Genomic DNA, 114,309 nt, shown 5'->3' with positions numbered 1-114,309 from the left:
CCTCGGCACGTTTGCCGCCTGTTCGTTGTTCCCGGGCGTGACGAACGCCAAGATGATCGACCTGCTGCCGCCGTCCGATCCGGCCGACGGCAAGACGTTCCGCGTGATCTGCATGCACGACGTGCGCGACAACCTGATGGCGTCGTTTTCGTCGCCGTCGGCGATGGTCGATCCGTTCGCGGTCGATACCGGCACGCTGACCGCGATCTTCTCGTGGCTGCAGACCAACAACTACCACACCATCACGGTCAGGCAGATCGAGGAGTCGCGGCACGGCGGCACGCCGCTGCCGCCGCGCGCGGTGCTGCTCACGTTCGACGACGGCTACCGCAGCCACTACACGAAAGTGCTGCCGCTGCTCGAGCGCTTCAAGTATCCGGCCGTGATGGGCATCGTCACCGCGTGGATCGACGCGCCGCCGGATGCGCCGATCCGCATCAGCGACAAAATCCAGGTACCGCGCGACTACTTCATGTCGTGGGACGAAGTGAAGCAGGTCGGCCAGTCCCGTCTCGTCGAACTCGGCTGCCATACCCACAACCTCCATCATGGCGCGATCGCGAATCCGCAAGGCAACGAGTTGCCGGCGACCACGTCGCACCTGTACCTGCAGGATCAGCAACGCTATGAAACCGACGCCGAATTCGCGGCACGCGTGCACAACGACCTGCAGACCTGCGTACGGCAGATCCGCGACCACACGGGCGTCGTCGCGCGCTCGATGGTATGGCCGTACGGCGCGGAAAACCAGCCCGTGCGCCAGATCTCGACGTCGCTCGGCATGGACATCCAGTTCAGCCTCGACGCCGGCCCGAACACGCCGGACGTGCCGCTGGACCGGCTGAGAAGGATCCTGATGATGTACGACGTCGACATCGGCGGGTTCGAGCGCTCGATGCGCGAGCCGGCGTCCAACCGCGGCGACGTCGACGTGCCCGAGCGCATCGTGCAGGTCGATCTCGACCAGGTCTACGATCCCGATCCCGCGCGGCAGGAAGCCAATCTCGGCAAGCTGATCGAGCGCATCTACCGGATGCAGCCGAAATCGGTGTACCTGCAGGCCTATGCGGACCCGAAGGGCACGGGCGTGGCCGAATCGGTGTATTTCCCGAACCGGCACCTGCCGATGCGCGCCGACCTGTTCTCGCGCGCCGCGTGGCAGCTCAATACGCGTTCCAACGTGCAGGTGTACGCGTGGATGCCGGTGCTCGCGTTCCGGCCGCCGGCCGACAAGCAGCGCGGGCTCGAGGCCGTCAGCGCCCACGGCGGCGCGCCGGCCCGCGAGAACGGCACGCGCGTGTTCCGGCTGAGCCCGTTCGATCCGGACGCGCGGCTGATGATCCAGCAGATCTACGAGGATCTCAGCAAGCATGCGTCGTTCAGCGGCATCCTGTTCAGCGACGACGCCGTGCTCGACGACTACGAGGACGCGGGCCGACATGCGCTGCGCATCTATGCGCAGTGGGGGCTGCCCGCCGATATCGGCAAGATCCGCGAGAACCCCGAACTGATGAAGCGCTGGACGCGCCAGAAGTCGCGCTACCTGATCGACCTGACCCGGCAGCTCGAGCAGATCGTGCTGGCCCACCAGAACGTCGGCGACGTGCTGACCGCGCGCAACCTCTTCGCGATGCCGGTGCTCAAGCCCGAATCGGAAGCGTGGTATGCGCAGAACTACGACGACTTCCTCGCCGCCTACGACTACGTCGCGCTGATGGCGATGCCGTACATGGAGCAGGCGAAGGACCCCGAGGGCTGGCTGGACCAGCTCGTGCGGGCCGTGCGCGCGAAACAGCGCGGGCTGCAGCGTACCGTGTTCGAACTGCAGTCGTACGACTGGCGCGCGCACAAGGACGTGCCGGCCGGCACGCTGCTCACGCAGATGCGGCGGCTGCGCAGCGAGGGCGCCGTGAATTTCGGGTACTACCCGGACAACTTCCTGAACGGCCAGCCGGAACTCGACGCGATGCGCGACGTGATGTCGCTGAAGTCGCGCCTCGACCCCACCTCGATCAACGCGCTGATGCAGATGCAGCAATCGCAGGGGACGAAGACGCCATGACCACCCACAGCCTCATCACGCGCCTGCAGGATTTCGTTTTCTACTACCCGTTCTTCATGTCGTATCTGTGGATGATCGGCGGCGTCGTGCACTACTTCCTGCTGGAAGAAGGCCGCACGCTGTCGACCCGGACGATCGCGGCGAGCGGCATCCCGAAGATCTCGATCGTCGTGCCCTGCTTCAACGAAGCCGCGAACGCGCGCAGCGTGATCGGCCACCTGAACGGGATGCAGTATCCGAACTACGACATCATCGCGGTCAACGACGGCAGCCGGGATCGTACCGGCGAGATCCTCAACGCGCTGGCCGTCGAGATCCCGCGGCTGCTCGTGATCCACCACGCGCGCAACGAAGGCAAGGCGGTCGGGCTGACGACCGCGGCGGCCGTGTCGAACGCCGAATACCTGCTGTGCATCGACGGCGATTCGCTGCTCGCGCATGACGCGATCGGCTGGATGCTCGAGCACTTCCTGACCGACCCGGGCGTCGGCGCGGTGACCGGCAACCCGCGCATCCGCACGCGCACGTCGCTGCTCGGCCGCATGCAGGTCGGCGAATTCTCGTCGATCGTCGGGCTGATCAAGCGCACGCAGCAGGTGTACGGCCGCATCTTCACGGTGTCGGGCGTCGTCACGATGTTCCGCAAGACCGCGCTCGCCGACGTCGGCTACTGGAGCTCGGACATGCTGACCGAGGACATCGACATCAGCTGGAAGCTGCAGTGCCGCGACTGGCGCGTCGTGTACGAACCGCATGCGCTGAGCTGGATCCTGATGCCCGAGACGCTCAAGGGGCACTACCGGCAGCGGCTGCGCTGGTCGAAAGGCGGCATCCAGGTCCTGATGAAATATGCGGGCACGCTCGCGCGGCCGACGCAGATGATGATGTGGCCGCTGTTCGTCGAATACCTGATCGGCATCGCGTGGGCCTATTCGATGTCGTTCATCCTGCTGCTCGCGCTGCTGAACCTCGTCTACCCGCTGCCGCCGAGCTGGCACGTATCGGTCGTGCCGCACTGGCACGGGATGCTGCTGGTCGCGACCTGCATCCTGCAGCTGATCGTCGGCAGCATGATCGATCGTCAGTATGACGAAAAACTCCTGATGTATTTCCTGGACACCATCTGGTATCCCGTTGCTTTCTGGCTGATCAGCATGATCACCACCGTCGTCGCCCTGCCGGCCGTCGTGCTGCGGGGCCGCGGCAAGCGGGCCGTATGGGTCAGCCCCGACCGAGGCATTCAACATGAAAAACGCGCCGATTATTGACCTTTCCCTGCGCACGCCGCGCGAAATGATCACCGAACGCGGCCGCGTCGTCGGCTCCGTGCTGGTCGTCTGGTTCCGCCTCGTGCGGCCGGCGCTGGTCGGAGCCGTGTGGGCATCGATCTGCATCTATACGTACCGCTACCTGCTGCCGTTCAACGAAGCCGAGATGCCGATCGAGCAGATGGTGTTCTACGCGACCTCGATCGCGCTCATCGCGGGCACGATCGTCACGTGGCTGATCGCGGGGCGCGTCGTGCATCCGCTCGCCCACCGGCTGCGCGTGTCGAAGATGCTGCGGCGCTCGGCCAGCGCGAAGGCGCGCTCGGTGCCGTCCACCGCGCTGGCCGGTGCCCGCCGGCGCGGCGCGCGGCGCACGACGCGCATTCTCGTCGCGTCGCATGACGCGAACGGTTCGATTTCCGGCATCGAATGGGTAGCCCACGCGGGGCCGCCGCCCCGCGAGTAAGTCAGCGGAGACGCGCCGCCGCGCACCGGACGCCCCCGTGCCGCGCGGCGCCGCTCCAGACGCCGCGCTGCCATGCATCGCCGGCAGGCCGGCAACTTCTTCTGGACGAGGTGAATCATGTGCGGAATCGTCGGAGCAAGCGGCCTGAACAATCAGGTGCCGCAACTGGTCAATGCGTTGAGCCGGCTCGAGTATCGCGGCTACGATTCGTGCGGCATCGCCGTGCAGGACGACGGCCGCCTGCGCAGCGAACGCACGTTGCGGCGCGTGACGGACCTGCAGGCGCGCGTGCTGACGCTCGGCCTGGAAGCGCAGACCTGCATCGCGCATACGCGCTGGGCGACGCACGGCGCGCCGTCGGAAATGAACGCGCATCCGATCATGTCCGGCGACACGATCGCGGTCGTGCACAACGGGATCATCGAGAACCACGACGCGCTGCGCGCGGAGCTGCGGGAGCGCGGCTACACGTTTCGCGGCCAGACCGACACCGAGGTGATCGCGCACCTGATCCACAGCGTCTATCGCGACGACCTGTTCGACGCGGTCGTGCGCGCCGTCAAGCGGCTGCACGGCGCCTATGCGATCGCGGTCCTCAGTGCGCACGAGCCGCAGCGCCTCGTCGCCGCGCGCGCCGGCTCGCCGCTCGTGATCGGCATCGGCGCCGAGCAGAACTACCTCGCGTCGGACTGCGCGGCGCTGGGCGACCTGACCGACCGCTTCGTCTACCTGGAGGACGGCGACGTCGCGCTGATCACGCCGGAACGCATCGCCGTGGTCGAATCCGGCGGGCACGAAGCCCGGCGCCCGCTGTGCCAGGTGAAGGCGCGCGAGGGAGACGCCGCGCTCGGCCCGTACCAGCACTTCATGCAGAAGGAGATCTTCGAGCAGCCGAAGGCGATCGACAGCACGCTCGACGGCATCGACACGATCTCGCCGGCGCTGTTCGACGCGACCGACGGCACGCGCGCGCGGCTGTCGAGCGTCAGGAGCGTGCTGCTGCTCGGTTGCGGCACCAGCTACTACGCGGGACTGACCGCGAAATACTGGCTGGAGAGCATCGCCGGCATTCCCGCGCAGGTGGAGATCGCCAGCGAATTCCGCTACCGCGACACGGTCGCCGATCCACGCACGCTCGTGGTCGGCATCTCGCAGTCCGGCGAAACGGCCGACACGATCGGCGCGATCGAGCAGGCGCGCGCGATGGGCCAGGAACTGTCGCTGGCGATCTGCAACGTCGCGACCAGCACGATCGCGCGCAATGCGCCGCTGCGGTTCCTCACGCGGGCCGGCATCGAGCTCGGCGTCGCGTCGACGAAAGCGTTCACGACGCAGCTCGTCGCGCTGTTCGTACTGACGCTCACCCTCGCGCAACTGCGCGGCCGGCTCGACGCGGCGCAGGTCGCGACGCACCTGAAGCAGCTGCACGCGCTGTCCGGCCGCATCAGCCATGCGCTTGCGCTGGAAACGCAGGTCATGGGCTGGGCCGCGAAGTTCGCGCGCACCGAGAATGCGTTGTTCCTCGGGCGCGGCATCCACTTCCCGATCGCGCTGGAAGGCGCGCTGAAGCTCAAGGAAGTGTCGTACATCCACGCGGAAGGGTACGCGGCCGGCGAGCTGAAGCACGGCCCGCTCGCGCTCGTCACGAGCGCGATGCCGGTCGTCACGATCGCGCCGGACGACCGCCTGTTCCAGAAGCTGAAGTCCAACATGGCCGAGGTGCGCGCGCGCGGCGGACGGCTCTACGTGCTGGCGGGCAGTCAGCTCGAAATCGACGCCGACCGCGACACGCACCTGATCCGCGTGCGCGAGTCGGGCGACCTGCTGTCGCCGATCGTCAACGTGATCCCGCTGCAACTGCTCGCGTATCACGTCGGCTGCGCGCGCGGCGCCGACGTCGACAAGCCGCGCAACCTCGCGAAATCGGTGACCGTCGAATGAAACGGCGCCCGCGCCCGGTGCCTGCGGCCGCACGATGCGTCGCGGCCGCGCTTTGCGGTGCGTGCGGCATCGGCGCGGCGCCGCCGGCCGCCGTCGCCGCCGCGCCGGTCGTTCACACGGTCACCGTCCAGGCTTCGCCCTCGCCGCAGGCCACCGGCGACCCGCGCCGCTTCATGCACGGCATCGGCGTGGCCGACGCCGGCGACGGCAAGCGCTGGGTGTTCTTCAGCAGCTCGGGCATCGAGCCGCGTGGCGCGTTGCGCGGCGGCAGCTGGCCGCACGACGTGTACGTCGGCGAATGGCGCCCCGGCGAGCCGCGCCTGCTGCACGTTCACACGTTCATCAGCCGCCCCGAGGCGCAGGAACCGGTATCGATCGCGCAAAACGCGCGCGGCGACATCTTCGTCACGTTCGAGGACGGCTGGAAGGCGCCGCAGGAGGTCAGCCAGCGCTACGGCATCTACCGCCGCGACCTGAAGCCGGTCAAGCCCTACCCGAACGACGTCGAGTCGGGCGGCCATTCGGGGCATGTCGCGACGGTCGGCGAACGCTTCGTCGTGTTCTATTCCGCCGACTGGGTCGACGGCGGCGGCGTCGACAATCTCGGTTCCGGCAACGGCGTCTACCTGAAGACCTACGACGCGGCCGGACACGTGCTGAACCACGTCGCGGTCGCGCCGCACCGCCGCGAATGGTGGCCCGTGATCGTGGGCTCGCCGCGCACCGCGCTGCTCGTGTGGCAGAAATTCATCGAAGGCAGCACCGACGCGACGCTCGAATACGCGACGTTCGATCCCGTCACGGCGAAGCTCGACATGCTCGGGACGCTGAACGACAGGATCCGGTATTACGTGTACTCGTCGGCCTACGTGCCGGAGATCGACCGCTTCATCGTCGTCACGACGACGGCCGACGATCGCGGCATCGCGATGCTGATCGCGCCGGACGGCCGCCGCACGGCGACGCTCGACTGCCTGCCCGCATCGGTGCGCGAATCCGGCATCGGGGTCGCCGGCACGCATGCGTATGTGCCGACCCGCGACGGGAGGCTGCTGACACTGGCGCTCGGGGCTTCGACGATTTCCGCGAGCGGCGTGCAGCGCTCGCCGATTCCGTGGGGCTCGACCGGCATCGCCGGATTCCCGGCCCGCGGGTCGGCCATGCATTTCGTGTCGCTGACGCCGTCGGGCACGCGCGAAGCCGATTTCGAACCCGGGCGCGACACGTCGATGCCGAACGACGCAGCGCGTTGCTCGAGTCATTGACCACAGTCCGGCCCTCGGTCATGTCGTCAGCGCGGGCCGGCCTCGCGCGCCCCTTTCCTCAGCGGAATTCGCCAGCGCCGCGCGTAGCGGATAGACTGTCGCCCGATTCCTTCCATCGCCCGCGGCGCCCGACTCCTGCTGCCGCCGGAACGTCCTTTCCCGGAGAACGAATGCTGAAGCGCCAGTGGTTTTCGCTCGTGCTGCTGACGGTTTGCCTGCTCGGACAACGCGCGTCGGCGCAGTCCACGCTCGAACTCGACACCGACGGCACCGCCCGCCCCCTCACCCGGCAGACGCTGCTCGCGCGCCCCGATGCGGCGGACATCCACGTGCCGCGCGACATCGCGTACGGCCGGCCGATGACGTTCCGCGCGGTGCCGTTCGCCGCGCTGCTCGGCGACACGCCGCTGCCGGCCGACGGCGTGCTCGAAACGCGCGCGGCCGACGGCTTCGCCGCGCAACTGCCGCTGGATCTCGTGCGCCCCCACGCCCCGGCCCGCGCCGTCCCGTGGCTCGCGATCGAGGACCCGGCCCATCCGTGGCCGAAGCTGCCCGGCAAGCCGGTCAGCGCCGGGCCGTTCTACCTCGTGTGGCTCGGGCCGGACGCGTCGTCGGTGCGCGGCGAGCAGTGGCCGTACCAGGTCGTGCGCGTCACGATCGAATCGTCGCCGCTCGCGCGCTGGCCGTCGCTGGCCGTCGATCCGGCCTTGCCCGCCGACGATCCGGCCCGCGCGGGCCAGCGGCTGTTCGTCACGCAATGCCTCGCCTGCCACCGGCTCGACGGTGCGGGCAGCAGCCACGCCGGCCCCGACCTGAACACGCCGATGAATCCGGTCGACTACTTCCAGCCGGCCGCGCTGCGCCGCTATATCCGCGACCCGGCGTCGGTACGCGACTGGCCGGGCCGCCGCATGCCGGCCTTTCCGCCCGACCAGCTGAGCGACCGGGAACTCGACCAGATCGTCGCGTATCTCGCGTACCGGGCAAAGCGCAAGGCCGGCCAGTAACGGGCAGCCGGATCATCCAGGGGACGTTGATGACATCACGCGACACGCTGTTCACCATCGCGCCGATCGACGCCGCGCAGACGCACCCGCTCAGGGCGACGATCCTGCTCAACGGCGACCTGAACGCATGCGAGCTGGCCGGCGACCATGCGCCGACGACGCTGCATGTCGGCGTGCGCGACCGGTCGGGCATCGTCGCCGTCGCGTCGCTCTGCGAGGAACCGCGCGACGACGATCCCGCGCAGCCGGTGTGGCGGCTTCGCGGAATGGCCGTCCACCCTGCCGTGCGCGGCATGGGATTCGGACGCGTGCTGGTGCAGGTCTGCGTGCGGCACGCGGAAGAACGCGGGGCCGCGCTCGTCTGGTGCACGGCACGCGAAGCGGCGTACCGGTTCTACGAAAAGCTCGGGTTTGCGGCCGATGGTGCGTTGACGACGATGCCGGGCCGCACCGATACGGCGTTCCACGTGATGCGCCGCTACATCGGCCGGCATTCGCGGTCGGTCTGACGCAACGCGCGCGCTGGCGTCACGCCAGACGAACGCCTGCCCGGCCCGGCGAAACCCTGCCGCCGGGCCGGGCGCGTCACGCTCAGGCTTCCTGCGCGCTTCGCAGCACCGCGCGCAACAGCACGTCGGCGCCCGCCGCCGCCCATTCGGGCGTGATCGCTTCGGCCTCGTTGTGGCTCAGCCCGTCGACGCACGGCACGAAGATCATCCCGGTCGGCGCGACGCGCGCGACATAACACGCGTCGTGGCCCGCGCCGGACACGATATCCATGTGCGACAGACCGAGCGCCTCGGCCGCGTCGCGCACTGCGTCGATGCAGCGCGGCGCGAACGGAACCGGCGGGTACGTGAAGATCTGCTCGATCCGCGCGCCGAGGCCGGACGCGTCCGCCACGCGTGCGAGTTCCGCGCGCAGCGCCGCGTCCAGTTCGTCGAGTACCGCATCGTCGGGATGGCGGAATTCGACCGTGAAGAAGCAGCCGCCCGGCACCGTATTGCGCGAGTTCGGCCGCGCCTCGATCATCCCGACCGTCGCGCGCGCATGCGGCGCGTAACGACGGCCGAGTTCGTCGAGAAACGAGATCATCCGTGCGGCGCCGACCAGCGCATCGCGACGGAATGCCATCGGCGTCGTGCCCGCGTGCGCGTCGACACCGGTCAACGTCACTTCGTACCAGCGTTGCCCCTGCCCGGCCGTCACGACGCCGATCGTCTTGCCGGCCCGTTCGAGAATCGCGCCCTGCTCGATATGCAGTTCGTACGCCGCGTGCACCGGATAACCGCCGACGGGCGCCGCGCCCGCATAGCCGATCCGCTCGAGCTCGTCGCCGATCGTCCGGCCCGTGCCGTCGGTACGCGACAGCCCGTATTCGAGCGTATAGACGCCGGAAAACACGCCGGCCGACACCATCGCCGGCGCGAAGCGCGAGCCTTCCTCGTTGGTCCAGATCACGACGTCGACCGGGCGCTCGGTCTCGATGCCCGCATCGTTCAGCGCACGCACGACCTCGAGGCCGCCGAGCACGCCGTAGATGCCGTCGTACTTGCCGCCCGTCGGCTGCGAATCGGCGTGCGAACCGGTCATCACCGGCGCGGCATCGGGATTCCGGCCCGGGCGGCGCGCGAACACGTTGCCCATTTTGTCGACGCGCACCGTGCAGCCGGCCTCTCGCGCCCATTGCACGAACAGATCGCGCGACTCGCGATCGAGATCGGTCAGCGCGAGGCGGCAGACGCCGCCCTTCGGCGTCGCGCCGATCTGGGCCATCCGCTCGAGCGACGCCCACAGGCGGTCGCCGTCGACGCGCGGTACGTTGACGGTGTTCTCATGCATCGCCGTGCTCCGTAGAACCTTGCAGCGCATAGCGGAAATCGCAACGCTTGCCGCCCTGCATGATCGTGCTCGTGCGCGTGAGCGCGATATCCGGCGCATAACCCTGGATGAAATAGCTGTCGCGCGCGCAGCTGAGCAGGTGCCCGATCTCGCCGAGCCCCATCGCGTGATACATCTCCGCGTAGCGGCAGCGATGCACGTCGTAGTCGTAATGCGTGTCGTCCGCGCGCCGCACCTCGACGTCGAGCGCATCGTCCTTCTCCCACAGCACCTGCAGCGCGATGAACGACTTCACGCTCGTGCCGTCCGGCTCCTGCGCGGCGAACTTGCGGCCCGCGTCGACGGCCGCGCCGCGCACGGCTTCCGCGATCACGGCCTGCGCGCGCTCGGTGCCGAACTCGCGCTTCATGATCTCGTAGATCGGCTTGATGATTTCCGCTTCGATGCGGCGCCGCGCGAGGATCCCGAGGCGCGTGTCCTCGGGTGCGGCGGCGGATGTCGGGCTGGATTCGGTCATGGGGATCGTCTTTGTCTCGTGGGGTTTACTTGGCCGCGGTGCGCGAACCGCCGAGCACGTCGACGACGGCCCACTTGCCGCCGCGCACCTGGTAGATCGTGAAGGCCGGGTCCTTCAGGTTGCCTTCCGGGTCGAACGCGATACGCCCGGTCACGCCCGGCCGGTCGATGGCGCGCACCGCCGCGACGAGCTTTGCCGGCTGCGTCGTGCCGGCCTTCTGCGCGGCGGCGATCAGCGTGGCCGCCGCGTCGTACGCGAACGGCGCATGCAGTTCGATCGGTGCATGAAAGCGTGCCTGGTATTGCGTGTCGAACGCCTGGCCGCCCGGCATCCGGTCGAGCGGCAGGCCCGGTTCGAGCGCCGTCACGCCGTCGCCGTCCTTGCCCGCGAGCGACAGGAAGGTCTGGCTCACGAAGCCGCCCGCGCCGAGCAGCGGCGCATTGACGCCGAGCTGGCGCATCCGGCGGGCGATCGGCGCGGCCTGCGCATCGAGGCCGCCGAAGAACACGAGATCCGCGTGCTTGCCCTTGATCGCGGTCAGCACGCCGCTGAAATCGGTCGTCTTGTCGTTCACGTATTGGCGATCGACGATCGCGCCGCCGTTCGCCTGCACGCCCTTGATGAACTGGTCGGCCAGTCCCGCGCCGAACGACGTGCGATCGTCGATCACCGCGATGCGCTTCGCCTTCAGCGTCTTCACCGCATACGCGCCGGTGAAATTGCCGCCCGCATCGTCGTGGCCCATGATCCGGAACGCCGTCGCGTAGCCCTGCTGCGTGTATTGATGGCCGGTGGACGCCGGCGCGATCTGCGGGATGCCCGCGTCGCGGTACACGCGCGACGCCGGCACGCTGCAGCCCGTGTTCCAGTGACCGACGACGCCGATCACGTGCTGGTCGACGAGCTGCTGCGCCACCGCGACGGCCGTGCGCGGATCGGACTGGTCGTCGGCCGCGACGAGCTTGTAGACGACCGGCTTGCCGCCGATGGTCGGATGCTTGGCGTTCGCGTCGCCGATCGCGAGTTGCGCGCCGTTCTGCAGATCCTTGCCGATCCGCGCTGACGGGCCCGTCAGCGGCGCGGCGAGACCGATCAGGATCGTCTGCGGTGCGGATTGCGCGAACGCGGGAACGGAGGCGACCAGGGCGGCCGCTGAGAATGCGAGGCTGGCGGAGAGGAAAGCGATTTTCATGTGTGGAGGATCGGTAGGTCGAATCAAAACATGAAAAATATTAAATATTCAACACCCAAGCCCCAAATACCCAATTGTTGGATGCTTATACCGTTTCCGGAACATTAACGTATACGACTGTATATAAAGCATATTTTCATGTTGTCGCTTACCCTAACTTTTCGATAAAATTCGATACATGAAAAATATCGAACAATTACCGCACGATCCGCCGCTGCGTGCGGTGCGCGCGTTCGAAGCGTTTGCGCGTCTCGGGTCGGTCACCGCGGCGGCGGGCGAACTCGACATCACGCCGTCGGCCGTCAGCCATCAGCTGCAACTGCTGGAAGCGTTCATCCAGACGCCGCTGACGGTCCGCGAAGGCCGGCTGCTCGCGCTCACCGACGAAGGGCGCGACTATTACCGCTCGATCAGCGCGGCGTTCTCGGTGCTGCGCAGCGCGACGCGCTTCGTGCGCGACCGCTCGTCGCTGCGGCAGATCACCGTCAGCCTGATTCCGCTGCTCGGCATCGGCTGGTTCATTCCGCGGCTGCACGCGTTCCTCGCCGACAACACGGACGTCGACGTCACGGTGCTGTACGCCCATCACCGCAACTACCGAAGCGACGCGTCGGACCTGTCGATCCGCTTCGGCACCGGCGACTGGCCCGGCTACCGCTGCGAACGGCTGCTGCCGGGCGCGATGGTGCCGATGTGCAGCCCGTCGTTCCTGACGCGCCACGGGCCGTTCCGCACGCCGGCCGATCTCGCCCGGGCGCCGCTCGTGCACGACGAGGATCGCAGCACGTGGGTCAACTGGCTGCAGGGTGCCGGCGTGCGGCACGTGTCGCACGCGGTGGGGCCGATGTTCGAGGATGGGCAGCTCACGCTGAGCGCCGCGCGTGCGGATCTCGGCGCGGCGCTGCTGCGCGCGCCGCTGGTCGAGCGCGAGCTGGCGAACGGCGAACTCGTGAAGCTGTTCGATCACGCGCTCGACGACGGGCGCGATTACTACCTGTGCACGCGCGAGGACGCGGACATGCCGGACGGGGCGCGGCGGCTCGCCGAGTGGCTGAGGAAGATGGCGGGGATCTGAGCGGAACGTGCCGCGCCGGCGGAACGACGCTCGGAATGGTAAAAGCGCTCTTCGACACCAACATCCTGATCGACTATTTGGGCGGCGTGGAATCGGCACGCGTGGAACTGGGCCGCTACGACTATCGAGCGATCAGCACGATCTCGTGGATGGAGGTGCTGGCCGGTACGCCCGCACAGGACGAGGCGCCCATCCGCGCATGGCTCTCGTCGTTTGATGTCATCGCGCTCGACCACACCGTTGCGAATCGCGTCGTGACAATCCGCCAGGAGCGGCGCATCCGCCTGCCCGACGCAATTGTCTGGGCATCGGCACAAGGGGCTCCTGCTCGTGTCGCGCAACACGAAGGATTTCCCCGCCACCGAACCCGACGTCCGCGTTCCCTACACGCTCTGAGCCGTCGCCTACCGCGACACCTTGCCCTCCCGTCGCACCGGACACGATCGCGCGAGACGTTCGCCCAGCGCCCGCGCTCGTCCGCATTCGACAGCCATCCGCCCCGCGCTCGACAAGCCGCTCCCCCAGGCCCGCACAATCAAGGGCCGGAAGCAGATAGAAAATCCCGATGCCCCGGATTGAAACAAGCAATTTCACAAGCTCCGGGTGAACCCGGATACTGGCAACACTCCACTCACCACTGAAGACAAGGAATTCTCCAGATGCCGATCATCAACACCCAAATCAAGCCGTTCAAGGCAACCGCTTACCACAACGGCGATTTCGTGCCCGTCTCGGAAGAGAACTTCAAGGGCAAGTGGTCCGTCGTCGTGTTCTACCCGGCCGACTTCACGTTCGTCTGCCCGACCGAGCTGGGCGACCTCGCCGACCGTTACGCGGAATTCCAGAAGCTGGGTGTCGAAATCTACGGCGTGTCGACCGACACGCACTTCACGCACAAGGCATGGCACGACACGTCGGACACGATCGCCAAGATCAAGTACCCGATGATCGGCGACCCGACGCTCACGCTGTCGCGCAACTTCGACGTGCTGATCGAGGAAGAAGGAATGGCCCTGCGCGGCACGTTCGTGATCAACCCGGAAGGCGAGATCAAGCTGTGCGAAATCCACGACAACGGCATCGGCCGCGACGCGGGCGAACTGCTGCGCAAGGTGCAGGCTGCGCAATACATCGCGGCGCACCCGGGTGAAGTGTGCCCGGCCAAGTGGACGCCGGGCGCGGAAACGCTGACCCCGTCGCTCGACCTGATCGGCAAGATCTGACGATCGCGCCGCGCGCCTCGCACGAGGCGCGCGATGGCGGGCCGCCGCGACACGCGGCCCGCACCCTCCTCCGGCACGACGTGCCCGACCAGCATAATCAATACGGAATCCGAAACGCCATGCTCGACGCCAATCTCAAGAACCAACTCAAAGCGTACCTCGAAAAAATCACGCGCCCGATCGAACTCGTCGCTTCGCTCGACGACAGCGCGAAATCGCAGGAACTGCTGGCGCTGCTGAACGAGATTGCGTCGCTGACGGATCGCGTGACCGTTGCGGAACGCCGCGACGACGCCGAGCGCAAGCCGTCGTTCTCGATCGGCGAACCCGGCAAGCCGGCCGGCATCCGCTTCGCCGGCATCCCGATGGGCCATGAATTCACGTCGCTCGTGCTCGCGTTGCTGCAGACGGGCGGCCACCCGATCAAGCTCGACGACGACGTGATCGAACAGATCCGCGCGCTCGACGGCGATTACGCATTCGAGACGTATTTCTCGCTGTCGTGCCAGAACTGCCCGGAAGTCGTGCAGGCGCTGAACGTGATGTCGCTGATCAACCCGCGCATCCGCCACGTCGCGATCGACGGCGCACTGTTCCAGGATGAAGTCGAGTCGCGCCAGATCATGGCCGTGCCGACGATGTTCCTGAACGGCGCGTCGTTCGGCCAGGGCCGCAGCAGCGTGAAGGAAATCCTCGCGAAGCTCGACACGGGCGCCGGCGAACGCGCGGCGAAGTCGCTCGAAAACAAGCCGGTGTTCGACACGCTGATCGTCGGCGGCGGCCCGGCAGGCGCGGCAGCCGCCATCTACTCGGCGCGCAAGGGCATCGCGACGGGCGTCGTCGCCGAGCGTTTCGGCGGCCAGGTGCTCGACACGATGGCGATCGAGAACTTCGTGTCGGTGCAGGAAACCGAAGGGCCGAAGTTCGCGACCGCGCTCGAGCAGCACGTGAAGCAGTACGACGTCGACATCATGGACGTGCAGCGCGCCGACGCGCTGATTCCGGGCGACGTGCACCAGATCCGCCTCGCGAACGGCGCGGTGCTGAAGGCGAAGACGATCGTGCTCGCGACCGGCGCGCGCTGGCGCGAAATCAACGTGCCGGGCGAGCGCGAGTACCGCAACCGCGGTGTCGCGTACTGCCCGCACTGCGACGGCCCGCTGTTCAAGGGCAAGCGCGTCGCGGTGGTCGGCGGCGGCAACTCGGGCGTCGAGGCCGCGATCGACCTGGCCGGCATCGTGAAGGAAGTCACGCTGATCGAATTCGGCGCGCAACTGCGCGCGGACGAAGTGCTGCAGCGCAAGCTGCGCAGCCTGCCGAACGTGACGATCGTCACGCAGGCGCAGACGACCGAGCTGACCGGCGACGGCAGCAAGCTGAACGGGCTCGTCTACAAGGATCTGCGCTCGGGCGACACGCGGCGCATCGATCTCGAAGGCGTGTTCGTGCAGATCGGCCTCGTGCCGAACACCGAATGGCTGAAAGGGACGGTCGAACTGTCGAAGCACGGCGAGATCGTCGTCGATGCGCGCGGTGCGACGTCGGTGCCGGGCGTGTTCGCGGCCGGCGACGTGACGACGGTGCCGTTCAAGCAGATCGTGATCGCCGTGGGCGAAGGCGCGAAGGCGTCGCTCGGCGCGTTCGACCACCTGATCCGCCAGGACGTGGCGCCGGCCGCCGCGCCGCAGCCGCAAGCGGAAGAAGCGGTCGCCGCATAACGCCCTTCGGCGTACCGGATTGTCTCTCTTGGCCCCGCATGCTTTGGTCGGCATGCGGGGTCCTTTTTATTCGGAAGTTGGCGCGGCTACTTGGTTGCGGTCGGATCGCCGTTCGCGGGCGCGGGTGTCGTCGACTTGAAGTTGCTCGATGCACGGACCAGTTGCTCGGTCATCGCGGCGGCGACCGGATTCGCGCCGGACGAATTCCCCTGGCGGGACGAACCGGCGCTTGCCGACATCGACGACATCGGCGGCGGCGGCAACGACGGGTCGAGCTTCGCCGATTCCCGGACCAGCGCGGCCGTCTCCGGCGTTTCGGATTTCGTCGCGGCCGGCGCGGCGGCTGCATGGCGTTCGAGGCCGTCGCGCTTGCGCGGCGCACGTTGCGCGACCTGCGCGGATGCGGCCGATGGAGCGGGTTTGACGGCCGGCGCCGGCGGGGTCGAATCCTGCGCATCCACCGTCACCACGTTGACTTTCGGCGGCGGTGCGGCGGGCTTCGTCACCGGTTGCGGCTTGTCGCTGACGACCGGAACCGCGGGCACGGCCGCAGGCGCCGCGTCGATCCGCGCGGTTTCAGCCGGCGCAGGCGTGGGTGCGGACGGAGGCCGCGCGGCCGCGACCTGTTTCGATGCCGTCGCGGCAGCCGGTGCCGGCGGCGCGATGGCGCCCTGCACCGCATGATCGTTGCTCGCGGGTGCCGCGGCGACCGGCGCGGCCGAATCGCCGATGCCGGCGTCTTCGATCGCACGGTGGTCCGCGCGCAGGAGCATCACGTAGCCAGTGCCGGCCGCGGCTACCAGGAGCGCACCGGCGATCATCAAGGTCTTGCGGGTACTCGTCATGCTTGCTCACCGATCATTTCGACGTGAACAAGCCATCATACGCGGCCGTCGGTCATTGATCCCGCATGAATACATTTGGTTGCATTGATGGCGGCCGAGGGCCGCCGATGCGATGCCGCGCGCCCTATCGTCAGACGGAAAAATGCCTGCTCGTCCCCGTCAGATACAGAAAATTGCAACCGCGATCCCGCCGAACAGCAGCCACTTCACGATGTAGTACACGGTGCGATTCCATGCCTTCAATCGCTTGCCGGCGCGGCGAATCGCATACAGGTACCTGAACGCACGATTGAGGCCGCCCGTGCGATCGCCCGTTTCGTTCGGCGACGCCGCCGCGCGCATCAGCAGTTGCCCGAACGCATCGTTGATGCGCTGCGCCCAGCGATATCTCATCGGGCGGTCGATGTCGCAGAACAGGATCACGCGATCGTGCCCGGTGCGGTTTTCGGCCCAGTGCAGGTACGTCTCGTCGAACATCACGGCCTCCCCGTCCCGCCATGCATACGACTCGCCGTCCACGACGATCCGGCACGCGTCGTCGTTCGGCGTATCGAGCCCGAGGTGGTAGCGCAGCGAGCCCGCGTACGGATCGCGATGTAGCCCGAGTTTCCCGCCCGGCGGCAACTGCGCGAACATCGCCGCCTTGATCGACGGAATCCGCGACAGGATCTCGACCGAGCGTGGACACAGCGCCTGCGCGGACGGATGCGGCGCGTCGTACCACTTCAGGTAGAAACGCTTCCAGCCGTGGCGAAAGAACGAATTGAAGCCGATGTCGTTGTACTCGCCGGACGCCTTGATCCGGCTCGCGTCGCGCAACGCGAGCGCTTCGCCGCGAAACGTGCGCCATTCGCGCCGTAGCACCGCGAGCTCCGGAAAGTGATCCGTATCGAGAAACGGCGTGGTCGGCACCGACGAGAACGCGTAAGAAAAGCAGTTCAGCGGTGCGGTGAAGGTCGAGTGATCAGATAGTTGCCTGAACAACCTGTGCCGAACCTTGCCGCGCCGATGCGTGTACACGACACACGCAACGAACACGATCAACAGGACCCAGCGCATCGATATTTCCCCCGTAAGCTGTTTGCCGAAATTCTAGGTAGGGGAAAAAATTCCTGCACTGACGCGCAGGTCGTGCGGCGTGCGTCGTCACGACGCGGCGCGTTGCCGGATCGACCGTGCCGAAACGCCGAAAGGCCCGAGAATACGGGCTTTTCGGGCCATGGTGGCGCGCGTGCGGCGTGCTCCCGACGCAGGCGCCGCCGGCGATTATTCCGGAAACGGCAAATCAGTTTGTCGGTCTGCACGCATACCGAACGCGTTCAGCGTCATCGTCGCACGCAAACAGGCAACCGGTGCGCCCCATCCCCGACATGATTGCGTCGACGGTCGGCAGCACACCGCTCTTGTCGCACGCCGCGCGAGTCATGTTCAGGTCGACCGCCGGGCGGACGGCATGCGAACGTCGCATCCTCGAACGACGGAATTCGCAACAGGGTTTCACCGAGCGCGGGCACGGCATCCGACAAAGCGCGGCATCGTGGGCGGTCAGGCCCCGGGCGCGCATGCCTGACACGCAGGAACCAGTTCGTGTGAGGGAGACCGCATCGCACTTTTCCGATTGGTTAAACCTGAATTTCGTACTCGTCCCATTAAAAATCCCGCCCCGTTCGATGAAAATCCCAAATCTGATCGGAGTTCGACATATCTGCCCTTCCATACGACGACATTTCGCCGGGAAATCCCCATGAACCTCACGAATCCATTTCATCCTGCCTCGATATCGGCTTGTTCAAGACGTGTATTCCGCCGCGCGTCACTGCCCGTCGTCCTGACGCTCACGGCCGCCTTCGTCACACATGACGCGTTGGCACTCACCCAGGTCACCGCATTCGGCTCGACGCTGAACGTACCGAGCACCACTGCGGCCGGAACGGTCCTGAGTCGCCATACCATTCCGAAAAATCAGCTTTGCGGCGCGCTTGCCAAGTGCGACGTCTACGCGATCTCGTTATGGCCGAACGGCGGAGGCGCCTTCGCACCCGGCCCCGATATCGCCACCAACGTCCCCGGCATTTCGGCGCGGCTGCTGATCGGCGGCCAACCCGCCACCCGGGCCGACTACGGATCTGCCGGCATGCCGATTACCGTCTCGTCATCTCTTGAGGTCCAGCTCGTGCGAGATTCGCGGCCGCTTGAGCCCGGCAGCCTTGCCGGCCAGGCCGGCGGAAATCCTTCGTACTTCTATATTTGCACGTCGCCTCGCGGAACATCCACATCCTATTGCGGTTCGTCGTACGACGGTCTTGCGATCGCGCTGGCGGCCAAGGTCAAGCTGGTCAACGGCACCTGCGGCACGCCCACCCAATCCATCACGCTGCCGGGTGCCGCCGCCGCTCAATTCAAAGGTGTCGGATCGACCGGCAACAACGCATCCACGCAGAGCTTCAATCTGCGATTCGAAAATTGCCCGCCGGGCTATACGCGCATCGGTTACACGCTCACGCCGATCGGTGGCGCGTCGTCCACCATTCCCGGTGCATTGCCGCTGCGTGGCGGATCGACCGCAAAAGGTATCGCCATCAAGATCACGGACGCATCCGGATTGCCGGCCGCCTTCGATTCCTCGTTGCGGCTTGGCGCATACTCGTCCTCGACGGGCGGCACCTACACGCTTCCGATGGTTGCCGGCTATGTCCAGACGGAGGCCGTCGTCACGCCGGGCACGGTCATGGGCGCCATGTCCGTCCTGGTCGATTATCAGTAACCGCCTGCGCCTTCACACCCGCGTCTCAAGCCGGACGCGTGATTCGGGGGCGCCGGTTCAACTGCACCTCATTCCGGGAACGGCAAATCGGTTTGTCCGTCTGCGCGCATACCGAACGTGTTCAGCGTCATCGCGACGAGTGCGTAGTAACCGAGCAGCGCGACGAGATTCACCACGGTCTCGTGGCCGAAGCGCGCCTGTGCGCGCGCGAACGTCGCATCGCTCACGCGGCGCGTGTCGTACAGCTCGCTGGCGAACGCGTATATCAGTGCGTCGTCGTCCGATTCGAATGCGGGCGCGACGCTCAGCCGGATCGCTTCGGCCGTCGCTGCCGGCACACCGGCGTCAAGCGCGATCGGATGATGGATGTGCCACTCGGCCTGCGAGCGCCAGCGCGCGGCCGTCACGAGAATCGCGAGTTCCGACAGGCGCAGCGGCAGGCCCGTGCGATAGCGGCAGAACGCGCCGAGCTTCTGCGCGTGCTGGGCCAGCTCGGGGCTCGCGATCCAGCCGAGGAACGGCCCGTTCAGGTTGCCGCGCGGACCACTGAGGATGTCGGCCAGCACGGCCTTCTGCTCGTCGGTGGCCAATGCGGGATCGAAAGGAGGCAGTCTGTCTGTCATGGTCGGGATTCGATGAAGTCGGGATTCACGCGCCGGCCGACGCGAGCGCCGCGCCGATCGCGCCGGACAGCCGCTCGACGATCGTGTCGATCTGCGGCGCGGTACTGATGAACGGCGGCGCCACCAGGATGTGATCGCCGTACACGCCGTCGATCGTGCCACCCATCGGGTACACCATCAACCCGCGCTGCATCGCTTCGCGCTTGACCGCCGCATGCAGCCTCAGCGCGGGATCGAACGTCGCCTTGGTGTCGCGATCGCGCACGAGCTCGATGCCGACGAACAGCCCGCGGCCGCGCACGTCGCCGACATGCGGATGCGTACCATAATGCTCGCGCAACGATGCACGCAACTGCTCGCCGCGCGCCTTCACGTTGTCGAGCAGTTTCTCTTCGGCGATCACGCGCTGGACTTCGAGCGCGGCCGCGCACGCGGTCGCGTGGCCGAGGTACGTGTGGCCGTGCTGGAAGAAACCCGAGCCGTCGACGATCGTCCGGTAGATGCGGTCGCTCACCAGTGTCGCACCGATCGGCTGGTAGCCCGCGCCGAGCCCCTTCGCGATCGTCAGCAGGTCGGGCGCGACGTCGTCTTCTTCGCACGCGAACAGGTAGCCGGTGCGCCCCATCCCCGCCATGATCTCGTCGAGGATCAGCAGCACGCCGTATTTATCGCACACCGCGCGCATCTTCTTCAGGTACGTGCGCACCGGCGGCACCGCGCCGGCCGTTGCGCCCACCACCGTCTCCGCGACGAACGCCGCGACGTTTTCCGCGCCGAGTTCGACGATCTTCCGTTCAAGCTCGTCCGCCAGACGCTGCGCGTACGCTTCGTCGGTTTCGCCCGATTGCCGGTCGCGGTACGCATAACACGGGCTCACGTGATGCGCTTCGATCAGCAGCGGCAGGAACGGCTCGCGGCGCCATGCGTTGCCGCCGATCGCGAGTGCGCCGAGCGTGTTGCCGTGGTAGCTCTGCCGCCGCGCGATGAAATCCCGGCGCTGCGGCTCGCCCTTCTCGACGAAATACTGGCGCGCGAGCTTCAGCGCGGCCTCGATCGCCTCGGATCCGCCCGACACGAAATACACGTGTTCGAGGCCGGCCGGCGCGGCGTCGACGAGCCGGTCGGCGAGTTCTTCCGCCACGTCGGTCGTGAAGAACGACGTATGCGCGTACGCCAGTTGCTGCGCCTGCCGCTTGATCGCGTCGATCACGCGCTGGTTGCTGTGGCCCAGACACGACACGGCCGCGCCGCCGCACGCGTCGATATAGCGTTTGCCGGTCGAATCGATGATCTCGATGCCGTCGCCTGCAACGGCAACGGGCAAGGTGGCGCGCGGAGCGCGATGGAAAACGGTCGTCATGCGTGGCCTCATGGATCAGGACGCGTCGGGCGCGCGTCCGGACGGCACGATGCGCGTCGCGAAGCGCCGCGTGCCGTGTTGATGAACGGTGAAATCGATTGATGCCGAGCCAATCGTGAACACGGCGGTTGCCAGCGTATTCTCGCCGTCGGGGTCGGCCGGATCGTCACGGTAGATCGGCAGCCCTTGCGGCGCGCGATCGCCGAGCACGCGCAGCAATGCGCGTTCGTCGACCGCGTCGATGCCGGGCATCAGCGTGTCGACGCGGCGCTGGCGGTCGGCCGACGATTGCGTGACGATCTGCGCTTGCGCGTCGCAACCGGGATGCACCAGATGGTTCGCATGGCCCGACAGTCGCGCGACGTCGACGACCGAACAACGCGCGACGCTCGCCTCGATGCTCAGCAAGCGTTCGTCGCCGGTCGCACCGAGCGTGTGATGAAAGCCGCTCGCGCGCGCATGCCCGCGCAGCACGTCGGCCGCCGCGTCGAGCGATGTCGCGTCGAGCACCGCGCGCGCGAGGATCATGCGCGGCACGCCGGCTGCCGGCGTGCGGATGCGCAGATTGTTGATCGTCTGCACGATGCCCGCGCGGTTCGCGGCAAACGTATGGCCCGGCAGCGAACCGGGGTAATAGAAACTGACGAAACCCGGCTTGCCGGCCGGCTGCACGTCGACGAGCAGGCAACGCTCGCGCAGGAAAGGATCGCCGTCCTCGTTGTGCGCGATCCAGCGCGTGCCGTCGGCATCGCGCGCGGCGAGCGTCGTACAGCCGTCCGGCGCGTGATGGATCAGTTCGCCGCGGCAGTTCCACAGGAAGACGTCCTCGGCCGGCCAGCCGATGCCCGCCGCGATCCCGTCCAGTTCCGCGACGAGATCGGGGTACGCGGCCAGCGCGGCCTGCCGCAGCGCATCGACGAACGGATGGCCGCGCCAGCCTCGCACGGCCTGCCATGCGCTGCTCTGCCGCATGTACGTGTCGAATACGGGGCGGGCAAGCTCGCCGAGGCGCACGCCGATGTCGAACGGCGCACCGGCGATGACGGGAGAAAGGGAAAGCGGCATGTCGGCCATTTCGGTTTCGTTCAGGACACGTGTTTCAGGAATTCCTTCAGGCGCGGCGTCGGCGGACGGTCGATCAGGTCGACCGGATGGCCGTCCTCGGCAATGCCGCCCTGATCCATGAACAGCAGCCGCGTGCCGACCCGCTTCGCGAAGCCGATCTCGTGCGTGACGACGATCATCGTCATCCCCTCGGTTGCGAGATCCTGCATCACTTTCAGCACTTCGTGGCGCAATTCCGGATCGAGCGCCGACGTCGGCTCGTCGAACAGCATCAGCCGCGGCCGGATCGCGAGCGCACGCGCGATCGCCACGCGCTGCTGCTGCCCGCCCGACAGCTCCGACGGGTAATGATTCGCACGCGATTCGAGGCCGACCTTGTCGAGCAGCGCCATCGCCTGGTCGCGCGCGTCGGCACGCGATGCACCGCGCACCTGGATCGGCCCGAACATCACGTTCTCGAGCGCGGTCATCTGCGGAAACAGGTTGAACTGCTGGAACACCATGCCGGCCTCGAGCCGGATGTTGCGGATCGTCGCCGCGTTGCCGCGCACGCTCTGGCCGTCGACGAGCAGCTCGCCGCCGGTGATTTTCTCGAGCGCGTTGATACAGCGCAACATCGTCGACTTGCCCGAACCGGACGGGCCGATCACGACGACCACCTCGCCCGCGTCGATCTTCAGGTCGATATGCTTCAGCACCGGCACGTGGCCGAAGCTCTTCGACACGTTCTGGAATTCGATCATGCTCATAAGATGCGCATCCTTTTCTCGACGATCCGCAGCGTCAGCGTCATGGCGCCGGTCAGCAGCAGATAGATGATCGCCACCGCCGTCCAGATCTCGACGGCCTGGAAATTGCCCGCGATGATTTCCTGCCCCTTGCGCGTCAGCTCGCCGACGCCGATCACGATGAACAGCGACGTGTCCTTCAGGCTCACGATGCACTGGTTGCCGAGCGGTGGAATCAGCCGCCGGAACGCGAGCGGCCCGACCACCTTGAGCAGCACGCGCGGCATCGACAAGCCCATCGCGAGCCCCGCTTCCGTCAGCCCCTTCGGAATCGACAGCAGCGCGCCGCGCACCACTTCCGCGAGATACGCGCCGGAATTCACCGTGATCGCGATGATCGCGGCCGTCAGGCCGTCGATGCGGATATGCGCGAGCAGCGGCAGCGCGAAGTACAGGAACATCACCTGCACGACGATCGGCGTGCCGCGGATCAGTTCAATATAGATCTGGGCGAGCACGTTCATCGCCTTCGGTCCGTATGCGCGGAACATCCCCGCGATCATCCCGACGATGAAGCCGCCCACCAGCCCGAAAAATGCGATGAACATCGTCAACCGGACCCCGTCCATCAGGTCCGGCAACGCCGCCCAGATCGCCGACCAATCGAAATTCACTTGTCGCTCCCCGTTCGAATCAAGACCGGCGCGGCCATCCGGCCGCGCCATGGTGCGCCGTCACGCTCACATCTTCGGCGGCTCGGCACCGAACCACTTCTTGTAGATCTGCGCGTAGCGGCCGTCGGCCTTGATCTTCACGAGCGACGCGTTGACCTTCGGCACGAGCGCGCTGCCCTTCGGGAAGCCGATCCCGTATTTGTCGCCGCTGACCGGCTGGCCGGCGACCTTTACCTTGCCCTTGCCTTCGTTGTTCACGAAGAACAGGACGTTCGGCGTGTCGTGCATCGCCGCGTCGACGCGGCCGGCTTCGAGCGCGAGATAGGCCTGGTCGATGTTGGGGAACTGACGGACCTCCTTCGGCTTCAGGTGCGCCTTGATCCAGTCGATCGTCGCGGTGCCCGTCTTCGCGGCGATCACCTTGCCGTTCAGGTCGTCGATCGACTTGATCGACGTGTTGCCCGCCTGCACCATCGCCGCGAGGCCGCTGTCGTAGTAAGGGGCGGAGAAGTCGATCGCTTTCTTGCGCTCCTCCTTGATCGTCATCCCGGACAGCGCGACGTCGATGTTCTGCGTCTGCAGCGCCGGGATCAGGCCCGCGAAATCCATCGGCTGGATCGTGTATTTCCAGCCCTGGTCCTTCGCGATCTCGGCCCACAGGTCGAGATCGAAGCCGACGTACTTGTCGCCCTGCTTGAACTCGAACGGCATGAAGGACGTATCGGTCCCGACGACGAGCGTCTTGGTATCCGCGTGCGCGATGCTTGCGCCGAGCGCGGCGACAACCGCGACGGCTTTCAGGAAGGAACGGCGACTCATGGTTTCTCTCCGCATGATTGAGCGATGTGGCCGGCCAGCCGGCCGGCGGGAACGACGACATCAAGCCGCACCGCAACATGCGATGTCGAATTAGACCTTAGTGCAACAAGTGTTGTCAATGGCGATACTACGACAACAAAAAAGTCCGCAACGAATAAATTCATCGAGACAAATCCGGGCCGCGCGGGCCGGATTGATCGAAGGAAACGGGAAAACGGCGGGGCAGGACGCGCCGCCGGATCGCGCCGCCGCGGGATGGCGGCGCATCGGGAGACAATGGCGGCGCCGTGCGGGGCCGGCCGTGCGCGCCAGGCCGGCAACCGCCGGCGCGGCTCAACGCAGGTTGCGGGGTGCGCGGGACAATACCGGACGACGACGCGCCGGTGTCGCGTCGATCACGCCGCCACCCCGCTCGCCTGATGCGACACGAGCCGCGCATACGCGCCCTGCCGCGCCATCAAGTCCGCGTGGCGTCCCGCCTCGATCACGCTGCCCTGCTCCATCACGAGGATCAGGTCGGCATTGCGTACGGTCGACAGCCGGTGCGCGATGATGATCGACGTGCGCTGCGTCATCAGGTCTTCCAGCGCCGCGCGGATCTGCTGCTCGCTGATCGTGTCCAGATGGGACGTCGCTTCGTCGAGGATCAGCACCGGCGCATCCTTCAGGAACGCACGCGCGATCGCCACGCGCTGGCGCTGGCCGCCCGACAGCTGCACGCCGCGCTCGCCGACGCGCGTCGCCAGCCCGTCCGGCAGCCGCGCGACGAAGTCGCCGAGCGCCGCATGGTCGATCGCGCGCCGCACGTCCGCGTCCGACGCGTCGTTCGCCGCGAGCCGGATGTTCGCTTCGAGCGTGTCGTTGAACAGGTAGGTATCCTGCGCAACCAGCGCGATGTGCTGCCGCAGGTCGTCGAGCCGCAGGTCGCGCAGGTCGACGCCGCCGAGCGTCACGCGGCCCTGTTGCGGATCCCAGAAACGCAGCAACAGGCTCGCGACCGTCGACTTGCCGGCGCCCGATGCGCCGACCAGCGCGACCGTGCTGCCCGGCGGCACCTCGAAGCTCACGCGGTCGATCGCGGGCACGCCGCGGCCCGGATACGTGAACGACGCCGCCTCGAAACGCACGGCCGGATTGCCGGGCAGCGCGTGCGTGCCGTCCGTCACGGTCACGGGCTCCTTCTCCAGCGCGCGCAAGCGGCGCGTCGACGCGATCGTGTCGGCAAGCTGGCGCGCGACCTGGCCGATTTCGGCCACCGGCATGAACGCGGCCACCGCAACCAGCACCAGCAGCGGCAACGACTCGTGCGGAAACCAGCCGCGTGCGCACAGCAGCGCACCGAGCGCCGCGACGGCCAGCCCGCCGAGCCCGCTCGCGACTTCCAGCGCGGCGCTTTGCGTCGACAGGTCGTCGAGCAGCTTCGCTCGCTGCAGGCGGTACGCATCGACCTCGGCCAGGAACGCTGCGCGCCGGCGCTCGATCGCCTGGAACGCGGTCAGCTCCGCGAGCCCCTGGATCGTTTCGGTCAGGTGCGCGCCGAGCTGGCCGAGCGCTTCGCGCGCGCCGGTGCCGAGCCGGTCGACATCGCGCCGCGCGAGCACCGGCGCGAGCCCGGCCCACAGCAGGAACGGCAGCAGCACGAGCGCAAGCGGCCATGCGACCGACGCGAGCAGCACCAGCACGCCGGCCGGCACCAGGACCGCGACGAACGCGGGCGCCAGCGTGTGCGCATAGAAATACTCGACGGTCTCGACGTCCTGCGTCGCGAGCGAGACGAGATCGCCGGAACGGCGGCGCAGCAGCCCGGCCGGCGCGAGGCGTTCGAGCGTCGCGAACAGCGCGATGCGCATTTCCGCGAGCAGCCGGTACGCCATGTCGTGCGCGAGCCACGATTCGAGCCAGTGCAGCACGGCCGCCACCGGCGCGATCACGAGCAGCGCGACGACGAGCGACGCACTCACGCGGCCGGACGACACCGCACCGACCACCATCGCGCCGATCACGCCGACGCCGATGAACGCGAGCACGCGGCCGATCCCGAACAGCACGGTCAGCACGACCTTGCCCTTCCACGGCCGCACGAAGCGCAGCAGCGTCTGCAACGTTTCCGCCCAGCCGATCGTCGCCGCGTCGTCGTTCAGCGGCCGCACCTGCGGGCCCGACGACGCGCGCGCGGTCGCACCGGCCGCCGCCGACGCGCCGACGGATTCGGCGACCGCCTCCAGTTGCGGCCCCATCAGCCGGCGATACGGGCCGTCGCGCGCGATCAGCGCCGCATGCGTGCCTTCATCGACCACCTGCCCCTGGTCGAGCACCAGGATGCGGTCAGCGCCGATCACGCTGGACAGCCGATGCGCGAGCACGAGCGTCGTCCGCCCGCGCGTGAGCCGGTCGAGCGCCTGCTGGATCAGCGCTTCATTCTCCGCATCGACCGACGACAGCGCCTCGTCGAGCAGCAGGATCGGCGCATCGCGCAGCAGCGCGCGGGCGATCGCGATGCGCTGGCGCTGGCCGCCCGACAGCATGAGCCCGCGTTCGCCGATGCGCGTCGCGTAGCCGTCGGGCAACGCCGAGATGAAATCGTGCGCGTTGGCGGCGCGCGCGGCCGCGATCATGTCCGCGTCGCTCGCCTCGGGGCGGCCGAGCCGCAGGTTGTCGGCCACACTGCCGTCGAACAGCGTCGCATCCTGCGCGACGACGGCGATCATCTCGCGCACCTGGTCGGCGTCGAGCGTGCGCACGTCGTGGCCGCCGATGCGTACCGCACCGCCCTGCGCATCGTGCTGACGCAGCAACAGGCGCACGATGGTCGACTTGCCCGCGCCGCTCGGCCCGACGATGGCGACCGTCTCGCCTTCGCGAACCGTGAAGCTCAACGCCGCATGCGCATCCGCGCGGCGCCCCGGATACGCGAAGCTGACGTCGTCGAACGCGATCTCCGGCCGCAGGGCCGCGACGCGCGGCGCATCGGCGGCCGGCCCCCGGCTGCCCGCGTCGAGCAGCGCATGGATCGCATTCGCCGCCGACTGGCCGATCATCCCCTGGTGCAGCACCGCACGCAGGTCGCGCAGCGGCCGGAAGATTTCGCTGCCGGCCATCAGCACGATCAGCAGCGCTTCGTGGCTCATGTCGCCGTGCCGCACGCGCCATGCGCCCACCGCGATCGCCGCGGCCGCGCCCAGGCCCGTGCCGAGATCGGTGAAGAGCCGCGTCAGCAGGCCGAGCGCGAGCACCCAGAACGTGCTGTCGGACAGCGCGCGCGCCTTGGCGGCCAGCTTCGCGCCGAACGCGCTGCTCTGCCCGAACGCCTTCAGCGTCGGCAGGCCCTGCACCGCGTCGAGAAACTCCTCGCCGAACGCCTTGAACGCGGCCGAGCGTGCGAGCGCCGCACGCTTGTCGGCGCGATGCACGAGCTGCGGCAGCGCGAGCGTGACGAGCGCCGCGACCAGCAGGATCGCGGCCGTCGGCACGTCCCACCATGCGAGTACCGCGAAGATCATGACCGGCGCGCAGGCGGCGATCACGAGTTGCGGCAGGTAGACGCCGAAGAAGGTTTGCAGCTGCTCGACGCCGTCGACGACGGCGAGCATCACGCCGCCCGTGCGCTCGCCGCTGAACCACGCGGGGCCGAGCGCGGCGATCCGGTCGAACAGCCGCGCGCGCAGCGTGGCCTGCACGCGCCCGGCCGTATGCTGCGCGAGCACCGTGCGGCGATGATCGAGCCACGCGCGCAGCAGCACGCAGGCCGCCGTTGCAGCGACGGCTTCGCCGATGCTGCGTACCGACGCACCGGAAAAAACCAGCGCCAGCACGCGGCCGAGAAAGACGAAACGCAGGATGCCGACACCCATCGCGACGAGCCCGAGCGCGACTGCCGCGGCCACCCGCCAGCGCAGTCCGGCCATCATGGCCCATAGTCGTCGGTCGAAATACATGTTGCCTCCAGTCAGTGACGCGTTGCTTTTTTCTTGACCGGATCGAGGCTACCCGCGCCTCCCGCGCGCGGCAAAAGATGATTTTTCAACGGGTGTTGAGTCAACTACAATACCCGGCATGTCGCACCTTCCTCCCCTTAGCGCGCTGCGTGCTTTCGAGGCGACCGTCCGCCTCGGCGGGTTCGCGCGCGCGGCGGTCGAGCTGAACGTGTCGACCAGCGCGGTCAGCCACCAGATCCGCTCGCTCGAGGAAGCGCTGGGTGCACGGCTGCTCGAACGCAGCACGGGCATAGGCGGCATCGGCCTCACGCCGGCCGGCGCCCGCCTGCTGCCGGCCGTCAGCGATGCGCTGTCGCGCCTGACCGACGCCTGCGCGGAGATTCGCGGCACCGCACAACGGCTGACCGTCTCCGCCAACGCGCCGTTTTCGTCGATGTGGCTCGCGCGCCGTCTGGCGGAATTCTCTTCGCTTCATCCCGACACGCCGCTGCATGCCGTCGTGCTCGACGACGAGCCGGATTTCGCGCGCAGCGGCGTCGATCTGGCGATCGTGCACGTGCCCGCGCACCGGCTGCGCGCCGACGACGACATCCTGATGCGGGAAACCGTGTTTCCGGTCTGCAGCCCCGAACTGTTTCCGTACGCATCGGGGTACGTGTGCCGCTCGCGGCTGCTGCAGGAAATGCACGAGAACAGCCCCGAGATCGACTGGCGCAACTGGGCGTCGGAATTCGGCTTGCCGGGCGACTTCGAAACGAAGATCGTCCGTTACAGCAGCTTCAGCCAGGTGATCGGCGCGGCCGTCGGCGGTGCGGGCATCGCGCTCGGCCGCGTGCCGCTGATCGAGCCCGAACTGCGCAGCGGACGCCTGGTACCGCTGGTGCCGGGCCTCGCACGCGAGGCGTCGTGGCGCTTCGTGCTGCGCCGCCATCCGTCCACGCGCCACCGGCTGCTCGATCCGTTGATCGCATTCCTGCGCAGCGAAGCGCAAGTGCCGCCGTTCGTCGCAAAAAAGGTTGTGCCCGCATCCAACGACAGTCACGCACGGGGCGCGGGCGGCGCGCCGTAGCGCCGGCATGCGCCGCCGGCGCCCGTGCTCACCGGCCGCTTACGGCGCGGCGAAGAACAGCGCGACGACGCACGCCATCCCGCCGAACCACACGAGCGAACGCAGCGACGCCCAGTTCAGCAGGTACATCAACGCATAGACGACGCGGATCGCGACGAACGCGATCGCGAGCTGGTCGACGCGATGCACGTTCGCGCCGTTGTGCCACGCCACCACCAGCGCGGCCGTGAACAGCGCCAGCGCTTCCCATGCGTTCTGATGCGCGGCCTGCGCGCGAGCGCGCCAGCCTTCGAGCCGGGACAGGTAATCGCGTGGCGCGCGGTTGTCGTAACCCTTGCGGGCCTTGGCCAGGAACGTCATCGGGAACGGCAACAGCGCCACGATGAACAGGCACAGCTGGGACGTCGTCATAAGTCTCCTCCGTTATGATTACATTGATCAATGACAAGATCGCCGAGAGCTTAGCATTGCGCCGCCCGGTTCGCGCACCGGTTTTCTAGACGGGGGACTCGGCCGCACGGGCCGCGGGCGGCCGCGGCCGATCGGCATGACCGCCAAAATTTCCACCAAATCGGCGACAAATACGTTAATTAAAACTGGTCGAACACCAATAAGATAGCGCTCGACACTGGCTTGGCGCGTTGCGGCGCCAGCCTGCCGTTTCACTCCGCGCCGCCGCGCGCCGAACGACATCGACCCGAGCCATCACCATGCCCCGTCCCATCGTCGCCCATATCCGCCCTGACGCCGTCCGCCACAACCTCGATTTCATCCGCCGCACGGCCGCGCAATCGCGCGTCTGGGCCGTGATCAAGGCCAACGCATACGGCCACGGCATCGAGCGGATCTATCCGGGCCTCGCGGCCGCCGACGGCATCGGGCTGCTCGATCTCGACGAAGCCGTGCGCGTGCGCGAACTCGGCTGGGACAAGCCCGTGCTGCTGCTCGAAGGGATCTTCGAGCCGGCCGACGTCGAACTGGCCGATCGCCACCGGCTGACGGTGAGCGTGCATTGCGACGCGCAGCTCGACCTGCTGATCGCCGCGAAGCCGCAACGGCCGATCGACATCCAGCTCAAGATGAACTCCGGCATGAACCGGCTCGGCTACCGGCCCGCCGCGTTCCGCGCCGCGTGGGAACGCGCGGCGAGCGCACCGTCGATCGGCAGGATCACGCTGATGATGCATTTCGCGAACGCCGACGAAGGCCAGGTCGACTGGCAGCTCGACCAGTTCGATGCGACGACGGCCGGCATTCCCGGCGAACGCTCGGTGTCGAATTCGGCGGCCGTGCTGTGGCATCCGCGCGCCCATCGCGACTGGGTGCGGCCCGGCACGATCCTGTACGGCGCGTCGCCGACGGGTGCGTCGCGGCATATCGCCGACACGCCGCTGATGGCCGCGATGACGCTGACGAGCCGGATCATCGGCGTGCAGACGCTGGCGCCGGACGAAACCGTCGGCTACGGCCGCCGCTTCACGGCCGACCGGCCGATGCGGATCGGCGTGGTCGCATGCGGCTACGCGGACGGCTATCCGCGCCACGCGCCGACCGGCACGCCGATCGCGGTGGACGGCGTGATGACGCGTGTCGTCGGCCGCGTGTCGATGGACATGCTGACCGTCGACCTGACGCCGTGCCCGAATGCGGGTATCGGGTCGAGCGTCGAGCTGTGGGGCGACCAGGTGAAGGTGGACGATGTCGCGGAAGCCAGCGGCACGATCGGCTACGAGCTGATGTGCGCGCTCGCGCCCCGCGTGCCGGTCGTGATCGTGCCGCCCGGCGCATCGACCGTGCAACCGGCCCTGCGGACGGGAAGCTACGGGCGCTGACCGACGTCGACGTACATGCCGCCCGGATTGCGGGCCGCCTCGGGCGGCCCGTTCGCTTTCCGGCGAGCCGCCGCGCGAGTCAACGGGAACGCGCTACGAGCGCCACGCCGGCTCGCGCTTCTCGAGGAACGCGTCGATGCCCTCGCCGGCATCCTCTTCCATCATGTTGCGCGCCATCACGTCGCCCGCATACGCATAGGCTTCGTCGAGCGGCAACTCGCGCTGGCGATAGAACATCTGCTTGCCGTATCGCACCGCGGCCGGGCTCTTCGCGACGATCTCCGCGACCTTGCGCGCGACGGCCGCGTCGAGCGCGTCCTCGGGCACGGCCTCGTTGACGAGCCCCCACGCGGCGGCCGTCGCCGCATCGACGAAGCGCCCGGTCACGAGCATGTCGAAGGCGCGCTTCGCGGTGACGTTGCGGCTCAGCGCGACGGCCGGTGTCGAACAGAACAACCCGACGTTGATACCCGATACCGCGAAGCGCGCGGTATCGGCCGCGATCGCGAGGTCGCACGCGGCGACGAGCTGGCAGCCGGCCGCCGTCGCGATGCCGTGCACGCGCGCGATCACCGGCACCGGCAACGCGCGCATCGCGAGCATCACGCGGCTGCACTGCGCGAACAGCGCGCGGTAGTAGTCGAGTTCGGGCCGGCTGCGCATCTGCCGCAGGTCGTGGCCCGCGCAGAATGCCTTGCCCTCGGCGGCCAGCACGACGCAACGCACGTGCGAATCGGCCGCCAGCGCCTCGAACGCATCATGCAGGCTCGCGAGCATTGCCTCGGACAATGCGTTGAACTGCCGCGGGCGATTCAGCCGCAGCGTGACGACGCCGTCGTGCGCATCGCGCAACAGGATCGGCTCGGCAGTCTCTTGATCGGGTTCCATGGTGTTTCGCTCGACGAAGGGCGGCAGAATGCGTTTCGGCACAGACGTGCGGCCGGCGCAACCGCGCGTGCGCGGCCGGTCGATGAAATGGTCCTCCACATTCCGTGTGACGTCCAGTCACGCCCCTTTCGTCATGCCGGCCGCCCGTGCGGCAAGGGCGGCCGTCGCATACGCCATGCATCCAAGCGCCGCGACCGCCCACAGCGCGTCGGTCAAGTCCGGCAACAGTATCGTCGCGGCACCCGCGATGGCCACGCCGAACAAGCTTCCGGCCTGCCGCGCCGCGTTGAGGAACCCTGACGCCACGCCCGCCGCATCCGCGGGCACCTGTTCGAGCACGGTCGCGATCATCGGCGCGACCGACAACGCGGTGCCGGTGCCGAAGGCGGCCATGGCCGCCCAGACCACCAGCCATGGCGCACGCAGCGCGAGCGCGACGGCGATCGCCGGAATGGCCAGCGCCGCCATCCCGAGACCGCTTGCCATCAGCGTGACCGGGCGCACACGGCCATGCAGTTTTCCCGACAACAGGTTGCCGAGCGACAGGCTCAGCGCGAACGGCAACAGCGTCATCCCCGTCTGCCGCGCACTCATGCCGAAGCGCCCGTGCAGGTACAGGCTCAACACGAACAGCAGCCCGAAGTAGCCGACATAGACGAGGCTGCCCATCAGGTTCATCGCGACGAACACGCGATTGCGAAACCACGCGAGCGGCACCATCGGATGGCGCGCACGCCGCTCGACGACGACCAGCATCGCTGCCGCGAGCGCGGCGGCCAGCAGCGCGCAGCGCACTTCCCCCGCGCCGGGGCCGCGCGTCGGCAATTCGATCACCGCGAAACACAGCGCGCCGAGCGCCGCCGCACCGATACCCTGGCCGGCCCAGTCGAACGGGTGCGCATGCCGCGCGCCCGACGCCCGCACGAGCATTGCCGCTCCGGCAAAGGCGATCGCGCCGGTCGGCACATTGATCAGGAACGCGCTGCGCCAGCCGAAATCGTCGACGAGGATGCCGCCCAGCACCGGCCCCACGGCCACCGCAACCGATGCGATGCCGGCCCAGACCGCAATCGCCCGCGCCCGCTCGGCAGGCACGTCGAAGGTGCCGCGCACGACCGCGAGCGACGCGGGCAAGAATAGCGCGGCACCCATGCCCTGCGCGAAGCGCGCCGCCACGAGGATCGCCACGGACGGCGCAACGCCGCACGCCGCCGATGCGGCGACGAACAGCGCCAGCCCCGCGAGATACACGTGCTTCGCGCCGAACCGGTCGGACAGCGCGCCGCCCGCGAGGATCAACGCGGCGAAGCTGAGCGTATACGCGTCGACGATCCACGCGAGTTCGGCGACCGTCGCGCCGAGGCTCGCGCGCAACGCGGGCAGCGCCACGTTGACGATCGTCGAATCGAGGACCGCCATGAACATGCCGATCGCGACGAGCGCCAGCGTGAAGCGCTGCTCGCGCGCCGTCGGGCGGCTCGCGACGGCCAGGGGGACGGAAACGGACACGGGATTGCAATCGGACATGACACCTCCAGGCAGATGCCGGGAGTCTAGGAACGGCACACGATGCGGAAAAGTGATAATTTCGCATTTGCCTGATGCAGATCTGCATCACCCGTTCCCGTCCGCCGCCGCCCGCCCGATGACACAATCGCTCCGCATGAACTGGGACAACGCCCGCTTCTTCCTCGCGCTGGCGCGCACCGGCACGCTGCGCGGCGCCGCGGCGCAGCTGAATGTCGATCAGGCGACGGTGGGACGCCGGATCGCCGCGCTCGAGGAGGAACTGTCGGCCCGCCTGTTTCTCCGCACGCCGACCCTCTATGTGCTGACGACCGCCGGCGAAGCGCTGCTCGAACCGGCCGAAACGATGGAACGGGCGTCGCTCACGATCGAACGCCGCGTGATGGGGCTCGACGAGCAACTGGCCGGATCCGTGCGGATCGCCACGACCGACTCGCTCGGCAAGCGTTTCGTGGTGCCCGCCATCGCCCGCATGCGGCGCAAACATGCCGGCATCGACGTCGTCTGCGTGACTTCAGCGGAAATCGCCAACCTCACGCGCCGCGAAGCGGACCTCGCGATCCGCACGTTGCGGCCGGAATCGCCGGACCTGATCGTCAGGCGGCTCGGGCATCTCGAAACGGGGATCTATGCCTCGCGCCGCTACCTGGCCGAGCGCGGTGAACCGGTCGCGGGCAGCGCGTTCGACGGGCACGACCTGGTGATGTACCAGCAGCCGGTCGTGCCGACGATGTGGGACGCGCTGTGCGGCGAACCGACGTCGCGCGGCCGCGTGATGTTCCAGACGTCGTCGACGATGATGCTGGTGGAAGCGACGCTGGCGGGGCTCGGCATTGCGGAGCTGCCGTGCTTTCGCGCCGATGCCGAGCCGGAACTGGTGCGTCTGATGACGCGGCGCTGCAATCACTTCGACGTATGGCTCGTCGCCCATGCCGATCTCTACAAGACCGCGCGCGTGCAGGCCGTGATCGAAGCCGTCGTCGACGAATTCGCGACCGCCGCGGCGACTGCCCCGTAACGGGCCGCCCGGGCGTCAGCGCGGCCGATACTCGCCATCCGCGGCAGACCATCGAAACGTCCGGCGCCATTTGCCGCCACGCTCGCGTAACTGCAGGTCCCGGAAGCCGTCCGTCGAAGTCGGCAGCATGCTCAGCGTATTGCTGCCTTCCGTGATGTCGTGATCGCGCGTGCCGTCGCGATGCCAATCGCCGGCGATATCCCGGTAGAACATCATCGGCTGCGCGAACACGACGCGCAGCGTCTTGCCGTCGATCCGGAACAGGTACAGCGCCTCGAACGATGCGCCGCCGCCTGAGTAACCGATCGACCAGCCCGCCCGCACCCCGAACGCCGCATCGCCCGCCCGCAGCGTATACGGCGCGAGATCGAACCGCGACCACCGCTCGGGCCGTAACGCGAGATCACCCGGTCGCGTCGTCTGCTCAAGGTAGTCGGGACTGTCGAGATTCGTGTTGCTCCAGTCGGTCGCCTGCTCGAGCGGCTGTTCGGTACGCGCGACGAGGCGCGGCACGCCGTCCGGACCGCGCTCGAACACGCCCAGCCAGACCCGTTCCTTCTGGTCGTCGGCATCGGCGTGGCGCTCGAACCCTTCACACTCGGTGGGTGCACGAAATCGCAGCGCCTCGCGCGCAAGCTCGTCGGTCGGTGCCGCACAAACGATCGCAACGAACGCACCGGGGCGCTGCGGCCACGGTTTCGCGCCGACCAGCACGACACGCGCAAGCGGCTGGCCCGGGACAAGCTGTGCCACCAGCCCTTCCTTCGTGAAGCCGGGCGGCAGGCGCACACCGAAACCGTCCCCTTCCGGCGCGCCGGTCATGTCGCGCGCATACGCGGCGCGGGTTTCGGGAGCATCGAACGTCCCGGGCACCTGGTCGAGCGAATGCGCCGTACCCGCCGCGTGCGCGGCGAAGCCCGCAAATGCAGCGCCGATCGCGACGAGCCACGGCATCAAGCGAATTGTCATGCTGGAAGAGTCCTGTGAAGTAGCGAGGCGACGTACTGCGATACCGTACATGCAATCGTGTGCGTGACAACCGGATCGGCCCGCGGCCTCATGACGGAATCCATGATGTTCTGCTTGCGGGGTTCGACACGTTTCGGCGCGCGGCGGGTGATCACCTCCGCTTGCGCCCGCTGCGCCATGCGCGCACGCCCGACCACAACTGACCGACGCCAACGACGAAAAAAACCGCGCCCATCCCGCCGATTGTCAGCGCATCGCCCCAGATCGCGCCGAACGTATTCATCCGTGCGGTCATCCTCGGCGCGTCCGGCGCATAGCGCACCTCGACCGTCGCGCCGTCCTGCACGCTGACGTCGCCGCCCTGCGCGTATTCGACATGCTCACCCGCGTGTGTCGTGAACGCGATCTCGGGATGATGCGGGCCTGCGTTCAGCTTGATGACGCGCCCCGGCACGACGATCGACGTGCGCAGGAATTCGCGCGTCGACTGCGCGCCCAGCGTGGCGCCGATCAGCATGCACGTGCCCAGGACGGTAAAGACGATGCCCTTCGCGATCAGCGTCTCGACGTGCTGGGTTGCGGCGCGGCCGGATGCCGACATCATGCGTCTCGCGCTACGGACGCGACTGATGGAACGACACGTCGATCCGCGACTGCGTCTTGCAGCGGTACATCACGCCGCGCCCCGTTTCGTCGGTCACGCCTTCGTATGGCCCGTTGCACCCCGTGACCTTGTACGGCGCGAACGGGATGCGCTTGCCGTCGGTCGGCCGGACCAGCACCGGAATCCGCCCTGTCGGGCCATCGCCGATCATGCGGACGAGCATCATGCGCGACGCATCGATCGGCGCGGCGGAACGCATGTAGATCGTGCGCCCCTGCGCGTCGGTCGCGCCTTCGACTTCGAGTTCCCGGCTGTCCTGGGCGGCGCTCGTATAAAGCGCGAATGCATAGCGCGTGTTCGGCAGCGCCTGTTTCGTCGCGGGATCGTACAGCACGAAATAGCAGCCGTTGACGCCCCTTCCGGCCGTCGCCTGCCCGTCGACCGGTGTGGGATGGCACGTGTAGGACGAACCGTTGCCGACGTCCGCCTGCGGCGCCTGCTGCCCGGTGCCTGCGCATCCGCCGGCCAGCGCGGCCATCAGCGTCACGCATGCGCCGCGCACGCGCGCGGCCTGATCGACTCCGATTTTCATTGGAAGGGATTCCGTTCCCGATTGTTGCAGACGCCGGGCATGCCGCGCGCGATGCGCAGGCACGCCGCCCTCGGCCTCCGGCAGGATACGGACATCGCGGTACGCTGTAAATCGTTGCGCCCGCCATCGCCGCTGCCACATCACTGCCACACCGCTACCCGCCGCTCGCGACGCGCGCGATCGTCTGCCGCAGCCAGATGTGTGCGGCGTCGCCATGCCGGCGCTCATGCCAGTGCTGCGCGAATTCGAACGAATCGATCGGGAACGGCGGGTCGAACACGCGCAGGCGTGCGTCGTCGCGCACGCGGTCGAGGTTGCGGCGTGCGACCGTCAGCACGAGATCGGTACCCGCGATCAGGTCGTTCGCGACACTCCAGAACGGCAGGATCACCGCGATGTGCCGCTCGTGCCGCAGCCGCGCGAGCGCCCGATCGACCTCGTTGTCCATCCCGTCGCGCATCGCGACGAGCGCGTGGGGCCGCGCGAGCCACGCGTCGAGCGCGAGTTCGCCGCGGCGCGGCAGGCGGCTCGCGTCGGCCACGCATGCGAACGACTCCACGAACAGCGGCTGGGCATGCAGGTCGCGCTGCAATGCGGGCAGCACGCCGAGCGCGAGATCGACCTCGCCGTCCATCAACTGCATGCGCATCGCCTCGCGCGTGCCCTGCGACACGATCAGCTCGATGCCCGGCGCGTCGGCGCGCAACGTCTTCACGAGCGCGGGCAGCACGATCCGCGCACCGTAGTCGGACATCGCGATGCGAAAGACGCGCGTGGCCGCGGACGGATCGAACGCCGGCGGCTCGATCAGCGCGCCGAGCCGCCCGAGGACGTCGTTCAGCGGCTCGACCAGTTCGTTCGCGCGCGCGGTCAGCTCGAGCCGGCCCGCGCGCCGCACCAGCAGCGGATCGCCGAAGATCTCGCGCAGCCGCGCGAGCGCGTGGCTCACGGCCGGCTGGCTCCGGTGCAGCCGGAGCGCCGTGCGCGAGATGTGACGTTCGCTCAGCAACACATGCAGCGTGACGAGCAGGTTCAGGTCGATACGGGCCAGATTATTCATTGCACGAATACGAGCCATCCGAAAGACGAATTTCCATTCGCCATCTTAATGGATGACACTCTTTTCGACATCCTTTCAAGACCGACCACGATGACGACTTCGCTTTCCTTCGCCACGCTCCCGCTCGCCGTCGCGGCTTTCGTCGCCGGCGCGCTCGTGCCGCTGCAGGGCGGCAGCAACGCCGCGCTCGGGCGTGCGCTCGGCCACCCGCTGTGGGCGAGCGTCGCGTCGCTGACGGTCAGCCTGCTCGCGGTGCTGCCGGTGCTGCTGGCGACGCGTGCGCACGCACCGCTCGTCGGCGACGCGCTGCAGCGCCCACTGTGGATGTGGCTCGGCGGCCTCGCGGGCGTGATCTACATCACGCTCGCGCTGATCCTGACGCCGCGGCTCGGCGCGACGACCTTCATCGTCTGCGTCGTCGCCGGGCAGATGCTCGCATCGCTGCTGATCGACCACTACGGGCTGATGGGGCTCGCGCAGCGGCTGGCGACGCCCGGCCGCATCGCGGGCGTCGCGCTGATCTTCGCGGGGATGATCGTCGTGCAATGGCAAACGCCCGCGCCGGTTGCGGCAGGCAACGCGGCGGCCGCGCGGCCCGAGCCGCAGCGTTGACCGCGAAGGTCACGGGCCCGCGGCGGCCGGCCGTGCGTCAGCCCGCGAGCTTCTTCAGCGCGTCGAGCACCGCGTCGCCCTTGAACGGCTTCACGATCCAGCCCTTCACGCCGGCCGCCTTGCCGCGCTCCTTCATCGCCGGGCTGCTTTCGGTCGTCAGCATCACGACGTTGACCGCCGTGTTCGCCAGTTCGCCGCGGATCTTCTCGACCATCGTCAGGCCATCCATGTTCGGCATGTTCACGTCGCTGATCACGAGGCGCACGCCGGGCGTCGCCTTGAGCTTCGCGAGCCCGTCCTTGCCGTCGACGGCCGTCGCGACGTCGAGCCCGTGATTGCGCAGGAAACCCGCGACCTCGTCGCGCACCGTGCCCGAATCGTCGACCACCAGAATCTTTGCCATGTCGTATTCCTCCTTCGTTGTTGCTGACTTCAAAACAGTTCGAGTTCACCCGACTCGACCATCGGTCCGACGTCCTGCACCGATTCGCGGAAATCCTCCGGCGACCAGCTGAGGCTGAACACGAAGCGCTGGTCGAGACAGACGGCGCGCCCCGATTGCGGATCGGTCATCCGGTACTTGAAACAAAGCTGCGGACAGTCGCCGCCGAACGAGATGAACTTCTGCTTGTGGTTGACGACGAGCGGCACCTGCACCGGATGGCGCGCCAGTGCCTCGGCGTCGCCGAGATAGCGGTTCTTGAACGCGCCCCACACGAGGTTCGTCAGTTCGCCGAGCACGCTGTTCACGTCGCGGAAATCCGGCGCGCGACCCTCGCCGCGCGTGCCGCCGATCATGTCGAGCAGCGGCTGCTCGCTCGTCTGCAGCAGCATGTAGCCGCGGCACCACGCGCTTTCGAGCGCGATCAGGCTGAACACCTCGCCGAAGATGATCTGGTCGCGGACGATGCACGGCGTTTCGTGCTCGATCGCCATGCCCGGGAACAGGCTGTCGATGCGCGCCTCGGTGATCTCCGAGATGCCGCGCACGAGCGCGTTCGGATAATCGCGGCCGAACAGGTATTCGTCGATCGCGCGCTCGAGCGGCGTCATGTCGTCCGCGACGTAGGCCGCGCAGGCCACGCGCGCGAGCGCATCGGGCAGTCCGTCGCGCGACGCGAGCGATTCGCGGCGCAGGATGATCGGCAGTTCGGGCCGCAGCGCATCGATCTGCGTGGCGATGATCGCGCTCTCGGCCGGCGAACCGCCGTAATCCTCGGCCAGCAGGATCGCGCCGAGGTCGATGTTCGAGCGCAGCACCTTCAGCAGCCGGCTGCGCCGCACGGTCAGGCCGACCAGGTTGTGCTCGTCGCAGAAGCGCTTGATCGCGTCGGCATGCGCGCGGCTGTCGTCAAGCACGAGCACCTTGCTGACGGGTTGGTCTTGGGTCATCTCGCGGATTCCTCGTGGTCGGTCAGAACAGTTCGAGCTCGCCGCCGGTATCCACCGCCGCCGTTTCCGGCACCTGGAAATCGACCGGCGCGTTCGCGCACACGCACAGCGTCGCGCCAACCCGCACGTCGCCGTCGAGCGTGAGGTCGTACGCGGCCACGTAATCGGGTGCGAGCACGGGCAGATAGTCGATGCTCGCGCCGCTCAGCAAATACGGCGTCGACATCCCGAGATCGGGAAATGGCGCGGTCAGCGCCTGGTTGATCGCGCCGCAGCACAGGTTCGCGACTTCCATGAACGCTTCGGGCAGCGGCCGCTGGCCGCCCGTGCCCGCCGTCGTGCCGGCGAAATGGCGTCGTGTCGCGTCGTCGTCGCTGAAGCGCAGCGCGAGCAGCAGGCGGAAATGCAGGGCCGAGATCGTCAGTACCGCGACATGCTCGGGCACCTTCGGCGCCGACCGCGACCTCGCATGCACGCGATCGAGCCCGTCGTGTTCGTCGTACTCGTGGCCGGCGGCCGGCCGGATGTCGCACGCGCCGCCGGACGCGAGCCGCGTGCGCGCCGCGTCGAAAAAGATCCGTTCGAAACCGGCCCTGGCCTGCGCGCTGATCACGCCGCCTCTCCTTCGATGCGCGCGTGCAGCTGCCCCGCCAGCGTCTCGACGGTCGCGAGCGCGGCCGTGATCATCTTGCCGCCGGCCTGGATGTCCTGGAACGTCGCGGCCGTCACGAGATCGTTGCGGTTCAGGCTGTCGCGATAACTGTTCGACAGTTGCTGCGAACGCGCGGCCAGCCCGCGCACCTCGCTCGCGACGATCGAGAAGCCGCGTCCGGCCGAGCCCGCGCGCGCGGCCTCGATCGACGCGTTCAGCGACACGATCGACACGTGCGCGACGATCGCCGACAGCTCCTGGTTCTTCGCGCGCATGTCGTGGTTCTGCGTGGTCAGCGAGATCATCTGCTCGTGCCAGCGCTCAAACGTGCCGGCGAGCCCGCGCAGGCGCGCGGCTTCGTCGGCGATCTTCATCGCATGCTGCGCGAGCGCCGCGCGCTCGGCAAACAGCGCCTGCCGCGCATCACGCTGCGCGCCGGCCACCGACGCCTCGCGCGCCAGCGCTTCCTCGAGCTGCGCTTCGCGTTGCGCCCAGGCGTCGGCTGCCGCCGCGTGCGCGGACACCGCGGCTTGCACACGCGCTTCGGCCGCATCGAGCGCGCCGCGCAACGTGTCCGCGTCATGTTCCATCGCCGCGACGAGCCGCCCGCGCATCACGCGAAACACGATCGCCGCGGCCACCGCGACGACCGCACCGCCCGCCAGCGCGACGGCCGCCTGAATCATCCACGCCTGCACGATCACGTCGTCACTCCGCCGCGCCGATATCCGCGATGCGCGCCCGCTGCTCGTGCGGCGCGTCGTGCGCGGCGCCGTCGGCCGCGAAGCGCGCCGGCAGCGACACGATCGTCTCGAACGCGCGGTACGGCGCGCCGACGCGATCGTCGGTGAAGCGCAGCGCGATATTGCCGCCGTCGCGCTTCAGGAAGTTGCGCACCGCGTCCATGCCGACGCCGCGCCCCGACACCTCGGTCACCGTCTGCGCGGTCGAGAAGCCCGGCCGGAAGATCAGCTCGGCGACATCCTCGTCGGACAGCGCCGCTTCGTTGCCGGCCTTGATCCAGCCGCGCTCGCGCGCGATGCCGCGGATCCGGTCGAGCGCAAGGCCGCGGCCGTCGTCGCCGAGCACGAACCACAGCTCGCCGCCGCCCACGCCGACCGCGATGTCGATCGTGCCGGACGCCGGCTTGCCGGCCGCGCGCCGCTCCTCCGACGATTCGATGCCGTGATCGATCGCGTTGCGCAGCAGGTGCATGAACACGTTCTTCAGCGTCGCGGCGATCTCGCTGCGCACGCGCTGGCCGTGGCTGTCGACATGCACGACGGGCGCCGGCTTGCCGAGTTCGGCCGCGAGCGACGGCAGCGACTCGATCACGCCGCCGAGCGCGTCGCCGATGCCCTGCGTGCCGAGCTGGCTCAGCATGCGGCGCACGGCATCGCGTGCCGCGTGCCAGTCGGCCACGTTCGCCGGATCGGCGCCGTCGAGCACGCGCAGGCTTTCGCTGATGTGCGCGCGTTCGACCATCAGGAACTCGGCGCCGCCCTGCGCCGGCTCACCGCTGCGGCCGAGCGTGACCGCGTTGATCGTCGCGTAGTGTTCGACGGCATCGCGCACGCGCGCGAGGTCGTCCATCAGCGCGTCGCGGTTCCACTCGGGGCCGCCGTCCGCGCGGCGCAGCGATTCGTACGCCTGCTCGGCCTCGTGAACGATGTTCGTCAGGTGCTGCAGGCTGTACGTGCGCGCGTTGCCCTTGATCGTGTGCATGTTGCGGAACAGCGCGGCGACGATCGAATGATCGGCGCGCTCGTGCTGGCGGATCATCCGCTCGTTCTCGCTCAGGAAGCCCTTCGCGCTGTGCACGAAGTCGTGGAACTTGTCCTGGCTGATCGACAGGATCTCGCCGATCATCTCGAGGCGGCGCTGCTGCTCGCCCGCCTGCGCGGTCAACTCGCGGATCTCGGTCACGTCGCGGACGCACAGCATCAGCCGCACGACCGTGTCGGTCTCGTCGGTGATCGCCGACCAGCTCAGGTCGAGCCACTTCTCGCGGCCGTCCGGCATGCGCTTCGCGACTTCGTTGACGAGCAGGTGTTCGTTGAACTCGAAGTTCATGCTGTCTTCGCCGAGGCACGCATGCACGGCCGCATCGACCTGCGAACGCGCGTCGGCGCCGATCGCCGAATCGTCGAACACGAGCGCCATCAGGTCGCGGCCGGCGATGTCGCTCGTCTCGAAGATGGTTTCGAGGTACGCCGAATATTCCGCATGCACGACGCCGCCTTCGACGACGGTCAGGATCCCCTGCTGCATGTTCTGCAGCATCGCCTGGATGTCGGCCGTCTTCTGCTTGAGTTGCGCGGCGTTCTCCTGGATCTTCTCGATCATCCCGTTGAACGCGACGATCGAATGGCCGATCTCGTCCATCCGGCCCACCGGCACGCGGCGCGTGAAATCCTGGCTCGTCGCGATCTCGCTCATCGCCGTCTGCATCCCGATCAGCGGGCGCGTGATCTGGCGATACAGCACGAAGCCGAGCGCGGTCAGCAGCACGATCACCGTGCCGGCGACGCCCGCGATCGCGGTCGCCGTCGTCGCGAGCATCCCGTTCAGCGCGCTGATCGCGTCGTCCTTCTGGCGGTTCTTCTCGACGCGCAGCGTGCCGACGATGCTCTCGAGTTCGTCGCGATACTGCGCGACGTTCGCGAACAGGTAGGCCTGCGCCATCTCGGCCTTGCCGTCCGCCTTCATCTTCACGGTGTCGTCGATCGCCGCGAAATAGTTCGCGGCGCTGTCCTTCGCCTGCGCGACGAGGCCCTCCTGCGCATGGCCGACCGCCGATTTCGCCTGCACGTCGAGTGCGGCGCGCAGCGCGGCCTGCTTCGCCTTCAGCTCGTCGCGCGCCTGCGCGGCCGTGTTCGCGTCGGGCGCGTAGACGAGCGTCATCGTCGCGATCTGGATGTTCTTCACGTCGGCGACGAGATCGGCCGACGCGAGCGCGCTCGGCACGATGCCCTGGGTGACCTGACGCACCTCGGACGCGCTCTTGCGTGTCTGGTACACGGCATAGATGCCGATCGCGGACAGCGCGAAGAACGTCAGGACGACTAGCAGCGTAATGCGATGACGGATGGTCATGAGGCCAGCTCCCCGCAGCGATCCGGCTTCGATCGCCCTTTGGTCTATTGAAAGAATGTGAGCGCCGAATTATCGGGGATGGTGTATGACTGTCCGATGACCGTAAATCAATCGTTCATTGAGAAAATTGCAATGAATAATTGCGGCGGGAAAAGCCTAAAGTTTTTTCCGGATTGGCCGTTAACTTCGCGCCGCCAATGCAGGTATGGCTGCATGATTTGCCGAATTTTTGAAGTGGCGGATATTCATTGTTTTATTCATGATCCGCAAAATCGATTTTATTGAATGCCGGTAAAACGTTTGCGTATTATTTACGAGCCTGTTTGTTTTGGCAGCTCTTGCAATCGAAGCCGCGTTCGCGCCGCAGGTTCGTGAATGTCGAACCGGCACGATCGGCCGTTCAATGTTCGCACGGCCCGGCAAGCCAGTCTTCGAATTGCAGTCGCGGTACCCGCTCGAATTCGCGAACGTTGTGCGTGACGAGCACCAGATGCCGGGCGCGTGCCTGCCCGGCTATCAAGGCATCGTATGGACCGATCGGCGTACCGGCCGCCATCAGGTGCGCACGAATCTCGCCGGCATGCTGAGCATCCTCGACATCGAAGGACACGACCTCGAACTGAAGCGCCTCGACACGCGCGACATTCGCAGCCGCTCGCTGGCTCTTGTACGCGCCGAAATAGAGTTGGTGCGCGACGATCGCCGGCATCCCGAAATCAGCCGGCTGGTACGAACGCAGGCGGCCCAGCATGGCCGGCTCGCCTTTGAGAACGGCAATCACCGCGTGGGTATCCGGCAGGAATTTCATTCGAACACATCCAGACTCGTGCGCTCCTGCGCGAACGGCTGCGTTGCCGCGGCCGCCTCGAAGTCCGCATCGACCGGGCCGATCAGCGGCGTCAGCCATGCCCAGTCATGCGGCACCGGTTCGAGCACGACCGACGCGCCGTGGCGCCGAATCCGAACCTCGGCCGTGTCGAAACGGAAATCCCTCGGCAGCCGGACGGCCTGCGAGCCGCCATGCTTGAAGATTTTGGCAGTGCCCATCGCCATACCCCCGCGTATCTACAGAATGTATCTATTCCATCTGTGCGTGAGTACGACGAGCCATCCGATCGGCCTGTTTCCGGTCCGTTATCGGGCACGATTTCCCGCTACGACCCGTACCGGATGCCGCACTGCCGACGATCCGCCGGCAACACGAACCTCGGCCCGATTCATTCCCAACAGGAAACAATCAATCGCCATCCCGGTGATTCCCTCACCGCGCCGGCCGCTCTAGACTGTCGCATCGTTCCCCTTTCCGGACTCACGCGATGACCGACGTCCTGCCGCTGACCACCGACCCCGATTCGGGCCTCCAGTACCGGCTGCGCCCGGCTGCCGGCCGCCCCGCCGCGCGCCTGTTGCTGCTGCACGGCGTCGGCGGCAACGAAACCAACCTGCTGAACGTGGCCAGCGTGATCGATCCGCGCATCGAAATCGCGTTCCTGCGCGGGCCGCTGACGTTCGGCCCCAACCAGCACGCGTGGTTTCCGGTGCGCTTCGGCCCGAATGGCCCCGAAATCGATGCGGCCCGCGCCGACGCCAGCCGTATGCAACTGATCACGCTGTTGCGCGCATTCCGTGCGCGGGATGACGCGGATGCCGCGTTGCCGACCGTGATCGCCGGCTTCAGCCAGGGCGGCATCATGAGCGCCGGCGTCGGGCTGACTTCGCCGAACGACGTCAGCGCGTTCGCCGTGCTGTGCGGGCGCATCCTGCCGGAAATCGATCCGCTGATCGCGCCGCGCGATGCGCTTCGCCCGCTCCATGCGTTGATCGTCCACGGCCGCTTCGACGACAAGCTGCCGGTCGCCTGGGCCGACACGGCCGATGCGAAACTCACGGCGCTCGGCGTCGCGCACGATACGCGGCTGTACGCGGCCGGCCACGAACTGACGGCGGAAATGGCGGGCGACTTCGGCCGCTGGGTCGGCGAGCGCACCGGGTTGAACTGACCGCACCGGGAACGCCGGCCCGAGCACGGACCGGCGTTCCCGGCGGATGCCGTCACACGTTCCGCGCGGGATCCGCAACGACGTGCGCGGCTGTGGGCGCGGCAACCGCCCGCTCGTGCCCGGCACCGCGCTTCGTCAGCTTCCAGCCAACCACCAGCGCAAGCACCACGACCGGAATCGTCGCGATCGTCCACGTGCCGCCCGGATAGTCGAACGCCATCAGCACCAGCACGGCGACGAGGAACGCGAGCGTGAGCCACGACGTGAACGGCGCGCCGGGCATCCGGAACGACACGGCCTTCATCTCGCCGCGATTGACCGCGCGGCGGAACAGGATCTGGCACATCACGATGAAACCCCACGTCGTGATGATCCCGAGCGACGCCATGTTCAGCACGATCTCGAACGCCTGCGCCGGGACGATGTAGTTCAGCGGCACGCCGATCGCATTGATCGCGACCGTGATCAGGATCCCGCCGTACGGCACGCCGCGCGCGTTCATCCGCGACACGAAACGCGGCGCCGAGCCGCCCATCGCGAGCGAGCGCAGCACGCGCCCGGTTGAATAGAGGCCGGAGTTCAGGCTCGACAGCGCAGCCGTCAGCACCACCACGTTCATCACCGTGCCGACGTACGGCACGCCGAGCTTGCTGAAGAACGTGACGAACGGGCTTTCGTGCGAGCTGTACGCGGTCCACGGCAGCAGCATCGTCAGCAGCACGACCGAGCCGACGTAGAACAGCGCAATGCGCCACATCACGCTGTTGATGGCCTTCGGCAGCACCTTGCGCGCATCGGCGGTCTCGCCCGCCGCGACGCCGACGAGCTCGATGCTCGCGTACGCGAACACGACGCCCTGCACGATCAGCACGGCCGGCAGGATGCCGTGCGGAAAGATCCCGCCATGGTCGGCGACCAGGTGAAGCCCGGTCGCCTGGCCGGCGACCGGATGGCCGCTCGCGAGGAACACGGCGCCGACCGCGAGAAACACCGCGAGCGTGCCGACCTTGACGAGCGAGAACCAGAATTCCATCTCGCCGAACACCTTCACGCCGATCATGTTCATCACCGACACGATCCCGAGCGCGCCGAGCGCGAACACCCATTGCGGCACGTCGGTGAATACGGCCCAGTACTTCATGTAGATCGCGACCGCGGTGATGTCGACGATGCCGGTCGTCGCCCAGTTCAGGTAGTACATCCAGCCCGCGACGAACGAGGCGCGCTCGCCCATGAATTCGCGCGCATACGACACGAAGCTGCCGCTGGTCGGCCGGTGCATCACGAGCTCGCCGAGCGCGCGCATGATCAGGAACGCGAACACGCCGCACACGAGATACACGAGCGCCAGCGCCGGCCCCGCGCTTTGCAGGCGCCCGCCCGCGCCGAGAAAAAGGCCCGTGCCGATCGCGCCGCCCATTGCGATCATCTGCACGTGCCGCGGCTTCAACTGCTTCGCATAGCCGGCTTCGTGCGACGCGAACATCGCATCGGGATCGGCATGGCGGGAATCCGCGCCGCCGGCCGCATCGGCCGGGCGCTCGCTGGTGTGTTTCATCGAGAGTCTCCGTTGTTTCTTGGTGTGTCGCGCCCCGCTCAGGGGCGCTTTCGGTACGGCCGTGCGCCGGCCGGCGTCAAAGCACGCGCGGCCGGATCAGGGCTTCGGGTTGCAGCGCCTCGTCGAGTTGCGCGGGGGTCATCAGCGCGTGTTCCAGCACGACCTCGCGGATCGATTTGCCGGTGGCGTGCGCTTCGGCGGCGACGGCCGTCGCACGCTTGTAGCCGATGTACGGGTTCAGCGCGGTAGCGAGCGCAACCGAGCGCTCCATCGTTTCGCGCAGCCGCTCGGGATTCGCGGTGATCCCGCTCACGCAGCGCTCCGCCAGCGTCGTGCATGCGGCCGTCAGATGGCTGAAGCTGCGGAACAGCGCGCTCGCGATCACCGGCTCGAACGCGTTGAGCTGAAGCTGTCCGGCCTCGGCCGCGAAGGTCACGGTCAGGTCGTTGCCGAACACCTCGAACGCGACCTGGTTGACGACTTCCGGGATCACCGGATTCACCTTGCCGGGCATGATCGACGAGCCGGCCTGCACCGGCGGCAGGTTGATCTCGCCGAAGCCGGCGCGCGGGCCGCTCGACAGCAGCCGCAGGTCGTTGCAGATCTTCGACAGCTTGACGGCGATCCGCTTGAGCACGCCCGACACCTGCACGAACGCGCCGCAATCCTGCGTCGCCTCGATCAGGTTCGGCGCGGTGCTCAGGTCGAGCCCGGTGATGCGCCGCAGCGCGGCCAGCGCCTTCTCCGCATACTGCGGATGCGCGGTGATCCCCGTGCCGATCGCGGTCGCACCGAGATTGATCTCGCGAATCAGCCAGCCGGCTTCCTGCAGCCGCGCGATGTCTTCCGTCAGCATCACCGCGTAGGTCGAGAATTCCTGGCCGAGCGTCATCGGCACCGCGTCCTGCAACTGCGTGCGGCCGAGCTTCAGCAGCCCGGCGAACGCGTCGGCGCGCTCGGCGAACGCATCGCGCAGCCGCGCCATCGCCTCGAGCAGGTGCTCGACCGCGAAGCACGTCGCGACGCGGATCGCGGTCGGATAGACGTCGTTGGTGCTCTGCGCGAGATTGACGTGCTCGTTCGGGTGCAGGTATTCGTACTGCCCGCGCGCGTGCCCCATGATTTCGAGCGCGCGGTTGCAGATCACCTCGTTCGCATTCATGTTGGTCGACGTGCCGGCGCCGCCCTGGATGACGTCGACGACGAACTGGTCGTGCAGGCGCCCTTCGCGAATCTCGACGCACGCGGCGGCGATCGCATCGCGATACGGCCGCGGCAGCAGCCCGAGCTCGCAGTTGGCGTCGGCCGCCGCTTCCTTCACGGCCGCGAGCGCCAGCACGAGGTACGGCAGCGAAGCAATGGTGCGGCCCGTGATGTCGAAATTCTCTTTCGCGCGCAGCGTATGGACACCGTAATAGGCGTCAGCCGGGATACTTCGTTTACCTAAAAGATCCGCTTCGACGCGGAAGCCGCTTTCTGTCATCGTGCCCTCCTGAGTGTCTCGTGCCGCTCGTCGTCCGCCGCTTCCCGACGCGACGGGTTCGCATTCTATGCCTTTGCAAAAACAAGCTCGCTTCTGTATTATCGAAAGCGGTTTTGCGTGGGACGCAACAGCGAGAAGCGAATGAAAAAAGGCGCGAGAGAAACCGGCATCGATCACCTGGGCGCGATGCGTGCGTTTGTGAGAGTGGTCGAAACGGGGAGTTTTTCGGCGGTCGCGAAGGAGATGCACGTGTCGACGTCGACCGTCGCGCGCAAGGTGACGGCGATCGAGGACGCACTCGGCGTCGCGCTGCTGCATCGTTCGACGCACAGCGTGGCGCTCACCGAGGCCGGCCATATCTACCTGGAACGCGCGGTCACGCTGATCGCCGATCTCGACGACACGCTGCGCGTCGTCGCCGAACTGAATGCGCAGCCGAGCGGCCCGCTGAAGCTCACCGCGCCGGTCGCGTTCGGCCGCCGCCATCTCGCGCCGCTGGTCGCGCCGTTTCTCGCGCGCTATCCGACCATCCAGCTCGACGTACGGCTCACCGACAACCACAACGACCTCGTGGCCGGCGGCTACGATCTCGACATTCACGAAGGCGAGAATTACCTGGACAACCTGGTCGTCCACCGGCTGTCGCGCAACGACAGCATCCTGTGCGCGACACCCGGCTATCTCGACCGCTGCGGCCGCCCGGCGTCGCCGGACGACCTGAAGCACCACAACTGCCTGCGTTACGTGCATCCGGAAGGCGATCCGCGCTGGGATTTCGTGAACGGCAACGCACGGCACAGCGTGCTGCCGGCCGGCAATCTCGTCACCGATCATTCCGAGTTGCTGCTCGAAGCGACCTGCGCGGGGCTCGGCATCGCGGAGTTCGAGATCTGGCTGGTGCGCGACCTGCTCGCGAGCGGCCGGCTCGAAGCCGTGCTGCCGCGCTATCGGCTGCAGAACCGGCTGACCGGCGAATACATCTACATCGCGTATCTGGCGAACCGGCGCAGCTCGGCGAAGCTGCGCGTGCTGAAGGACTTTCTCGCGGAACACCTCGCGCAGATCGGCGAACTGTCGGCGCTGGAGCTGGCGAAGATTCGCGGCGGGCGCACGTAGCGCCCGCGCCCGCGTTCACGTCGGCGCCGGCCGGCGGGCATGTGCCCGCCGCCGCGCACGGCCCGGGTCGCGGGCCGTCGGCAGCGGCGCATCCGCGCCGGTCAGACCGCCTGCAATTCGAACGGGAACGTGGCGTGCCCGAACTCGACGCCCTGCGTATTGAGCATCCGCGGCCGGTGAAAGCCGGCCAGTTGCGCGCGCTGCGCGTCCGTGCCGATCCGCAGCCGCTCGAGGATTTCGCTGACGACCATGTAGAGCACGTCGAGATTGCCGTCCTCGATCTTCACCGAGATGCCGAGCGCGCCATCGGCGCCGAGCTGCCGCGTGCGTTCCGAGGCGCGCACGCCGATCCCGTAGCACGCATCGGCGCCGAGCTTGCCGACCACCTGCCCGTCGAACGCGTTCATCAGCACCGTGCAATAGCGCCCGTCGCCCGCGACGAGTTCCGGATAGGCCGTCATCGCACGATGGATACGCGCCAGCGCGCGGACCCGATCGGTGAGCGCGCCGCCGCCCGCTTCCACCGCGTCCGCACCGTCGGCCAGCGACGCGTAAAGACGCGCGAGGCGATCCAGCGGGAACGCCGGCGTCGGCAGGTTGCACCCGTCGATGCCCCAGTCGACCTCGTCGTCGCGCAACCCGCATGCATCGGCCACCCCATGCTTCACGCGCACCTGCATCGGATGGTCGGGCAGATGGTAGTCGGCGATCGGCGCGCCGATCGCCCGCGCGCCCGCCAGCATCCCGACATGCTTGCCCGAACAGTTGCTGCACACGCCGGTCGGCGTGTAGTCGCGCTTGATCCACGATCGGTACACCGCCTCGGACAGCGGCGGATGGCCGCCGCAACGCAGGTCCGATTCGTGCGCGGCCACCTTCGCGAGCATCGCCCGCGTCCGTTCGATGTGACGCTCCTCGCTGCTGTGCGACGCGCACATCAGCGCGATGTCCGCATCGTCGAAACCGAAGCGCTCCGGCGCGCCCGTCTCGATCACCGACAGCGCCTGCGCCGGCTTGGCGGCCGACCGCGCCAGCGTCATCCGGAACGGATCGCCGAATCGGGCCAGCAGCCTGCCGCGTGCATCGACCACCGCCACATGGGCGACGTGCGTGTTCTCGATCGCGTTGCCGCGGTATGTGACAACCGCTGCGCGTGGGGTCTCCATCGTGTCTTGTCTCCTTGCTCGGGGCCTGATTGCCGGGGCCCGTCCAACCGGTACGGCAGTGTAGCGAGTCGCTGCCGCCGCGCGCCGTCCCGACGATGGAAAGCGGTGTTGCACGCGACGCAAAGGTGATCGCGCCCCCACGAAAGCCTGACCGGATACGTACAACAACCCTTCGATCGTTTACATATTTGATGCCAATCCGTACAATTGCGACCGCAAAACGCGAATCATACGCATTTACATTTACGTCTTCCGATGTTTCGGCCCGTGCGGCCCACATCGAGAAAACGCACCCGATCACCGAACCTTCCGCTGCTTCCCGATATGCCCGCCCAGTTCAAGACGAGGCCTCGTGCCCTCGTGTCGGCGCTGACCTGCTCCGTTTTCCTGACACCGCTGCTCGCTTCCGCCGCAACCGCACCCGCTACCGTTCCCGCCCCTGCCGCCGACCGGCCCGTGCCGGCCGCCGACGCACCGGCGACGCTGCCGACGATCGCGGTCCAGTCGTCCGCTCTGTCGGACATGCAGGTGAAGCGCTCGCCGTCGTACAAGTTCACCGCGCCGCTGCTCGATACGCCGCGCTCGGTCACGGTGATCCCCGAGCAGCTGATCAAGGAAAAGAACGTCACGTCGTTCGCGGACGCGCTGCGCTCGGTGCCCGGCATCACGTTCCTCGGCGGCGATGCGGCCGCGAACCCGTCGGCCGACCGCCCGGTGATCCGCGGCTTCGAATCGCGCAACTCGATCTTCGTCGACGGGATGCGCGACTCCGGGCTGCAGAACCGCGAGACGTTCGCGGTCGAGCAGATCAGCGTGATCAAGGGCCCCGATTCGGTCTATGCGGGCCGCGGCTCGGTGGGCGGCAGCGTCGACATCGTCACGAAGACGCCGAAGAACGACAATTTCGTCAACAGCAGCATCGGCTTCGGCACCGACGGCTACAAGCGCGCGACGGTCGACGCGAACCGCAAGATCAACGACACGACGGCCGTGCGGCTGAACGTGATGGGTCACGACGCGAACCAGGCCGGCCGCAACGACGTGTACAGCAAGCGCTGGGGCGTCGCGCCGTCGATCGTGTTCGGGCTGAACACGCCGACCACGGTCACGGTCAGCTACTACCACATGAACGCGTACGACATGCCGGACTTCAGCGTGCCGTTCCGCGCGTCGGGCGGCACGCCGGTGCCGACCGATCGCGGGCAGTTCTTCGGGCTGAACACGCGCGATTACCGCTACGGGCAGACCGACACCGGCGAAGTACGCGTCGAGCACAAGCTCAACGACGACTGGAAACTGAAGAACACGACGATGTTCGGGCGCACGACGCTCGATTACGTGGCGACGAATCCGCAGATCTCGACCCGGTATCCGGACCGGCTCGGCATGCAGGCCAAGAGCGGCAAGTACGCGACGAACGGCATCGCGAACCAGACCGAGATCACCGGCCGCGCCAACCTGTTCGGCATGCAGCATACGATGACCGCCGGCGTGGAATTCAGCCAGGAGCAGAACCGCTACGAGGGCTACCTCGTCACGGATGCATCGGGCACGAACCTGCGCACCGGCGATATTTGCGTCACGTCGCCCGCGTTCTGCGCGCCGATTTCCGGCGGCTGGAACCCAAACATGCCGTGGACCGGCAACATCGTGCTGAACGGCGACAAGGGTTTCCCCGGCGCGACCACCAACACGCGCACGACCACCGCGTCGGCGTACCTGTTCGATACGGTGAAGCTGACCGAGCAGTGGCTGTTCAACGCGGGGTTGCGCTTCGACCGCTACGACCTGACCGCGAAACAGGCCGGCGCCGCCGACCTGTCGAACACGTCGAACCTGTTCAGCTACCAGTTCGGCCTCGTGTACAAGCCGGTGCGCACCGTGAGCCTGTATGCGTCGTACGGCACGTCGTCGAACCCGCCCGGTTCGAACGGCGGCCTCGGCGGCGGCACCGACCAGATCACCGCGAACAACCAGAACCTGTCGCCCGAGCGCACGCGCAACATCGAGGTCGGCGCGAAGTGGGACGTGATCGACCAGCAACTGTCGCTGACGTCCGCGCTGTTCGACACCGAGAAGACCAACGCGCAGGTCATCGACGGCCTCGGCCACACGATCAACGCGGGCAAGCAGCGCGTGCGCGGCGCCGAGCTGGGTTTCGCCGGCAACGTGACCGACAAGTGGCACGTGTTCGGCGGCTACACGTACCTGAATGCGGTGACGGTCGATGCGGGCCCCGGCAATCCGGGCGGCTCGGGCCTGCCGATGGTGATGGTGCCGAAGCACAGCTTCACGCTGTGGACGAGCTACGACGTGATGCCGAAGCTGACGCTCGGCGCGGGCGCGACGGTGATGAGCAAGACCTATGCATCGGTGTCGCCGACCGTGAAGAAGTGGACGCCCGGCTATGCGCGCTTCGACGCGGCCGCGACGTGGCGCGTGAACAAGACGATGGACGTGCAGCTGAACGTGCAGAACCTGTTCGACAAGAAGTATTACGCGAGCGCGTACCCGATCTACGCGACGTGGGCGCCGGGCCGCTCGGCGATGGTCACGCTCAACTTCTATCAATGACGCCGCAGGCGGGCGGGCGCGATGCGCCCTGCCCCGCCCTGCTCACCGCGGCAGCGAATGCGTCTTCACGCTCGTGAAGCGCTTCATCGCTTCCTGCACGCCTTCCTCGTACCCGAGCCCCGAATCCTTCACGCCGCCGAACGGTGTCGGTTCGAGCCGCGAGCCCGGCACGTCGCGCCCGTTCATGCTGCCGACTTCCAGCTCGGTGACGAAGCGCGTGATGTGGTCGAAGCGGTTCGTGCACACCGACGACGACAGCGCATGGCCGGTGCCGTTCGACATCCGGATCGCTTCGTCGATGCGCGAAGCGCCGGTGTCGGCCGGACAGCCGTTCACGCGAGGTGGTAGCGCAGCCAGAAGGTTTCGCGGCACGCGTTGTCGAACGTCAGCCGCGACGGGCTGATCGGTTGCGCATCGGGATGGTGGAGCACGTCGTAGTCGATCCAGCATTCGGCGCACAGCAGATCGGACGGCGCGCGGTCCTGCTCGACCGAGCGGCGCACGATCGCGCCGTTGTCGAAGCGGTATTCGGTTTCGTCGCGCGTGACCTCGACGTCGTCGTCGGTCCAGCGGTCGTGCGACGTGACATGCGACACGATCGACACCGGGCCCGCGAGCCCGTGGATCGCGGCGACGTAGGAAATGAGCTTGTCCATGGCGAGGCGGCGAACTGGCGGAGAGCCGATTCGCGCAACGCATGCTGCGCAAATCGGCCCGAGCGGCGAGTATAGCCGCGCGCCGAAGACCTTGCCGCCGGCGGGGGTTTCGCGCGCTACGCGTCCAGCGCGAGCAATGCGAACGTCGCGAGCCAGTGCTCGCCCATGTAGTCGCCGGCCACGTGCGCGAGCGCGCTCGCGAGATGCCGGTCGGCCGCGTCGAGCAGCTTCACGCGCCGCGCATCGCCCTCCGGCAGCGCGCCGGCCAGCGCGCGCTGGCACCACGCGCGGCTCAGGTTCAGCCCGTCGAGGTGCGCGATCTTGCCGTCGCTGCGGTCGCTGACCGTCGCCGGCTCGAACAGCGTCGCCGGCTCGCCGCGCGCGAGATCGGGCAGGAAGCGCGCGAACCAGCCGTCGAATTCGGCGGCCGGCAGCACGCGCCGCATCAGCTCGGCCTCCATCAGCGCGGGCGACAGGAATTCGTCGCCCGACGGCTCCCACGCCTGGCACGCGACGTCGTTCAGGTGCCAGCGTTTCGCGGTATCGACGATCAGCGCCGCGAGCCCGTCGCGCTGCGTGTCGCGCGCGAAGTCGAGCGTGAGCGCCAGCGCGAACGCGGTGTTGAAGTGCGTGCCCACGCGCAGCGGATAGGTCGCCTTCGGCAGGAAGGTCTCGAAGCGCGACACGAACAGGTCGGTGAGCGGCGCGATCGTCTTCGCCCAGCGCGCGGCCTGCGGCAGCGCGCCCTTCAGCGCGAGCCGCTCGAGCTGCGCCGACAGCGCGAGCAGCCACGCCCAGCCGTACGGCCGCTCGAAGCCGCTGTTGTGCGGCAGCGCGAGATACGCGCGCTCGCCGGCGACGTTCGCGTCGGTGAAATGCGCATCGACGGTCGCGACGATGCGCTCGGCCTCCGGCAACGCCGGATAGCGTTCGAGCACGCGCAGCACGAGCCAGTAGCCGTGCACGCACGAATGCCAGTCGTAGCTGCCGTAGAAGATCGGGTGCAGCGCGCGCGGCGCCTGCACGTCGTGCGGGCCTGCGAGCGCATGCGTGAGCTTGTTCGGATATTCGCGGGTCAGGTGCGCGAGCGCGAGCGACGCGAATTTCGACGCGAGTTCGGGGGTGAGTCGGTCGGTCATGAGGGTCTCGTCCATCGAATCAGAAGCGGAATGCGAACGCATACATCAGCAGCGTGTTCACGGCGAGCAGCAGCACGGCGGTCGGCCACTGCGCCTTGATCACGCCGTTCTTGTCCTTCAGTTCGAGCAGCGCCGCCGGCACGATGTTGAAGTTCGCGGCCATCGGCGTCATCAGCGTACCGCAGAAACCGCTCAGCATCCCGATCGCGCCGACGATCGCCGGGTTGCCGTGGAACTGGTGGACGATCAACGGCAGGCCGATGCCGGCCGTCATCACCGGGAACGCGGCGAAGCCGTTGCCCATGATCATCGTGAACAGCGCCATGCCGACCGTGTAGGCCGCCACCACCGCGAACGGCGAATCGATCGGCACCCAGTCCTTCACGAGCCCCGACACCACGCCGCCGACGCCCGCGACCGCGAACAGCGCGCCGAGCGCCGCGAGCATCTGCGGCAGGATCGCGGCCCAGCCGACCGCGTCCATCGTATGACGCGCTTCCTTCAGCGCATGCACGGGCGAATCGCGCAGCATCGCGAGCGCGACGACGAACGCGACGATCGTGCCGAGCACGAGCGAAATCAGCGTCACGCTCTTCGGTTCGACGAACGGCACGAGCTTCAGCGCGAACGTGCCGATCAGCGTGACGACCGGAATCAGCAGCGCGGGCAGGAACAGCCGGTTGCCGAAACGCCGCGCGAGCGTCTCGCGCCGCGCGGCCGCCGCGTCGCCGGCTTCGTCGGACTTGCCGCGCCCGAGCTTGCCGGAGCCGGCGATCACCGCCAGCGCGATCGCGAGGCAGCCCGTCACGAAGTGCGGCAGCCGCGCGCCGAGCAGGAACGTGACCGCGTAGATCGCCCAGAACGCGAAATTGACGACGCGGCGCGGGTTCGTGCGATCCGTCAGGTTGAAGTACGCGAACGCGGCGAACATCAGCCCCGCGAGCGTGTACAGCGATTCGAGGCCGATCATCGCGCGCCCTCCTGCTTCACCAGGCCGAAGCCGCGCGTCAGCCGGCGGTCGAGCAGCGCGAGGCGCGTGCAATGGATCAGCAGCGCGGCGATCGCGGTCGGGATCGCCCATACCGACAGGTGCAGCGGCTCGATCGCGATGCCGTTCTGCTCGAGAAAGCCCTTGATCAGCAGGATCGACTGGATCGCGATGAAGATGTCCTCGCCGAAGAACACGGCGACGTTGTCGGCGCCCGACGCATGCGCGCGGATCTGCTGGCGCACCGCGTCGGGCAGCTCGCCGTGCCGGTTGACGGCGGCGGCTTCGGCCATCGGCGCGATCAGCGGCCGCACCATCTGCGCATGGCCGCCGAGCGACGTGAGGCCGAGCGCGGCCGTGGCCTGGCGCAGCACGAAGTACAGCATCAGCACGCGGCCCGTGGTCGCCGCCTGCACGCGCGAGATCATCTGCCGCGCCTGCTCCTTGAGCCCGTTGCGCTCGAGCAGCGCGATCACCGGCAGCGTCAGCCAGATCAGCCCCATGTAGCGGTTTTCGGTGAACGCCTTGCCGAATGCGCTGACGATGTCGACCAGATTCAGGCCGCCCGCCAGCCCGGTCGCGAGCCCCGCGATCGTGACCACCAGCAGCGCGTTGAAGCGCAGCGCGAAACCGATCACCACGATCGGCACTCCAATCAGCACCAGCATTTCCCCTCCTTGTGTCGGATGCGCGGCACCCAGGCAACGCGCTGCCCGCCCGGTTTCGACCGGGCTCGGACGGCGCAATCTAACACGAGACTTTATCGATAAAAAGTCGACAAATTACAGGTTCGGGTAAACGTTGAAACCGGCGAACACCGTGCACGCACCCTGTGTCGGCGGTATTTCATCGGAGGAATCGGGCGGCCGGCGCGCGTGGCGGAGCCCATGGCCGCCGACTAAACTGGAAAGCATCGGCAACGGACGGGAGAGCCGCCATGATTGACGTATTCCAGACCATCGGCAGCCGCGCGTTCTCCGCTCATCTGGCGAAGGACGGGATGGTGACGCTGATGGAGCAACGCCATGAAGTCGACCGCGTGACGCTCGCGACGGCCTATGCCGCGCTCGTCGAGGAAGCCGAGCAGGAAAGCGACCTGCGCGACGCGACGGTCGAGGGGATGATGCGCGCGCTGATCCAGGGCTACGCGCGCAGCCATTGACGGCGCGGCCGCGCATCGGCTCGTGCGGCCGGCAGCCCGGTGTGGCCGATCCGGCCCGCTACGCGGCCGGCGTGCCCGCGCTCATGCCGAACCACCGGCCCGCGCGCAGTTGCCGGTAGTCGGCTTGCGTGAAGATCCTCAGCAGGTTGGCGAGCGCGCCGTGACCGGCGCGGTCCAGTTCCGTCATGAAGGCTTCGACCTCGTCGCGGCCGGCAAACAGGATGGTGCTGAAATAGCGCGCGCGCTCCGCGTCGGACAGGTTCGTCGCGCTCAGCTGGTACGGATGGTGAAGTGCCGCGAACAGGAAGTAGTAGCGCTCGGCGTCGTCGCGCAGCACGCGCACCGCGTCCGGCTCGACCGGAAAATCGCGGCAGAACGACGCATGTCCGCTCTCGATGAAGATCCGGTACAGCAACCGGCCGGCCCGCTCGATGACGACCGGTGCGTACGGGTCGCGGCTGACGAGTACGGTATCGGGCACGGTCATCAGGCTCTCCTCTTTCTTTTTTGTCGACGCCGGCACGGTAACATGCCGGCTTCCGCACGCCGCGTCGGCACGATCCGTCGCCCCGGCATGCACGGCCGCACCGGGCCGCCACCCTCGGGCGCCGGAAAACACCGCACCGTCATAGAGGAAAAACACTGAAACGGCGCCATGCGCGAATTTTTCGATTGCCGCCGCTCGCGCCGCATGACAGCATGCGGGCGTCGCCAACCGAAAAAAATTCCGTGCCGTCCGCCCGCCGATGCCGTTCGGCGGCGCCGGACAGGCCATGCTTTCCATGAACCCGGCCCATCTCCAACACTACGAACCGACCGGAGCATTCCGCTTGTGAACATCGGCATCGTCAACGACCTCCCGCTTGCCGTCGAGGCGATGCGCCGCGCGATCGCGCGACGACCCGAGCACCGCGTGCTGTGGGTCGCGACCGACGGCGCGCAGGCCGTCGAACTGTGCGCCGCGCAGCCGCCCGACGTCGTGCTGATGGACCTGATCATGCCGAAGTTCGACGGGATCGAAGCGACGCGGCGGATCATGCGATCCGAACGACCGTGCGCGATCCTGATCGTGACGAGCTGCATCGGCGCGAATGCGTGGCGCGTGTTCGAGGCGATGGGCGCCGGCGCGCTCGACGCGGTCGATACGCCGCGGCTCGGCGCCGGCGCGGCCGGCGACACGACGGCACTCCTGCTCGCGAAGATCGATCAGATCGGCCGGCTGCTCGACGCGCCGGACGGCACGCGCCTCGCCGGTACGGCCGCGCGCGCCGGCGGCGGTCCGCTGATCGCGATCGGTGCGTCGGCCGGCGGCCCGGGTGCGCTCGCATCGATCCTCGGCGGCCTGCCGGCGGATTTCAACGCGCCGATCGTGATCGTGCAGCACGTGGACCGTGCGTTCGCGGAAGGCATGGCGCAATGGCTCGACGGCCAGACGCCGCTCACGGTGCGCGTCGCGCGCGAAGGCGACCGCCCGCAACCGGGCGTCGCGCTGCTCGCCGCGACCGACGACCACCTGCGCATCACCCGCGCCGGCACGCTCGAATACACGCGCGAGCCGGCCGCGACGCCGTATCGTCCGTCGGTCGACGTGTTCTTCAACAGCCTGACCGAGCACTGGTCCGGCCGCGTGATCGGCGTGCTGCTCACGGGAATGGGACGCGACGGCGCGATCGGCCTGAAGGCGCTGCGGATGAAGGGCTACCATACGATCGCGCAGGACGAGGCGACCAGCGCGGTATACGGCATGCCGAAGGCGGCCGCGACGCTCGGCGCGGCGCGCGCGATCCTGCCGCTCGGCCGCATCGCGGGCGAGCTGGCGGCGCTCGCCCGGATCTGAGCCCGATGAACCCGCGCAACACCCATGCCTGCCCTCGCAACACACCGCATCGAACATGACTAGCGACCTGACCCGCCCGCCGGGCAGCCCGACCACGCCGAGCGCCGACGTGCCGGCCATGGTGCTGCTGGTCGACGACCAGACGATCGTCGCGGAAGCCGTCCGGCGCGCGCTCGTCGACGAGGAAGGCATCGACTTCCACTACTGCCCGCGCTCGGACGACGCGCTGACCACCGCGATCGAAACGCGGCCGACCGTGATCCTGCAGGACCTCGTGATGCCCGGCATCGACGGGCTGAGCCTCGTGAAGTCGTACCGCGCGAACGCGGCGACACGCGACGTGCCGATCATCGTGCTGTCGACGCAGGAAGAACCCGTGATCAAGAGCGCCGCATTCGCGGCCGGCGCGAACGACTATCTCGTGAAGCTGCCCGACCGCATCGAGCTCGTCGCGCGCATCCGCTACCACTCGCGCTCGTACATGAACCTGCTGCAGCGCGACGAGGCCTATCGCGCGCTGCGGCAATCGCAGCAGCAACTGCTCGAGGCCAATCTCGAACTGCGGCGTCTCACGCATTCCGACGGCCTGACCGGGCTGTCGAACCGGCGCTATCTCGACGAATACCTGGCGGCCGAATGGCGCCGCGGCACGCGCGAGCGCAGCGAGCTGTCGCTGCTGATGATCGACGTCGACAATTTCAAGCTGTACAACGACACGTACGGACACGTGTCGGGCGACAGCGTGCTCAAGCAGATCGCGTCGACCATCGAGCGCTGCCTCGGGCAATCGGGCGATCTCGCCGCGCGCTTCGGCGGCGAGGAGTTCGCGGTGGTGATGCCGGCCACGTCGCCGGGCGCCGCGCGGCTGCTCGGCGAGAAGATCCGGCTCGCGGTCGAGGCGCTGCAACTGCGGCACGCGCATTCGTCGACCGGCAACACGGTGACGATCAGCATCGGCGGCGCGAGCATCGTGCCCACGCCCGGCCTGCCGACGACCGTGCTGATCGAGGCGGCCGACCGCGCGTTGTACCGCGCGAAACACGAAGGCAAGAACCGCGTCGAGATCGATTCGTCGCCGCCGCCGCCCGGCGCCGGCGGGTTCGGCGTGCCACGCGACTGAGCGCCCGTCCGCTTACGCGGCGCCGAGCCGGCGCGCGTAGTCGTTCGGGTCCAGCGGGCGGCTGAACAGGTAGCCCTGCTGCATGTCGCAGCCGATCTGCTGCAGGAACCACGATTGCGCCTGCGTCTCGACGCCCTCCGCCGTCACCTTCATGCCGAGCGAATGCGCCATCGCGACGACGGCCTGCGTGATCGCGACCGAGTCGTGGTGATCGGGCACGCCCGACACGAACGAGCGGTCGACCTTCAGGTTGTGCAGCGGGAAACGCTTCAGGTAAGCGAGCGACGAATAGCCGGTGCCGAAATCGTCGACCGAGATCCGCACGTTCATGTCGGTGAGCGCTTCGAGCATCGGCAGCACGGTATCCGTGTCATTCATCAGCAGTCCTTCGGTAATCTCGAGCTCGAGCGCGGACGGATCGAGCCGCGTTTGCGCGAGACAGCGGCCGACCGACTCGACGAGCCCTTCGTGAAACTGCCGCGGCGACAGGTTGACGGCCAGCATCAGGTCCGGCGCGATCGTACGACGCCACTCGGCCATCTGCCTGCAGGCCGTTTCGAGCACCCACTGGCCGATCGCGACGATCAGCCCCGTATCTTCCGCGACCGGGATGAATTCCGCCGGCGACATCGGCCCGAGTTCGGGGCTGGTCCAGCGCAGCAGCGCTTCGGCGCCGACCGTGCGGCCGCTGCGCGCGTCGACGACGGGCTGGTACGCGAGCCGCAGCATGTCCGACGTCAGCGCGCGCCGCAGCGACTGCTCGACCGCGAAGCGGCGCTGCAGCCGCAGGTTGAGCTGCGCGGTGAAGAACGTGAAGTGATTGCGGCCCCGCTGCTTCGCGTCGTACATCGCCGAATCGGCGTTGCGCATCAGCGTGACCGCATCGTCGCCGTCGCGCGGCGCGACGCTGATCCCGATCGACACGCCGAGCCAGTACTCGTTGTTCGCGATCGCGAACGGCTTCGCGATCGCGTCGATCACCTCTCGCGCCAGCACCGCGAGGCGCTCGGGATCGTCGCAGTCGTCGACGAGGATCACGAACTCGTCGCCGCCCACGCGCGTCAGCGCGTAGCGACCGCCCGCGCAGGCCGCGAGCCGCGCCGCGACGCTGCGCAGCAGCGCGTCGCCCGCGTCGTGCCCGGCCGTGTCGTTGACCTTCTTGAACCCGACGAGATCGATGAACAGGATGGCGACGCGTGCCGGCCGGCCCGCATCGTGCCCGCCGAACAGCTCGCGCATGCGCTCGGCGAGCCAGCGGCGGTTGTAGAGGCCCGTCAGCGCATCGCGCGTCGCCAGGTAGCGCAGTTGCTGCTGCGCTTCGCGCACGGGGCCGATGTCGTTGAACGACACGAGCACCGAATCGGCCTGCGTCTCGCCCGGCCGCACGATCGGCACCGCGTTGCCGCGCACCCAGATGATGTCGCCGTCCGCGAGGCCGAAGCCGACCGTGTAGTCGAGCATCGGCGTGGCCGTCTCGAGCGCACGCCGGCTCGGCCAGTCGTGCGGCGCAATCGGCGTGCCGTCCTCGCGCAGCTTGCGCGGGATCAGGGTCGACAGCCGGCGGCCGACGAGATCGCCCTTCGCGCGCAGCATCCGGCTCGCGCTCGGGTTGCTCGCGATCACGATGCCGTCGCGCGATACGACGAGGATGCCTTCGTTCAGGCTGTTGACGACGAGCCGGTGATGTTCCTCGCTGCGCGCGAGCTGCCGCGCGATCCGGTCCTGGTGTACCGCGAGGCCGACGCTGTTGCCGATGTCGCGCAACAGTTCGGTTTCCTCGTCGCTGGGCCGCCGCGGCCGGCGGTGATAGACGGCGAACGCGCCGAGCACGGCACCCGCGTCGTCGACGAACGGCACCGACCAGCATGCGCGCAGGCCCAGCGGCAACGCGACGCCACGGTAGTCGGCCCACAGCGGATCGGTTTCGATGTCCTCGACGGCGACCATCCGGCGCTCGTACATCGCCGTGCCGCACGAGCCGGCCGCGGGGCCGATCGTCGCGCCGTCGATCGCGGCGCTGTACTGCGCGGGCAGCGACGGCGCGGCGCCGACGCGCACGTGCATGCCGTCGGCATCGAGCAGCAGGATCGTGCATGACGCGCCATCGCCGAGCAAAGTCTCGGCGCGCCGGCAGACCTCGACCAACAGTTCCGGCAGCGGTGTATTGCGCGTGATCAGCCTCAGCACGCTTTGCTCGGACGCGAGTACTTCCGCCGCGAGACCGAGGCTGTAACGAGAGCTCTGCGGTTCGGTATTCAAGATGAATCCTGCCGTCTGTCCGATCGGGTCTGATGCGCCCGATTCGTTATCGATCCTTCGTGCCGTTTTCGCTCCGGGTTTACGCCGATGCCCGGTGCGCCCCGTTTTCGCGCACCGAGCCAGGGTGCGCCGAAATATATTTAACACCAATACGGGACGCCCCGCGCGTCCGTGTGCATCAGGGGTTACGCTCGGTCGCGATGCCGCTCGCGGCCGGCGGTCAGCCTTCCGAAAGGTTCGCGCGTCTGCGAACGCCTCGGGCATCGTCGGCCGTGCCGGCTGCTGCCGGACAGCATCGCGGCCGCGCCAGACCGCGTTTTCGTATCCGTGATTCAATGTCGACGGAACCGGCGTCGCGCATTCCGGCGGCCCGGCGATAGGTACCCTCATCGAACGACCTTCACTGGATCACCATGACGAACCCTGCCGAAATCAAGGCGCTCGTTTTCGATGTCTTCGGAACGATCGTCGACTGGAGAAGCGGTGTCGCACGCGGCGCCGCCGCGTTCCTGGAGCGCCACGCGCCGACCCTCGACCCGTTCGTGTTCGCCGATGCCTGGCGCGCCGAATACTCGCCGTCGATGGAAGAAATCCGCAGCGGTCGCCGCCGCTACGTGCGGCTCGACGTGCTGCATCGCGAAAACCTGGTCCGCACGCTCGACCGTTTCGGCATCGACGGCGTGCCCGACGCGGACATCGACACGCTCAACCTCGCATGGCACAGCCTCGACCCGTGGCCCGACGCGGTCGCGGCGCTGCACCGGCTGAAGCGGCGCTTCATCATCGCGCCGCTGTCGAACGGCAACATCCGGCTGATGGTCGACGTCGCGAAGCGCGCGGGGCTGCCTTGGGATGCGATCCTCGGCGCGGAAGTCGTTCGCGCGTACAAGCCGTCGCCGCAGGTGTACACCGACACCGTCGACCTTCTCGGCCTCGCGCCCGCCGAGCTGTGCCTGGTCGCGGCGCACAACGGCGATCTCGCGGCCGCGCGCCGGCAGGGGCTGTCGACCGCATTCGTGCTGCGGCCGACCGAGCACGGGCCCGGCCAGACGACCGACCTGCAGGCCGACGACGCGTGGGATTTCGACGTCAGGGACCTGAACGAACTCGCGGACCGGCTCGAGTGCCCGGGTTGAGTGCCGGTTGCACGGCACGCCCCTACGCCGCGATCGTGCGGCGCCGCGCGTTGCGCGCCGCATACCGGCGGGCCGGCGTCGGCGGGATCCACAAGCAGATCCGCCACACCGGCCTGAAGCCCCTCGCGCGCTGAACACGGTGCTCACCCGACGTCACCCCGCCTCCGTTACTTCACCACCGCGCGCCATGCAGTCCGCGCATAGATCAGCAGCAACGGCAGCAGCGCCAGCGCGAACACCATGCAAAGCGCCAGCACCCACACCGGCCATTGCTCCGGGTTCCCGTGCGCCCAGTAGCGGTAAGGCACGCTCAGGAACCCGATTTCCATCAGCAGCGCGCCGAGCGGCACGAGCCCGTTCATCACCGCCGCCATGCCAAAGCGCGCCGCACCGTCGATGTTCTTTCCCGCGCCGTACGCCGCGATCAGGTAGACGAAATACCCGATGATCGCGACCATCAACGCCCCACCGGCCAGCAGGCCGATACTGCGCACGCTGCGTTCATGCAGTTGCGTCGCCCCGGCCGGCAACACGACATCGATCTTCCCGCCGATCTCCGGCATGCCGCCCGAGCGGACGTTGCCCGGCAGCACGACCCGCTTGCCATCCGGCATCACGGCTTCCAGGATCGACGTGTACATGATGCACCGGTAGCGCTCGGTGCGCCCGCTGCTGTCGCGCCGCTCGCAGGTGTCCCACTCGGACTGGTAGGACACGACGGTCGCCTCGTATTTCGGCGACACCGCCAGTTCGCGGAGTTCGTCGCCGATCCAGTACGCGAACGGGAAAAACAGCGACACCAGGCAAAAACACACGAGCCACCAGAACGCGACCGCGCCGCCAGCCCCGCGCTTGCCGCCGGTCTGGCGGCGCACCATGCGCGCGGCGAGCCAGTACGCCGCCACGCCGAATACGGCCACACAAACCACGAAAACCTTGCCCGCATGCGTCAAAGCCATCTGCCCTCCCCTTTCTCCCGCGAGCCGGCCCGATTATCGCCGGCCGTTTTTCCATCCATGCCGATCACGTCGCCGCCGTCGCCATCTCGACGAGCGGGCACGCGCCTCGCTATTCCGGCGCGCCGACGAATTTCAACGTTCCCGCTTCGCCCGACAGCAGCGCGCGATTCGCGTCCGCCGCCGCGCGCAGGTAATCCCACAGCGCGGTCACGCGCCGCAGCTTGCGCAGATCCTCGCGGCACGTCAGCCAGAAACACCGCGTGACGACGACATCGTCCGGCAGCACCGGCACGAGCGCCGGCTGCGTGGCCGCCATGAAGCACGGCAGGATCGCGAGCCCGCCGCCTTGCAGCGCCGCGAAGTACTGCGCGATCACGCTCGTCGTGCGCAGCCCGGCCGTCGCGCCCGGCACCGCGCGATCCAGGTACAGCAGCTCGTTGCTGAACGCGAGATCGTCGACGTAGCTGATGAACGTGTGCCGCGCGAGATCGTCCGTGCACGTGATCGGCGCGTGGTGCGCGAGGTAGTCGCGGGTCGCATAGAGCCGCAGCCGGTAGTCGCACAGCTTCGTGACCACGTAAGGCCCGCGCTCGGGCCGCTCGAGCGTGATCGCGAGATCGGCCTCGCGTTTGGGCAGGTTGACGAAATGCGGTACGGGCAGCAGGTCGACCGTCACGTGCGGATGTTCGGCGCGAAACTGCGCGAGCTGCGGCGCGAGGAAGAAGCAGCCGAACCCTTCGGTCGACCCGATCCGCACGTGGCCCGACAGCGCCTCGCCCGTGTTCGCGATCTGGTCGCACGCGGACTGCACGGTCGTCTCCATCGCGTCCGCATACGCGACGAGCCGCTGCCCCTCGGCCGTCAGCGTGAAGCCGCCGGAGCGCGACTTGTCGAACAGCAGCGTGCCCATCGCCGCCTCGAGCGCGCGCACGCGCCGCGCGACGGTCGTGTAATCGACGCCGAGCCGCTTCGCGGCGCCGCTCGCGCGCTGCGTGCGCGCGACTTCGAGGAAGAACCGCAGGTCGTCCCAGTTCAGGTTGCCGGAAACCGGCTCGGTGGCATGTCGCATCGGCGAGGGGAAAAGGGGCTGGCGTCTCGGGGCTGGCCGTCGATATGCATAAATGCACATCCAACCGGTTTCTTTATCGGTACATGATGAATCCGCGCATAACTATACTCGACCCTGACCTGCGGACCATGAGCTGCAGGCAATAAAACCGGAGACACCATGCAGACCCGATCCACCCTCGATGAGCATGCGACCATCGCGACGCCGGCGCCCGAGCGCACCGCGAAGCACTACCTGCTGGCCGGCTGGGCCAGCATGGCCGGCACGACGATCGAGTGGTACGACTTCTTCCTCTACGGCACGGCCGCCGCGCTCGTGTTCAACCGCATCTTCTTCCCGTCGCTGGACCCCGTCGTCGGCACGCTCGCCGCATTCGGCACGTTCGCGGTCGGCTTCATCGGCCGGCCGATGGGCGGCATCGTGTTCGGCCACTTCGGCGACCGCATCGGCCGCAAGTCGATGCTGATGATCACGCTGCTGCTGATGGGCGTGCCGAGCATGATCATCGGGCTGATCCCGTCGTACGACCGCATCGGCTACTGGGCCGCCGCACTGCTGATCGCGATGCGCTTCCTGCAGGGCATGGCGGTCGGCGGCGAATGGGGCGGCGCGGTGCTGATGGCCGTCGAACACGCGCCGAAGGGCCGCAAGGGGCTGTTCGGCAGCCTGCCGCAGACGGGCGTCGGGCTCGGCCTGATCCTGTCGTCGGTCGCGATGGCCGCGGTCGCCGCGCTGCCGGAAGCCGACATGCTGTCGTGGGGCTGGCGCGTGCCGTTCCTCGCGAGCATCGCGCTCGTCGGCCTCGGCTGGTTCATCCGCGCGAAAGTGCCCGAATCGCCCGACTTCGAGAAGATGCAGCGCCAGGGCAAGGCCGAGAAGTCGCCGGTGACGGCCGCGCTGCGCCGCCATCCGCGTGAAGTGCTGACGATCGTCGGCGCACGCGCCGCCGAGAACACGTGGTTCTACATGGTCGTCACGTTCGCGCTGGCTTACGCGACGCAGCAGCTGCATCTGCCGAAGGCGGAGATGCTGCACGCGATCACGGCCGGCGCCGCGCTGTCGCTCGTCACGATGCCGCTGTGCGGCCACCTGAGTGACCGCATCGGCCAGCGCCGGATGTTCGCGATCGGCCTCGTGCTGATGTGCGCGTTCGCCGGGCCGTTCTTCATGATGCTCGGCACGCAGCAGACGTCGTATGCGTGGTGGGCGATCGTGCTCGGCCTCGGCGTCGTGTTCCCGATCCTCTATGCGCCGGAATCGCTGCTGTTCGCGCAGCAGTTCCCGGCGGAAATCCGCTACAGCGGCATCTCGCTGTCGGTGCAGCTGGCCGGCGTGATCGGCGGCGGCTTCGCGCCGATGATCGCGACGTCGCTGCTCAAGGCCGGCGGCGGCCAGCCGCACTACGTGATCGCGTACCTCGTCGGCTTCGGCGTATTCGCGCTCGTGTGTACCGCATTGATGCGTCCGGCGCGCACCTGAGCCTGCCGCCGGCCGCCAGTCGAACCCCTTTCGTCCTGTGCTCCGCCGTGCGTGCACGCGCGGCGGAAGCAGGCGCCCTTTGTCATCGCCCCACCGTTTTCCGGAGAGTTCCATGAACGCCGCAGTTCCCCAGACCACCCTCGCCCTGCCCACCGCCAAGCTGCTGATCGACGGCGCGTTCGTCGACTCGCGAAGCGCCGAATGGGGCGACATCGTCAACCCCGCGACGCAGGAAACGATCGGCCGCGTGCCGTACGCGACGCTCGACGAGGTCGATGCCGCGATCGCGTCCGCGCAGCGCGCGTTCCAGACCTGGAAGACGACGCCGATCGGTGCGCGGCTGCGCATCATGCTGAAATTCCAGGATCTCGTGCGCCGCAATCTCGAACGGATCGCGCATACGCTGACCGCCGAGCAAGGCAAGACGCTGCCCGACGCGCAGGGCGACATCTTCCGCGGCCTCGAAGTCGTCGAGCATGCATGCTCGATCGGCACGCTGCAGCAGGGCGAGTTCGCGGAGAACGTCGCGGGCGGCGTCGACACGTATACGCTGCGCCAGCCGATCGGCGTGTGCGCGGGCATCACGCCGTTCAACTTCCCCGGGATGATCCCGCTGTGGATGTTCCCGATGGCGATCGTCTGCGGCAACACGTTCGTGCTGAAGCCGTCGGAGCAGGACCCGCTGTCGACGATGCAGCTCGTCGAACTCGCGATCGAGGCCGGCGTGCCGCAAGGCGTGCTGAACGTCGTGCACGGCGGCAAGACGGTGGTCGACCGCCTGTGCACGCATCCGGACATCAAGGCGATCTCGTTCGTCGGCTCGACGCGCGTCGGCACGCACGTGTACAACCTCGGCAGCCAGCACGGCAAGCGCGTGCAGTCGATGATGGGCGCGAAGAACCACGCGGTCGTGCTGCCCGATGCGCACCGCGAGCAGTCGATCAACGCGCTCGTCGGCGCGGGCTTCGGCGCGGCCGGCCAGCGCTGCATGGCGACGTCGGTCGTCGTGCTGGTCGGCAAGGCGCGCGACTGGCTGCCCGAGCTCGTCGAGAAGGCGAAGGCGCTGAAGGTCAATGCGGGCCACGAACCGGGCACCGATGTCGGCCCGGTCGTGTCGAAGGCCGCGCATGCGCGCATCACCGCGCTGATCGAAGCAGGCGTGAAGGCCGGCGCGAAGCTCGAACTCGACGGCCGCGACGTGAAGGTGCCCGGCTACGAGCAGGGCAACTTCGTCGGCCCGACGATCTTCTCGGGCGTGACGACCGACATGTCGATCTATACGGAGGAAATCTTCGGGCCGGTGGTGGTCGTGCTCGAAGCCGACACGCTCGACGACGCGATCGCGCTCGTCAACCGCAACCCGATGGGCAACGGCGTGGGCCTGTTCACGCAGAGCGGCGCGGCCGCGCGCAAGTTCCAGAGCGAGATCGACATCGGCCAGGTCGGCATCAACATCCCGATCCCGGTGCCGGTGCCCTACTTCAGCTTCACCGGTTCGCGCGGCTCGAAGCTCGGCGATCTCGGGCCGTACGGCAAGCAGGTCGTGCAGTTCTACACGCAGACCAAGACGGTCACCGCGCGCTGGTTCGACGACGACGCGACGGCCGGCGGCGTGAACACGACGATCGCGCTGCGTTGACCGGGAGCCTGCACATGGAAATCGCATTCATCGGGCTCGGCAACATGGGCGGCCCCATGGCCGCCAACCTGCTCAAGGCCGGCCATGCGCTGACGGTGTTCGACCTCGACGCGCACGCGGTCGATGCCGCGCTGCGCGCGGGCGCGACGGCGGCCGGCTCGCCGCGCGAAGCGGCGGCGCACGGCGCCGTCGTGATCACGATGCTGCCGGCCGCGCAGCACGTGCGCACCGTCTATCTCGGCGACGACGGCGTGCTGGCCGGCGCACGCGCCGGCGCGACGCTGATCGACTGCAGCACGATCGATCCCGGCACCGTGCGCGCGGTGGCCGACGCCGCCGCGCAACGCGGCTTCCCGCTCGCCGACGCACCGGTATCGGGCGGCACCGGCGGCGCGCAGGCCGGCACGCTGACCTTCATGGTCGGCGCGGACGGTGCGCTGTTCGAGCGCATCCGCCCCGTGCTGCTCGACATGGGCAAGAACGTCGTGCATTGCGGCGGCACGGGTACCGGACAGATCGCGAAGATCTGCAACAACCTGCTGCTCGGGATCTCGATGATGGGCGTGTCGGAAGCGATGGCGCTCGGTGCGGCGCTCGGCATCGATCCGGCCGTGCTGGCCGGCATCATCAACACGTCGACCGGCCGCTGCTGGAGTTCGGATACGTACAACCCGTATCCGGGCGTGAGCGAGACGGCGCCGGCCGCGCGCGGCTATGCGGGCGGCTTCGCGGCGAACCTGATGCTGAAGGACCTCGGGCTCGCGACCGAGGCCGCGCGGAGCGCGCATCAACCGGTGTGGATGGGCGCGCTCGCGCAGCAGCTTTACCAGTCGATGAGCCAGCAGGGGCTCGGCACGCTCGACTTCTCCGCGTGCGTGAAGCTGTACGAGGCGCAGCCGGCCTGACCCGCACGGCCGACGCCGCACGTGCACCGACCCGCGACGGGCCGGTCCGGCCTCGCGGGTCGGTCTGCATGCCGGGGAAGGAAATGCGGGCGCCGGGCCGGGCGCCGGCGGTGCAACCGGCACCGCCGTTCGTTCAGCCGCGTGGGTTCGAGGCCGTCTCGAAGGTCGGATGGCACTCGAACGCGAGTTCGGAGCGCGCGTCGACACGGCGGCCGCCGGTCAGCGATTCCGTCTTCATGCTCGCGCGCATCCCGCGCTGCGTGCAGTAGTTGGTGGCTTCGTTGACGGCCTTCTCGTGGGCGTCGGCCCACGTCGTCGACACGCCGACCGTGCGCGTCGTCACGGTGTACACGTTCGGGTTCGACGTCGCGGTCACGTCGGAAGCGGTCGAACACGCGGCGAGCAAGCATGCGGCAGCCGCGACGGTCAACCATCGCAGGGTTCGAAAAGAGACTGGAATGGACATGGGGGCAAGCGCACGCCGTCCGACGTGCATTGAGCAACATAGGCGACAGTATGCCTGCCCGATCGCCGGAGATCATGCCCCTTTCAGTGAACACATTGTTTCGAATGGTTAAACGATGGCCGATTCAGGCAAGATTTACAGCCATCGCCAGCGACCGTTTTCGTCGGACAGGTCATTTCGCCCTGCCCCATGCTGGTCCGGCTGCTCACATCGGTGCGACGGTCAATGCACGCCCGCCTGGCGGATCCTCGCTGAGGTTTCCGCCAGATTGCGCCACGCCGGCTGCCCCGGCGCGTAGCGCGCCCGGATGTAGGCGGCCAGCTCGGCCATCTGGCGGTCGTCGAAGGCCTCGCCGAAGCTCGGCATGTAGCCGAGATGGTCGGTCGCCGGCTGGGCGATCCCGTGGTGCAGCACGCGCAGCAGGTTGTCCGGCGCCGCCTGGCTGACGCTCGTGTTGAGCCCCATCAGCGGACGCACGCCGAAATGCCCGACGCCGCCCGATTCCGCATGACAGACCGCGCACGCCGCGTCGAACGCGCGGCGGCCGTTCTCGAGGCCGAGCGTCGCGACGGTTTCCGCGCCGCGCATCTGGCGGGTCGCCGCGTCCGCGGCGAGCGCGGCATCGACGGGCGGCGACAGCGACGCCAGATAGTGCGCGATCGCCCAGACGTCGTGCTCGGGCAGCGCCGCGAGCCCCGCGACGACCGGCGCCATCGGCCCGGCCGCGACGCCGTGCTGCGCCGAGAAGCCCGTGCGCAGATAGTCGAACAACGCGCCTTCGGTCCACGGCACGGGCGAAGCCGGCGACGCGACGAGCGGCGGCGCGACCCATCCCTCGGCTTCGCCGCCCGACAGGTAGGCCAGGCCGCCCTTCTCCGCACCGAGCGCGTTGCGCGGCGTATGGCATGCGCCGCAGTGCCCGGCGCCGTCGACCAGATACTTGCCGCGATTCCACATCGCCGAGCGCGCCGGGTCCGGCGCAAACGGCCGCGCGTCGTGATACAGCCAGTTCCAGCCGGCAACGAGACGCCGCCGGTCGAGCGGGAACGGCAGCTTGGTCGGCGGCGGTACGTGCTTCACCGGCGGCTGCGACATCAGGTACGCATAGAGCGCGAGCAGGTCGGGCTCGCTCAGCTTCGCGAACGCCGTATAAGGGAACGCCGGGTACAGGTGCGTGCCGTCGCGCGAGATGCCTTCTCGCATCGCGCGGGCGAACGCCGGATATGACCAGGCGCCGATGCCGGTTTCCGGATCGGGCGTGAGGTTCGTCGTGTAAATGGTGCCGAACGGCGTATCGAGCGCAAGCCCGCCAGCGTTGGTCGCGCCGCCGGGCGCCGTGTGGCACACCGCGCAATCGCCGGCGAGGGCAACCTGGCGGCCACGTTCGAGGGTCGCGGCGCTCCACATCGCGCCGTCCGCGCCGCCGGGCGCAATCGGTGCAATCGGCGCGTGCCCGGGCAGGATCGCGCACGCCAGCCCGAGCAGCCCGCCGACCACACCGCCCGCCCCTGCGCCGGCCAGCCAGCGGCGCCAGCGCGACGCGCGGCGCGGGCCCGCATGCAACCCGTCGGCGGCATCGACCGGCACCGGTTGCGCAAGCGCCGCGCGAATCCGCGCGGCATCGAACGGCGGCGCACGAAAACGCACGCCCGTCGCGTCGTACAGCGCGTTCGCGATCGCAGCCGCGGCCGGCGCGGCCGCCTGTTCGATCCGCCGCGCATCGTGTACGGACAGCTCACCGTGCGCACGGGGCGCCGCTGCGTCGGATACAGCCAGCTCGAGCGCGATCGCGTCCGGCTGCGCGTCGGCCCCGGTTTCGTCATGCGCGGGACGCGCGGTCAGCCGCGTCCCCATCACGCGCGAAATCGCCGCTTCGATCTGCCACGCGGGCACGCCGACCGTCGACGCGTCGCCCGGCTCGCCGACGCCCTGTCCAGCCACGACGCGCCGCACCGCGACGTCGCCCGTCGCACGGTCGACATCGAGATCGACGACCCAGGCAGACCAGTGCGGATCGCCGTCATGACGGGTGTCGCCGGATTCGGCCGCGGGCTCGCCGTCGAAAGCGAAGCCGCGACCGCTGAGCGTCGACGGCGGGGTCGCGCGGGCCGCGACCGGTGCGCCCCACGCGGCGCGCTCGCTGACCATCCGGATGGTCTCGCGCGGCCCCGCATCCCGCGCCGCATCGAGATGCTGCAGCCGCAGCGCGACCGGGTCGCGCCGCAACGCACCGGCGAGTTCGTCGACGAAGGATTCGCGGGCAAAGGCGTGCGCGTGGCCGGGAATCGCTGCGCCGGCATCGGCCAGCTCGATCGACGTCCGCGCGTGCCGGTAGACGAACGGCGACGCCGGGCTCGCATCCGCTCGCGCGTCTTCAGCCCCGCGAGCATCGTGCCCAGCCGCGCCGGCCGCCTGCGCGCGATAGCGCCAGGCCATCATCCGCCCGTCGGGTGCGGTCTGCGTTTCGATATCGAACGATGCACGCGCGTGCGCGTCGCCGATCGGCCATTCGTAGCGCGCGCGGTGCGCATGCGATGCCTCGGCGGCAGTTGCGTCGCGCGTGTCGGGCGCCGCCGCGCGCTCCGGCTGCGCAGGCAGGCGCGCATCACGCTTCATCGCCGTCTCGCAGATAACGTGCGGCGCGATGCACCGCACGGATGATCTCCAGATGCGTGCCGCAGCGACACAGGTTGAAGCGCAACGCGTCGCGGATCGCCGCGTCGTCCGGCGCGCGGTTGCGTTCGAGCAGCACCTTCGCGCTCATGATCATCCCGTTCAGGCAATAACCGCATTGCGCGGCCTGCTCGTCGACGAACGCGCGCTGGATCGGATGCAGCGCGTCGCGCGAGCCGAGCCCTTCGAGCGTCGTGACGTCGCGCCCGTTCGCGGCGGCGGCCGGCACGACGCACGAGCGGGTCGCCTGCCCGTCGACGAGCACCGTGCACGCCCCGCACTGCCCGAGCCCGCAGCCGTATTTCGGGCCGTTGAGCGCGCAGTCGTTGCGCAGGACCAGCAGCAGCGGCGCGTCGGGTGCGGCCTCGTCGAAGGTATGCGGCGTGCCGTTCACGCGAAACGCCAGCGGCCGCGACGGAGATGCGGGATGGGACATTGAATGGATCCGGAATGCGGCGTGCCGGCCGTGACGGCCGGCGGCGGGCACGGCCGCCGGCTGGCACCCGCCGGCGCGCCCCTGACATATAACACGCCGAAATGCGCACGTACCTGCGCGCCACGATTCCCGCGACGGCCAGGCGCCGGCCCGGCGCGGGCACCGTGGACGCGTCAGGCCGCGGCCGCCACGTCGCCGCGCGACGGCGCGACGAGCGGCACGTCGAACACGTCGTAACCGAATACCCACGACGGATCCTCGTTCGTGCGCAGCCACGTATTGTTGTGCGACACGCGCTGCACTTTCGACGCGCGTGCCGCACGGTTCGCCTCGTACAGCGCGAACGCGCCCGCGTAGTCGCCGACGCCGACTTCGTCGAGACAGCGCGCGAGCATCGCGGCATCCTCGATCGCCATCGCCGCGCCCTGCGCCATGTGCGGCTTCATCGGATGGCATGCGTCGCCGAGCAGCACGAGACGGCCACGGCTCCACAACGGCAGCGGATCGCGCTCGAGCAGCGGCCACTTGGTGATCGACGGCGAAACGTCGATCAGGTGCTGGATGTCGGCGTGAAAACCCGCGAACGCCTCGCGCATCTCGTCGCGGCTGCTGTCGACCATCGACACGCCCTCGGGCCACTCGGCCTGCGGCACGCCGGTCACGTAGTAGTACTCGTCGCGCTTCTCGGTCACGTAGTAGACCATCATGTGGCGATCCTCCGACCACCACTTCACGCACATGTCGTACGGCTTGTTGCCGAGCAGCGACGCCGGGAACACCGCGCGGTGCGCGACATAACCCGTGTAGCGCGGCGGTTCCGCGCCGAGCAGATGCTCGCGGATCCGCGAATTCACGCCGTCCGCACCGATCACGATGTCGGCCGTCTCGACGCTGCCGTCGGCGAACGTCAGGCGCACCACATCGCCGGTGTCCTCGACCGCCGCGAGCCGCTTGCCGAAGCGGATCGTGCCGGGCGTGACCGCCTGCGTCATCAATGCATGGAAATCGCCGCGGTGCACGGTCAGGTAGCTCGCCCCGTAGGTCTTGCGCGCGTAGTCGCCGAGCGGGATCTGCGACAGCACGTCGGCCGTCCGCCAGTCTCGGCTGTACCAGCAATCCGGATGCGAACCCATCGTCTCCAGCGCGTCCTCGCAGCCGATGCGCCGCATGATCTTCATCACGTTCGGGCCGAGATGGATGCCCGCGCCGAGGCGCGAAAAAGCGGGCGCCTGCTCGTACAGCGCGACGTCGTAACCGCCGCGCTGCAGCAGCGCAGCCGCGGCCGTGCCACCGAGACCGGCGCCGATGATTGCGATACGGGGTTTGCTCATGCGGATCTCCTGATCGTAAGCCCGGCGCCGAACACGGCACGGATACGGGCGGATTGAATGGCGTTTATGTAGCGTACACACTCAATTTAATCAGGACAAGCGGATTGTTTAGCGTCTCTGCCACATACGGGAAAACACCAATAATTCCTCGCATATCCATCTCTACAAACAGGTATGGCACGCGTAACCTCATTTTGATCCATTGCCATTTTCAAATGTACACACTAGACTTTGCTCGACATCCGGCGATCCCGCACCTGCGTACCGCCCTCCCTTACCGACACGGAGCCCCCGTCATGAGCAAGACCTACCGCATCGGCCAGATCGTGCCGAGTTCCAACACGACGATGGAAACCGAGATCCCGGCGATGCTGCGGCTGCGCGAAACGATCCGTCCCGAGCGCTTCACGTTCCATTCGAGCCGGATGCGGATGAAGAAGGTCGTCAAGGAAGAACTCGCGGCAATGGATGCCGAATCCGACCGCTGCGCGGTGGAACTGAGCGATGCGCGCGTCGACGTGCTCGGCTATGCCTGCCTCGTCGCGATCATGGCGATGGGGCACGGCTACCACCGCGTGTCGCAGGCGCGCCTCACGAAACACACGGCCGACAACGGCGCGCGGGCGCCCGTGCTGACGAGCGCGGGTGCGCTCGTCGACGCGCTGAAGGTGATCGGCGCGAAGCGCATCGTCGTCGTCGCGCCGTACATGCTGCCGCTGACCGAACTCGTGGTCGACTACATCCGCCACGAAGGCTTCGACGTGCTCGCCTACCGCGCGCTGGAGATTCCCGACAATCTCGACGTCGGCCGCCACGATCCGGCGCGCCTGCCCGACATCGTGAAGACGCTGCCGTACCAGGATGCCGATGCGATCGTGCTGTCCGCGTGCGTGCAGATGCCGTCGCTGCCGGCCGTCGCGAAGGTCGAGGCGATGACGGGCAAGCCGGTCGTCACGGCCGCGATCGCGACCACCTACGCGATGCTGCGCGAGCTCGATCTCGAACCCGTCGTGCCGGGCGCCGGCGCGCTGCTGTCCGGCGCGTACTGAGCGCGCCCTTCGAACGGAGTCCCTTCATGTCCTCGACCTTCCTCTACGGCGCGAACATCCGCGCGAACGGCATCCGCCAGCACTACCTGCGCTATGGCGGCACGGCCGGCGCGCGCGCGTCGCGCCCGGCGATCGTGCTGATCCCCGGCATCACGAGCCCCGCGATCACGTGGGGCTTCGTCGGCGAAACGTTCGGCGCGGCATTCGACACCTACGTGCTCGACGTGCGCGGCCGCGGGCTGTCGGACGCGTCGCCGTCGCTCGACTACAGCCTCGATGCACAGGCGGACGACATCGCGGCGCTGGTCGCCGCGCTCGGCCTGCCGCGCACGAGCCTCGTCGGCCATTCGATGGGCGCGCGGATCGCCGCGCGCGCGACGCGGCGCGGCATCCGCGGGCTCGAATCGGTCGTGCTCGTCGACCCGCCCGTCTCGGGCCCGAACCGCCGCGACTATCCGGGCAAGCTGCCGTGGTACATCGACTCGATGGCGCTGGCCCGCGCGGGCACCGACGCCGACGGGATGCGCGCGTTCTGTCCGACCTGGACCGATGCCGAACTGCAGTTGCGCGCCGAATGGCTGCATACCTGCGACGAACGCGCGGTGCGCGCTTCGTACGAGGGATTCCATACCGACGATTTCCACGCGGATGCCGCGCAGCTGGCCGTGCCGTCGCTGCTGATCACGGCCGAGCGCGGCGACGTGGTGCGCGACGACGATGTCGCCGAACTGCAGCGCGCGACGCCGTCGATGCGGCACGTGCGCGTGCCCGACGCCGGCCACATGATTCCATGGGACAACGCGGCGGGCTTCTACGCGGCGTTCGGCAACTTCCTCGGCGCGCCGCTCGCGGCCTGACCGCCCGACGCCCCGCCCCTTTTCTTCACGCCATAACCGGAGCCGACGATGCCCGTCAGCGATACCCAACTGATCGACGCGTGGAAGCAGGTGCTCACGCTGTCGCGCCTCGAACCGGGCCAGACCGTCACGATCCTGACGAGCGCGGCCACCCATCCGCAGACGCTGTCGTGCGCGCTGATCGCGACGCAATCGATGGGCGCGATCGTCAACCGGCTCGACCTGCCGCCGGTGAACGGCGACAAGGCATTCAGCCGCGACCCGCTCGCCTATCTCGGCACGACGCCGCTGACCGGCAACAAGGCCGCGATCGCCGCGCTGCGCGAGAGCGACCTCGTGCTCGACCTGATGACGCTGCTGTTCTCGCCCGAACAGCACGCGATCCTGAAATCGGGCACGAAGATCCTGCTCGCGGTCGAGCCGCCCGAAGTGCTCGTGCGGATGGTGCCGACGCCGGCCGACCGCACGCGCGTGCTCGCCGCCGCGAAGACCATCGCCGCCGCCCGCGAGATGCGCGTGACGTCGGCGGCCGGCACCGCGCTCGTGTGTCCGCTCGGCGAATTCCCGCCGACGGCCGAATACGGCTTCGTCGACGCGCCGGGCCGCTGGGACCACTGGCCGAGCGGCTTCGCGCTGATCTACCCGAACGACCGCACCGCGCGCGGCACGATCGTGATCGATCGCGGCGACATCCTGCTGCCGCAGAAGCACTATGTGACCGAACCGATCGCGCTGACGGTCGAGGGCGGTTATGCGACGCGCATCGAAGGCGGCGTCGACGCCGACCTGCTGCGCGACTACATGGAAACGTTCGCCGATCCCGAAGGCTATGCGATTTCGCATATCGGCTGGGGGCTGCAGCCGCGCGCGCGCTGGTCGACGCTCGGGCTGTACGACCGCGAGGCGACGATCGGGATGGATGCGCGCGCGTTCGAAGGCAACTTCCTGTTCTCGCTCGGCCCGAACAACGAAGGCGGCGGCACGCGCACGACCACCTGCCACATCGACATCCCGCTGCGCCGCTGCACGGTCGAACTCGACGGCGAAACCGTCGTGCGCGACGGCCGCGTGACCGACCAACCCACCTGACCGACGAGCCCCCGACACCATGAACGATCTTTCCCGTCACGCCGAAGCGAACGTGTATCGCCAGCAGGGTTTCGGCACGCCGCTGCCGCCGCACGGCAACATCGGCCTGCTGATCGTCGATTTCGTGGTCGGCTTCGCCGATCCCGCGACGTTCGGCGGCGGCAACATCGCGCCCGCGATCGCACGCACGACGCATGCGCTCGCGCTGGCCCGCGCGCGCGGCTGGCCCGTCGCGCACAGCCGCATCGTGTATGCCGACGACGGCAGCGACGACAACGTGTTCTCGCTGAAGGTGCCCGGCATGGCGACGCTGACCGAGCATCATCCCAACAGCGCGATCGTGCCCGAACTCACGCCCGCGCCGGGCGAACTCGTCGTGCGCAAGACCGTGCCGTCGGCGTTCTTCGGCACGCAGCTGGCGCCGTGGCTCGCGCAGCGCGCGGTACAGACGCTGCTCGTCGCGGGTGCCGTGACGAGCGGCTGCGTGCGCGCGAGCGTCGTCGACGCGATGTCGCACGGCTTCCGTCCGCTGGTGCTCGCCGATTGCGTCGGCGATCGCGCGATCGCGCCGCACGACGCGAACCTGTTCGACATGCAGCAGAAATATGCAGCCGTGCTGCCGCTCGACGACGCGATCGCGGCGATCGATGCCGCACCGGCCCGCACGCGCTGAGTCGCGACCGGTCGCGGGCGGCACCGGCATCGCCCGCGATTGACGCTGCGCTTTTGGCGGCCTAGATTCGCTTCACGCACGCCGCCGCCCGAACGCTCCCCCGACGCCACCGCCCGCGGGCCGCGCCGCCCCCGACAGGACACCTCCCCCGTGAACCGCTCCGAACTGCTCGCGCGCAACGGCTGCCTGACCGTGATCCGGCCACCCGCGCCGCCCGTCAAGCCGGCCCCCGGCCAGCCGGGCAGCCTGTCGTCCTACGTGCCGGCATGGCCCGAAGTCTTCGTCGCGATTCTCGACGACGGCCGCATCCTCGCGTTCAACGGCCACGTCGATCTCGGCACCGGCATCCGCACGTCGCTCGCGCAGATCGTCGCCGAGGAACTCGACGTGCCGGCCGCGCGCGTGACGATGGTGCTCGGCGACACGGCCGCGACACCGAACCAGGGCCCGACCATCGCGAGCGCGACGATCCAGATTTCCGCGACGCCGCTGCGCTGCGCGGCCGCGCAGGCGCGCCATGCGCTGCTGGCCCTTGCCGCCGGGCGATTCGGTGTCGATGCGGCGCGCCTGAGCGTCGACGATGGAACGATTTCGGCCGACGGGCAGGCGATCACGTTCGCCGCGCTCGTCGCCACGCGCCGGATCGCGCTGACGCTCGACCTGACTACGCGCACGAAGGACCCCGCGCATTACCGGCTCGTCGGCCGGTCGTCGCCGCGTGTCGACCTGCCCGCGAAGGCGACCGGCGAGCTCACGTTCGTGCACGACATGCGCGTGCCGGGCATGCTGCACGGCCGCGTCGTGCGGCCGCCGTACGCGGGCCACGACAGCGGCGCATTCGTCGGCACGTCGCTCGTCGACATCGACCGTGCATCGGTGGCCGACGTGCCGGGGCTCGTGGCCGTCGTCGCGCTCGGCGATTTCGTCGGCGTCGTCGCCGAGCGCGAGGAACACGCGATCCGCGCGGCGCGCCAGCTGCGCGTGACGTGGCGGCCGCATCCCGCGCTGCCGCCGCTCGACGATCCGGCCGCCGCCATCGCCGCGGCGCCGGCCGCGCGCCGCGTGCTGCTCGACGAAGGCGACGTCGATGCCGCGCGAACGCAACCGGACACGATCACGCTGTCGCGCACCTATGCGTGGCCGTTCCAGATGCACGGCTCGATCGGCCCGTCCTGCGCGCTCGCCGACTATCGCGAACCGGGCGACGGGCGGATCACCGTCTGGTCCGGCACGCAGAACCCCGTGTCGCTGCGCCACGACCTCGCGACGCTCGTCGCGCGCGACGAAGCCGATTTCGACGTCGTGCGGATGGAGGCGGCCGGCTGCTACGGCCGCAACGGCGCGGACGACGTGTGCGGCGATGCGCTGCTGCTGTCGCGCGCGGTCGGCCGCCCGGTGCGCGTGCAGTTGTCCCGCGCGGACGAGCACCTGTGGGAACCGAAAGGCACGGCCCAGCTGATGCAGGTCACCGGCACCGTCACACGCGACGGCCGCCTGCTCGGCTACGACTTCACGACACGTTATCCGTCGAACGACGCGCCGCTGCTCGCGGCGCTGCTGACCGGCGCGATCGCGCCCGAGCCGCGCGTGTTCGAAATGGGCGACCGCACGGCCGTGTCGCCGTATGCGAGCCCCCATCGCCGCTTCGTCTGCGAGGATCTCGCGCCGCTCGTGCGCGCGTCATGGCTGCGCGGCGTATCGGCGCTGCCGAACTCGTTCGCGCACGACGCATTCGCCGACGAATGCGCGGCGCTGACCGGCATCGATCCGCTCGCGTTCCGGCTGCGCCATCTGCAGGACGCGCGCGCCGCCGAGCTGCTGCAGGCCGTGGCCGACCGCGCGGGCTGGACGCCGCGCGCGCGGCGCCCGCCTCACGAACACGACGGGTCGCGGCACGTGCGCGGCCGCGGCATCGCCTACGCACGCTACGTACACAGCCGCTTCCCGGGATTCGGCGCGGCGTGGTCGGCGTGGATCGTCGACCTGAGCGTCGATCGCGTATCGGGCGACATCCGCATCGAACGCGTGACGGTCGGCCAGGACACGGGCACGATGATCAATCCGGATGGCGTGCGCCACCAGATCCACGGCAATGTGATCCAGGTCTTGAGCCGTACGCTGAAGGAGCGCGTGCGGTTCGCGGACGGCAAGGTCGCGTCGCGCGAATGGGCCGGCTATCCGATCCTGACGTTCGCGGAAGTACCGGACGTCGATGTCGTCCTGATGCCGAGGCAGGGCGAGCCGCCGCTCGGCGCCGGCGAATCGGCGTCGGTTCCGGGCCCCGCCGCGGTTGCCAACGCGTTGTTCGATGCGACCGGCGTGCGGTTCCACGCGCCGCCGTTTACGCCCGAGACGGTGCGCGCCGCGTTGCGCGAAGCCGGCCGGCTGATGCGCGCCGACGAAGCCGGCGCATCCGTCGCGGCGGGCGCGACGTAAGCCGGGCCCGCGCTGCCGGCATGTCACGCGTCGCCGTCTTCTTCCATCATCTTGCGCAGCAGGAACTGCAGCGCGACACGTTCGCCCGGATTGAGCGCGCCGTACGTGCGCTCCGTCACCTGCCGCGCGAACGGCACCGTGCGGTCGATCAGCGCGAGGCCGGGCGCGGTCGCGCGCACGAGCAGCTTGCGGCCGTCGTTCGGGTCGGGCAGCACCTCGATCAGCGCGCGCGCCTTCAGACGCTCGACGACGCCACGGATCGTCGCCTGGTCGATCGCGGTCGCCTTGACGATGTCGTTCAGCGAGCACGCCTGCCGCTCCTTGACCGCGCACAGCGTCACGAACTGCGCGGCCGTGAGGTCCGAATCGGGGATCGCTTCCTGAAAGATCGACACGTGCCGCTGATACGCGCGGCGCAGCAGGTGCCCGACCTGGTCGTGAAAGTCGTAGGAATCCTTGGAAGAAGCCATGAACGTGCAGGCCCGTGCCGCGTGTCAATGAAAGACAAGCAGTGTACACCCTCAAATCGGTGCAATCGGCGGGCGGAGCGTTGCGTCATTGCGGTGCATCAGGATTCGCGGCATCGGGCACGCCCCGCTCCCGACGCTCCTCCGGCAGCAGCGGATCGCCCGATCACGGCACCCGCTCGACGGCCGCCGCGCGCGTCCGCAGCGGCTGCCGCATGCACACTCGCGCGTGATGGCCGGCTTTCGCGCACACACTGCTTTTTTGAGCGCATACGCACGAATTTCGTGCATGCCGCCGTACCCGTATCGATCTTTTAAGCGCACACTCAACATCGCCAAAAACCGCGTCATAAACGCGGTTTTTCACTCGCAAACGCTTTCCTCCCGGCGGCCGGATTCATGCCTGTTCGATTCGGTATTTTCTAGTGTGTACGCTATTTAATTGCCGTGATATACAGACTCCGGGGCGCAGCGAAAACACCGCGCGCGTCGATCGAGCCACCCATTCATCCGTCACACTCGAACAGGGGCAGTCCCATGTCTACCGCACACCCGAGCGCCGCCGTTTCCGCCGACGACGCGCTGCACGGCCCGCTTTATCGCAAGGTCACGCTGCGCCTCATCACCCTCTTCTGCCTGTGCTACTTCGCGGCCTATCTCGACCGCATCAACATCGGCCTCGCGAAACTCCAGATGCTCGACGCGCTGAAGTTCAGCGACACCGTGTACGGCCTCGGCGCCGGCCTGTTCTTCGGCGGCTACATCCTGTTCGAAGTCCCGAGCAACCTGGTGCTGCAACGCGTCGGCGCGAAGCTGTGGATCGCGCGGATCATGATCACGTGGGGCCTGCTGTCGGGTGCAACGATGTTCGTGCATACGCCGATGCAGTTCTACCTCGTGCGCTTCCTGCTCGGCGCCGCCGAGGCCGGCTTCCTGCCGGGCGTGCTGCTGTACCTGACGCAGTGGTATCCCGATGCGCGCCGCGCGCGGATCGTCGCGCTGTTCATGGTCGGCCTGCCGCTGTCGAGCATGATCGGCAGCCCGATCTCCGGCTGGATCATGCGCGCGTTCGACGGCGTGCACGGGCTCGGCGGCTGGCAGTGGCTGTTCCTGCTCGAGGCGCTGCCGTCGGTCCTGCTCGGCTTCGCGGTGCTGCGCTGGCTGCCCAACAACATCGAATCCGCGCAATGGCTGAACGCCGACGAGAAACGCGCGCTGCGCGCGAATCTCGACGCCGATCCCGCCGGCAACAAGAGCCATGCGCTCGGCAAGGCATTCTCCGATCCGAAGGTGTGGGCGCTCGGCCTGATCGACCTGTGCGTCCTGCTCGGCCTGTACGCGGTGAGTTTCTGGCTGCCGACGATCCTGCGCGACACCGGCGTGAAAGACGCGTATCACATCGGCTGGCTGATGGTGATCCCGAATGCCGCCGCCGTGCTCGCCACGCTGTACTGCGGCGCAAGCTCCGATCGTGTGCGCGAACGCCGCTGGCATATCGTCGTGCCGTTCATGGTGTCGGCCGTCGCGCTGGCGGTCGCGGCCTCGTCGCCGCACGGCACGCTCGGAACGGTGCTGCTGTTCTCGCTGATCAACGCGGGCGCGGCGGCCGCGATGCCGGTCGTCTGGGCACTGCCGTCGACGTTCCTGAAGGGCTCCGCCGCTGCCGGCGGGATCGCATTCGCGTGCTCGATCGCGAACCTCGGCGGGTTCGGCAGCACGTACTTCATCGGCTGGCTGCGCGACACGTTCCATTCCCAGAGCGCGGGGCTGTATGGCTTCGCCGCGTGCATGGTGGTCGGCTGCGCACTCGCGCTCGCGTATCCGGCCAGGCTCGTGAACCGCTGACGCATCGCGTCGCCCGCGCGACGCTGTCTTTTTTACAACCGCGCCGGCCGCGCGACCCCCCGCCCCCCCCCCCCCCCCCCCGCCCCTCCCGCGCACGCCGCCGCACCGGCGTGCGCCCCCGCCGTCATCCAGCGGGATTCCCCACAGGCACATCGCTTGCGCCATCCCCGCGTCCGCCTTCCCGGCGGTCGACATCCTTCCCTCAACCGGCGCTGCGCACCGCGCGACGCTTCGCGCGGCGGTCCCGCATCGTCAGCAGGTTCCCTGAACGAGAGGACAACATGAAATCAATACGAACGGTAGCGGCCCTGTGCTCAATCGTTTCCGTGCTTGCGGCGTGTGGCGGCGACGACGCCGGCACCGAACTCGGTATCTCGAAGCCGCAGGCGCGCTTCATCAACGCGGTGCCGGCCGGCCCGAATCTCGACTACTACCTGAATGCGAAGATCGACCAGGCGGGCGTCGCCTACAAGGGCGTGACGCGCTATCACGACATCGACTCCGGTACGCAAAACGCGAGCTACGACGTCTCGGGCACGACGACGACCATCGCCGCGCAATCGTTCGGCGCGTCGAACGGCCACCACTACACGACGATCGCGCTGCCGAGCACGACGTCGCTGATCTCCGTGATCGACGATCCGTACGACAAGGGCCTGCTGTCGGACAAGGCGCGCGTGCGCAGCTTCAACGCGTCGCCGAACGCGCAGAACGTCGACGTGTACGTCGTCCCGCCGGGCACCGACATCACGACGCAAAGCCCGACGATGGCGGGCGCGGCCTACCAGAACGCGGTGCCGGCCACGACGCAGGATTCGACCTACCTGAACGGCGGCAGCTACCAGGTGATCGTCACGACGGCCGGCAGCAAGTCGCCGATCCTCAAGACCGCACCGGTGACCATCAACAACAATGCCGACTGGCTGCTGCTGACGATTCCGTCGGGCGGGGTCGGCGACGTGACGCCGAACGACATTCACGTGCTCGTCGCGCAGGGCAACGACGCCGATACGTCCGCGCAGGAGCTCGGTCCGCAGTAAGGACCGCCGACGGTCGCGGCGGCCGCCGCGACCGCGCCCCGCGCATCAGTCGACGCGCTCGAGACGGATCACGTGCTCGGCGCGCGTACCGTCGCCGTGTTCGACATCGACATCGCCGACATGGCGCACGCGCCAGCCCGGCCGCGTCGCGATCTGCGGCAGGTTGCCGGACGGCCGGCTCTCGATCCCGGCGAGCCCTTCGTCCGGCGTCTCGACTGCGTCGTCCAGCGACGCGTTCGAGTAAATCACGTTGTCCTGAAGTTCCGACGCACCGGTGCGCGCCTCCATGCCCTTGCCGTCGACATCGACCGTGTTGTCGGTCATCGCCATGTTCGCGTTGTCGAGCGTGACGATCCGGCCGGCGGCCCGGCGCACGGGATCGCCGCTGTCGACCGCATGCGCGTCGACGTCGATCGGCGGCAGGCCGGTCGGCATTTTCCCGGCGATCGCTTCCGGCGTCATCGGACGCCGCGCCACCTGCGCGGCCTGGGTCGCGGCATCCGGCATGTCGCCCGCCGCCGGCGTCTTCACCGGGCTCTTCTCGATCTGTTCCCGTTGCTTTTCCGGGATCGGGTTTGATTCCGCGTTCTGCATCGCACCTCCTTGCCCGGCCCGCCAGCGCCGGCGTCATGCCGTCGCCGCCGGTCCGGAAAGCGCTACAACCGTCCTTGCAAATCTTTCATGCGGCCGGCCACGCGCACGCACGCCGCCGGGCGCCGCACGCAAAAAAGCGGACGGCACACCCGCACGCAGCCGGCGCGCCGCCCGTCCGGTCAAGCGCTCGTCAGCCGCCGCTGGCGCCGCCCGGCGCGGAGGCCGCGCCCGGCAGGCTCGCGCCGCTGTCGCCGCTGCTGCCGGCCGCTCCGCTGCTCGGCGTGCCCGACGGCGCGGTGGACGGCGCGGCCGACATGCCGCCCGTCGCGCCGGCGTCCGAACTGGCCCCGCCGCCGTTGTCGCCCTTCTTCTGGCAGCCCGCGCCCGCCGCCAGGCCCGCAATCAGGATGCCGGCGAAGACGGCTCGCGATACGTGACGAAATGAATATCGCTGCATGACACCTCCGCTGATGTCGATGTGGATGGAACCCGCTGACCCGCAATTTGCGTGCCGCCGCCCGGCCGCCGCGGCCGCGCGCGCTCCATTCATTTTTCAAATGACACCCAGCCGAATATTTAATTTCCCATCGTCGCGACCGCCTTCCATACTCGCGAACAAATCCGAGACATAACGTCCACGGCGGCCCGGGCCGGCACGGCGTACCCACGCCGCCGGTTTCGCGCCCCGCACATGGAAGGAGACAACGGCGTGCAACTGGAAGCCACCCACCGCCCGGGCATCGTGCTCGGCGCGGACGACGCATCGCATCGAACCGATCCGGCCGCGCGCGACCCCGCGCTGAGCCCGCGGCTGCACAATCCCGACCTCGCGCCGACCCGGGCCGAAGGCCGGACGTGGGGCCGCTACAGCATCTTTGCGCTGTGGACCAACGACGTGCACAACATCGCGAACTACTCGTTCGCGATCGGGCTGTTCGCGCTCGGCCTGTCGGGCTGGCAGATGCTCGCGTCGCTCGCGATCGGCGCGGTGCTCGTGTACTGCTTCATGAACCTCACCGGCTACATGGGTCAGAAGACCGGCGTGCCGTTCCCGGTGATCAGCCGGATGAGCTTCGGCATCTACGGCGCGTTGCTGCCCGCGATGATCCGCGCGGTGATCGCGATCGCGTGGTTCGGCATCCAGACCTATCTCGCGTCCGTCGTGCTGCGCGTGCTGCTTACCGCGATCTGGCCCGGCCTCGCCGCGTTCGACCAGAATGCGATCCTCGGGCTGTCGACGCTCGGCTGGATCACGTTCGTCGCGATCTGGCTCGTGCAGATCGGCATCCTCACGTACGGGATGGAAATGGTCCGCAAGTACGAGGGGCTCGCGGGCCCGGTGATCCTCGTCACGACGCTGTCGCTCGCCGCGTGGATGTTCAGCCGCACGGGCGGCCATCTCGCGATGTCGATCGGCAAGCCGATGACGGGCGTGAAGATGTGGACGGAAATCTTCGCGGGCGGCTCGCTGTGGCTCGCGATCTACGGCACGCTGGTGCTCAACTTCTGCGATTTCGCCCGTTCGTCGCCGAGCGCGAAGACGGTGCGCGTCGGCAACTTCTGGGGCCTGCCGGTCAATATCCTCGTGTTCGCGACGATCAGCTTCGTGCTGGCCGGCGCGCAGTTCAAGCTGAACGGCCACATCATCCACAGCCCGACGGAGATCATCGCGACGGTGCCGAACAAGCTGTTCCTGGTGCTCGGCTGCCTCGCCTTCCTGATCGTGACGGTCGCGGTGAACATCATGGCGAACTTCGTCGCACCGGCCTTCGTGCTCACGAGCCTCGCGCCGCACCGCCTGTCGTTCCGCCGCGCGGGCCTGATCAGCGCGACGATCGCGGTGCTGATCCTGCCATGGAACCTGTACAACAGCCCGATCGTGATCGTCTACTTCCTGTCGGGCCTCGGCGCGCTGCTCGGCCCGCTGTACGGGATCATCACGGTCGACTACTGGCTCGTGCGCAAGCAGCGCGTGAACGTGCCCGACCTCTACACCGAAGCGCCGACCGGCGCCTACTTCTACACGCGCGGCGTGAACCGCAAGGCGCTCACGGCGCTCGTGCCGTCCGCGCTGATCTCGATCACGCTCGCGGTCGTGCCGGCCTTCAGTGCGATGACACCGTTCTCCTGGCTGCTCGGCGCGGCCATCGCGGGCAGCGTGTACTGGCTGCTGGCCGATCGCAAACGGCAATACGAGGAGCGCTCGGGCGAACCCATCGCGGTCGACTGCGCGCAACACTGACACACACGCACACGGAGCCACCGATGAGAATCCTGGTAGTCAACGTCAACACGACCGAGTCGATCACCGACGCGATCGCCGCGCAGGCGCGGGCCGTCGCATCGCCCGGCACGGAGATCGTCGGACTCACGCCGCGCTTCGGCGCGGAATCGATCGAAGGCAACTTCGAGAGCTACCTCGCGGCGATCGCCGTGATGGACCGCGTGTCGAGCTACGACGAACCGTACGACGCGGTGATCCAGGCCGGCTACGGCGAACACGGCCGCGAAGGCCTGCAGGAGCTGCTGACGGTGCCCGTCGTCGACATCACCGAAGCGGCCGCGAGCGTCGCGATGCTGCTCGGCCATCGCTACTCGGTCGTCACGACGCTCGACCGCACGGTGCCGCTGATCGAGGATCGCCTGAAGCTGGCCGGGCTCGACGCACGCTGCGCGTCGGTGCGTGCCAGCGGCCTCGCGGTGCTCGAACTCGAGGAGAACCCGGCCCGCGCGATCGAGTCGATCGTCGGCCAGGCGCAGCGCGCGGTGCAGGACGACCGCGCGGAAGTGATCTGTCTCGGTTGCGGCGGGATGGCCGGCCTCGACCGGCAGATCGAGGAATGCACGGGCGTGCCGGTCGTCGACGGCGTATCGGCCGCGGTCGCGCTCGCCGAGTCGCTGGTCCGCCTGAAGCTGAAGACGTCGAAGGTCCGCACGTACGCGCCGCCGCGCCCGAAGCGGATCGTCGGCTGGCCGGGAGCCTTCGCAAAATGACGCCGGGCCGCCGGCCGGCAGTCGCGTCGCGCGCGGTCACGGTATCGCCGGGAGACGGATCGGCATGCGGGACCCGCTAGACCCGACCACCCTGCCGCGCGACGCGGCCGACGCCACGGGCGCGCTCGACGTGCTCGATGCGCGGCTGATGCGCATCCTGCTCGTGCTGCTGACCGAGCGCACCGTGTCGCGCGCGGCCGTGCGCCTGAACATGTCGCAGCCGGCGACGAGCGCCGCGCTCAAGCGCCTGCGCACGCTGCTCGGCGATCCGCTGCTGGTACGCAGCCGCTACGGGATGGTGCCGACCGAGTTCGGAGCGCGGCTGATCGAGCCGCTGCGCAACGCACTGCGCGTGATCGACTTCGTCCGCATCCAGCAGCCGACGTTCGACGCACGCACGTCGGTGCGCACCTACCGGATCGGCTGCCCCGACTACCTGAACGTGCTGTTCGTGCCGAAGCTCGTCGCGCTGTTCCGCGAGCGCGCGCCGAACGCGCAACTCGTCTTCCATCCGCTTGGCGACGGTTTCGACGACGAGCGTGCGCTGGCCGACGGCGAGCTCGACGTCGTGATCGACAACCGCCCCGCGCGCCGGTCGCGCTTCCGGCAGGACGACCTGTTCGACGACCGCGTCGTGTGCCTGATGCGCGCGACGCATCCGCTCGCGCGGCGCGGCGCGATGACGGCCGCCGACTTCGTGGCGGCGCCGCAGCTGTGCCCGACGCCGTCGTGGCTCGAAGCGTCCGGCGCGATCGACCGGCAGCTCGAACGCGTGGGCCTGCAACGGCGGATCGTCGTCACGCTGCCGCACTTCGAGCTTGCCGCGCACGCGCTCGTCCGCACCGATATGATCCTCACGACCACGTACCGGCTCGCGCGGCACTATGCGAAGCTGCTGCCGCTCGCCGCGATCGCGCTGCCGGCCGAACCGCCGGACATCGTGTACCGGATGACGTGGAACGAAGCGGGATCGTGCGCCGAGGGCGTGAGCTGGCTGCGCGGGCTGATCGCGGAGGCGACGCACGCATGGCTCGAGGCTGAAGCGATGCTGCCGGCGGTCGCGGCGGTCGCCGCCGCCGGCTTGCCCGCACCGCTCGCGCCATCCGAGTCCGAACCGCCGCGACGGCCGCGCGCACGCCGGACCACGCGCTGCCGTACCGAGCGGCAGCCGTTCGTCGCGCGTGTCGCGCGTCATGCGCGTCTCACGACGAAATCGCACTGACGCCATTGACGCATACCTCACGTCGTCGCATCGATGGTGCCCGCGCCGCGCGCTGTCGATCGCATGTCAGACTGATCCTATTTACCCGCCCGGGTCCGCCTTGCACAATGCGGACCGATGAACGGCCATGCGTCGTCTCGCACACCGCCGGCCGCATGCGCTGCCGCCGGCAACATACCGAGGATTCCCCGATGAAAGGCCCCCTGACCGCCATCACGCTTGCGCTTGCAACGCTCGCCAGCCCGCCCGCGACGGCCGACACGCAGGACTGTGCAACGCGCATCCGCGCGCTGCAGACGCAGATCGACTACGCGAAACTGCACGGCAATACGCAACAGGCCATGCGCCAGCAAGCCGCGCTTGATGCGATCGGTGCGAACTGCACGGACGCCGGCCAGCTTGCGCGCGCCGAACGCAAGGTACGCGACGAGCAGCGCGATCTCGCGAAGGCGCGCGACGAAGCGCACGAGGCGGAAGCCGCGGTGCGACAAGCGGAAACGCGCGATGACGCGGGCAAGCTCGCGAAGGCGCAGCGCAAGCTCGCCGACAAGCAGCGCAAGCTGCGCGACGCAACGCGTGCGCTGCACGACGCGGAAACCAGCCGCGATGCGCTGAAGCACTGACGAGGCACCGGGCAGCGCGCCCCGTGCGGCGTCATGCACCGTCGCGCATCGGTTGCGCAAGCAACTTGTACGCAACGACGGCCACGCCAAGCGCCAGCACGCCGCTCGCGGTGAGCGCAGCGGCGAACCCGCTCGCGAACGCGACGGGCGCCGCCTTGGCGAGTATGCCCACGGCCGACGGCGGCACGCGGCCGAGTGCCTGCGCCAGGTCGCCGGCCAGCAGGCTCGACATGAACGGCGCATCGGCGAATGCACGCAGGCCGGGCGCGGCGCTCAGCAGCGCGTCGAGCCGCGCGCGCGTGCTCGCTGTCAGCACCGCACCGAGCACGCCGACGGCCGTCACGATCGCCGTGAAGCGCGTCGTCGTGCTGATGCCCGACGCCATGCCCGTGCGGTCCGCCGGGACGCACGCCATGATCGCCTTCTGCGTGTCGCCGTTCATGATGCCGGCGCCGCAGCCCGTCACGAACATGCCGAGTGCGACGAGCCGGTAGTCGCCGCCGGCCGTCAGCGCCGCGGTGACGAGGTTGCCCGCACCGATCAGCGCGAGCCCGCCCGCCAGCACGCCGCCCGACGACACGCGTGCGGCAAGCGCCGCGCCGAGCGACGGGCCGGCGATCATCGCGAACGCGAACGGCAGCATCCCGAGCCCCGCGTCGATCGCCGACATCCCGAACGCGTTCTGCAGGTACAGCGGCAGGAACGTCATCATCACCTGCGCGCACGCCGCATAACCGAACATCGCGAGCACCGCGCCGACGAAACGCGGCTGGCGGAACAGCGCGAGATCGATCATCGGCCGCGCCTGCCAGCGCTCCGCGCCGATGAACGCCGCCAGCAGCGCCGCGGCAAGCGCGAGCCGGCCGAGCGTCGCGGCCGACAGCCAGCCGTGCGCCGGCGCGCCGATCAGCGCCGCGATCGCGCACGCGAGCGCCGCGCCGAACAGCAGGCTGCCGGCCGCGTCCACGCGTTTCGCGTGCGGATCCCTCGACTCGTCGATCGCGACGCGTGCACCGGCCGCCAGCAGCACACAGACCGGCAGGTTCAGCAGGAACACCCAGCGCCACCCGATCCATTGCGTGATCGCGCCGCCGACGAGCGGCGCGATCGCCGTCGCGATCCCCATGCACATGCCCCAGATCGCCCACGCACGCGCCCGTTCGCGCCCGTCCGGAAAACGGTTCGCGATCACCGCGAGCGCGGCCGTCAGCAGCAGCGCGGCGCCGCCGCCCTTCGCCGCGCGCGCGCCGATCAGCCAGCCGGCCGACGGCGCGACGCCGCAGCCGAGCGACGCGAGACAAAAGAGCGCGAGCCCCGCGAAGAGCATCCGCTTGCGCCCGAAGCGGTCGGCGAGCCCGCCGGCCGGCAGCAGGCACGCGGCGAACGCGGTCATGTACGCACTCACGACCCATTCGATGTCGGCGAAGCTCGCATGAAAGCTGCGCGCGATGCTCGGCAGCGATACGGCGACGACGTTCGTGTCGAGCACGATCAGCGAACAGGTCGCCGACGCGACCGCGAGCGTCGCGGCGGCCGGCAGGCGGGCGCCCGCATGCGGGGCGGCAGCCGCGGCCGCGCGCGACGCGGGTGAGGACTGGGACATCGGCAACTCCGGAGCAGGATGGACAAGCCGTATGCTAGGCTTGCCCGGTATTGCCTGTCATTGACACTCACATGCTGTTTTGTTGACGAAAATTGCAATCATGGACCGGCTCGAATTCCGTCACGTGCGCGCGTTCCTGAGCGTCGCGCAGCACCTGCATTTCGCCCGCGCGGCCGAAGCGCTCGACATGGCGCCGCCCGCGCTCACGCGGCAGATCCAGGAAGCCGAACGCGTGCTCGGCGTGCGGCTCTTTCACCGGTCGCGCCGCGCGGTCACGCTGAGCGCCGCCGGCGAGGCCTATCTCGCCGAAGCACGCGCCGCATGCGAACACCTGCAGCGCGGCCGCGAACTCGCCGCGCTGGCCGAGCGCGGCGAACTCGGCCGGATCGAGATCGGCTACGTGTCGTCCGCCGTCTATTCGGGCACGCTGCAGCGCACGGTCGGCGCGTTCCGCGCCGCGCACCCGCGCATCGAGCTGAACCTGCGCGAAGTGCCGATGGACGACGTCGCGAACCAGCTCGACACGGGCCGGCTCGACCTCGCGTACGTGCGCCCGCCGCTGCCGCTGCCCGGCGGCCTGCGGATCGTCACGCTGCAGCGCGACGTGTTCGTCGCGGCCGTGCCGGCCGATTCGCGCTACGCGGAAGCGTCGACCGTGCGGGCGGCCGACCTCGCCGGCGCGCGCTTCGCGGTGCCGGAACAGGAGCGCGGCACGCTCGACGTCGCGCGCCGCGGCCGTTTCGCACCGCTGATCGCCGCGCGGCCGGGCGGCTTGCTCGCCGTGCTCGCCTGTGTGTCCGTGAACGGCTGGGTCGCGGTGATTCCCGATGCGCTCGCCGGCTGCGTGTCGCTGCCGGGCGTCGTGTACCGGCCGATCGCCGGCAAGCCGATCGTGTCGGAGCTGGCGCTCGCGCACCGGCGCTTCGAAAAGGCGCCGGCCGTGCGCGCGTTCCTGCGCACGGTCGTGCCGGCCGGGTCGAACGCCGCCCGAGAACGGCGCCCGCACGCGTCGAGGCCGGCCCGGCAGTCGCCGCGCGAATATGCATTGCACGATTCGATGTTTGTCGGCCGGAAACCGATTCCGTAACCTGCCCGGCAGCCGCGCCGCACGAGCGCGGATCACCCAGGACATGCCGCCGATGAATCCCTCTTCCACCGCAGCGCGCCGCCGCGTGCTGCAGCGCCTTGCCGCGCTCGCCGCCGCCCCGCTCTCCGGCGGTATCGCACTGCCGGCCCATGCGACCGGCGCCGACCTGTCGGGCGTCACGCTCGTGCTCGGCGACCAGGCCGGCGGCCTGCGCGCGCTGGCCGAGGCCGCGCGCGTGCTCGACGGCACGCCCTACCGGTTCCGCTGGGCCAATTTCCAGGGCGCCGCACCGCTGTTCGAGGCCCAGCGCGCGGGCGCGATCGATCTCGCGCCGGCCGGCGACCTGCCGGTGCTGACAGCCGCGCTCGGCGATCCGTCGCTGCGGATCGTCGCGACGCGCGTCGGCTCGCCGGCGTCGCTCGGCATCGTCGTGCAGCCCGATTCGCCGGTTCGCGCCGTCGCCGACCTGAAAGGGCAGACCGTCGTCGTGTCGTCGGCGCGCGGCAGCATTTCCCAATACCAGTTGTATGGCGCACTGCGCGAACACGGCCTTGCGCCGCGCGACGTCGACGTGCGCTTCGTGCTGCCCGTCGACGCATTCGCCGCGTTCGAGGCGAAACGGATCCCCATCTGGGCGACCTTCGACCCGTACTACGGGCATGCGGTACGACGCGGCGCGCGCGTCGTCCGGGACGGCAGCGGCATCAATTCGGGGCTCGCGTTCCTCACGTCGCCGATCGAGACGCTGAACGACGCCGCGAAACGCGCGGCGCTCGCGGACGTGCTCGCCCGGCTGGCCCGCGCGGGCCAATGGGCGCTGGCGCACCCGGCCGACTATGCGAACGTCTATGCGTCGCTCACGCGCCTGCCGCCCGACGCAGCCGCCGACATCGCGCACCGCGCGGCGCTCGCGCAGCGCAGCCTCAGCGGCGCCGACATCGACGTGCTGCAGCGCGTCGCCGACCGCGCGGCGGCGGACGCGATCCTGCCGCGGCGCGTCGACGTCGCGTCGATCGCGATTCGCAATGTGTCTGCTTGACGGTTTTCGACGGGGCCGCGGCATGTCCCGGCCGTGCACGGCGCGCGTGTCGGCTTCCGGACTTGCGTGCCCCCTCCGTACGACCGTCGAGTCGGACGACCTTCCCGCCGTCGTGCACGCAGCACGCAACGACTGCGTGCCATGCGCGGCATGGTTTCGTCCTGCATCGTCCCGCGATAAGCATAGTTCAAATCGTTTCTTGTCCGCCCCCGTCCCGTCATCGAGAATGATTCGACGGACCGACACGTGTCGCCGCCTCTCCAACGTACTCCTGACCGATCGATTCATGCTCCCACTGCGCCTGCTGCGATCGCTGCTGATCGCGTCCCTCATTACGTTGCCGGCTGCCGCCGCGCATGCCGACAAGCCCACGACCATCCGCATCGGCGTCGCCCAGCAAGGCACCGGCGATCCGCCGACCTTCGGTGGATCGAGCGCCGCCACCGTGCAGTTGCAGCAACTCGTCGAAAAGGAATTCGCCGCCGACGGCATCAAGGTGCAGTGGCTGTTCTTCAAGGGCGCGGGGCCGGCCGTCAACGAGGCGATCGCCAACAAGGCGCTCGACTTCGCGTACCAGGGCGACCTGCCTGCCGTGCTCGCCCGCTCGAACGGGATCAAGACGCACCTGCTGCTCGCGGCCAGCGTGCGCTCGGGCATCAAGATCGCGGTGCCGCCCGACTCGACGATCCGTTCGATCAAGGACCTCAAAGAGCGCCGCGTGTCGATCTTCCGCGGCACCAACCTGCAGCTCGTCGCCGACAACGCGCTCGCGAAGAACGGCCTCGGCGAACGCGACCTGCGCGTGATCAACCTCGACTCCGCCAGCTCGCTCGCCGCGCTCGCGTCGAAAGGCATCGATGCGGCGGTCGGCGACTATCAGCTGTACAAGCTGCGCGACGCGGGGCTCGCGAAGATCATCTACGAATCGCAGAACGACGGCCCGCAGTTGACGCGGCAGACCCACCTGCTCGTGCTCGACGATTTCGAGCGCGCGCACCCGGACATCGTGCAGCGCGTCGTCACCGCGTATGTGAAAGGCGCGCAATGGTCGTCCGACGAGGCGAACCGCGATGCGCTGTTCAAGCTGTGGACGAAAAGCGGCGTGCCGTACACGTCGTGGCAGGCCGACTTTGCGAACCAGCGCCTGAAGGACCGGCTGTCCCCGCTGATCGATCCGTTCGTCGTCGCACGCTACAAGGCCGTCGCGCAGGATGCGCTGAACCTGAAGCTGATCCGGCAGCCGGTCGACGTCGACGGCTGGTTCGAGCCGAAGTATCTCGACAACGCGCTGCGCACGCTGAAGCTCGAAAACTACTGGCCACGTTACGACGCCGCCGGCAAACCGCTTTCCTGACCCGGACCTGCGCCGATGAGCGACACCGCGTTTCCCGCCCTGAGATCCGAGCCTCAAGCGCTCGCCGCGCCGCCGCACCGCGCGGCATTCGTGAAGCGGCTCGCGTGGCAGCTCGCCCCGTGGGTGCTGCCCGCACTGTTGTTCGTGCTGTGGACCGTCGGCAGCGCGCGCGGCTGGATCGCGCCGCAAATCCTGCCGCCGCCCGAACGCGTGTACGAATCGCTCTCCGACCTCGTGACGAGCGGCGATCTCGCGCGCCACACGCTGATCAGCCTGCAACGCGTGCTGGTCGGCTTCGCGGCCGGCACGCTGCTCGGTTTGTCGATCGGCGTCGCGCTCGGGCTGTCCCGTACGCTGGAAGCTTACGTATTGCCGAGCTTCAACGCGCTCGTGCAGATTCCGGTGCTCGGTTGGTTGCCGTTCCTGCTGCTGCTCGTCGGCGTCGGCGAGCCGCTCAAATACCTGCTGATCGCGCATGCGGCACTCGTCCCCGTCACGCTGAGCACGTTGCAGGGTTTCCGCCAGACACCGCCCGCGCTCGACGAAGTCGCACGCGTGTTCGGCTACACGCGCCGCCAACGCATCGTCCATGTCGTGCTGCCGGCCGCGATCCCGACGCTCGCGACCGGCGTGCGGCTCGCGTTCACGAAGTCGTGGCTCGCGCTCGTCGTCGTCGAGCTCGTCGCCTCGTCGGAAGGGCTCGGCTACCTGATCGTGTACGGGCGCCAACTGTTCCAGCTCGATCTCGTGATGGCGGCCGTGGTCGTGGTCGGCGCGGTCGGCCTGCTGATCAACCGGCTGCTCGACGCGCTCGAGGCGCGCCTGCGCCGCGGCGTGCCGTCCGCGTTTCGCGGTTGAGCCCGCCCGCCCAATCGAAGGAGAGTCACCCGTGCCGCACCCCGCTCCCCCGGCATTCGCGCCGGACGATACGCCGACGCCCGTGCGCCGCCTGCACGCGCCCGACTGGCGCGGCTTCGTGCTGCCGCTCGTGGCGATCGCGCTCTGGTGGGCGATCGCTTCCGCGCATCTCGTGAAAAGCGGGCTGCTCGTTAGGCCGTCCGACGTGCTGCGCACCGCATGGGCGCAGGCCACGAGCGGCGCGCTCGGCCGCGCATTGTCCGCATCGCTCGCGCGCGAAGCGTGCGGCTTCGCGATCGGCGCGGCGGGCGGCCTGCTGCTCGGCGCCGCGCTCGGGCTGTCGCGCGTCACCGCACGAATGATCGGCCCGAGCTTCGACACGTTCAAGCAGATCTCGCTGTTCGCGTGGATTCCGCTGATTTCCGTCTGGTTCGGCCTGGGCGACGTCGCCAAGGTCGTGTTCCTGTCGCTCGCCGCGCTGCTGCCCGTCGCCGCGCACACGTGCGACGGCATTCACGCGGTGCCGCGCGCGTATGTCGACGTCGCCCGTGCGCTGCGCTACTCGCGGCTCCAGCTCATTCGCCACGTGATCCTGCCGGCCGCGCTGCCGTCGATCTTCACCGGCCTGTATCTCGGCCTGATCTATTCGTGGCTCGCGACGCTCGGCGCCGAATACCTGCTGGTCGCGGGCGCCGGCATCGGCAACACGCTGATCGACGGCAGCGAGCAGTTCCGCATGGATCTCGTGCTGTTCGGGATCATCGTCGTCGGGATCACCGGCTGGGCGCTGAACGCGATCGCGCGGGCGATCGAACGCAAGGTGCTGGCCCGCCGCGGCGACCTGCCGCGCTGATATTCCGTCCCCTGTCCGTCACCCCTTTCATCGCCCCGCCATGACGACGCTCGCCTCCGATTCGCTCGACATCCTCCATGTGAGCAAGCACTACACACAACGCGGCACGACGCTCGCCGTGCTCGACGACGTCTCGCTGCACGTACGCGCCGGCGAGTTCGTCACGATCGTCGGCGCGAGCGGCTGCGGCAAGTCGACCCTGCTGCGGCTGGTTGCCGGGCTCGACACCGACTATGCCGGCGAGATCCGCGCCGGCGACGAATACGTGCGCGACACGTCGCTGCAGCGCGGGATCGTGTTCCAGGACCACCGGCTGTTCCCGTGGCTGACCGTCGAGCAGAACATTGCCGCCGCGCTGCGCAACGCACCGCTCGACGCGGCCGCGAAGCGGCGCGCGGTCGCGGAACACGTCGCGCTCGTCGGGCTGAACGGCTTCGAGCGCGCCTTCCCGAACCAGTTGTCGGGCGGGATGGCGCAACGCGTCGCGATCGCGCGCGGCCTCGTGAACCGCCCGCGCGTGCTGCTGCTCGACGAGCCGTTCGGCGCGCTCGACGCGCAGACGCGTGCGCGGATGCAGAACGAACTGCTGCGCATCTGGGAACAGGAGCGCATCACGATGATGCTCGTCACGCACGACGTCGACGAAGCCGTCTATCTCGGCGACCGCGTCGTCACGATGGCGCCGCGCCCGGGCCGCATCGAACGCATCGTCGATGTCGCGCTGCCGCGGCCGCGCCGGCGCGATTCGCCGGAATTCGCGCGGTTGCGCGATACCGTGCTCGCCGATTTCGACGAACACGAACCGCCGCACCGCGACGGCACGGGCGGCAAGCCCGTCGACACGCCGCGCCCGCACCGGATCGGCGAATGGCGGCTCGCATGGTAACCGCGTGACCCGAACGGATCGCTTGGCAGCGCATATCGTTCATCACAGCAGGAACACTAAGGTTGTGACGATTCATCGGTTCCGGTTCCGCGCAGTCCCTGCTTGAATGGAGACTCGACCGACCCGACTCCAGGAGACTCACGATGTCCGAAGTCCAGCACGCCGCACAACCGTCTTCGCCTGTTTCGCACGCCGCGCCGCGCACGGCCGCCGTTCCGCTTCAGCTTCGCCAGGTCGCCGGCCGGATCGGCGCCGAAATCTCCGGCGTCCGGCTGTCGGCCACGCTCGACGACGCGACGTTCGATGCGGTCCAGGCCGCGCTGCTGCGCCACAAGGTGCTGTTCTTCCGCGGCCAGCACCATCTCGACGACACGGCGCAGGAAGCGTTCGCGCGCCGTTTCGGCGACACCGTCGCGCACCCGACCGTGCCGTCCGTCGACGGCAGCGCCCATCTGCTCGAACTCGATTCGGCACACGGCGCACGCGCGAATTCGTGGCACACCGACGTGACATTCGTCGATGCGTACCCGAAGATCTCGATCCTGCGCGCGGTCGTGATTCCGCCGTTCGGCGGCGATACCGTCTGGGCCAATACGGCCGCCGCGTACGCGCATCTCCCCGACCCGCTGCGCGCGCTCGCCGACACGCTGTGGGCGCTGCACACCAACGCATACGACTACGCGTCGACGCATGTCCATGCCGACGACACGCAACTGAAGCGCTACCGCGAAGTGTTCACGTCGACCGTCTATGAAACCGAGCACCCGGTCGTGCGCGTGCATCCGGAAACCGGCGAGCGCACGCTCGTGCTCGGCCACTTCGTCCAGCGGCTCAAGGGGCTGTCGTCGCAGGATTCCGCGCACCTGCTGCAGGTATTCCACGAGCACGTGACGCGTCTCGAGAACACCGTGCGCTGGAACTGGCAGGAAGGCGACGTCGCGATCTGGGACAACCGTGCGACGCAGCACTACGCGATCAACGACTACGGCGATGCGCGCCGCGTCGTGCGCCGCGCGACCGTTCACGGCGACGTGCCGGTCGGCATCGACGGCCGCCAGAGCGTCGTGCTGAAAGGGCCGGGCGCCACGCTGCAGTAACGCCCGTCTCCCGCGGCGGCGGCCTGCGCCGCGCGCCGCCGCACCGTTTCCCACCGAAGATCCGATCATGAGCGTCCCGTCACCGCACCGACACTTGCACGCGCAACGATGTCGGCCCTCCGCCCCGTTCACTTCCGTCAGGAGCGTCGCATGAGCGCCCTACTCGAACCCGCCGCCCAGCCGGTCGACGTGATTCCGCTGTCCGCCCATATCGGCGCGGAAATCCGCGGCGTCGACCTCACCCAGCCGTTGACCACGCCGCAGATCGCCGCGATCCGCGCCGCGCTGCTGAAATGGCGCGTCATCTTCTTTCGCGAACAATTCCTCACGCACGAGCAACACGTCGCGTTCTCCGCGCAGTTCGGCGACCCAACGGTCGGCCACCCGGTATTCGGGCATGTCGACGGCCACCCTGCCGTCTATTCGATCGCGAAACATCGCAAGGCGACCCGTTTCGAAGGCGAACCGGTGCGCCGGCCGTGGACGGGCTGGCACACCGACGTGACGGCCGCCGTGAATCCGCCGTGGGCGTCGATCCTGCGTGGCGTGACGATCCCGCCGTACGGCGGCGACACGCACTGGACGAACCTGGTCCGCGCGTACGAGACGCTGTCCGCGCCGTTGCGCGGCTTCGTCGACGGCTTGCGCGGCATTCACCGCTTCACGCCGCCGGCCGGTGCGCGCGCCACCGGCGCGTTCGACGAGGCCGTCGAACGCCGCCCGCTCGTGACCGAGCATCCGCTCGTGCGCGTGCATCCGGAGACCGGCGAGCGCGCGCTGTACGTCAGCCCGAGCTTCCTGAAATCGATCGTCGGGCTGACGCCGCGCGAGAGCCAGGCGCTGCTCGAACTGCTGTGGGAACACGTGACGCGGCCGGAATTCACGATCCGCTTCAAGTGGGAACCGCGCAGCATCGCGTTCTGGGACAACCGCGCGACCGCGCATCTGGCGCCTGTCGACATCTTCGATCTCGACTTCGACCGGCAACTCTACCGCACGACGCTGACCGGCGACGTGCCGGTCGGCCCCGACGGCCGGCCGTCGGTCGCGCTCGAAGGCTCGCCGGTCGAAACGGCCGCGGCCGTCGCACTCAACTGACCCGACGGATTCGACCGTCCGCTTCCGGCACCGGCGCGCACGCGCGCGCCGGCCGCTTCCCGATCAATCGAGCCACACGCCGTCGAACCGGTGCCCGCCGAGCGGCGAGAACGTCAACCCGTGGACGCGCCGCGAGATCGGCAACGACACGATCGACGTCGCGATCGGCGTGAACGGCACCTGATCCTTGAACACGACCTGCGCCTGCTCGTACAGCGACGTGCGTTTCGCGACATCCGCATTCGAGCGTGCCGCGCTCACGAGCTTTTCGAAATCCAGATTGCACCACTTCGCGAGGTTGCTGCCGTGCACCGCGTCGCAGCCGAGCAGCGTGCCGAGCCAGTTGTCCGGGTCGCCGTTGTCGCCCGACCAGCCGTACAGGATCGCGTCGTGCTGGCCGTCGTGCTTCGCGCGGCGGTTGTATTCGCCCCACTCGTAGCTGACGATCTTCGCGCGCACGCCGATCTTCGCCCAGTCCTGCTGGATCAGCTGCGCCATCAGCTGCGCATTCGGGTTGTACGGGCGCTGCACCGGCATCGCCCACAGCGTCAGGTCGAAACCGTTCGGGAAGCCGGCCTGCGCGAGCAGCGCCTTCGCGGCGGCCGGATCGCGCGGCGCGTCCTTCAGGCGCGGGTTGTACGACCATTGCGCGGGCGGCATCGGGTTCGTCGCGATCGTCGCATCGCCGTTGAACACGGTCTTCACGATCGCCGTCTTGTCGATCGCGATGTCGAGCGCGCGCCGCACGTCGACGCGATCGAGCGGCGGATGCTGCGTGTTGTACGCGACAAAGCCGACGTTGAACCCCACGCCCGAGAACAGCGTCAGCTTCGGGTCGCGCCGCACCGTCTCGAGATCGGCCGGACGCGGGAATGCCGATACCTGGCACTCGCCGGCCACCAGCTTCTGCAGGCGCGCGGCCGGATCGGGCGTGATCGCGAACACGAGGCGCGCGAGCTTCACGTCGTCCGGCTTCCAGTAATCGGGATTCGCGTCGTAGCGGATCAGCGCATCCTTCTGGTACGTGCGCAGCAGGAACGGCCCGGTGCCGACCGGGAACTGGTTGATGTCGGATTCGCGATGGCGCGCGGCAAGCTGCGACGCATATTCGGCCGACAGCACCGACGCGAACGCCATCGCGAGGTTGCGCACGAACACGACATCGGGCGTCTTCAGCGCGAAGCGCACCGTATAGTCGTCGATCTTGTCGATGCGCTCGACGTTGTGGTCGAACCCGAGATCGCTGAAATACGGGAAGCTGACCGGGTAGGCCTTGCGGAACGGATCGTCCGGATCGAGCATGCGGCGGAACGTGAATACGACATCGTCGGCCTGGAACGGCCGCGTCGGCTTGAACCATGCGGTCGTCTGGAATTTCACGCCGCGCCGCAAATGGAACGTGATCGTGCGCTGGTCGGGCGAGACGTCCCAGCTCGTCGCGAGCGACGGTTCGATATCGAGCGTGCCGCGCTTGAACTGCACGAGCCCGTTGTAGATCGTGTACGTGCTCGCGTCGAAATCGGTGCTCGTCGTGTGCTGGCCCGGATCGAAGCCGGCCGGGCTGCCTTCGGTGCAGTACACGAGCGTCTTGCCGGTCGGCGCGGCCAGCGCCGGTGTCGCGGCGCCGGCGAGCAACAGCGACGCGGCGATGCAGCGAAGCGCGGCAACGGCATGCGGGACGCCACGCGCACGACGCGTGGCTGACGAAACGTAAGCGTTCTTCATGGTGACGGAAAGAAAGGATGGCTGTCATGCGAATGACGACCGCCGATCTTCGCGCGCCTCCCGCCGATCGCTTACCAATTAATTCGGCGTTGCTTATCGTTGCCGACGCATCCCGCTGCCCGTGCATGAAAACGTCCACGCGAGCGCCGGCGCGCGATCCGGCGGCCTTTCGCGCCGCCGCCTTCCGGCCCCCTGCAGACTTTCCGGAATGAGCGCATCGTATCGGCTGGTTAACGCCGGCACCGGCGCGCCGGGATCCGCCCGGCGCCGCCGCACCGCCGCGTCATGGAGGACCCACGATGTCGATCAGCCCCGATACGCCCGCCCGCCCCGTGAAATCGCCGGGCCCCGATCATCCGATCACGGTCGAACCCCATGCGCGGCGCGTGGTGGTCAAGGTGGCCGGCAAGGTCGTCGCCGATACGCGCCGCGCGCTGGTACTGCGCGAGGCCAGCTACCCGGCCGTGCTCTATCTGCCGCGCGAGGACGCCGACCTGTCGCTGCTGCAACGCACCGACCATGCGACCTATTGCCCGTACAAGGGCGACTGCGCGTACTACTCGATTCCGACGGGCGGCGAACGCTCGATCAACGCGGTCTGGACCTACGAGCAGCCGTACCCGGCCGTCGAGGCGATTCGCGGGCACCTCGCGTTCTATCCGGACCGGGTCGACGCGATCGAGGAAAGCGCCGCCGGCACCGATTGAGCACCGCCGCGCCGCTGATTTGCATATACGCATTCGTTGGTTGGCCACCGGCCGGTGCCGCCGTATCGTCCTGAATCCGGCGCGGGCCGGGCCCGTTGCGTGCATCGCCCGCATCCGGCCCTGCCGTGCGCCGGCCGCGCCGTCCTCGCGCGCGGCCCGTGAACCCGCACGCAGGATGACCCGATGAACGACACCCCGCTCGCAGACATTGAAACGACCCCGGCGAACCCGCGCCGCCGCCGCTGGCTGCACGGCGCGACCGCCGGTCTGGCCGGGCTCGCGCTCGGCCCGCTCGCGGCCCGGCCCGCGCTCGCCGACGACACCGGCACGCGGCTGCGCATCGGCTTCCAGAAGTACGGCAACTTCGTCGTGCTCAAGGCACGCGGCACGCTCGAGAAGCGTCTGGCGAGCCAGGGCGTCGCCGTGCAATGGCTCGAGTTCCCGGCCGGCCCGCAACTGCTCGAAGGACTGAACGCCGGTGCGATCGACGTCGGCACGGTCGGCGAAACGCCGCCGATCTTCGCGCAGGCGGGCGGCGTCGATTTCGTCTATATCGGCAACGAGCCGCCCGCGCCGCAGGGCGAGGCGATCATCGTGCTGCCCGATTCGCCGATTCGCACCGTCGCGCAACTGCGCGGCAAGAAAGTCGCGTTCAACAAGGGCTCGAACGTCCACTACCTGCTCGTGAAGGCGCTCGAACGCGCGGGCCTCACGTATGCGGACATCCAGCCGATCTACCTGACGCCCGCCGACGCACGTGCCGCGTTCGTGCAGCGCAGTGTCGATGCGTGGGTGATCTGGGATCCGTACTTCGCCGCCGCCGAGCGGCAGCTCGGCGCGCGCGTGGTCGCGAACGGCGACGGGCTCGTGCGCAACACGCAGTACTACCTCGCCGCGCGCAAGTATGCGGCCGCCCACCCGCAGGTGCTGCGCACGCTGCTCGACGAAGTCGACGCGGTCGACCGCTGGGCCCGCGATCACGTGCCCGAGGTCGCCACGCAACTGTCACCGCTCGTCGGCCTCGACGCGCCGACGCTCGAAATCGCGCTCAAGCGCGCCGGCTACGGCGTGCAGCCCATCACCGATGCGACGGTCGCGTATCAGCAGAACATCGCCGACACGTTCAGCACGCTGAAGCTGATTCCGGGCAAGCTGTCGGTCGCCAGCGCACGCTGACGCGTTACGGCGCGGCCGTGGCGCCGATGCGCCGCCATTCGTCGTAGTCGGTGACGAGTCCCGCGTCGTCGACCGCGATATCGGCCGCATACGTGCCGCTCTCGTAGCGATAGCGCCGCGGTGCCGTGCGCGTGTAGCGCTGCTCGCCGCGCACCAGGTCGACATCCGGAAAGCGCAACCACGCCGTGCGGATCACGGCCGCTTCGCCGACGGCGAGCGCGAGCCGCCGGATCGGCAGCGTATTGGTCGACGGGCTGAAACCGAGGTCGATATCGGTCGCACCGGCAAGCGCCGGCGCCTCGACGCCGTCGATCGTCCATTGGCCGGCATCGCAGGCGATGTCCCACTGCTGCCGCGTCGTGCCGGCCCAGCGTGTCACGCGGGCCGAGCGCGTGAGCCAGTCGGCGCCGCATGCGATCGCGTAGTCGACGCGAAACGGCGTGCCGTCGATCGCGCCCGACACCGAACCCGACAGGTCGATGCCCGAGTGCGATTCGGCGAGCCGGCACCATTCGCACGCCTGCCACGTCCGCTCGATCTGCCATGCGACGCAGTGCGTGCGTATCGCTTCGGTCGGTTGCGTCATGTCGTGCTCTCCTGTCGGTCGCGCGCAAGGAAGCCGATTTTCGCTCACGACGCCGCCGAACGCACGCGGCCTCGGCACCGGCCGCCCTCTTGCCGATAGTCACTATCGGCGCCACGCACACCGCCGCACCGCCGCTGCTTTGGTACCATCCGTCGATCGGCAGGAATCGAACCGGAAGACAAAAGGCGCGACTTCATGGATTTGTTGGCGACGATGCGCATCTACGTCAGGGTCGTGGAGCGCGGCACGATGTCCGGCGCGGCGCGGGATCTCGACATGGGCCAGCCGGCCGTCAGCGAACGCATCGAAAAACTCGAAAAGCATCTCGGCACGCGGCTGCTGATGCGCAGTGCACGCACCCTCGCCTGCACGGAGGAAGGCCGCCTCTTCTACGAACGCAGCAAGGCGCTGCTCGAAGCGGCCGAAATGGCGGTCGCATCGGTATCGAAGACGGAAAACGCGCTCGACGGCACGATCCGGCTCGCGGCGCCGCAATGCTTCGGCGAGGTCGTGATGCCGGGTGTGCTGATGCAGATTCGCACCGCCTATCCGAAGCTGCATATCGACCTGGTGCTGAACGACGAGATCGTCGATCCGGTCACCGAGGGCGTCGATATTTCGATCCGGGTCGGCCAGCTGGGCGACGGCGGGTACGTCGCGTACGCGCTCGGCGCGGTCGGCCGCGTGCTCGTCGCCGCGCCGTCGTATCTGGACCGGCACGGCCCGATCGAAACGAAGGCCGATCTCGCGCACCACCCGTTCATCCGCGTGAAAGGCGTGTTCGCGAGCGAACAGGTGCCGCTGCAGCATGACGGCGGCGCGGTCGAATACGCGCGGATCCGGACGGTCATGACCACGAGCCACTGGCGCCCGATGTTCGACACGATCGCGGCGGGCGGCGGCATCGGCGTGGTCCAGCAGCCGGCGTGCGCCGACGCGCTCGCGCACGGCCGGCTGGTCCGGCTCCTGCCGCGATACGGGGTCCCCGACTTCGCGCTCAACGTGCTCGTGCACGCGCAGCGGCCGCTGCCGCCGCGCGTGCGCGCGGTCGTCGACCTGCTGAAGCAGGCACTCCCGCCGCGGCTCACGCAGCACCACCGGTAGCCGTCACCGGCCGCCGGCGGCCGCGCTCACGCCTGCAGCGACTTCCCCGGCTCCTTCACGTGCGCGTCGACCTCCATCTGGTAGAAGCGCGCGCTGACGAAACCGAACAGCGTCCAGCCCAGGAACACGCACAGGCCGCCGAGCATCAGCGCCTGCTCGCCCGAGCTGAACAGCGCATAGAAGCTGTACGCGGTGGCGACCATCGCGATCACGTTCGTCACCAGCGCCTTGCCGGGCGGCACCTTCGCGACCTTCTGGATGGTGATCAGCGCGGCCATCGACATCACGTAGGGCACGAGGTTCGTCACGACCGCGAGATCGACGATCTTCTGGAACTGGCTGCTCAGTTCCGGGCTGATCGTCATCAGCGCCAGCACGACCTGCGCGACGAGCAGGATCACCATGCCGACGATCGGCGTGCCCGTGCGCGTCGCCTTCGCGAACACCGGCAGGAAGTAGCCGACGTCCGCCGAGCTCTTGAACACCTGCGCGACCGTGAACTGCCAGCCGAGCAGCGAGCCGATGCACGCGATCACCATCAGCGCGGTGACGATCGTGCCGACGGTCGGCGTGAACATCGTCGCGAAGGCGATGCCGAACGGCGCGTTCGACTTCGCGAGGATCGCGTTGGGCACGATGCCCGCGATCACGTTGGTCGACACGATGTAGAAGATCGCCGACGCGATCGTGCCGCCGAGCACGGCGATCGGCACGTTGCGCTCCGGATTCTCGACGGCGTCCGAGTTCGCGCACGCCGATTCGAGCCCGAGGAACGCCCACAGCGTCACCGCGATCGAGCTGCCGACGGCCGGCCCGAACGGCAGGTTGCCCGGGTTCCATGCCGCGCCCCAGGTCGCGCCGCTGAACCAGAACCAGCCGATCAGCGACACGACGACGACCGGAATGATCACGCCCCACACGGTCACCGAGCCGATCCGGCCGGTGATGCGCGAGCCGCCGAAGTTCGCGACCGTCGTGAGCACGAGCAGGAAGATCGTCCACAGGCCCGTCTGCAGCGGCGACAGCGTCGCATCGAACAGCACGGTGCCGTAGCCGACCGCCGTGACGCCGATCGCGACGTTGGCGATCACGAGCGACAGCCCGTACGTGTAGTTCGCCATGTAGTTGCCGGCCTTGCCGAACGCGTACTCCGCGTAGCCGCCCATCCCGCCCGGCTTGCGGCTCAGCATCCCGCAGCGCGCGAACGCATAGGCCAGCGCGAGCGAGCCGCCGGCCGTGACGATCCACGACAGCAGCGAGATCGTGCCGACCTGCGCGAGCTTCGACGGCAGCAGGATGATGCCGGAGCCCATCATGTTGACCGCCGTGAGAATGGTCAGCTGCCAGACGTTCATCCGGTTCTTCTGCACGGCCGCCGGGGCCGCGTCGGTCATGCGCGCTGCGTTTTCCATGATGTCGATCCTTCGATGTGGGGCCGCCGCGCGGCCGGTCGCTCATTCGTTCGGGCGCTCACGCGGTCAGGCAGTACACGCGGTACGTGCCGTCCTCGACTTCCACGCCATGCGTGTCGTGCGCAAAACCCGGGAAACGCCGGTCGTACGCCTCGAGCGCCTTCAGGTAGCCGAGCACCGGGCCGCCTGCCGGCCCCGCGTTCTCGCCCGGCATCAAGAGCGGAATGCCCGGCGGATACGGCACAACGCCGGTGGCGACGGTGCGCCCGGCCAGTTCGTCGAGCGTGACCTGCTCGACGCGGCCCTGCACGAGATGCTCGTACGCGCGCACCGGGCTCATCTCCGGCTTCGGCAGGATCGAGAACGCTTCCGACATCAGCCGGGTCGTGCCGAGCTGTTCCATCGCCGCGAACATCGTGTCGGCCAGGTCCTTCAGCCCCATGCCCGCGTAGCGCGCGCCATGCTCCTTCGCGAGCGACGGAATCGCCATGTCGAGCGGCAGGTTCGCGTCGTAGTCGCGCTTGAAATCGCACAGCGCGCTGACGAGCGAGCCCCACTTGCCCTTCGTGATGCCGATCGAGAACAGGAACAGGATCGTGAAGTCGGTCGTCTTCTCGACGACGATCCCGCGCGCGTCGAGATACGCGGTCACGACGCTCGCCGGGATGCCGACCGGCATCAGGCCGCCGGCCGGTGCGACGCCCGGCGTAACGATCGACACCTTGATCGGATCGAGCATGCAGTAGCCGTCCTCGATGTTGCCGAAGCCGTGCCATTGCGCACCGGGGCGCAGCACCCAGCATGACGGGTCGCTCGCGAGCAGCTCGGCCGGCGCGTCGTGGAACGGCAGCGTACGGCCCGTGCGCGCCTCGAGTACCGTGTCGGGCTGCCAGCATTCGAAGAACCAGTCGCCCTTCGCGCCGAATTCGTTGTTCATCCGCGCGATCATCTGCCGGAACGCGACGGCTTCCTCGATCGATTCGTGCGTCAGCGCCGCGCCGCCGGGGCCGTCCATCATCGCCGCCGCGACGTCGTTCGACGCGATGATCGCGTAGTTCGGCGACGTCGACGCGTGCATCATGAACGTTTCGTTGAACTGGCCATGCGGGATCGGGCTGCGGCCGTCGCGCACGTGGATGTACGACGCCTGCGACAACGCAGTCAGCAGCTTGTGCGTCGACTGCGTCGCGAACACCGTGGGCCGGTCGGCATGATGGTCGCGCGGGTCGCCGTGCATCGCATGGCGGTCGCGGTAGATCGGGTTGAAACGCGCGTAACCGTACCAGGCTTCGTCGAAGTGCAACCGGTCGACGCTCGCGCCGAGCAGTTCTTCCACGCGCGTGACGTTGTAGCAGAGCCCATCGTACGTCGAGTTCGTGATGATCGCGTGCTTCGGCTGGCGATCGGCCAGCCCGGCCGTGAGCGGGTTCGACGCGATCGCCTCGCGGATCGCCGTCTGCGTGAGACGCTCGGATGCGATCGGCCCGATGATCCCGTAGCGGTTGCGTGTCGGCACGAGGTAGGTCGGGATCGCGCCCGACATCGTCATCGCGTGCTCCGCCGACTTGTGACAGTTGCGGTCGCACAGCGCGATCTGGTCGCGGCTCACGCTCGCCATCAGGATGATGCGGTTCGACGTCGACGAGCCGTTCGTCACGTGATACGTGCGATGCGCGCCGAACACGCGCGCCGCGTAGCGTTCGCTTTCGCCGATCGGGCCCGAGTGATCGAGCAGCGAGCCGAGTTCGCCGACCGAGATCGACAGGTCCGAGCGGAACAGCGATTCGCCGAAGTATTCGAAGAACGCGCGGCCGACCGGCGATTTCAGGAAGCCCGTGCCGCCCGTATGGCCGGGCGTATGCCACGAATACTCATAGACCCGCGAGAACTTCGCGAGCGCGCCGAACATCGGCGGCAGCACGTTCGCGCGATAGCGTTCGATCGCCGCGTGGATGCGGCCGCCGATGAAGTCGGCCGTATCCTCGAGCAGCCACACGAAATCGTCGACCTGCCCCATCACCGCGGACGGCACCGACGACGCCACGCTGCGGTCGGCCAGCAGGAAGATCGGCACGTTGCCGTTGCGCTGCCGGACCGCGTCGACCACGGCCTCGGACGGCCCGTGGCCGTCCGCGCCGAGATCCCAGTCGAGCAGCACGCACTGGATCGACGGATCGGAACGGATCAGCATGATCGCATCGTCGGCGGAGGTCGCCGTGAGCACGTCGATGTCGCGTTGCGCGAGCTCCGCGCTCAGCGTACGAACCGCTCGCCCGGTCGCCGTTTCCTGCGTGATCTCGTCGTCGACCAGCAGCGCGCGCATGCCGAGCCGACGAATGCCACCGGCAGAAGTATTCATGATGTTGCCCTCGCGGTTCCGATGCTTCGATTGTTGTGTTGTTCATCTCACGAGCACGCGAACAGCAGGCCACGGTCCGCGGCGTGAGACGCTCGCAATTCCGGTTTGATTCGCCATCCAATTCGGAGCCGACTATGCCATAGATGCCTTTCGGTGAAAAGCTGACGATTCGGTAAAACCATCGGCGCCTTTCAAAACGGATTTCATAATTGAATCATTTTTATGTGCAATGCAGCACGGCAATTCCCGATTATTTGATCCTTCTCATCCTTGAATGACATTGTCGATTCCGGTCGATTGAATTCGCACGCTTTTGTTGCTACGATCGGCTGCACCGGGCACGGCCCGATCGCGGCCGTGCCGCGCCGCGCAAGGCTCCATCGCGCAGCGCGCATTCGGCCTTCGGCATTCGCGGGAGCGTTTCAATCGGCTGCGGCGCATGTCGGATCAGAGCGACGTGCCGGTGCGAATACGGCTCCCGCTTCCGCACATTTACGGGAGAGTTTGCGTGAGCCTGTTGAAAATCGCAGTCGAGCCGGCGCTGATTGGCGCCTTCCTCACCACGCACGAACAGGTCGACGTATTCCAGACCGATTTCACGAATATCGCGGCAGTCATCGTCAGAATTGATTCGGCACAAAAGGTGCTGAATACCGTCGAAAGAACCGGTTTCGCGATTCCGTTCTTCGTCGTGGTCGAGCCCGACCAGGAAGTGCCGCCGGCGGTGCTGCCGCGCGCGAGCGGCGTGATCCAGCTCCGGCACGGCGGCCGCCACTACTACGGCCGGCAGATTTCCGCCGCCGCCGACATCTACAGCGAGAACCTGCTGCCGCCGTTCTTCAAGGTCATGCGCGAATACGTGCAGCGCGGCTACGTGGAGTTCGACTGCCCGGGCCACCAGGGCGGCCAGTTCTTCTCCAGTCATCCGCTCGGCCGGATGTTCTTCGACTTCTTCGGCGAAACGATCTTTCGCTCGGACCTCTGCAACGCGGACGTCCGGCTCGGCGACCTGCTGATCCACGAAGGCCCGGCGCTGGAAGCGCAGCGCAATGCCGCGCGGATCTACAACGCGGACAAGACCTGGTTCGTGCTGAACGGCACGTCGACGTCGAACAAGGTCGTCACGAGCGCGTTGCTCGCGCCGGACGATCTCGTGCTGTTCGACCGCAACAATCACAAGTCGGTGCACCTCGGCGCGCTGGTGCTGTCCGGCGCGCGGCCGGTGTACCTCGAAACCGCGCGCAACGCGTGGGGCCTCATCGGCGGCGTCGACAGCGCGGCGCTCGACGAAGCGCGCATTCGCGACGCGATCCGCGACGTCGCGCCCGAGCGCGTGGACCTGCCGCGCCCGTTCCGGCTGGCGGTGATCCAGCTCGGCACCTACGACGGCACGATCTACAACGCCCGCGAGATCGTCGACCGGATCGGCCATCTGTGCGACTACATCCTGTTCGATTCGGCGTGGGTCGGCTACGAGCAGTTCATCCCGATGATGCAGGACTGCTCGCCGCTGATGCTGACGCTCGGCCCCGACGATCCCGGCATCTTCGTCACGCAGTCGGTGCACAAGCAGCAGGCCGGCTTCTCGCAAACGTCGCAAATCCACAAGAAGGACAGCCACATCGAAGGCCAGAAGCGCTTCTGCGATCACCGCCGCTTCAACAACGCGTACATGATCCACGCGTCGACGAGCCCGTTCTACCCGATGTTCGCGGCGCTCGACGTCAACGCGCAGATGCACGCGGGCCCGGCCGGCAAGCGTCTGTGGCGCGACTGCGTCGCACACGGTGTCGATACGCGCAAGCTGCTGATGAAGACCTGCCGCCAGATCCGTCCGTTCGTTCCGCAACAGATCGACGGCCGCCCGTGGGCCGACTACCCGACCGAGCAGATCGTCGACGACCTGCGCTTCTTCCGCTTCCACCCGTCCGACACGTGGCACGGCTTCGAAGGTTATGCGGACGACCAGTACTTCGTCGATCCATGCAAGCTGCTGCTGACGACGCCCGGCATCGATCGCGACACGCACGAGTACGCGCCGTTCGGTGCACCGGCGCCGATCCTCGCGCGCTACCTGCGCGAGCACGGCGTCGTGCCCGAGAAAGCCGACCTGTACACGATCCTGTTCCTGCTCACGCCGTCGGAAAGTTTCGGCAAGCTGCAGCATCTGGTCGCGCACCTCGCGCAGTTCGAACGCCATCTCGACCAGGACACGCCGCTGCGCGAAGCGATTCCGTCGCTGTGCGAAGCCTATCCGGAGCTGTACGGCACCATGCGCCTGCGGCAGCTGTGCCAGCGCATGCACGACTTCTACCGCAGCCACGACATGAAGCACCTGCAGAAGCAGATGTTCCGGCGCGCGCAGTTTCCGAAGCAGGTGATGCAACCGCAGGCCGCGAACGCCGAGCTGATCCGCAACAACGTCGAACTCGTCACGCTCGAGCGCATCGAAGGCCGGATCGCGACCGAAGGCGCGCTGCCCTATCCGCCCGGCATCTTCTGCGTGGTGCCCGGCGAAGCCTGGGGCGGCCCGGCACTCGACTACTTCCGGGCGCTCGAAGCCGGGATCAACGCGCTGCCGGGCTTCGAGCCGGAGATCCAGGGCGTGTACCTGCAGACGCGGCCGGACGGCACGAAGCAGGCGTCGGCGTACGTGGTGGCGGCCGGCGCCGACGCGTCGCGCGCCTGAACCTGCCGGGCGACCGCACGCTGCGTCACCACGCCTGCCGGTAGATCTCCAGCGCGTCGGTCTCCGTCACCTCGCGCGGATTGTTCACGAGCAGGCGCGTCTGCAGCATCGCATCCGACGCCATGCGCGGCAGGTCGCGCTCGCCGATGCCGACTTCGCGCAGCGTGCGCGGAATGCCCGTCGCGACGATCAGCCGATCGATCTCGGCGATCAGCGCATGCGTGCGCGCTTCGTCGCTGCCGGTCGCCGACGGCGCGACGATCGCCGCGAGTTCCGCGTACAGCGGCGCGGCGGCTGGCGCATTGAAGCGCAGCACATGCGGCAACACCAGCGCATTCGACAGCCCGTGCGGCACGTGGAAAATGCCGCCGATCGGATAGGCCAGCGCATGCACGGCCGCGACCGGCGCGTTCGCGAATGCCTGCCCCGCGAACATCGCACCGACCAGCATCGCCTCGCGCGCGTGCCGGTTGCGGCCGTCGTCGCATGCCGCGAGCAGGTTGCGCGACAGCAGCGTGAGCGCGTGCGTCGCCAGCATGTCGGACACCGGATTCTTCAGCCGCGCGGACGTATACGCCTCGATCGCATGCACCATCGCGTCGATGCCGGTCGCGGCGGTGGCCGCACGCGGCAGGCCGAGCGTGAGTTCCGCGTCGAGGATCGCGACGTCCGCGAACAGGTGCGGCGATACGACACCCATCTTGCGCGCCTCGCCGACCGTCACGATCGACACGGCCGTGACCTCGGAGCCGGTGCCGGCCGTCGTCGGCATCTGCACGAGCGGCAGCCGCGCGCTCGTGACCTTGTCGACGCCGTACATGTCGGCCAGCGCCTGCCGCCGCGGCGCGAGCACCGCGATCAGCTTCGCGACGTCCATCGACGACCCGCCGCCCAGGCCGAGCACGATCTCGGCATCCGCCTCGATGGCGCGCTCGGTCGCTTCGAGCACCACGTGCTCGGGCGGATCGGCGATCACGTCGTCGATCACGGTCACCAGCCAGCCGTGCGCGGCGAGGCTCTCCAGCGCGGGCGCGAGCACGCCGCTGCGATGCAGGAACGCATCGGTGACGACGCACAGCCGCGCGAGCGCCGGAAAGCGTTCGCGCAACAGCGCGCCGAGCCGGCGCGCGGCGCCGAATTCGACGATCTGCGTCGGAACGGTACGGAATTGAAACGGATTCATCGGGTGCCTCCCGGTAGCGTCGCCGTGCCGGTGTCCGGCTGCACCATGAAGCGCGACACTTCGCGGCGATCGAGCAACGGAAAGATCGCACCGACTCCGATTCGCTGAAAATGCGGCGTTTCCCGATGTACGTCGAGGCCGTCCGCCTCGCGGTAGCGCTCGAGGATCACGATGTGGTCGGGATTCTCGGGCGACCGGAAATATTCGTAGTCGAGATTCTTCGGCTCGGCGCGCGTCGCCGGCGCGAGTTCCGCGAGCAGTTCGACCACGCGGCCGCCATTGCCGGGAGACGCGAAGAAGTGCGCGATGACCTGCAGGTAGGGTTCGTTCATGCTGCGCTCCGTGTTTGCGAAAACCTGTCGCGACGGAACGCGTGCAATGCATCGAACGCGAAGACGCGACACCGTATCACTGGCTCGTCGTCGCATTGTATTCAATCGGCCGTGCCTTCGCAGTAGCGCAGCCGGGCGGTGAAGGGACCGTCGGGATCCGCGACGCTTTCAACGCAAGCCGGATCGCAACCGGCCGCCCTTTCCGCCCGCCGACGCCACGGCGGCTACCACGGCACCGTGCGCCCCAGATAGTCGAGGTATTCGAGCCCCGGCCGCGCCCGCTTCGCCAGCAGCACGTCGACGAGGCTCGGCACGCTCTCGTCGACGGTCAGGCGCGCCTCGGGCCCGCCGAGCTCGGTGCGCACCCATCCGGGCGCCATCAGCGCCAGCGCACGCCGCGTGTCGGCCTGGCGCGCCGCGAAGCTGCGCATGAACTGGTTCAGTGCCGCCTTGCTGCCGCGATACACCTCACGCATCCCGTTGACGTTGTTCGCGACGCTGCCCTGCCCCGACGACATCGCACCGATCAGGCCGTCATCGGTCACGAGATCCTGAAATGTCTCGATCGTACGCATCGGCGCCAGCGCATTCGTGATCATCACGCGCACGAATTCGTCGGTCGTCACTTCACCGATCGTTTCACCCGGGTCGTTGGTCGTCCCGGCATTCACGAACAGCATGTCGAAGCGCCTGCCCGACAGGCGCTCGCGCAGCGCGGCCAGTTGCGCGGGCTCGCAGATGTCGAGCGTCTCGATGTCGAGCCGGCCGTCGTACCGGCCCGCGAGATCGTGCAGCTTCGTGCGTCCCGATCCCGCGCGCACGGTGCCCGTCACGTTCCAGCCCTTGTCCAGGAATGCTTCCGCCATCGCCAGCCCGAGGCCGCGTGAGGCCGCGACGAGCAGGATCGCGGGGATGTTTCGATTCGATTCGGTCGATTGCATGGGGTCCGCCTTTGCCGGATTGCGTCATGCGCCCACTATAGGCAGGCATTACAGCAGGCGCCAGACGCACCGGATGCAATCCATCGTTGCATCCAACGCCATGTCAGCCGCGCAACGAGCGTATCCTGTCCGGATGGAAGAAATCGACCTGAACCTCGTCACCGCCCTCGACGCGCTGCTGTCGGAAAGCAGCGTGACCGGCGCCGCACGCCGCCTTGGCCTGAGCACGTCCGCGATGAGCCGCACGCTCACGCGGCTGCGGCTCGCCACCGGCGACCCGTTGCTCGTCCGCGCGGGGCGCAGGCTCGTGCCGACGCCGCACGCGGCCGCGCTGCGCGATCGCGTGCATGCGCTCGCGAGCGACGCACGCGCGGTGCTGCGGCCGGCCACCGCCGACGTCGACATGGCGACGCTCGCGGCGACGTTCACCATTCGAGCGGCCGCGTCGTTCATGGAAATGCTGTCCGGCCCGGTGGTCGC

At 68.4% G+C, this 114,309-nt stretch carries 100 protein-coding genes and 3 pseudogenes (2 of these 103 running past the window's edge); 50 read left to right on the top strand and 53 right to left on the bottom strand.

Annotated elements, in window-relative coordinates:
* The 7 genes from pgaB to AC1VVG_RS25225 form a co-directional block, all read left to right on the top strand.
* Positions 1–2,062 carry the 3' portion of a poly-beta-1,6-N-acetyl-D-glucosamine N-deacetylase PgaB gene (pgaB, locus tag AC1VVG_RS25255; RefSeq protein ID WP_482836584.1) on the top strand. 32 nt of this gene lie to the left of the window's left edge, so only the last 2,062 of its 2,094 coding nucleotides appear in the window; its start codon lies off the left edge, out of view; its stop codon occupies positions 2,060–2,062.
* Positions 2,059–3,330 (top strand): poly-beta-1,6-N-acetyl-D-glucosamine synthase, encoded by a 1,272-nt coding sequence (gene pgaC, locus AC1VVG_RS25250; RefSeq protein ID WP_482836583.1) that lies wholly within the window; start codon positions 2,059–2,061, stop codon positions 3,328–3,330. Before pgaB ends, pgaC begins: the two co-directional genes overlap by 4 nt.
* Positions 3,308–3,796, top strand: a complete 489-nt coding sequence (locus tag AC1VVG_RS25245) for a hypothetical protein (protein WP_034185946.1) — start codon at positions 3,308–3,310, stop codon at positions 3,794–3,796. The genes pgaC and AC1VVG_RS25245 overlap by 23 nt, the downstream gene beginning before the upstream one ends.
* Before the next feature lie 117 nt (positions 3,797–3,913).
* A complete protein-coding gene (gene glmS / locus AC1VVG_RS25240) occupies positions 3,914–5,737 on the top strand; it encodes a glutamine--fructose-6-phosphate transaminase (isomerizing) (protein ID WP_482836581.1) in 1,824 nt (607 codons plus the stop codon).
* Positions 5,734–7,002: a hypothetical protein gene (locus tag AC1VVG_RS25235; protein WP_482836580.1), complete on the top strand. Its 1,269-nt coding sequence runs from the start codon at positions 5,734–5,736 to the stop codon at positions 7,000–7,002. Before glmS ends, AC1VVG_RS25235 begins: the two co-directional genes overlap by 4 nt.
* Positions 7,003–7,172: 170 nt before the next feature.
* The gene (locus AC1VVG_RS25230) at positions 7,173–8,009 is read left to right on the top strand and encodes a c-type cytochrome (protein WP_069705095.1); all 837 of its coding nucleotides are present in this window, start codon (positions 7,173–7,175) and stop codon (positions 8,007–8,009) included.
* A gap of 29 nt (positions 8,010–8,038) precedes the next feature.
* Positions 8,039–8,518 carry a GNAT family N-acetyltransferase gene (locus AC1VVG_RS25225; RefSeq protein WP_482836578.1) on the top strand — a complete coding sequence of 160 codons (480 nt, stop codon included), beginning with the start codon at positions 8,039–8,041 and terminating at the stop codon, positions 8,516–8,518.
* 82 nt (positions 8,519–8,600) lie between these two features.
* On the opposite strand, the gene AC1VVG_RS25220 is transcribed toward AC1VVG_RS25225, so the two are convergent.
* From AC1VVG_RS25220 to AC1VVG_RS25210, 3 genes are read right to left on the bottom strand one after another with little or no spacing between them, the layout of a single operon-like run.
* On the bottom strand, positions 8,601–9,851 hold the full coding sequence (locus AC1VVG_RS25220; protein ID WP_034185995.1) for a Zn-dependent hydrolase: 1,251 nt from the start codon (positions 9,849–9,851) through the stop codon (positions 8,601–8,603).
* Positions 9,844–10,368, bottom strand: coding sequence for an L-2-amino-thiazoline-4-carboxylic acid hydrolase (locus tag AC1VVG_RS25215; protein ID WP_482836577.1), 525 nt, complete (start codon positions 10,366–10,368; stop codon positions 9,844–9,846). Before AC1VVG_RS25215 ends, AC1VVG_RS25220 begins: the two co-directional genes overlap by 8 nt.
* 25 nt (positions 10,369–10,393) lie before the next feature.
* On the bottom strand, positions 10,394–11,560 hold the full coding sequence (locus AC1VVG_RS25210) for a branched-chain amino acid ABC transporter substrate-binding protein (RefSeq protein ID WP_482836575.1): 1,167 nt from the start codon (positions 11,558–11,560) through the stop codon (positions 10,394–10,396).
* Positions 11,561–11,738: 178 nt separating this feature from the next.
* Between AC1VVG_RS25210 and AC1VVG_RS25205 the strand changes: the two genes are divergently transcribed.
* The 4 genes and pseudogenes from AC1VVG_RS25205 to ahpF all read left to right on the top strand — a co-directional run bounded on the left by AC1VVG_RS25205 (position 11,739) and on the right by ahpF (position 15,576).
* Complete coding sequence (locus AC1VVG_RS25205; RefSeq protein WP_034185939.1) at positions 11,739–12,635, top strand: LysR substrate-binding domain-containing protein; 897 nt, start codon at positions 11,739–11,741, stop codon at positions 12,633–12,635.
* A gap of 35 nt (positions 12,636–12,670) precedes the next feature.
* Positions 12,671–13,031 (top strand): annotated as a pseudogene (locus tag AC1VVG_RS25200) (PIN domain-containing protein).
* Positions 13,032–13,294: 263 nt separating this feature from the next.
* Complete coding sequence (gene ahpC, locus AC1VVG_RS25195) at positions 13,295–13,858, top strand: alkyl hydroperoxide reductase subunit C (protein WP_049035363.1); 564 nt, start codon at positions 13,295–13,297, stop codon at positions 13,856–13,858.
* A 119-nt stretch (positions 13,859–13,977) separates the two neighbouring features.
* The gene (gene ahpF, locus AC1VVG_RS25190) at positions 13,978–15,576 is read left to right on the top strand and encodes an alkyl hydroperoxide reductase subunit F (protein ID WP_034185936.1); all 1,599 of its coding nucleotides are present in this window, start codon (positions 13,978–13,980) and stop codon (positions 15,574–15,576) included.
* An 86-nt stretch (positions 15,577–15,662) separates the two neighbouring features.
* Here the strand turns inward: ahpF and AC1VVG_RS25185 are convergent, their stop codons facing one another.
* Together AC1VVG_RS25185 and lpxO are read right to left on the bottom strand one after the other, a co-directional pair.
* Positions 15,663–16,421, bottom strand: a complete 759-nt coding sequence (locus tag AC1VVG_RS25185; protein ID WP_482836573.1) for an extensin — start codon at positions 16,419–16,421, stop codon at positions 15,663–15,665.
* Positions 16,422–16,580: 159 nt separating this feature from the next.
* The gene (gene lpxO, locus AC1VVG_RS25180; RefSeq protein WP_034185934.1) at positions 16,581–17,480 is read right to left on the bottom strand and encodes a lipid A hydroxylase LpxO; all 900 of its coding nucleotides are present in this window, start codon (positions 17,478–17,480) and stop codon (positions 16,581–16,583) included.
* A 685-nt stretch (positions 17,481–18,165) separates the two neighbouring features.
* Between lpxO and AC1VVG_RS25175 the strand changes: the two genes are divergently transcribed.
* A complete protein-coding gene (locus tag AC1VVG_RS25175) occupies positions 18,166–19,185 on the top strand; it encodes a fimbrial protein (protein ID WP_083286506.1) in 1,020 nt (339 codons plus the stop codon).
* A gap of 68 nt (positions 19,186–19,253) precedes the next feature.
* On the opposite strand, the gene AC1VVG_RS25170 is transcribed toward AC1VVG_RS25175, so the two are convergent.
* The 7 genes from AC1VVG_RS25170 to AC1VVG_RS25140 form a co-directional block, all read right to left on the bottom strand.
* On the bottom strand, positions 19,254–19,808 hold the full coding sequence (locus AC1VVG_RS25170; protein ID WP_069705090.1) for a carboxymuconolactone decarboxylase family protein: 555 nt from the start codon (positions 19,806–19,808) through the stop codon (positions 19,254–19,256).
* Positions 19,809–19,833: 25 nt separating this feature from the next.
* Positions 19,834–21,168, bottom strand: coding sequence for an aspartate aminotransferase family protein (locus AC1VVG_RS25165; RefSeq protein WP_482836571.1), 1,335 nt, complete (start codon positions 21,166–21,168; stop codon positions 19,834–19,836).
* 15 nt (positions 21,169–21,183) lie between these two features.
* Positions 21,184–22,233: a C45 family autoproteolytic acyltransferase/hydrolase gene (locus AC1VVG_RS25160; RefSeq protein ID WP_482837212.1), complete on the bottom strand. Its 1,050-nt coding sequence runs from the start codon at positions 22,231–22,233 to the stop codon at positions 21,184–21,186.
* 20 nt (positions 22,234–22,253) lie between these two features.
* A complete protein-coding gene (gene glnQ / locus AC1VVG_RS25155; RefSeq protein ID WP_034185930.1) occupies positions 22,254–22,982 on the bottom strand; it encodes a glutamine ABC transporter ATP-binding protein GlnQ in 729 nt (242 codons plus the stop codon).
* Positions 22,979–23,686 carry a glutamine ABC transporter permease GlnP gene (gene glnP / locus AC1VVG_RS25150; RefSeq protein WP_482836570.1) on the bottom strand — a complete coding sequence of 236 codons (708 nt, stop codon included), beginning with the start codon at positions 23,684–23,686 and terminating at the stop codon, positions 22,979–22,981. Before glnP ends, glnQ begins: the two co-directional genes overlap by 4 nt.
* Before the next feature lie 15 nt (positions 23,687–23,701).
* Positions 23,702–24,454 carry a glutamine ABC transporter substrate-binding protein GlnH gene (gene glnH / locus AC1VVG_RS25145; protein WP_059558236.1) on the bottom strand — a complete coding sequence of 251 codons (753 nt, stop codon included), beginning with the start codon at positions 24,452–24,454 and terminating at the stop codon, positions 23,702–23,704.
* A gap of 395 nt (positions 24,455–24,849) precedes the next feature.
* Positions 24,850–28,389 (bottom strand): ABC transporter ATP-binding protein/permease, encoded by a 3,540-nt coding sequence (locus tag AC1VVG_RS25140; RefSeq protein WP_482836568.1) that lies wholly within the window; start codon positions 28,387–28,389, stop codon positions 24,850–24,852.
* Between the two features lie 118 nt (positions 28,390–28,507).
* Here AC1VVG_RS25140 and AC1VVG_RS25135 point away from each other — a divergent pair, with 118 nt between their 5' ends.
* A complete protein-coding gene (locus tag AC1VVG_RS25135; RefSeq protein WP_049028906.1) occupies positions 28,508–29,458 on the top strand; it encodes a LysR family transcriptional regulator in 951 nt (316 codons plus the stop codon).
* 39 nt (positions 29,459–29,497) lie between these two features.
* Here AC1VVG_RS25135 and AC1VVG_RS25130 read toward each other — a convergent pair whose 3' ends face one another.
* The gene (locus AC1VVG_RS25130) at positions 29,498–29,869 is read right to left on the bottom strand and encodes an MAPEG family protein (protein ID WP_226226750.1); all 372 of its coding nucleotides are present in this window, start codon (positions 29,867–29,869) and stop codon (positions 29,498–29,500) included.
* A gap of 299 nt (positions 29,870–30,168) precedes the next feature.
* Between AC1VVG_RS25130 and alr the strand changes: the two genes are divergently transcribed.
* A complete protein-coding gene (gene alr, locus AC1VVG_RS25125; RefSeq protein ID WP_049028905.1) occupies positions 30,169–31,290 on the top strand; it encodes an alanine racemase in 1,122 nt (373 codons plus the stop codon).
* A gap of 93 nt (positions 31,291–31,383) precedes the next feature.
* Here alr and AC1VVG_RS25120 read toward each other — a convergent pair whose 3' ends face one another.
* On the bottom strand, positions 31,384–32,178 hold the full coding sequence (locus AC1VVG_RS25120) for an enoyl-CoA hydratase (RefSeq protein WP_051700888.1): 795 nt from the start codon (positions 32,176–32,178) through the stop codon (positions 31,384–31,386).
* Between the two features lie 117 nt (positions 32,179–32,295).
* Positions 32,296–33,705, bottom strand: coding sequence for an MFS transporter (locus tag AC1VVG_RS25115; RefSeq protein WP_034185923.1), 1,410 nt, complete (start codon positions 33,703–33,705; stop codon positions 32,296–32,298).
* 136 nt (positions 33,706–33,841) lie between these two features.
* On the opposite strand from AC1VVG_RS25115, the gene AC1VVG_RS25110 reads away from it, so the two are divergent.
* Positions 33,842–34,723, top strand: coding sequence for a LysR family transcriptional regulator (locus AC1VVG_RS25110; RefSeq protein ID WP_034185922.1), 882 nt, complete (start codon positions 33,842–33,844; stop codon positions 34,721–34,723).
* Positions 34,724–34,738: 15 nt separating this feature from the next.
* On the opposite strand, the gene AC1VVG_RS25105 is transcribed toward AC1VVG_RS25110, so the two are convergent.
* From AC1VVG_RS25105 to AC1VVG_RS25090, 4 genes are all read right to left on the bottom strand, one after another.
* A complete protein-coding gene (locus tag AC1VVG_RS25105) occupies positions 34,739–35,692 on the bottom strand; it encodes a hypothetical protein (RefSeq protein ID WP_034185921.1) in 954 nt (317 codons plus the stop codon).
* Positions 35,693–35,843: 151 nt separating this feature from the next.
* Entirely contained in the window at positions 35,844–36,296 is a 453-nt protein-coding gene (locus AC1VVG_RS25100; RefSeq protein WP_069705086.1) for a DUF3592 domain-containing protein, read from the bottom strand.
* 10 nt (positions 36,297–36,306) lie between these two features.
* A complete protein-coding gene (locus tag AC1VVG_RS25095) occupies positions 36,307–36,888 on the bottom strand; it encodes a hypothetical protein (RefSeq protein WP_059558244.1) in 582 nt (193 codons plus the stop codon).
* 154 nt (positions 36,889–37,042) lie between these two features.
* On the bottom strand, positions 37,043–37,948 hold the full coding sequence (locus AC1VVG_RS25090; protein WP_059558245.1) for a LysR family transcriptional regulator: 906 nt from the start codon (positions 37,946–37,948) through the stop codon (positions 37,043–37,045).
* 90 nt (positions 37,949–38,038) lie between these two features.
* Between AC1VVG_RS25090 and AC1VVG_RS25085 the strand changes: the two genes are divergently transcribed.
* Positions 38,039–38,560: a DMT family transporter gene (locus tag AC1VVG_RS25085; protein ID WP_049028900.1), complete on the top strand. Its 522-nt coding sequence runs from the start codon at positions 38,039–38,041 to the stop codon at positions 38,558–38,560.
* A gap of 37 nt (positions 38,561–38,597) precedes the next feature.
* Here AC1VVG_RS25085 and AC1VVG_RS25080 read toward each other — a convergent pair whose 3' ends face one another.
* The 7 genes from AC1VVG_RS25080 to AC1VVG_RS25050 form a co-directional block, all read right to left on the bottom strand.
* Positions 38,598–38,963, bottom strand: a complete 366-nt coding sequence (locus AC1VVG_RS25080) for a response regulator (RefSeq protein ID WP_006486240.1) — start codon at positions 38,961–38,963, stop codon at positions 38,598–38,600.
* Between the two features lie 29 nt (positions 38,964–38,992).
* The gene (locus tag AC1VVG_RS25075) at positions 38,993–39,952 is read right to left on the bottom strand and encodes a chemotaxis protein CheX (protein WP_049028898.1); all 960 of its coding nucleotides are present in this window, start codon (positions 39,950–39,952) and stop codon (positions 38,993–38,995) included.
* A 22-nt stretch (positions 39,953–39,974) separates the two neighbouring features.
* A complete protein-coding gene (locus AC1VVG_RS25070; protein ID WP_482836565.1) occupies positions 39,975–40,565 on the bottom strand; it encodes a hypothetical protein in 591 nt (196 codons plus the stop codon).
* On the bottom strand, positions 40,562–41,290 hold the full coding sequence (locus tag AC1VVG_RS25065) for a methyl-accepting chemotaxis protein (protein ID WP_482837211.1): 729 nt from the start codon (positions 41,288–41,290) through the stop codon (positions 40,562–40,564). The genes AC1VVG_RS25070 and AC1VVG_RS25065 overlap by 4 nt, the downstream gene beginning before the upstream one ends.
* Positions 41,291–41,312: 22 nt before the next feature.
* Positions 41,313–43,700 carry an MCP four helix bundle domain-containing protein gene (locus tag AC1VVG_RS25060; RefSeq protein WP_482836563.1) on the bottom strand — a complete coding sequence of 796 codons (2,388 nt, stop codon included), beginning with the start codon at positions 43,698–43,700 and terminating at the stop codon, positions 41,313–41,315.
* 400 nt (positions 43,701–44,100) lie between these two features.
* Positions 44,101–44,508 carry a type II toxin-antitoxin system VapC family toxin gene (locus AC1VVG_RS25055; RefSeq protein ID WP_226251799.1) on the bottom strand — a complete coding sequence of 136 codons (408 nt, stop codon included), beginning with the start codon at positions 44,506–44,508 and terminating at the stop codon, positions 44,101–44,103.
* Complete coding sequence (locus tag AC1VVG_RS25050) at positions 44,505–44,747, bottom strand: antitoxin (protein WP_049028908.1); 243 nt, start codon at positions 44,745–44,747, stop codon at positions 44,505–44,507. The genes AC1VVG_RS25055 and AC1VVG_RS25050 overlap by 4 nt, the downstream gene beginning before the upstream one ends.
* A gap of 269 nt (positions 44,748–45,016) precedes the next feature.
* Here AC1VVG_RS25050 and AC1VVG_RS25045 point away from each other — a divergent pair, with 269 nt between their 5' ends.
* Complete coding sequence (locus AC1VVG_RS25045; protein ID WP_069705082.1) at positions 45,017–45,700, top strand: alpha/beta hydrolase; 684 nt, start codon at positions 45,017–45,019, stop codon at positions 45,698–45,700.
* Between the two features lie 52 nt (positions 45,701–45,752).
* On the opposite strand, the gene AC1VVG_RS25040 is transcribed toward AC1VVG_RS25045, so the two are convergent.
* Both AC1VVG_RS25040 and aspA read right to left on the bottom strand, forming a co-directional pair.
* The gene (locus AC1VVG_RS25040; protein ID WP_049028895.1) at positions 45,753–47,258 is read right to left on the bottom strand and encodes an amino acid permease; all 1,506 of its coding nucleotides are present in this window, start codon (positions 47,256–47,258) and stop codon (positions 45,753–45,755) included.
* A 76-nt stretch (positions 47,259–47,334) separates the two neighbouring features.
* On the bottom strand, positions 47,335–48,741 hold the full coding sequence (gene aspA / locus AC1VVG_RS25035) for an aspartate ammonia-lyase (RefSeq protein ID WP_034185910.1): 1,407 nt from the start codon (positions 48,739–48,741) through the stop codon (positions 47,335–47,337).
* A gap of 141 nt (positions 48,742–48,882) precedes the next feature.
* Between aspA and AC1VVG_RS25030 the strand changes: the two genes are divergently transcribed.
* Entirely contained in the window at positions 48,883–49,857 is a 975-nt protein-coding gene (locus AC1VVG_RS25030) for a LysR family transcriptional regulator (RefSeq protein WP_482836560.1), read from the top strand.
* Positions 49,858–49,958: 101 nt separating this feature from the next.
* On the opposite strand, the gene AC1VVG_RS25025 is transcribed toward AC1VVG_RS25030, so the two are convergent.
* Complete coding sequence (locus AC1VVG_RS25025; protein ID WP_049028893.1) at positions 49,959–51,023, bottom strand: asparaginase; 1,065 nt, start codon at positions 51,021–51,023, stop codon at positions 49,959–49,961.
* Between the two features lie 324 nt (positions 51,024–51,347).
* Between AC1VVG_RS25025 and AC1VVG_RS25020 the strand changes: the two genes are divergently transcribed.
* On the top strand, positions 51,348–53,597 hold the full coding sequence (locus AC1VVG_RS25020; protein WP_482836559.1) for a TonB-dependent receptor: 2,250 nt from the start codon (positions 51,348–51,350) through the stop codon (positions 53,595–53,597).
* A 42-nt stretch (positions 53,598–53,639) separates the two neighbouring features.
* Here AC1VVG_RS25020 and AC1VVG_RS25015 read toward each other — a convergent pair.
* The 5 genes and pseudogenes from AC1VVG_RS25015 to AC1VVG_RS24995 all read right to left on the bottom strand — a co-directional run.
* Positions 53,640–53,897 (bottom strand): annotated as a pseudogene (locus tag AC1VVG_RS25015) (aldehyde dehydrogenase family protein); the annotation flags it as partial.
* A gap of 32 nt (positions 53,898–53,929) precedes the next feature.
* Entirely contained in the window at positions 53,930–54,253 is a 324-nt protein-coding gene (locus AC1VVG_RS25010; protein ID WP_034185905.1) for a hypothetical protein, read from the bottom strand.
* Positions 54,254–54,369: 116 nt separating this feature from the next.
* Positions 54,370–55,392: a DUF2891 domain-containing protein gene (locus AC1VVG_RS25005; RefSeq protein ID WP_034185904.1), complete on the bottom strand. Its 1,023-nt coding sequence runs from the start codon at positions 55,390–55,392 to the stop codon at positions 54,370–54,372.
* Between the two features lie 19 nt (positions 55,393–55,411).
* The gene (locus AC1VVG_RS25000) at positions 55,412–56,362 is read right to left on the bottom strand and encodes a DUF979 domain-containing protein (protein WP_034185903.1); all 951 of its coding nucleotides are present in this window, start codon (positions 56,360–56,362) and stop codon (positions 55,412–55,414) included.
* Positions 56,359–57,048 carry a DUF969 domain-containing protein gene (locus tag AC1VVG_RS24995; protein WP_049035857.1) on the bottom strand — a complete coding sequence of 230 codons (690 nt, stop codon included), beginning with the start codon at positions 57,046–57,048 and terminating at the stop codon, positions 56,359–56,361. The genes AC1VVG_RS25000 and AC1VVG_RS24995 overlap by 4 nt, the downstream gene beginning before the upstream one ends.
* 269 nt (positions 57,049–57,317) lie before the next feature.
* On the opposite strand from AC1VVG_RS24995, the gene AC1VVG_RS24990 reads away from it, so the two are divergent.
* A complete protein-coding gene (locus tag AC1VVG_RS24990; RefSeq protein ID WP_034185901.1) occupies positions 57,318–57,542 on the top strand; it encodes a hypothetical protein in 225 nt (74 codons plus the stop codon).
* A gap of 58 nt (positions 57,543–57,600) precedes the next feature.
* On the opposite strand, the gene AC1VVG_RS24985 is transcribed toward AC1VVG_RS24990, so the two are convergent.
* The gene (locus AC1VVG_RS24985) at positions 57,601–58,029 is read right to left on the bottom strand and encodes a hypothetical protein (RefSeq protein WP_482836556.1); all 429 of its coding nucleotides are present in this window, start codon (positions 58,027–58,029) and stop codon (positions 57,601–57,603) included.
* A 345-nt stretch (positions 58,030–58,374) separates the two neighbouring features.
* Between AC1VVG_RS24985 and cheB the strand changes: the two genes are divergently transcribed.
* Positions 58,375–59,379, top strand: a complete 1,005-nt coding sequence (gene cheB, locus AC1VVG_RS24980; protein ID WP_034185900.1) for a chemotaxis response regulator protein-glutamate methylesterase — start codon at positions 58,375–58,377, stop codon at positions 59,377–59,379.
* Between the two features lie 55 nt (positions 59,380–59,434).
* Entirely contained in the window at positions 59,435–60,499 is a 1,065-nt protein-coding gene (locus tag AC1VVG_RS24975; protein WP_034185899.1) for a diguanylate cyclase domain-containing protein, read from the top strand.
* A 12-nt stretch (positions 60,500–60,511) separates the two neighbouring features.
* Here AC1VVG_RS24975 and AC1VVG_RS24970 read toward each other — a convergent pair whose 3' ends face one another.
* Positions 60,512–62,758, bottom strand: a complete 2,247-nt coding sequence (locus AC1VVG_RS24970) for a putative bifunctional diguanylate cyclase/phosphodiesterase (RefSeq protein WP_034185898.1) — start codon at positions 62,756–62,758, stop codon at positions 60,512–60,514.
* Between the two features lie 413 nt (positions 62,759–63,171).
* Here AC1VVG_RS24970 and AC1VVG_RS24965 point away from each other — a divergent pair, with 413 nt between their 5' ends.
* Complete coding sequence (locus AC1VVG_RS24965; RefSeq protein ID WP_059558265.1) at positions 63,172–63,894, top strand: haloacid dehalogenase type II; 723 nt, start codon at positions 63,172–63,174, stop codon at positions 63,892–63,894.
* 167 nt (positions 63,895–64,061) lie between these two features.
* Here AC1VVG_RS24965 and AC1VVG_RS24960 read toward each other — a convergent pair whose 3' ends face one another.
* Both AC1VVG_RS24960 and AC1VVG_RS24955 read right to left on the bottom strand, forming a co-directional pair.
* On the bottom strand, positions 64,062–64,853 hold the full coding sequence (locus AC1VVG_RS24960) for a uracil permease (RefSeq protein WP_482836553.1): 792 nt from the start codon (positions 64,851–64,853) through the stop codon (positions 64,062–64,064).
* A gap of 109 nt (positions 64,854–64,962) precedes the next feature.
* On the bottom strand, positions 64,963–65,922 hold the full coding sequence (locus AC1VVG_RS24955; RefSeq protein WP_301742955.1) for a LysR family transcriptional regulator: 960 nt from the start codon (positions 65,920–65,922) through the stop codon (positions 64,963–64,965).
* Positions 65,923–66,081: 159 nt separating this feature from the next.
* On the opposite strand from AC1VVG_RS24955, the gene AC1VVG_RS24950 reads away from it, so the two are divergent.
* The 3 genes from AC1VVG_RS24950 to mmsB all read left to right on the top strand — a co-directional run bounded on the left by AC1VVG_RS24950 (position 66,082) and on the right by mmsB (position 69,945).
* A complete protein-coding gene (locus AC1VVG_RS24950) occupies positions 66,082–67,401 on the top strand; it encodes an MFS transporter (protein WP_482836551.1) in 1,320 nt (439 codons plus the stop codon).
* Between the two features lie 112 nt (positions 67,402–67,513).
* The gene (locus tag AC1VVG_RS24945) at positions 67,514–69,040 is read left to right on the top strand and encodes a CoA-acylating methylmalonate-semialdehyde dehydrogenase (protein WP_034185893.1); all 1,527 of its coding nucleotides are present in this window, start codon (positions 67,514–67,516) and stop codon (positions 69,038–69,040) included.
* A 14-nt stretch (positions 69,041–69,054) separates the two neighbouring features.
* Positions 69,055–69,945 (top strand): 3-hydroxyisobutyrate dehydrogenase, encoded by an 891-nt coding sequence (gene mmsB, locus AC1VVG_RS24940; RefSeq protein ID WP_059558268.1) that lies wholly within the window; start codon positions 69,055–69,057, stop codon positions 69,943–69,945.
* A 133-nt stretch (positions 69,946–70,078) separates the two neighbouring features.
* Here the strand turns inward: mmsB and AC1VVG_RS24935 are convergent, their stop codons facing one another.
* The 4 genes from AC1VVG_RS24935 to AC1VVG_RS24920 all read right to left on the bottom strand — a co-directional run bounded on the left by AC1VVG_RS24935 (position 70,079) and on the right by AC1VVG_RS24920 (position 74,851).
* Positions 70,079–70,411 (bottom strand): hypothetical protein, encoded by a 333-nt coding sequence (locus AC1VVG_RS24935; RefSeq protein WP_034185891.1) that lies wholly within the window; start codon positions 70,409–70,411, stop codon positions 70,079–70,081.
* A 222-nt stretch (positions 70,412–70,633) separates the two neighbouring features.
* Positions 70,634–73,027 (bottom strand): c-type cytochrome, encoded by a 2,394-nt coding sequence (locus AC1VVG_RS24930; protein WP_482836549.1) that lies wholly within the window; start codon positions 73,025–73,027, stop codon positions 70,634–70,636.
* Complete coding sequence (locus tag AC1VVG_RS24925) at positions 73,017–73,520, bottom strand: (2Fe-2S)-binding protein (RefSeq protein WP_034185889.1); 504 nt, start codon at positions 73,518–73,520, stop codon at positions 73,017–73,019. The genes AC1VVG_RS24930 and AC1VVG_RS24925 overlap by 11 nt, the downstream gene beginning before the upstream one ends.
* A 173-nt stretch (positions 73,521–73,693) precedes the next feature.
* Positions 73,694–74,851, bottom strand: coding sequence for an FAD-dependent monooxygenase (locus tag AC1VVG_RS24920; RefSeq protein WP_049029049.1), 1,158 nt, complete (start codon positions 74,849–74,851; stop codon positions 73,694–73,696).
* 296 nt (positions 74,852–75,147) lie between these two features.
* Between AC1VVG_RS24920 and AC1VVG_RS24915 the strand changes: the two genes are divergently transcribed.
* The 5 genes from AC1VVG_RS24915 (at position 75,148) to AC1VVG_RS24895 (ending at position 80,955) form a co-directional block, all read left to right on the top strand.
* Positions 75,148–75,900 (top strand): maleate cis-trans isomerase family protein, encoded by a 753-nt coding sequence (locus tag AC1VVG_RS24915; protein WP_034185887.1) that lies wholly within the window; start codon positions 75,148–75,150, stop codon positions 75,898–75,900.
* A 26-nt stretch (positions 75,901–75,926) separates the two neighbouring features.
* Positions 75,927–76,757: an alpha/beta fold hydrolase gene (locus tag AC1VVG_RS24910; RefSeq protein WP_226251809.1), complete on the top strand. Its 831-nt coding sequence runs from the start codon at positions 75,927–75,929 to the stop codon at positions 76,755–76,757.
* Between the two features lie 48 nt (positions 76,758–76,805).
* Positions 76,806–77,846 (top strand): 2,5-dihydroxypyridine 5,6-dioxygenase NicX family protein, encoded by a 1,041-nt coding sequence (locus tag AC1VVG_RS24905; protein ID WP_482836547.1) that lies wholly within the window; start codon positions 76,806–76,808, stop codon positions 77,844–77,846.
* Positions 77,847–77,865: 19 nt separating this feature from the next.
* Positions 77,866–78,519: an isochorismatase family protein gene (locus AC1VVG_RS24900; RefSeq protein ID WP_034185884.1), complete on the top strand. Its 654-nt coding sequence runs from the start codon at positions 77,866–77,868 to the stop codon at positions 78,517–78,519.
* Positions 78,520–78,669: 150 nt separating this feature from the next.
* Positions 78,670–80,955: a xanthine dehydrogenase family protein molybdopterin-binding subunit gene (locus AC1VVG_RS24895; RefSeq protein WP_069705066.1), complete on the top strand. Its 2,286-nt coding sequence runs from the start codon at positions 78,670–78,672 to the stop codon at positions 80,953–80,955.
* A 23-nt stretch (positions 80,956–80,978) separates the two neighbouring features.
* Here the strand turns inward: AC1VVG_RS24895 and AC1VVG_RS24890 are convergent, their stop codons facing one another.
* Complete coding sequence (locus AC1VVG_RS24890; protein ID WP_034185882.1) at positions 80,979–81,425, bottom strand: MarR family winged helix-turn-helix transcriptional regulator; 447 nt, start codon at positions 81,423–81,425, stop codon at positions 80,979–80,981.
* A gap of 534 nt (positions 81,426–81,959) precedes the next feature.
* On the opposite strand from AC1VVG_RS24890, the gene AC1VVG_RS24885 reads away from it, so the two are divergent.
* Positions 81,960–83,267 carry an MFS transporter gene (locus tag AC1VVG_RS24885; protein ID WP_059558277.1) on the top strand — a complete coding sequence of 436 codons (1,308 nt, stop codon included), beginning with the start codon at positions 81,960–81,962 and terminating at the stop codon, positions 83,265–83,267.
* Positions 83,268–83,548: 281 nt separating this feature from the next.
* Positions 83,549–84,307: a DUF4397 domain-containing protein gene (locus AC1VVG_RS24880; RefSeq protein WP_034185880.1), complete on the top strand. Its 759-nt coding sequence runs from the start codon at positions 83,549–83,551 to the stop codon at positions 84,305–84,307.
* A gap of 45 nt (positions 84,308–84,352) precedes the next feature.
* Here the strand turns inward: AC1VVG_RS24880 and AC1VVG_RS24875 are convergent, their stop codons facing one another.
* Both AC1VVG_RS24875 and AC1VVG_RS24870 read right to left on the bottom strand, forming a co-directional pair.
* Entirely contained in the window at positions 84,353–84,901 is a 549-nt protein-coding gene (locus tag AC1VVG_RS24875) for a DUF3005 domain-containing protein (RefSeq protein WP_482836544.1), read from the bottom strand.
* Positions 84,902–85,091: 190 nt separating this feature from the next.
* A complete protein-coding gene (locus tag AC1VVG_RS24870; RefSeq protein WP_034185878.1) occupies positions 85,092–85,358 on the bottom strand; it encodes a hypothetical protein in 267 nt (88 codons plus the stop codon).
* A 234-nt stretch (positions 85,359–85,592) separates the two neighbouring features.
* Between AC1VVG_RS24870 and AC1VVG_RS24865 the strand changes: the two genes are divergently transcribed.
* From AC1VVG_RS24865 to AC1VVG_RS24850, 4 genes are all read left to right on the top strand, one after another.
* Positions 85,593–87,143 carry an NCS1 family nucleobase:cation symporter-1 gene (locus AC1VVG_RS24865; protein ID WP_482836542.1) on the top strand — a complete coding sequence of 517 codons (1,551 nt, stop codon included), beginning with the start codon at positions 85,593–85,595 and terminating at the stop codon, positions 87,141–87,143.
* 23 nt (positions 87,144–87,166) lie between these two features.
* Entirely contained in the window at positions 87,167–87,895 is a 729-nt protein-coding gene (locus AC1VVG_RS24860; RefSeq protein ID WP_059558278.1) for an aspartate/glutamate racemase family protein, read from the top strand.
* A 64-nt stretch (positions 87,896–87,959) separates the two neighbouring features.
* A complete protein-coding gene (locus tag AC1VVG_RS24855) occupies positions 87,960–89,117 on the top strand; it encodes a LysR family transcriptional regulator (protein ID WP_482836540.1) in 1,158 nt (385 codons plus the stop codon).
* Positions 89,118–89,308: 191 nt separating this feature from the next.
* Positions 89,309–89,740, top strand: coding sequence for a DUF1090 family protein (locus AC1VVG_RS24850; protein WP_034185874.1), 432 nt, complete (start codon positions 89,309–89,311; stop codon positions 89,738–89,740).
* A 31-nt stretch (positions 89,741–89,771) separates the two neighbouring features.
* On the opposite strand, the gene AC1VVG_RS24845 is transcribed toward AC1VVG_RS24850, so the two are convergent.
* Entirely contained in the window at positions 89,772–91,343 is a 1,572-nt protein-coding gene (locus tag AC1VVG_RS24845; protein ID WP_482836538.1) for an MFS transporter, read from the bottom strand.
* A gap of 100 nt (positions 91,344–91,443) precedes the next feature.
* Between AC1VVG_RS24845 and AC1VVG_RS24840 the strand changes: the two are divergent.
* The 8 genes and pseudogenes from AC1VVG_RS24840 to AC1VVG_RS24805 form a co-directional block, all read left to right on the top strand.
* A pseudogene (locus AC1VVG_RS24840) lies at positions 91,444–92,316 on the top strand (LysR substrate-binding domain-containing protein); the annotation flags it as partial.
* Positions 92,317–92,482: 166 nt separating this feature from the next.
* Positions 92,483–93,469 (top strand): ABC transporter substrate-binding protein, encoded by a 987-nt coding sequence (locus AC1VVG_RS24835; protein WP_034185989.1) that lies wholly within the window; start codon positions 92,483–92,485, stop codon positions 93,467–93,469.
* 286 nt (positions 93,470–93,755) lie between these two features.
* A complete protein-coding gene (locus AC1VVG_RS24830; protein WP_069245927.1) occupies positions 93,756–94,823 on the top strand; it encodes an ABC transporter substrate-binding protein in 1,068 nt (355 codons plus the stop codon).
* 15 nt (positions 94,824–94,838) lie between these two features.
* Positions 94,839–95,681, top strand: a complete 843-nt coding sequence (locus tag AC1VVG_RS24825; RefSeq protein ID WP_034185870.1) for an ABC transporter permease — start codon at positions 94,839–94,841, stop codon at positions 95,679–95,681.
* Positions 95,682–95,712: 31 nt separating this feature from the next.
* Positions 95,713–96,534 (top strand): ABC transporter permease, encoded by an 822-nt coding sequence (locus tag AC1VVG_RS24820; protein WP_482836536.1) that lies wholly within the window; start codon positions 95,713–95,715, stop codon positions 96,532–96,534.
* Positions 96,535–96,574: 40 nt separating this feature from the next.
* On the top strand, positions 96,575–97,420 hold the full coding sequence (locus tag AC1VVG_RS24815) for an ABC transporter ATP-binding protein (protein ID WP_034185868.1): 846 nt from the start codon (positions 96,575–96,577) through the stop codon (positions 97,418–97,420).
* Positions 97,421–97,563: 143 nt separating this feature from the next.
* Positions 97,564–98,517 (top strand): TauD/TfdA dioxygenase family protein, encoded by a 954-nt coding sequence (locus AC1VVG_RS24810; RefSeq protein WP_034185867.1) that lies wholly within the window; start codon positions 97,564–97,566, stop codon positions 98,515–98,517.
* 150 nt (positions 98,518–98,667) lie between these two features.
* Entirely contained in the window at positions 98,668–99,615 is a 948-nt protein-coding gene (locus tag AC1VVG_RS24805) for a TauD/TfdA dioxygenase family protein (protein WP_034185866.1), read from the top strand.
* A 63-nt stretch (positions 99,616–99,678) separates the two neighbouring features.
* Here the strand turns inward: AC1VVG_RS24805 and AC1VVG_RS24800 are convergent, their stop codons facing one another.
* Positions 99,679–101,340 carry an ABC transporter substrate-binding protein gene (locus tag AC1VVG_RS24800; protein WP_482836534.1) on the bottom strand — a complete coding sequence of 554 codons (1,662 nt, stop codon included), beginning with the start codon at positions 101,338–101,340 and terminating at the stop codon, positions 99,679–99,681.
* 299 nt (positions 101,341–101,639) lie between these two features.
* Here AC1VVG_RS24800 and AC1VVG_RS24795 point away from each other — a divergent pair, with 299 nt between their 5' ends.
* A complete protein-coding gene (locus tag AC1VVG_RS24795) occupies positions 101,640–102,047 on the top strand; it encodes a DUF427 domain-containing protein (RefSeq protein WP_482836532.1) in 408 nt (135 codons plus the stop codon).
* Between the two features lie 183 nt (positions 102,048–102,230).
* Positions 102,231–103,223 (top strand): sulfonate ABC transporter substrate-binding protein, encoded by a 993-nt coding sequence (locus tag AC1VVG_RS24790; RefSeq protein ID WP_482836531.1) that lies wholly within the window; start codon positions 102,231–102,233, stop codon positions 103,221–103,223.
* A gap of 4 nt (positions 103,224–103,227) precedes the next feature.
* Here AC1VVG_RS24790 and AC1VVG_RS24785 read toward each other — a convergent pair whose 3' ends face one another.
* Positions 103,228–103,809: a putative glycolipid-binding domain-containing protein gene (locus tag AC1VVG_RS24785; protein ID WP_226251819.1), complete on the bottom strand. Its 582-nt coding sequence runs from the start codon at positions 103,807–103,809 to the stop codon at positions 103,228–103,230.
* A gap of 195 nt (positions 103,810–104,004) precedes the next feature.
* On the opposite strand from AC1VVG_RS24785, the gene AC1VVG_RS24780 reads away from it, so the two are divergent.
* Positions 104,005–104,913 (top strand): LysR family transcriptional regulator, encoded by a 909-nt coding sequence (locus AC1VVG_RS24780; protein WP_482836529.1) that lies wholly within the window; start codon positions 104,005–104,007, stop codon positions 104,911–104,913.
* 26 nt (positions 104,914–104,939) lie between these two features.
* Here the strand turns inward: AC1VVG_RS24780 and potE are convergent, their stop codons facing one another.
* Both potE and AC1VVG_RS24770 read right to left on the bottom strand, forming a co-directional pair.
* A complete protein-coding gene (gene potE, locus AC1VVG_RS24775) occupies positions 104,940–106,325 on the bottom strand; it encodes a putrescine-ornithine antiporter (protein WP_034185860.1) in 1,386 nt (461 codons plus the stop codon).
* A gap of 58 nt (positions 106,326–106,383) precedes the next feature.
* On the bottom strand, positions 106,384–108,684 hold the full coding sequence (locus AC1VVG_RS24770; protein ID WP_301742972.1) for an Orn/Lys/Arg family decarboxylase: 2,301 nt from the start codon (positions 108,682–108,684) through the stop codon (positions 106,384–106,386).
* 508 nt (positions 108,685–109,192) lie between these two features.
* Here AC1VVG_RS24770 and AC1VVG_RS24765 point away from each other — a divergent pair.
* Positions 109,193–111,373, top strand: a complete 2,181-nt coding sequence (locus tag AC1VVG_RS24765; protein WP_482836527.1) for an ornithine decarboxylase — start codon at positions 109,193–109,195, stop codon at positions 111,371–111,373.
* A 25-nt stretch (positions 111,374–111,398) separates the two neighbouring features.
* On the opposite strand, the gene AC1VVG_RS24760 is transcribed toward AC1VVG_RS24765, so the two are convergent.
* The 3 genes from AC1VVG_RS24760 to AC1VVG_RS24750 form a co-directional block, all read right to left on the bottom strand.
* Positions 111,399–112,556, bottom strand: a complete 1,158-nt coding sequence (locus AC1VVG_RS24760) for an iron-containing alcohol dehydrogenase (protein ID WP_482836525.1) — start codon at positions 112,554–112,556, stop codon at positions 111,399–111,401.
* The gene (locus tag AC1VVG_RS24755) at positions 112,553–112,888 is read right to left on the bottom strand and encodes a putative quinol monooxygenase (RefSeq protein WP_482836523.1); all 336 of its coding nucleotides are present in this window, start codon (positions 112,886–112,888) and stop codon (positions 112,553–112,555) included. The genes AC1VVG_RS24760 and AC1VVG_RS24755 overlap by 4 nt, the downstream gene beginning before the upstream one ends.
* A gap of 224 nt (positions 112,889–113,112) precedes the next feature.
* Positions 113,113–113,829: an SDR family oxidoreductase gene (locus tag AC1VVG_RS24750; RefSeq protein WP_482836521.1), complete on the bottom strand. Its 717-nt coding sequence runs from the start codon at positions 113,827–113,829 to the stop codon at positions 113,113–113,115.
* Between the two features lie 133 nt (positions 113,830–113,962).
* Here AC1VVG_RS24750 and AC1VVG_RS24745 point away from each other — a divergent pair, with 133 nt between their 5' ends.
* A protein-coding gene (locus AC1VVG_RS24745; RefSeq protein WP_482837209.1) for a LysR family transcriptional regulator crosses the window boundary here: on the top strand, positions 113,963–114,309 show its 5' end (the start). The gene runs 631 nt beyond the window's last position; 347 of the gene's 978 nt are visible here — the first part of the coding sequence; it begins with the start codon at positions 113,963–113,965; its stop codon lies beyond the right edge, outside the window.

Source organism: Burkholderia sp. L-4 (assembly GCF_056856535.1).
The sequence above is the reverse complement of the archived record's forward strand: the minus strand, read 5'-3'. Positions and strand labels throughout refer to the sequence as shown.

Bases quoted from the DNA above. Each gene is read 5' to 3' on its own strand.
- glnQ (WP_034185930.1), bottom strand. From the start codon at position 22,982: ATGAGCATGATCGAATTCCAGAACGTGTCGAAGAGCTTCGGCCACGTG.
- AC1VVG_RS24800 (WP_482836534.1), bottom strand. From the start codon at position 101,340: ATGAAGAACGCTTACGTTTCGTCAGCCACGCGTCGTGCGCGTGGCGTC.
- AC1VVG_RS25045 (WP_069705082.1), top strand. From the start codon at position 45,017: ATGACCGACGTCCTGCCGCTGACCACCGACCCCGATTCGGGCCTCCAG.
- AC1VVG_RS24995 (WP_049035857.1), bottom strand. From the start codon at position 57,048: ATGCTGGTGCTGATTGGAGTGCCGATCGTGGTGATCGGTTTCGCGCTG.
- AC1VVG_RS25090 (WP_059558245.1), bottom strand. From the start codon at position 37,948: ATGAATAATCTGGCCCGTATCGACCTGAACCTGCTCGTCACGCTGCAT.
- AC1VVG_RS24870 (WP_034185878.1), bottom strand. From the start codon at position 85,358: ATGCAGCGATATTCATTTCGTCACGTATCGCGAGCCGTCTTCGCCGGC.
- AC1VVG_RS24965 (WP_059558265.1), top strand. From the start codon at position 63,172: ATGACGAACCCTGCCGAAATCAAGGCGCTCGTTTTCGATGTCTTCGGA.
- AC1VVG_RS25000 (WP_034185903.1), bottom strand. From the start codon at position 56,362: ATGATCGGCCTCGAATCGCTGTACACGCTCGCGGGGCTGATGTTCGCC.
- AC1VVG_RS25020 (WP_482836559.1), top strand. From the start codon at position 51,348: ATGCCCGCCCAGTTCAAGACGAGGCCTCGTGCCCTCGTGTCGGCGCTG.
- aspA (WP_034185910.1), bottom strand. From the start codon at position 48,741: ATGACAGAAAGCGGCTTCCGCGTCGAAGCGGATCTTTTAGGTAAACGA.
- pgaC (WP_482836583.1), top strand. From the start codon at position 2,059: ATGACCACCCACAGCCTCATCACGCGCCTGCAGGATTTCGTTTTCTAC.
- AC1VVG_RS25040 (WP_049028895.1), bottom strand. From the start codon at position 47,258: ATGAAACACACCAGCGAGCGCCCGGCCGATGCGGCCGGCGGCGCGGAT.
- AC1VVG_RS25225 (WP_482836578.1), top strand. From the start codon at position 8,039: ATGACATCACGCGACACGCTGTTCACCATCGCGCCGATCGACGCCGCG.
- AC1VVG_RS24945 (WP_034185893.1), top strand. From the start codon at position 67,514: ATGAACGCCGCAGTTCCCCAGACCACCCTCGCCCTGCCCACCGCCAAG.
- AC1VVG_RS25170 (WP_069705090.1), bottom strand. From the start codon at position 19,808: ATGACAGACAGACTGCCTCCTTTCGATCCCGCATTGGCCACCGACGAG.
- AC1VVG_RS25210 (WP_482836575.1), bottom strand. From the start codon at position 11,560: ATGAAAATCGCTTTCCTCTCCGCCAGCCTCGCATTCTCAGCGGCCGCC.
- glmS (WP_482836581.1), top strand. From the start codon at position 3,914: ATGTGCGGAATCGTCGGAGCAAGCGGCCTGAACAATCAGGTGCCGCAA.
- ahpC (WP_049035363.1), top strand. From the start codon at position 13,295: ATGCCGATCATCAACACCCAAATCAAGCCGTTCAAGGCAACCGCTTAC.
- AC1VVG_RS24900 (WP_034185884.1), top strand. From the start codon at position 77,866: ATGAACGATCTTTCCCGTCACGCCGAAGCGAACGTGTATCGCCAGCAG.
- AC1VVG_RS24935 (WP_034185891.1), bottom strand. From the start codon at position 70,411: ATGTCCATTCCAGTCTCTTTTCGAACCCTGCGATGGTTGACCGTCGCG.
- potE (WP_034185860.1), bottom strand. From the start codon at position 106,325: ATGGAAAACGCAGCGCGCATGACCGACGCGGCCCCGGCGGCCGTGCAG.
- AC1VVG_RS24810 (WP_034185867.1), top strand. From the start codon at position 97,564: ATGTCCGAAGTCCAGCACGCCGCACAACCGTCTTCGCCTGTTTCGCAC.
- AC1VVG_RS24750 (WP_482836521.1), bottom strand. From the start codon at position 113,829: ATGCAATCGACCGAATCGAATCGAAACATCCCCGCGATCCTGCTCGTC.
- mmsB (WP_059558268.1), top strand. From the start codon at position 69,055: ATGGAAATCGCATTCATCGGGCTCGGCAACATGGGCGGCCCCATGGCC.
- AC1VVG_RS25075 (WP_049028898.1), bottom strand. From the start codon at position 39,952: ATGACCCAAGACCAACCCGTCAGCAAGGTGCTCGTGCTTGACGACAGC.
- AC1VVG_RS25110 (WP_034185922.1), top strand. From the start codon at position 33,842: ATGAACTGGGACAACGCCCGCTTCTTCCTCGCGCTGGCGCGCACCGGC.
- AC1VVG_RS24830 (WP_069245927.1), top strand. From the start codon at position 93,756: ATGCTCCCACTGCGCCTGCTGCGATCGCTGCTGATCGCGTCCCTCATT.
- AC1VVG_RS25235 (WP_482836580.1), top strand. From the start codon at position 5,734: ATGAAACGGCGCCCGCGCCCGGTGCCTGCGGCCGCACGATGCGTCGCG.
- AC1VVG_RS24930 (WP_482836549.1), bottom strand. From the start codon at position 73,027: ATGAAGCGTGATGCGCGCCTGCCTGCGCAGCCGGAGCGCGCGGCGGCG.
- AC1VVG_RS25115 (WP_034185923.1), bottom strand. From the start codon at position 33,705: ATGTCCGATTGCAATCCCGTGTCCGTTTCCGTCCCCCTGGCCGTCGCG.
- AC1VVG_RS24860 (WP_059558278.1), top strand. From the start codon at position 87,167: ATGAGAATCCTGGTAGTCAACGTCAACACGACCGAGTCGATCACCGAC.
- AC1VVG_RS25010 (WP_034185905.1), bottom strand. From the start codon at position 54,253: ATGGACAAGCTCATTTCCTACGTCGCCGCGATCCACGGGCTCGCGGGC.
- ahpF (WP_034185936.1), top strand. From the start codon at position 13,978: ATGCTCGACGCCAATCTCAAGAACCAACTCAAAGCGTACCTCGAAAAA.
- AC1VVG_RS25185 (WP_482836573.1), bottom strand. From the start codon at position 16,421: ATGACGAGTACCCGCAAGACCTTGATGATCGCCGGTGCGCTCCTGGTA.
- AC1VVG_RS24805 (WP_034185866.1), top strand. From the start codon at position 98,668: ATGAGCGCCCTACTCGAACCCGCCGCCCAGCCGGTCGACGTGATTCCG.
- AC1VVG_RS24880 (WP_034185880.1), top strand. From the start codon at position 83,549: ATGAAATCAATACGAACGGTAGCGGCCCTGTGCTCAATCGTTTCCGTG.
- AC1VVG_RS25160 (WP_482837212.1), bottom strand. From the start codon at position 22,233: ATGCCGCTTTCCCTTTCTCCCGTCATCGCCGGTGCGCCGTTCGACATC.
- AC1VVG_RS25220 (WP_034185995.1), bottom strand. From the start codon at position 9,851: ATGCATGAGAACACCGTCAACGTACCGCGCGTCGACGGCGACCGCCTG.
- AC1VVG_RS25085 (WP_049028900.1), top strand. From the start codon at position 38,039: ATGACGACTTCGCTTTCCTTCGCCACGCTCCCGCTCGCCGTCGCGGCT.
- AC1VVG_RS24850 (WP_034185874.1), top strand. From the start codon at position 89,309: ATGAAAGGCCCCCTGACCGCCATCACGCTTGCGCTTGCAACGCTCGCC.
- AC1VVG_RS24770 (WP_301742972.1), bottom strand. From the start codon at position 108,684: ATGAATACTTCTGCCGGTGGCATTCGTCGGCTCGGCATGCGCGCGCTG.
- AC1VVG_RS24925 (WP_034185889.1), bottom strand. From the start codon at position 73,520: ATGTCCCATCCCGCATCTCCGTCGCGGCCGCTGGCGTTTCGCGTGAAC.
- AC1VVG_RS24990 (WP_034185901.1), top strand. From the start codon at position 57,318: ATGATTGACGTATTCCAGACCATCGGCAGCCGCGCGTTCTCCGCTCAT.
- AC1VVG_RS24780 (WP_482836529.1), top strand. From the start codon at position 104,005: ATGGATTTGTTGGCGACGATGCGCATCTACGTCAGGGTCGTGGAGCGC.
- AC1VVG_RS25050 (WP_049028908.1), bottom strand. From the start codon at position 44,747: ATGGGCACTGCCAAAATCTTCAAGCATGGCGGCTCGCAGGCCGTCCGG.
- AC1VVG_RS24915 (WP_034185887.1), top strand. From the start codon at position 75,148: ATGAGCAAGACCTACCGCATCGGCCAGATCGTGCCGAGTTCCAACACG.
- AC1VVG_RS25140 (WP_482836568.1), bottom strand. From the start codon at position 28,389: ATGTATTTCGACCGACGACTATGGGCCATGATGGCCGGACTGCGCTGG.
- AC1VVG_RS24920 (WP_049029049.1), bottom strand. From the start codon at position 74,851: ATGAGCAAACCCCGTATCGCAATCATCGGCGCCGGTCTCGGTGGCACG.
- AC1VVG_RS25165 (WP_482836571.1), bottom strand. From the start codon at position 21,168: ATGACGACCGTTTTCCATCGCGCTCCGCGCGCCACCTTGCCCGTTGCC.
- AC1VVG_RS25025 (WP_049028893.1), bottom strand. From the start codon at position 51,023: ATGGAGACCCCACGCGCAGCGGTTGTCACATACCGCGGCAACGCGATC.
- AC1VVG_RS25030 (WP_482836560.1), top strand. From the start codon at position 48,883: ATGAAAAAAGGCGCGAGAGAAACCGGCATCGATCACCTGGGCGCGATG.
- AC1VVG_RS24985 (WP_482836556.1), bottom strand. From the start codon at position 58,029: ATGACCGTGCCCGATACCGTACTCGTCAGCCGCGACCCGTACGCACCG.
- AC1VVG_RS25175 (WP_083286506.1), top strand. From the start codon at position 18,166: ATGAACCTCACGAATCCATTTCATCCTGCCTCGATATCGGCTTGTTCA.
- alr (WP_049028905.1), top strand. From the start codon at position 30,169: ATGCCCCGTCCCATCGTCGCCCATATCCGCCCTGACGCCGTCCGCCAC.
- AC1VVG_RS24785 (WP_226251819.1), bottom strand. From the start codon at position 103,809: ATGACGCAACCGACCGAAGCGATACGCACGCACTGCGTCGCATGGCAG.
- AC1VVG_RS25245 (WP_034185946.1), top strand. From the start codon at position 3,308: ATGAAAAACGCGCCGATTATTGACCTTTCCCTGCGCACGCCGCGCGAA.
- AC1VVG_RS24955 (WP_301742955.1), bottom strand. From the start codon at position 65,922: ATGCGACATGCCACCGAGCCGGTTTCCGGCAACCTGAACTGGGACGAC.
- AC1VVG_RS24795 (WP_482836532.1), top strand. From the start codon at position 101,640: ATGTCGATCAGCCCCGATACGCCCGCCCGCCCCGTGAAATCGCCGGGC.
- AC1VVG_RS24825 (WP_034185870.1), top strand. From the start codon at position 94,839: ATGAGCGACACCGCGTTTCCCGCCCTGAGATCCGAGCCTCAAGCGCTC.
- AC1VVG_RS25060 (WP_482836563.1), bottom strand. From the start codon at position 43,700: ATGACCATCCGTCATCGCATTACGCTGCTAGTCGTCCTGACGTTCTTC.
- AC1VVG_RS24835 (WP_034185989.1), top strand. From the start codon at position 92,483: ATGAATCCCTCTTCCACCGCAGCGCGCCGCCGCGTGCTGCAGCGCCTT.
- glnP (WP_482836570.1), bottom strand. From the start codon at position 23,686: ATGGCGCGGCCGGATGGCCGCGCCGGTCTTGATTCGAACGGGGAGCGA.
- AC1VVG_RS24760 (WP_482836525.1), bottom strand. From the start codon at position 112,556: ATGAATCCGTTTCAATTCCGTACCGTTCCGACGCAGATCGTCGAATTC.
- AC1VVG_RS25065 (WP_482837211.1), bottom strand. From the start codon at position 41,290: ATGATTCAGGCGGCCGTCGCGCTGGCGGGCGGTGCGGTCGTCGCGGTG.
- AC1VVG_RS24755 (WP_482836523.1), bottom strand. From the start codon at position 112,888: ATGAACGAACCCTACCTGCAGGTCATCGCGCACTTCTTCGCGTCTCCC.
- AC1VVG_RS25095 (WP_059558244.1), bottom strand. From the start codon at position 36,888: ATGAAAATCGGAGTCGATCAGGCCGCGCGCGTGCGCGGCGCATGCGTG.
- AC1VVG_RS25005 (WP_034185904.1), bottom strand. From the start codon at position 55,392: ATGACCGACCGACTCACCCCCGAACTCGCGTCGAAATTCGCGTCGCTC.
- AC1VVG_RS25120 (WP_051700888.1), bottom strand. From the start codon at position 32,178: ATGGAACCCGATCAAGAGACTGCCGAGCCGATCCTGTTGCGCGATGCG.
- AC1VVG_RS24875 (WP_482836544.1), bottom strand. From the start codon at position 84,901: ATGCAGAACGCGGAATCAAACCCGATCCCGGAAAAGCAACGGGAACAG.
- AC1VVG_RS24845 (WP_482836538.1), bottom strand. From the start codon at position 91,343: ATGTCCCAGTCCTCACCCGCGTCGCGCGCGGCCGCGGCTGCCGCCCCG.
- AC1VVG_RS25080 (WP_006486240.1), bottom strand. From the start codon at position 38,963: ATGGCAAAGATTCTGGTGGTCGACGATTCGGGCACGGTGCGCGACGAG.
- AC1VVG_RS24855 (WP_482836540.1), top strand. From the start codon at position 87,960: ATGCGGGACCCGCTAGACCCGACCACCCTGCCGCGCGACGCGGCCGAC.
- AC1VVG_RS24910 (WP_226251809.1), top strand. From the start codon at position 75,927: ATGTCCTCGACCTTCCTCTACGGCGCGAACATCCGCGCGAACGGCATC.
- AC1VVG_RS25100 (WP_069705086.1), bottom strand. From the start codon at position 36,296: ATGATGTCGGCATCCGGCCGCGCCGCAACCCAGCACGTCGAGACGCTG.
- AC1VVG_RS24790 (WP_482836531.1), top strand. From the start codon at position 102,231: ATGAACGACACCCCGCTCGCAGACATTGAAACGACCCCGGCGAACCCG.
- AC1VVG_RS24975 (WP_034185899.1), top strand. From the start codon at position 59,435: ATGACTAGCGACCTGACCCGCCCGCCGGGCAGCCCGACCACGCCGAGC.
- AC1VVG_RS25055 (WP_226251799.1), bottom strand. From the start codon at position 44,508: ATGAAATTCCTGCCGGATACCCACGCGGTGATTGCCGTTCTCAAAGGC.
- AC1VVG_RS24905 (WP_482836547.1), top strand. From the start codon at position 76,806: ATGCCCGTCAGCGATACCCAACTGATCGACGCGTGGAAGCAGGTGCTC.
- glnH (WP_059558236.1), bottom strand. From the start codon at position 24,454: ATGAGTCGCCGTTCCTTCCTGAAAGCCGTCGCGGTTGTCGCCGCGCTC.
- AC1VVG_RS25215 (WP_482836577.1), bottom strand. From the start codon at position 10,368: ATGACCGAATCCAGCCCGACATCCGCCGCCGCACCCGAGGACACGCGC.
- AC1VVG_RS24885 (WP_059558277.1), top strand. From the start codon at position 81,960: ATGTCTACCGCACACCCGAGCGCCGCCGTTTCCGCCGACGACGCGCTG.
- AC1VVG_RS25130 (WP_226226750.1), bottom strand. From the start codon at position 29,869: ATGACGACGTCCCAGCTGTGCCTGTTCATCGTGGCGCTGTTGCCGTTC.
- AC1VVG_RS24865 (WP_482836542.1), top strand. From the start codon at position 85,593: ATGGAAGGAGACAACGGCGTGCAACTGGAAGCCACCCACCGCCCGGGC.
- lpxO (WP_034185934.1), bottom strand. From the start codon at position 17,480: ATGCGCTGGGTCCTGTTGATCGTGTTCGTTGCGTGTGTCGTGTACACG.
- AC1VVG_RS25135 (WP_049028906.1), top strand. From the start codon at position 28,508: ATGTCGCACCTTCCTCCCCTTAGCGCGCTGCGTGCTTTCGAGGCGACC.
- AC1VVG_RS24815 (WP_034185868.1), top strand. From the start codon at position 96,575: ATGACGACGCTCGCCTCCGATTCGCTCGACATCCTCCATGTGAGCAAG.
- AC1VVG_RS24960 (WP_482836553.1), bottom strand. From the start codon at position 64,853: ATGGCTTTGACGCATGCGGGCAAGGTTTTCGTGGTTTGTGTGGCCGTA.
- AC1VVG_RS25205 (WP_034185939.1), top strand. From the start codon at position 11,739: ATGAAAAATATCGAACAATTACCGCACGATCCGCCGCTGCGTGCGGTG.
- AC1VVG_RS25230 (WP_069705095.1), top strand. From the start codon at position 7,173: ATGCTGAAGCGCCAGTGGTTTTCGCTCGTGCTGCTGACGGTTTGCCTG.
- AC1VVG_RS24890 (WP_034185882.1), bottom strand. From the start codon at position 81,425: ATGGCTTCTTCCAAGGATTCCTACGACTTTCACGACCAGGTCGGGCAC.
- AC1VVG_RS25105 (WP_034185921.1), bottom strand. From the start codon at position 35,692: ATGACAATTCGCTTGATGCCGTGGCTCGTCGCGATCGGCGCTGCATTT.
- AC1VVG_RS24950 (WP_482836551.1), top strand. From the start codon at position 66,082: ATGCAGACCCGATCCACCCTCGATGAGCATGCGACCATCGCGACGCCG.